Annotated in this window: 78 protein-coding genes and 2 riboswitches; of the genes, 33 read left to right on the top strand and 45 right to left on the bottom strand. The window is 68.2% G+C overall.

Annotated elements, in window-relative coordinates; genetic code table 11:
- Positions 1–124 precede the first annotated feature (124 nt).
- The 3 genes from tsaC to ABB28_RS04415 are packed head-to-tail and all read left to right on the top strand — an operon-like array spanning position 125 to position 2,144.
- On the top strand, positions 125–685 hold the full coding sequence (gene tsaC, locus ABB28_RS04425) for an L-threonylcarbamoyladenylate synthase type 1 TsaC (RefSeq protein WP_057507473.1): 561 nt from the start codon (positions 125–127) through the stop codon (positions 683–685).
- A gap of 39 nt (positions 686–724) precedes the next feature.
- Positions 725–1,429, top strand: a complete 705-nt coding sequence (locus ABB28_RS04420) for a DUF4124 domain-containing protein (protein WP_057507472.1) — start codon at positions 725–727, stop codon at positions 1,427–1,429.
- A gap of 28 nt (positions 1,430–1,457) precedes the next feature.
- The gene (locus ABB28_RS04415) at positions 1,458–2,144 is read left to right on the top strand and encodes a DUF4124 domain-containing protein (protein ID WP_083491929.1); all 687 of its coding nucleotides are present in this window, start codon (positions 1,458–1,460) and stop codon (positions 2,142–2,144) included.
- A 4-nt stretch (positions 2,145–2,148) separates the two neighbouring features.
- Here the strand turns inward: ABB28_RS04415 and ABB28_RS04410 are convergent, their stop codons facing one another.
- Positions 2,149–2,925, bottom strand: a complete 777-nt coding sequence (locus ABB28_RS04410; protein WP_057507470.1) for an SDR family oxidoreductase — start codon at positions 2,923–2,925, stop codon at positions 2,149–2,151.
- A gap of 83 nt (positions 2,926–3,008) precedes the next feature.
- On the opposite strand from ABB28_RS04410, the gene ABB28_RS04405 reads away from it, so the two are divergent.
- Positions 3,009–3,215: a hypothetical protein gene (locus ABB28_RS04405; protein ID WP_057507469.1), complete on the top strand. Its 207-nt coding sequence runs from the start codon at positions 3,009–3,011 to the stop codon at positions 3,213–3,215.
- Positions 3,216–3,266: 51 nt separating this feature from the next.
- On the opposite strand, the gene sppA is transcribed toward ABB28_RS04405, so the two are convergent.
- The 4 genes from sppA to ABB28_RS04385 all read right to left on the bottom strand — a co-directional run bounded on the left by sppA (position 3,267) and on the right by ABB28_RS04385 (position 8,556).
- Complete coding sequence (gene sppA / locus ABB28_RS04400) at positions 3,267–5,189, bottom strand: signal peptide peptidase SppA (RefSeq protein WP_057507468.1); 1,923 nt, start codon at positions 5,187–5,189, stop codon at positions 3,267–3,269.
- A 121-nt stretch (positions 5,190–5,310) separates the two neighbouring features.
- Entirely contained in the window at positions 5,311–6,675 is a 1,365-nt protein-coding gene (locus ABB28_RS04395) for an MATE family efflux transporter (RefSeq protein WP_057507467.1), read from the bottom strand.
- A 314-nt stretch (positions 6,676–6,989) separates the two neighbouring features.
- Positions 6,990–7,562: a DUF3106 domain-containing protein gene (locus ABB28_RS04390; protein WP_057507466.1), complete on the bottom strand. Its 573-nt coding sequence runs from the start codon at positions 7,560–7,562 to the stop codon at positions 6,990–6,992.
- The gene (locus ABB28_RS04385) at positions 7,555–8,556 is read right to left on the bottom strand and encodes a hypothetical protein (protein ID WP_057507465.1); all 1,002 of its coding nucleotides are present in this window, start codon (positions 8,554–8,556) and stop codon (positions 7,555–7,557) included. Before ABB28_RS04385 ends, ABB28_RS04390 begins: the two co-directional genes overlap by 8 nt.
- A 415-nt stretch (positions 8,557–8,971) precedes the next feature.
- Between ABB28_RS04385 and ABB28_RS04380 the strand changes: the two genes are divergently transcribed.
- Positions 8,972–11,149, top strand: a complete 2,178-nt coding sequence (locus tag ABB28_RS04380; RefSeq protein WP_057507464.1) for a primosomal protein N' — start codon at positions 8,972–8,974, stop codon at positions 11,147–11,149.
- 79 nt (positions 11,150–11,228) lie between these two features.
- On the opposite strand, the gene ABB28_RS04375 is transcribed toward ABB28_RS04380, so the two are convergent.
- Together ABB28_RS04375 and ABB28_RS04370 are read right to left on the bottom strand one after the other, a co-directional pair.
- Positions 11,229–11,849 carry a glutathione S-transferase family protein gene (locus tag ABB28_RS04375; RefSeq protein WP_057507463.1) on the bottom strand — a complete coding sequence of 207 codons (621 nt, stop codon included), beginning with the start codon at positions 11,847–11,849 and terminating at the stop codon, positions 11,229–11,231.
- Positions 11,850–11,909: 60 nt separating this feature from the next.
- Positions 11,910–12,737: an NYN domain-containing protein gene (locus ABB28_RS04370; RefSeq protein ID WP_057507462.1), complete on the bottom strand. Its 828-nt coding sequence runs from the start codon at positions 12,735–12,737 to the stop codon at positions 11,910–11,912.
- Between the two features lie 103 nt (positions 12,738–12,840).
- Here ABB28_RS04370 and ABB28_RS04365 point away from each other — a divergent pair, with 103 nt between their 5' ends.
- Positions 12,841–14,124: an NAD(P)/FAD-dependent oxidoreductase gene (locus ABB28_RS04365; protein ID WP_057507461.1), complete on the top strand. Its 1,284-nt coding sequence runs from the start codon at positions 12,841–12,843 to the stop codon at positions 14,122–14,124.
- 131 nt (positions 14,125–14,255) lie between these two features.
- Here the strand turns inward: ABB28_RS04365 and ABB28_RS04360 are convergent, their stop codons facing one another.
- The gene (locus tag ABB28_RS04360; RefSeq protein WP_057507460.1) at positions 14,256–14,519 is read right to left on the bottom strand and encodes a GIY-YIG nuclease family protein; all 264 of its coding nucleotides are present in this window, start codon (positions 14,517–14,519) and stop codon (positions 14,256–14,258) included.
- A 40-nt stretch (positions 14,520–14,559) separates the two neighbouring features.
- Positions 14,560–14,650: riboswitch (glycine riboswitch) on the top strand.
- A gap of 12 nt (positions 14,651–14,662) precedes the next feature.
- Positions 14,663–14,756: riboswitch (glycine riboswitch) on the top strand.
- An 81-nt stretch (positions 14,757–14,837) separates the two neighbouring features.
- On the opposite strand from ABB28_RS04360, the gene ABB28_RS04355 reads away from it, so the two are divergent.
- From ABB28_RS04355 to ABB28_RS04340, 4 genes are all read left to right on the top strand, one after another.
- Positions 14,838–15,455: a trimeric intracellular cation channel family protein gene (locus ABB28_RS04355; protein WP_057507459.1), complete on the top strand. Its 618-nt coding sequence runs from the start codon at positions 14,838–14,840 to the stop codon at positions 15,453–15,455.
- A 235-nt stretch (positions 15,456–15,690) separates the two neighbouring features.
- Positions 15,691–16,854, top strand: a complete 1,164-nt coding sequence (locus ABB28_RS04350) for an MdtA/MuxA family multidrug efflux RND transporter periplasmic adaptor subunit (protein WP_057507458.1) — start codon at positions 15,691–15,693, stop codon at positions 16,852–16,854.
- Complete coding sequence (locus ABB28_RS04345; protein WP_057507457.1) at positions 16,851–19,967, top strand: multidrug efflux RND transporter permease subunit; 3,117 nt, start codon at positions 16,851–16,853, stop codon at positions 19,965–19,967. Before ABB28_RS04350 ends, ABB28_RS04345 begins: the two co-directional genes overlap by 4 nt.
- A complete protein-coding gene (locus ABB28_RS04340; protein ID WP_083491924.1) occupies positions 19,964–23,026 on the top strand; it encodes an efflux RND transporter permease subunit in 3,063 nt (1,020 codons plus the stop codon). The genes ABB28_RS04345 and ABB28_RS04340 overlap by 4 nt, the downstream gene beginning before the upstream one ends.
- A gap of 191 nt (positions 23,027–23,217) precedes the next feature.
- Here the strand turns inward: ABB28_RS04340 and ABB28_RS04335 are convergent, their stop codons facing one another.
- Positions 23,218–24,312: a 3-deoxy-7-phosphoheptulonate synthase gene (locus ABB28_RS04335; RefSeq protein WP_057507456.1), complete on the bottom strand. Its 1,095-nt coding sequence runs from the start codon at positions 24,310–24,312 to the stop codon at positions 23,218–23,220.
- A gap of 424 nt (positions 24,313–24,736) precedes the next feature.
- Between ABB28_RS04335 and ABB28_RS18475 the strand changes: the two genes are divergently transcribed.
- Positions 24,737–25,474, top strand: a complete 738-nt coding sequence (locus tag ABB28_RS18475; protein ID WP_083491923.1) for an HIT domain-containing protein — start codon at positions 24,737–24,739, stop codon at positions 25,472–25,474.
- Between the two features lie 199 nt (positions 25,475–25,673).
- Here ABB28_RS18475 and groL read toward each other — a convergent pair whose 3' ends face one another.
- Positions 25,674–27,323: a chaperonin GroEL gene (gene groL / locus ABB28_RS04325; protein WP_042614503.1), complete on the bottom strand. Its 1,650-nt coding sequence runs from the start codon at positions 27,321–27,323 to the stop codon at positions 25,674–25,676.
- An 88-nt stretch (positions 27,324–27,411) separates the two neighbouring features.
- Positions 27,412–27,702: a co-chaperone GroES gene (locus tag ABB28_RS04320; RefSeq protein ID WP_042614504.1), complete on the bottom strand. Its 291-nt coding sequence runs from the start codon at positions 27,700–27,702 to the stop codon at positions 27,412–27,414.
- 270 nt (positions 27,703–27,972) lie between these two features.
- Between ABB28_RS04320 and ABB28_RS04315 the strand changes: the two genes are divergently transcribed.
- The 5 genes from ABB28_RS04315 to ABB28_RS04295 all read left to right on the top strand — a co-directional run bounded on the left by ABB28_RS04315 (position 27,973) and on the right by ABB28_RS04295 (position 35,828).
- Positions 27,973–29,775: an endonuclease gene (locus tag ABB28_RS04315; RefSeq protein WP_057507454.1), complete on the top strand. Its 1,803-nt coding sequence runs from the start codon at positions 27,973–27,975 to the stop codon at positions 29,773–29,775.
- A gap of 69 nt (positions 29,776–29,844) precedes the next feature.
- Positions 29,845–30,183 (top strand): divalent-cation tolerance protein CutA, encoded by a 339-nt coding sequence (cutA, locus tag ABB28_RS04310; RefSeq protein ID WP_042614506.1) that lies wholly within the window; start codon positions 29,845–29,847, stop codon positions 30,181–30,183.
- A 29-nt stretch (positions 30,184–30,212) separates the two neighbouring features.
- Complete coding sequence (locus ABB28_RS04305; protein ID WP_057507453.1) at positions 30,213–32,594, top strand: protein-disulfide reductase DsbD domain-containing protein; 2,382 nt, start codon at positions 30,213–30,215, stop codon at positions 32,592–32,594.
- Positions 32,591–33,169 carry a TlpA family protein disulfide reductase gene (locus ABB28_RS04300; RefSeq protein WP_057507452.1) on the top strand — a complete coding sequence of 193 codons (579 nt, stop codon included), beginning with the start codon at positions 32,591–32,593 and terminating at the stop codon, positions 33,167–33,169. Before ABB28_RS04305 ends, ABB28_RS04300 begins: the two co-directional genes overlap by 4 nt.
- A gap of 139 nt (positions 33,170–33,308) precedes the next feature.
- Positions 33,309–35,828: a PepSY domain-containing protein gene (locus ABB28_RS04295; RefSeq protein ID WP_057507451.1), complete on the top strand. Its 2,520-nt coding sequence runs from the start codon at positions 33,309–33,311 to the stop codon at positions 35,826–35,828.
- Between the two features lie 22 nt (positions 35,829–35,850).
- Here ABB28_RS04295 and ABB28_RS04290 read toward each other — a convergent pair whose 3' ends face one another.
- Positions 35,851–36,756, bottom strand: a complete 906-nt coding sequence (locus ABB28_RS04290) for a LysR family transcriptional regulator (RefSeq protein ID WP_057507450.1) — start codon at positions 36,754–36,756, stop codon at positions 35,851–35,853.
- Positions 36,757–36,857: 101 nt separating this feature from the next.
- Between ABB28_RS04290 and ABB28_RS04285 the strand changes: the two genes are divergently transcribed.
- Entirely contained in the window at positions 36,858–37,616 is a 759-nt protein-coding gene (locus tag ABB28_RS04285) for an SDR family NAD(P)-dependent oxidoreductase (RefSeq protein WP_057507449.1), read from the top strand.
- 12 nt (positions 37,617–37,628) lie between these two features.
- Here ABB28_RS04285 and ABB28_RS04280 read toward each other — a convergent pair whose 3' ends face one another.
- The 9 genes from ABB28_RS04280 to ABB28_RS04240 form a co-directional block, all read right to left on the bottom strand.
- Entirely contained in the window at positions 37,629–40,172 is a 2,544-nt protein-coding gene (locus tag ABB28_RS04280; RefSeq protein WP_425479524.1) for a methyl-accepting chemotaxis protein, read from the bottom strand.
- Between the two features lie 283 nt (positions 40,173–40,455).
- The gene (locus ABB28_RS04275; RefSeq protein WP_057507448.1) at positions 40,456–41,280 is read right to left on the bottom strand and encodes an alpha/beta fold hydrolase; all 825 of its coding nucleotides are present in this window, start codon (positions 41,278–41,280) and stop codon (positions 40,456–40,458) included.
- 35 nt (positions 41,281–41,315) lie between these two features.
- Positions 41,316–42,950, bottom strand: coding sequence for an MFS transporter (locus ABB28_RS04270; RefSeq protein ID WP_057507447.1), 1,635 nt, complete (start codon positions 42,948–42,950; stop codon positions 41,316–41,318).
- On the bottom strand, positions 42,944–44,233 hold the full coding sequence (locus ABB28_RS04265) for an alginate export family protein (protein WP_245625278.1): 1,290 nt from the start codon (positions 44,231–44,233) through the stop codon (positions 42,944–42,946). Before ABB28_RS04265 ends, ABB28_RS04270 begins: the two co-directional genes overlap by 7 nt.
- On the bottom strand, positions 44,218–46,065 hold the full coding sequence (locus tag ABB28_RS04260; RefSeq protein ID WP_211260364.1) for an amidohydrolase: 1,848 nt from the start codon (positions 46,063–46,065) through the stop codon (positions 44,218–44,220). The genes ABB28_RS04265 and ABB28_RS04260 overlap by 16 nt, the downstream gene beginning before the upstream one ends.
- 122 nt (positions 46,066–46,187) lie before the next feature.
- Positions 46,188–46,616 (bottom strand): DoxX family protein, encoded by a 429-nt coding sequence (locus tag ABB28_RS04255; RefSeq protein WP_057507444.1) that lies wholly within the window; start codon positions 46,614–46,616, stop codon positions 46,188–46,190.
- Positions 46,617–46,618: 2 nt separating this feature from the next.
- Entirely contained in the window at positions 46,619–47,275 is a 657-nt protein-coding gene (locus ABB28_RS04250; RefSeq protein ID WP_057507443.1) for a hydrolase, read from the bottom strand.
- A gap of 27 nt (positions 47,276–47,302) precedes the next feature.
- Complete coding sequence (locus ABB28_RS04245; protein ID WP_057507442.1) at positions 47,303–47,692, bottom strand: helix-turn-helix transcriptional regulator; 390 nt, start codon at positions 47,690–47,692, stop codon at positions 47,303–47,305.
- Between the two features lie 80 nt (positions 47,693–47,772).
- Complete coding sequence (locus ABB28_RS04240) at positions 47,773–48,114, bottom strand: hypothetical protein (protein ID WP_057507441.1); 342 nt, start codon at positions 48,112–48,114, stop codon at positions 47,773–47,775.
- Positions 48,115–48,218: 104 nt separating this feature from the next.
- Between ABB28_RS04240 and ABB28_RS04235 the strand changes: the two genes are divergently transcribed.
- Entirely contained in the window at positions 48,219–51,251 is a 3,033-nt protein-coding gene (locus ABB28_RS04235) for a sensor histidine kinase (RefSeq protein WP_057507440.1), read from the top strand.
- The gene (locus ABB28_RS04230) at positions 51,248–51,901 is read left to right on the top strand and encodes a response regulator (protein WP_057507439.1); all 654 of its coding nucleotides are present in this window, start codon (positions 51,248–51,250) and stop codon (positions 51,899–51,901) included. The genes ABB28_RS04235 and ABB28_RS04230 overlap by 4 nt, the downstream gene beginning before the upstream one ends.
- A 6-nt stretch (positions 51,902–51,907) precedes the next feature.
- Here ABB28_RS04230 and ABB28_RS04225 read toward each other — a convergent pair whose 3' ends face one another.
- A complete protein-coding gene (locus ABB28_RS04225; protein ID WP_161809854.1) occupies positions 51,908–53,167 on the bottom strand; it encodes a carbohydrate porin in 1,260 nt (419 codons plus the stop codon).
- A 305-nt stretch (positions 53,168–53,472) separates the two neighbouring features.
- Between ABB28_RS04225 and ABB28_RS04220 the strand changes: the two genes are divergently transcribed.
- Positions 53,473–54,621 (top strand): GGDEF domain-containing protein, encoded by a 1,149-nt coding sequence (locus ABB28_RS04220; protein WP_057507437.1) that lies wholly within the window; start codon positions 53,473–53,475, stop codon positions 54,619–54,621.
- 6 nt (positions 54,622–54,627) lie between these two features.
- Here ABB28_RS04220 and ABB28_RS04215 read toward each other — a convergent pair whose 3' ends face one another.
- The 6 genes from ABB28_RS04215 to ABB28_RS04190 form a co-directional block, all read right to left on the bottom strand.
- Complete coding sequence (locus ABB28_RS04215; protein WP_057507436.1) at positions 54,628–57,012, bottom strand: TonB-dependent siderophore receptor; 2,385 nt, start codon at positions 57,010–57,012, stop codon at positions 54,628–54,630.
- Positions 57,013–57,093: 81 nt separating this feature from the next.
- Positions 57,094–58,053 (bottom strand): FecR family protein, encoded by a 960-nt coding sequence (locus tag ABB28_RS04210; protein WP_057507435.1) that lies wholly within the window; start codon positions 58,051–58,053, stop codon positions 57,094–57,096.
- A gap of 45 nt (positions 58,054–58,098) precedes the next feature.
- Positions 58,099–58,662 (bottom strand): RNA polymerase sigma factor, encoded by a 564-nt coding sequence (locus tag ABB28_RS04205; protein WP_245625282.1) that lies wholly within the window; start codon positions 58,660–58,662, stop codon positions 58,099–58,101.
- A gap of 41 nt (positions 58,663–58,703) precedes the next feature.
- On the bottom strand, positions 58,704–59,282 hold the full coding sequence (locus tag ABB28_RS04200) for a GIY-YIG nuclease family protein (protein ID WP_425479523.1): 579 nt from the start codon (positions 59,280–59,282) through the stop codon (positions 58,704–58,706).
- Positions 59,264–59,992: a DNA-formamidopyrimidine glycosylase family protein gene (locus ABB28_RS04195; RefSeq protein WP_057507432.1), complete on the bottom strand. Its 729-nt coding sequence runs from the start codon at positions 59,990–59,992 to the stop codon at positions 59,264–59,266. The genes ABB28_RS04200 and ABB28_RS04195 overlap by 19 nt, the downstream gene beginning before the upstream one ends.
- Positions 59,985–60,725, bottom strand: coding sequence for a DUF72 domain-containing protein (locus ABB28_RS04190; RefSeq protein ID WP_245625277.1), 741 nt, complete (start codon positions 60,723–60,725; stop codon positions 59,985–59,987). Before ABB28_RS04190 ends, ABB28_RS04195 begins: the two co-directional genes overlap by 8 nt.
- Positions 60,726–60,856: 131 nt before the next feature.
- On the opposite strand from ABB28_RS04190, the gene ABB28_RS04185 reads away from it, so the two are divergent.
- A complete protein-coding gene (locus ABB28_RS04185) occupies positions 60,857–61,471 on the top strand; it encodes a DNA-3-methyladenine glycosylase (RefSeq protein WP_057507431.1) in 615 nt (204 codons plus the stop codon).
- Between the two features lie 9 nt (positions 61,472–61,480).
- Here the strand turns inward: ABB28_RS04185 and ABB28_RS04180 are convergent, their stop codons facing one another.
- The 4 genes from ABB28_RS04180 to ABB28_RS04165 all read right to left on the bottom strand — a co-directional run bounded on the left by ABB28_RS04180 (position 61,481) and on the right by ABB28_RS04165 (position 70,260).
- Positions 61,481–66,232, bottom strand: a complete 4,752-nt coding sequence (locus ABB28_RS04180; RefSeq protein ID WP_057507430.1) for an ATP-dependent helicase — start codon at positions 66,230–66,232, stop codon at positions 61,481–61,483.
- 222 nt (positions 66,233–66,454) lie between these two features.
- The gene (locus ABB28_RS04175; RefSeq protein WP_057507429.1) at positions 66,455–67,138 is read right to left on the bottom strand and encodes a type 1 glutamine amidotransferase domain-containing protein; all 684 of its coding nucleotides are present in this window, start codon (positions 67,136–67,138) and stop codon (positions 66,455–66,457) included.
- Between the two features lie 107 nt (positions 67,139–67,245).
- A complete protein-coding gene (locus tag ABB28_RS04170) occupies positions 67,246–67,845 on the bottom strand; it encodes a TetR/AcrR family transcriptional regulator (protein ID WP_057507428.1) in 600 nt (199 codons plus the stop codon).
- A 60-nt stretch (positions 67,846–67,905) separates the two neighbouring features.
- Positions 67,906–70,260 carry a hybrid sensor histidine kinase/response regulator gene (locus tag ABB28_RS04165; RefSeq protein WP_057507427.1) on the bottom strand — a complete coding sequence of 785 codons (2,355 nt, stop codon included), beginning with the start codon at positions 70,258–70,260 and terminating at the stop codon, positions 67,906–67,908.
- Positions 70,261–70,609: 349 nt separating this feature from the next.
- Between ABB28_RS04165 and ABB28_RS04160 the strand changes: the two genes are divergently transcribed.
- From ABB28_RS04160 to accC, 5 genes are all read left to right on the top strand, one after another.
- Entirely contained in the window at positions 70,610–73,144 is a 2,535-nt protein-coding gene (locus ABB28_RS04160) for a TonB-dependent receptor plug domain-containing protein (protein WP_245625276.1), read from the top strand.
- Between the two features lie 217 nt (positions 73,145–73,361).
- A complete protein-coding gene (locus ABB28_RS04155) occupies positions 73,362–74,126 on the top strand; it encodes an EAL domain-containing protein (RefSeq protein ID WP_057507425.1) in 765 nt (254 codons plus the stop codon).
- 138 nt (positions 74,127–74,264) lie between these two features.
- Positions 74,265–74,708 carry a type II 3-dehydroquinate dehydratase gene (gene aroQ, locus ABB28_RS04150; RefSeq protein ID WP_057507424.1) on the top strand — a complete coding sequence of 148 codons (444 nt, stop codon included), beginning with the start codon at positions 74,265–74,267 and terminating at the stop codon, positions 74,706–74,708.
- Positions 74,709–74,769: 61 nt separating this feature from the next.
- Complete coding sequence (gene accB / locus ABB28_RS04145; protein ID WP_042614743.1) at positions 74,770–75,252, top strand: acetyl-CoA carboxylase biotin carboxyl carrier protein; 483 nt, start codon at positions 74,770–74,772, stop codon at positions 75,250–75,252.
- A gap of 10 nt (positions 75,253–75,262) precedes the next feature.
- Positions 75,263–76,630 (top strand): acetyl-CoA carboxylase biotin carboxylase subunit, encoded by a 1,368-nt coding sequence (gene accC, locus ABB28_RS04140; protein WP_057507423.1) that lies wholly within the window; start codon positions 75,263–75,265, stop codon positions 76,628–76,630.
- Between the two features lie 41 nt (positions 76,631–76,671).
- On the opposite strand, the gene ABB28_RS04135 is transcribed toward accC, so the two are convergent.
- From ABB28_RS04135 to ABB28_RS04120, 4 genes are all read right to left on the bottom strand, one after another.
- Entirely contained in the window at positions 76,672–77,730 is a 1,059-nt protein-coding gene (locus tag ABB28_RS04135; protein WP_152983390.1) for a fimbrial protein, read from the bottom strand.
- 197 nt (positions 77,731–77,927) lie between these two features.
- Positions 77,928–78,665, bottom strand: a complete 738-nt coding sequence (locus ABB28_RS04130) for a fimbrial biogenesis chaperone (RefSeq protein WP_057507421.1) — start codon at positions 78,663–78,665, stop codon at positions 77,928–77,930.
- Positions 78,666–78,812: 147 nt separating this feature from the next.
- Positions 78,813–79,187: a hypothetical protein gene (locus tag ABB28_RS04125; RefSeq protein ID WP_057507420.1), complete on the bottom strand. Its 375-nt coding sequence runs from the start codon at positions 79,185–79,187 to the stop codon at positions 78,813–78,815.
- Positions 79,184–80,158, bottom strand: a complete 975-nt coding sequence (locus ABB28_RS04120) for a hypothetical protein (RefSeq protein ID WP_057507419.1) — start codon at positions 80,156–80,158, stop codon at positions 79,184–79,186. Before ABB28_RS04120 ends, ABB28_RS04125 begins: the two co-directional genes overlap by 4 nt.
- 159 nt (positions 80,159–80,317) lie before the next feature.
- Here ABB28_RS04120 and prmA point away from each other — a divergent pair, with 159 nt between their 5' ends.
- The 5 genes from prmA to purD all read left to right on the top strand — a co-directional run bounded on the left by prmA (position 80,318) and on the right by purD (position 85,476).
- Complete coding sequence (gene prmA / locus ABB28_RS04115; protein WP_057507418.1) at positions 80,318–81,238, top strand: 50S ribosomal protein L11 methyltransferase; 921 nt, start codon at positions 80,318–80,320, stop codon at positions 81,236–81,238.
- A gap of 49 nt (positions 81,239–81,287) precedes the next feature.
- Positions 81,288–82,061, top strand: coding sequence for a DUF3426 domain-containing protein (locus ABB28_RS04110; RefSeq protein ID WP_057507417.1), 774 nt, complete (start codon positions 81,288–81,290; stop codon positions 82,059–82,061).
- Positions 82,062–82,176: 115 nt separating this feature from the next.
- Positions 82,177–82,452, top strand: a complete 276-nt coding sequence (gene fis / locus ABB28_RS04105) for a DNA-binding transcriptional regulator Fis (RefSeq protein ID WP_057507416.1) — start codon at positions 82,177–82,179, stop codon at positions 82,450–82,452.
- Positions 82,453–82,528: 76 nt separating this feature from the next.
- Entirely contained in the window at positions 82,529–84,112 is a 1,584-nt protein-coding gene (purH, locus tag ABB28_RS04100) for a bifunctional phosphoribosylaminoimidazolecarboxamide formyltransferase/IMP cyclohydrolase (protein ID WP_057507415.1), read from the top strand.
- Positions 84,113–84,189: 77 nt separating this feature from the next.
- Positions 84,190–85,476 (top strand): phosphoribosylamine--glycine ligase, encoded by a 1,287-nt coding sequence (gene purD / locus ABB28_RS04095; protein ID WP_057507414.1) that lies wholly within the window; start codon positions 84,190–84,192, stop codon positions 85,474–85,476.
- A 97-nt stretch (positions 85,477–85,573) separates the two neighbouring features.
- Here purD and rpoH read toward each other — a convergent pair whose 3' ends face one another.
- The 4 genes from rpoH to ABB28_RS04075 all read right to left on the bottom strand — a co-directional run bounded on the left by rpoH (position 85,574) and on the right by ABB28_RS04075 (position 107,684).
- On the bottom strand, positions 85,574–86,449 hold the full coding sequence (gene rpoH / locus ABB28_RS04090; RefSeq protein WP_057507413.1) for an RNA polymerase sigma factor RpoH: 876 nt from the start codon (positions 86,447–86,449) through the stop codon (positions 85,574–85,576).
- 340 nt (positions 86,450–86,789) lie between these two features.
- Positions 86,790–90,446 (bottom strand): TonB-dependent receptor, encoded by a 3,657-nt coding sequence (locus ABB28_RS04085; RefSeq protein WP_211260362.1) that lies wholly within the window; start codon positions 90,444–90,446, stop codon positions 86,790–86,792.
- 3 nt (positions 90,447–90,449) lie between these two features.
- Complete coding sequence (locus ABB28_RS04080; RefSeq protein ID WP_161809853.1) at positions 90,450–105,563, bottom strand: Ig-like domain-containing protein; 15,114 nt, start codon at positions 105,561–105,563, stop codon at positions 90,450–90,452.
- A 117-nt stretch (positions 105,564–105,680) separates the two neighbouring features.
- Positions 105,681–107,684: a DUF11 domain-containing protein gene (locus ABB28_RS04075; RefSeq protein WP_057507411.1), complete on the bottom strand. Its 2,004-nt coding sequence runs from the start codon at positions 107,682–107,684 to the stop codon at positions 105,681–105,683.
- 466 nt (positions 107,685–108,150) lie between these two features.
- On the opposite strand from ABB28_RS04075, the gene ABB28_RS17695 reads away from it, so the two are divergent.
- Positions 108,151–108,513, top strand: a complete 363-nt coding sequence (locus tag ABB28_RS17695; RefSeq protein ID WP_083491918.1) for a helix-turn-helix domain-containing protein — start codon at positions 108,151–108,153, stop codon at positions 108,511–108,513.
- Positions 108,514–108,664: 151 nt separating this feature from the next.
- Here ABB28_RS17695 and ung read toward each other — a convergent pair whose 3' ends face one another.
- From ung to rhlB, 5 genes are all read right to left on the bottom strand, one after another.
- Positions 108,665–109,366 (bottom strand): uracil-DNA glycosylase, encoded by a 702-nt coding sequence (gene ung / locus ABB28_RS04070; RefSeq protein ID WP_057507410.1) that lies wholly within the window; start codon positions 109,364–109,366, stop codon positions 108,665–108,667.
- The gene (locus tag ABB28_RS04065) at positions 109,366–110,205 is read right to left on the bottom strand and encodes a response regulator (protein ID WP_057507409.1); all 840 of its coding nucleotides are present in this window, start codon (positions 110,203–110,205) and stop codon (positions 109,366–109,368) included. The genes ung and ABB28_RS04065 overlap by 1 nt, the downstream gene beginning before the upstream one ends.
- 9 nt (positions 110,206–110,214) lie before the next feature.
- Positions 110,215–111,189: a permease-like cell division protein FtsX gene (gene ftsX / locus ABB28_RS04060; RefSeq protein WP_057507408.1), complete on the bottom strand. Its 975-nt coding sequence runs from the start codon at positions 111,187–111,189 to the stop codon at positions 110,215–110,217.
- Complete coding sequence (gene ftsE, locus ABB28_RS04055) at positions 111,186–111,872, bottom strand: cell division ATP-binding protein FtsE (RefSeq protein ID WP_057507407.1); 687 nt, start codon at positions 111,870–111,872, stop codon at positions 111,186–111,188. The genes ftsX and ftsE overlap by 4 nt, the downstream gene beginning before the upstream one ends.
- A gap of 236 nt (positions 111,873–112,108) precedes the next feature.
- Positions 112,109–113,857, bottom strand: a complete 1,749-nt coding sequence (gene rhlB / locus ABB28_RS04050; protein WP_057507406.1) for an ATP-dependent RNA helicase RhlB — start codon at positions 113,855–113,857, stop codon at positions 112,109–112,111.
- A gap of 523 nt (positions 113,858–114,380) precedes the next feature.
- On the opposite strand from rhlB, the gene trxA reads away from it, so the two are divergent.
- Positions 114,381–114,710 (top strand): thioredoxin, encoded by a 330-nt coding sequence (gene trxA / locus ABB28_RS04045; RefSeq protein WP_042612690.1) that lies wholly within the window; start codon positions 114,381–114,383, stop codon positions 114,708–114,710.
- Positions 114,711–115,343 lie beyond the last annotated feature (633 nt).

Here is a 115,343-nt window from a genome sequence, read left to right as displayed (position 1 = left end):
CGTGACGACCAACGGTCGTCACCCACCAGGACCAACGGTCGTCACCCACCAAGGCCAACGGTCGTCACCCAGGATCGCCTGCTCGGCGCTACCCCTTTGCGCGCGGCAGGGGGATACTTCTCCCATGAAAGAGCTCAACCTGATCAGTGCGGTCGCCAGCCTGCGGGCGGGGGGTGTCATCGCCTATCCCACCGAAGCGGTGTGGGGCCTGGGCTGCGACCCGGGCCACCAGATGGCGGTGCATGCGCTGCTCAAGCTGAAACAGCGGCCGGTGGAGAAAGGCATGATCCTGGTCGCCGCCGAGCTGGAGCAACTGCAGGGCTGGGCCGTGCTGGACGCCTTGCCGGACGAACGACAGCGCGAAGTGCTGGCCAGCTGGCCGGGCGCCAACACCTGGATCCTGCCCGCAGGCCCCCGCGCGCCGAAGTGGGTCACCGGCGAACACAGCGGGCTTGCCGTGCGCATCAGCGCCCACCCCCTGGTGGCGGCGCTGTGCCGGGCGTGGGGCGGCCCGCTGGTGTCCACCAGCGCCAACCTGGCCGGTGAGCCGCCGGCACGCACCCGTGCCGACCTGGACCCACGGCTGCTGTCGCTGCTCGACGGCCTGCTGGATGGCGATACCGGCGGCCTGGCCCAGCCCACGCCGATCCGCGATGGCCTGAGCGGCAACGTGCTGCGCTTCTGATCCGCTGGCGCCGCCGCGCCCGATACCGCACGATGGGCCATGCGCGCATCCCCTGCCCTGCCTCTGCTCCTGCTGCCGGTGCTTGCCCTGGCAGCCCCGGCACGACCTGCCGCTGACAGCGTGCGGATCTACCGCTGTGTCGGCAGCAGTGGGGCGGTCACGCTGCAGGACAGCCCGTGCACCAGCGGCCGGCAGGAAGTGCGGCAGATGCAGCGACCGCAGGATCCGCCGCCCCGCCGCGCCAGCACCGACGACGTCGCCACGCCAGCGGCCCCCAGCGCGCAGGTGCAGCGCGAAGTCCGCCATGTCTACGTGCAGCCGCCGCAGCCGATGTACGAATGCGTGACCGAAGAGGGGCGGCGCTACCTCAGTGACAGCAACGAGGGCAATCCGCGCTGGGTGCCCCTGTGGACCAGCGCGTGGGTCGGCGGCGGGCACCGTGCATGGAACGGCCCGGGCCACCCCGGACTGCCGCCGATCCGCGCGGAGGGCCGCGGCAACGCGGGCCCCGGACAGCGGCCGCCACATGGCATCGGCCACGGCATCAGTTTCCCGGCCGGCAACATCCTGGTGCGCGACACCTGCAACGCATTGCCCCCGCAGGAGGTCTGTGCGCGCCTGCGCGACCAGCGCTGGGACCTCGACCGACGCTACAACAGTGCCCTGCAGGGCGAGCGCCAGGCGATCACCCGCGAACAGCGCGGCATCGATGCGCGGCTGGGCCAGGACTGCGGCGGACGCTGACAGCAGCGTGCACCGCTACAATCGGCGGATGAAGACCTGGATCTGCCTGGCCGCGCTGCTGCTGCCGACCGCCCTGCCGGCGTTCGCCAACGAAGACATCGTGTTCCGCTGCACCGATGCCAACGGCAAGGTGGCCGTGCAGGATGCACCGTGCCCGTCCGGCACCGCACAGATCATCCAGCGCCGCGGCGCGTCCGGCGCATCCACGGCCTCCACCGCGTTGGGCGACTCGCCTGCCCCGGCGCCCGCCGTGCTCGACAGCGACCTGCTCACCGCCCCGCAGCCCGGCGCCGCCGCCGGCAGTGGCGATGCCATCCTGGACAGCGACGTGATCCGCGCGCGCGCCGCCGCCGATGCCCAGGCCAGCGCCGCCGCCGGACCGGACCGACCTGCGCCGCCGGTCATCTTCCGCTGCACCGCCAGCGGTGGCGGCCAGTATTTCCACGAATACGAAGCAGCCCCGCCGCGCTGCGTGGTGATGTCGATCAGCGGGCTGGGGGGCAGCATCGCGCCCGGTACCGCGGCCAGCTGCGAAATGGTGCGCGATGCCTGCAGCGAAGTGGACGAGGCACAGCGCTGCGGTGCCTGGCAGCAACGGCTGCGCGATGCACGCGGGCGCGAAAGCTTTGCCACGCCGGACATCCAGCCACAGGCCCGCGCCGAGCGCCTGCGCGTGCAGGCGGTGCTGGAAGCCAGCAGCTGCTCGGTGCCCTGAGCGCTCAGAACCCGTAACGCAGGAAGCCGCCATCCACCGCGATGCACTCACCGGTGACATAGCTGGCGGCAGGCAGGCACAGGAAGCCCACCGCGGAGGCGACCTCTTCCGGCTCGCCGATCCGGCGCATCGGCGTGCGCTCGATCACCTGCTCGTAGTAATCCGGATCGGACAGCGGCCCGGAGGTGCGCCGGGTGCGGATGTACCACGGCGCCACGGCATTCACCCGGATACCGTCTTCGGCCCATTCCACGGCCAGGTTGCGGGTCATCTGGTGCATGGCCGCCTTGGTCATGCCATACACCGCGCCGCTGCGTACATGGGTCAGGCCGGACACGCTGCCCACGTTGACGATGGCCGATGCCGCATGCCGCGCCAGCAGCGGATGGGCATAGCGCGACAGTTCGAAAGCCGAAAACAGGTTGGTCTCGAAGATGTTGCGCCATTCGTCTTCGGTGTAATCAATGGCCGGACGGGTGATGTTGCCGCCGGCATTGTTGACCAGGATGTGCAGGCCGTCGGCGTGGTCTTCCACCCAGTCCAGGATCTCGCGCCGGTCCTCGTCGTCGGATACATCGGCGGCCAGGGCATGGATCGCCTGGGCCGGGTACTCATCGGCGAGGTCGTCGCGGGCACTCTCCAGCATGTCGATGTCGCGGCCCACGATCATCACATCGGCACCGAAGCCGAGTAGTTCACGCGCGATGGCCAGGCCGATACCGGCACTGGCCCCGGTGATGAGGGCGGTCTGTCCATCCAGCCGCCAGCGCTGCGCAGTCACGATCTTGAACTCCCATCCGGGCGCTGCCCGTGTAACGATGCGGCAAGCATAGCGCCGTCGCCGGGAGATCTTCGATGCACCCCATGAAAACCATCGCCATGATCATCACGCTGGCCGCGCTGGCCGCCTGCCAGCGCCCGGCGGTACCGCCGCAGGACAAGCCGCCGGAGCCCAAGGCACTGGCGCGCAGCGTGCAGGCGCCACTGGAGAAAGCCCGTGGCGTGCAGCAGACGCTGGATGATGCGGAAAAACAACGGCGCGCCCAGGAAGAGCGCGCCGAGAAGGAATAACGTGGTGCCAGGTAGAGCCGACCCCGGTCGGCTGCTACCGTCGGACGGCGATCAGAAGCCGCAGAAGCAGTAGGCCAGCGCCTTCACCGGGGTGCCCTTGCCCTGCTCGCGCGCGGCGTTCTGCACGAAGCGCAGCTGGGTATCCACTTCCGGCATCGTCCGCGCCAGCACCATCCGGCCCACGCCGGATTCGGCCAGCATCCAGGCACCGGCGTGGCTGCCGGCGAAACCGCCAAGGAACTGGGCAAACGGGGTGGCGGGCTTTTCGATGTAGCGCACGCGGTACTTGTCGTCCGCACCGAGCTTGGCCCGGCCGGCGGCATCGGCCACGGCGTCCTTCAGGCCACCGAAGGCATCGACCAGGCCGCGCTCCTTGGCCTGGGCACCGGACCAGACGCGGCCACGCGCCACTTCGTCCACGGCTTCGACCGGCTTCTTGCGCGCATCGGCCACCCGGCCGGTGAAGTCCGCGTACCCCTTGTCGATCACCGACTGGATCACCTGGCCCACGGCCGGGTCCAGCGGCTTGGTCATGTCGAACGCGCCGGCGAAACGGGTGGTGCCCACGCCGTCGGTATGCACGCCGATCTTGTCCAGCGCGCGCGCCACGTTCGGCACCATGCCGAAGATGCCGATCGAACCGGTGATGGTCGAGGCATCGGCATAGATGCGGTCGGCATTCATGCTGATCCAGTAGCCACCGGATGCGGCCAGGTCACCCATCGACACCACCACCGGCTTGCCGGCGGCCTGCAGGGCCACCACTTCGCGGCGGATCTGCTCGGAAGCGAACACTTCGCCGCCCGGGGAGTCCACGCGCAGCACCACGGCCTTCACATCGTTGTCGTCGCGGGCTTCGCGCAGCAGCGCGGAGGTCGACTCGCCGCCGATGCGACCGGCCGGCAGGTCACCGCCGCTGATCTCGCCCGACGCCACCACTACCGCCACCTGCGGACGCGAATCCACCGGGCTGCGACGTGCGTCGATCTGGCCCAGGTAAGCCCCCAGGTTGATGTTGCGGAAGCCGCCATCGGCATCGCCGTCGGCCACGCCGCGTTCGACCATCAGGTCGTCGAATTCTTCGCGGGTCTTCAGCGCGGTGACCAGCTTCTGCTGCAGCGCGAACTTGGCCAGGTCACCGCCGGCGGCGGCTACGCCTTCCGGCAACGTATCGATGCCGGCAGCCAGCTGGGCCGGATCCAGGCGACGTGCCTTGGCGATGTCACCGAGGTAGCGCTGCCAGACATCGTTCATCCAGTACAGGTCCGCTTCCTTGGCCTGCGGCGATGCCGCGTCCAGCACGTACGGTTCGGCGGCGGACTTGTATTCGCCCACTTTGAACAGGTGCACGTCCACGCCCAGCTTGTCCTGCAGGCCGGTGCGGAAGTACTGGCGATAACGGCCCAGGCCTTCCAGCAGTACCGCGCCCATCGGGTCCAGGTAGACCTCGTCGGCCTGTGCGGCCAGCAGGTACTGCGACTGGCCCATGCTTTCGCTGTAGGCCACCAGCTGCTTGCCGGACGCACGCAGCTGCTGCAGCGAAGCGGCGACTTCACGCAGCGAGGCGAAGCCGGACGGCTGCAGCTTGTCCAGTTCCAGCACCACCCGCTCGATCTTCTTGTCTTCGCGCGCCGCATCGATCGCACGGATCAGGTCGCGCAGCTGGATCTCTTCGGCACTGGTATCGCCCATCGCCTTGGCAAAGGCGCGGCTGACCGGATCGGCGCTGAACTGTTCGACCAGCCGGCCTTCCGGTGCGATCACCAGGGTGGTGCGGTCCTGCAGCGATTTGCTTGCACCCGCGCCCATGCCCGCCGCCACGACCAGCGCGACCAGGATGAAGAACAGCAGGCCGAAGAACAGCACGTTGAGGATCAGCCGCCGCGTGAAGTTCATCACGTCCCACAGCCCGACGAAGAACGCCGCGATGGGATTGCGTCGCGCGGGGGGCAGCGGTGGCACGGTTTGGTTCATGGATTGCTCCGGTTGGCGTCTTGCCGTGGAAATTGCGGGGTCAGCATAACGGGTGTGGTTGCGCGCAGCATCGGACACAAGTAAGGGGGCCACCGTGAAGTGGCGCGCGCAGTGCCGGCATTCAGGACAGCGCGGACTGCCCCACGCGGGCGCCGCTGCGGTGCAGGCGCCAGCCCATCAGGCTGGCGGCGGCGGTGAGCCCGACGATCAGCCCGATCCACATGCCCTGCGGACCCATGCCCAGCGCCAGGCCGAGCCCGGCGCCCAGCGGCATGCCCAGCCCCCAGTACGCGAACATGGCGATGAACATCGGCACGCGGGTGTCCTTCAGCCCACGCAGCGCGCCGGCCGACAACACCTGGATGCCATCCGGGAACTGGAAGGCGGCCGCGTACAGCAGCAGCGTGGAGGCCAACCCGGCGACCGCCAGGTCATTGGTGTACACCCCGACGATGGCATCGTGGCCGAACAGCAGCGCCAGCGCGGACACGGTCTGGGTGCCCATGATGATCGCGTAGCCGGCCCATGCCGCGCGTCGGACGCCGTGGCCATCGCCGCGCCCGACCGAGTGCCCCACCCGCACCGTGGTCGCCTCGGCCACGCCCATCGGGATCATGAAGCACAGCTGGGCGACGTTGATGGCGATCTGGTGCGCGGCGGCCTCGTTGGCGCCCAGCCGCCCGATCAGCAGCGCAGTGACGATGAACAGCCCGCCCTCCATCAGCACGGTGATGCCGATCGGCAGGCCGGTACGCAGCAGGTCCCAGATCGCGCGCCAGCGCGGGCCTTCGAAATGGCTGAACAACTGCAGATGTGCGAAGCGCTTGGTCTTCCACAGGTAAGCGCCGAAGCACAGCGCCTGCAGCCACATCATGATCGCCGACGCGATGCCCAGGCCTTCGGCGCCCAGCTCCGGGAAACCCAGCCTGCCATTGGCCAGTACGTAGCCCATCGGCGCCAGCACCAGCAGTCCGCCGAAACCGATCAGCATGGTCGGCAGGGTCCAGTGCATGCCTTCACTGAGGTAGCGCATGCAGAAGTACAGGGTCAGCGCCGGTCCGCCCCAGCGCACCGCATGCAGGAAGGCGGTGGCGCCCGGCACGATGTCCGCTGCGATGCCGAAGGCAGGCAGCAGCGGGGGCACCACGCTGAGGAAGGTGAACATGATCAGGCCCAGGCCCAGCGCCAGCCACAGGGCCTGGCGGAACAGCGGGCCGATTTCGCGCTCGCGGCCGGCGCCGTGCAGCTGCGATACCGAGGCGGTCAGCGAAATCAGCGTGCCGATCGGGATCAGCATCGGCAGCCACAGCAGCGCGGTACCGATGGTCACCGCAGCCAGCGTGTGGGTGCCATGGTGGCCGGCGATCACGTTGTCGACGAAGGAGATCAGGCCGGTGGAGACGTGGCCGAGGACAAGCGGCAACGCAAGGATGCCGGTGGCGCGCACTTCTCGGCTGAAGCGCGGGGCGGGGGATGCGATGGACATGGTGCTGCAGAGGGTCGGCGACTACGGCTGCGCGCGAAGGGCACAGACACCGGGTTGCGGGCCGACATCTTACCCGTTCCGTGGAGACAGCGATGGTGCCTGCCGGCGGATGACCGGATGCTGGCAGGTGATGACCGCCCCGGTGGGTGACGACGACCTGGTGGGTGACGCCCCCCCGGTGGGTGAACACCTCCCCGGTGGGTGACGACGACCCGGTGGGTGACGACCTCCCCGGTGGGTGAAGACCTCTCCGGTGGGTGACGACCGTTGGTCGTCACGCCCCTCCCGCGCCCGCCATCAGGCGGCGCGAAGGATCAGCGCCCCACCTGACGGGCCAGCCACGCATCGCGCTGGGCCGGGGCCACGGACAGGAATTCGGTCCGCACCGTATCGCGCTGCTGCGGCGGCGTGCGCTGCGCGACCAGTGTCAATTGCGACACCTGTGCCGGGGTCAGCTGCCGCAGCATCGCCAAGGTGGCATCGCGCTGGTTTTCCGGCACGTAGCCGAACATGCCCTGCAGCCGGCTGAAATGCTCGCCCAGCAGCGGCCCCAGGCGCCACCCATCACGGAACGCCTGGTCCTGTGCATTGAACTGGTCACGCAGTTCCTGTTGCTTGGCCAATGGAAGGGCGGCAAAGCGCTCGGCGGCCTGGCGCACGCGCGCCCGTTCGGACTCGCTCATCGCCCGCCACGCGGCGTATTCGCTGCGGCGCTGGCGCTTCTGCTCCGCACCGAGCTGCTGCCACGGCATCGCCGCCGGGGCAGCGGGACTGCCGATGGCGCCGGGCCCTGCAGGCACCGACAGCGGCAGCGCGGTGCGGTCCGGGGCGGCGTGTACCAGCCCGGCGGCGCCCAGCAACACCAGCAGGCAGAAACGCTTACTCATCGGCAGCCGCCGTTTCCAGCGCGGCCGCAACCGGTTCGGGTCGGGTCGGCCTGGCCTGCGATTCGTCGACCGGCAGCGGGCCGCCCGCGGCCGACCAGGCATGCAGGTCGGCATCGGCCAGCAGCGGGAAATCACGGTCGGCGAGCATCGCCGCATCTTCGGTCGCCATCGGATCGGCAGCGGCGGCGGCCACCTTCGGCGGGTCACCCTCCAGGGCTTCGACCGTGACCGGACCGGCCTCGCCTACCGCGCCGTCGGGGACCACCGCGGGCGCATCGGGCACATGTGACCGCCAGGCGCGCCAGCCGAGCCCGGCCAGCAACAGCACCAGCACGGTGCCCAGCAGGATCGCCGGCCCGCGCCAGCGGCGCTGCTGCGAAGACCGCCGCCGTGGTGGCGTTGCAGACGTGCGCGGCTCGGCCGCCGGGGCACGCCAGGTCTTGGGCGCTTCCTCTTTCCTGCCCGCCGCCACTGGCTGCTGCAGTTCCTTCAGGCGCTGGGCAGGCAGTTCGCGGATCTGCTGCTGCACTTGTTCGGCCAGCACCCGCCACGCCTGCGCGTCCGGGTTGCCGTGTGCATCGCGCGGGCAGGCGGCGGCCAACGCTTCCTGGTAACCGTCTACATCGGTATCCAGCAGGCGCGCGGCGGTATCTTCGTCCAACCCTGCGCCGATCCGCAGCAGCAGGGCCAGGCGGACCAGCGGCTGCAGGCTGCCCAGGTGGGCCAGTGTGCCCTCCCAGCGGCCGGTAGGCGTTTCGCGCAGCGCCTGGCGGGCGGCGAGCAGCGCCCAGAAGCGCGGCGGCCACTGTGCCATCGGCAGATCGCTGGCGACCGCGGCAAACGCGCGCATGACCGCGACCAACGCCTGTTCGGCGCGCGCGGCATCACCGGTCTGCAGTTCGGCGACCACCAGGGCACGACGTTCAACGCCACGAAGAAATGCCGACAACGCACCGGCCGCAGTAGGGGATAAAGAGGCGGACGCTGCCGTCATCAGGGACTCCAGGAATTCACGCGGAATGATAGCTGCTCCCAACCAGCGACGCCGAGGGCTTGCTAGTCACGGGCGTTCGTGCTGCACGTTGTGCACAGCGTCAAGAAATCGCTGGTCCGCTGATACCCAAGCCGCCCGGAGCTTATGTTTCAGCGGCATTTCACACATAAGCCATTGATTTTGAATACTAATATTGTGTGGCTAATTTTTGACCATGACAAGATCAAGGCTGTCGGCATCGGCACTTGCCGCCTTCCACCCAAGCTAACGCACAGACTTATCCACAAAAGATGTGGATAACCCTGAATCTCCAATGGAGTCCGATATTTACCTCGTGTTTAGGGTCTCTTCACTGAGGAGTGACGCCCCTGAATGCGCTCTGCGGGGACGTTCAGCGGGTCGGTACACTCCCCAGATGGATGCTCCCCTGCCCACCCTGCGCATTGCCCTGCCGGTCCCGTTGCCGCAGTTGTTCGACTACCTGCCACCGGAGGGCCCGGCACCGGACGTGGTCGTCGGCTGCCGGATCCGGGTGCCGTTCGGCCCGCGCGAACTGGTGGGCGTGGTGGTGGAACAGGGCAGCGCCGATCCAGCGGCCAGCCTGCGCCAGGCCCTCACCTGGCTGGACCCGGCGCCGCTGCTGCAGGCCGAGTTGTGGCACAGCCTGCAATGGCTGGCCCGTTATACCCACGCGCCGCTGGGCGAAGTGCTGTCCACCGCCCTGCCCGGCCCGCTGCGGCATGGCGAGCCGATGCCGGAAACCCACCACTGGGGCTGGCAGCTTTCTGCCGACGGGCGCGAACAACGGGGCAGCCTGCGCGCCGGCAGCCGACCGCGCCAACTGGCCGAACTGCTGGCCGATGCGGTGGTCGATGAAGACGTGATCGCCGCGCGGATGGACGATTGGCGCACGGCGGCACGCAGCCTGGCCAAGCGCGGTCTTGCCGAGCGCGTGGCGTTGGCGGTGGCACCGCTGCAGGCCAGTCCGCTGGGCGGCCCGACCCTGAATCCGGAGCAGGCAAATGCGGTGCAGGCGATCACCGCCGCGCAGGGCTTCGCGCCGTTCCTGCTGGACGGGGTCACCGGCAGCGGCAAGACCGAGGTCTACCTGCAGGCGATCATCCAGTGCCTGGCGCAGGGCCGGCAGGCGCTGGTGCTGGTGCCGGAAATCGGCCTTACCCCGCAGACCCTGGCACGCTTCCGCGGCCGCCTCGGGATTGCCGTGCACGCCTTCCACTCCGGCCTCAACGACAACGAACGCGCGCGGGTCTGGGCGGCGGCCTCGCGTGGCGAAGCACGGGTGATCGTGGGTACGCGCTCGGCGATCTTCATGCCGCTGCCCGAAGCGGGCCTGCTGATCGTGGATGAGGAACACGACAACAGCTACAAGCAGCAGGACGGCATCCGCTACCACGCCCGCGATTTCGCCCTGGTGCGGGCCAAGGCGCTCGGCATTCCGGTGGTGCTGGGCAGCGCCACCCCGGCGATGGAAACCCTGCACAACGCGCATGCCGGCCGCTTCACCCACCTGCGGTTGAAGGTGCGTGCCGGCGATGCCATGCCGCCGCGCGTCCGCATCCTGGATGTGCGCAAGCGTCCGCTTCGCGATGGCCTGTCACCGCAGGTGCTGGAAGGCATCGCCGAGCACCTGCGCAACGGCCAGCAGGTGCTGGTGTTCAAGAACCGCCGCGGCTATGCGCCAGTACTGTTGTGCCACGACTGCGGCTGGACCGCGCCCTGCCAGCGCTGTGATGCGCCGATGACCGTGCATGGCGCGGGCCGGCGCCTGCAGTGCCACCACTGCGGTGCGCGGCAGGCCGCCCCGTTGGCGTGCCCGGCCTGCGCCAGCCTGGCGCTGCAGCCGCAGGGCATCGGCACCGAACGGCTGGAGGAACACCTGGCACAGGCCTTCCCGGACGTGCCGGTGCTGCGCATCGACCGCAGCACCACCTCGCGCCGCGATGCGCTGGAACAACAGCTGGCCCGGCTCGGTGACCAGCCCGGCATCCTGGTCGGCACGCAGATCCTGGCCAAGGGCCACGACCTGCCCAAGCTGACGCTGGTGGTGGTGGTGGGCATCGACGAAGGCCTGTTCTCTTCGGACTTCCGCGCGACCGAGAAGCTGGCCCAGCAGTTGATCCAGGTGGCCGGCCGCGCCGGGCGCGCGCGCGATCCCGGCGAGGTCTGGCTGCAGACCCACCATCCGGGCCACCCGCTGCTGGAAACCCTGGTCAACGGCGGCTACCACCCGTTCGCCGCGGCCGAACTCAACCAGCGCCAGGCCGCCGGCTTCCCGCCGTTCGCCCATCTGGCGCTGCTGCGCGCCGAAGCGCAGCAGGTCGAACATGCCAATGCGTTCCTGCTGGCCGTGCGTGCGCTGGTGGGCGAACAGCCGCACCTGGAAGCGTTCGGGCCGATGCCCGCACCGATGCCACGGCGGGCGGGCTACCAGCGCACGCAGTTGCTGCTGTCCAGCGCGCAGCGCCCCGCGCTGCATGCCGTGCTGGATCACGTGGCACCCTTGCTGCAGGGCCTGCCGGAGGCACGCAAGGTGCGCTGGTCGCTCGACGTGGACCCGGTAGACCTGTACTGACGGCCGTTGGTAGTGACGGCCGCTGGCCGTCATGCTGTTCGCGCTTCGCTCGCCGGGATGGCTTGGCGCTACCCCGCCGTCAGCTCATCCCGGTCATGACGCCGCGCTGGTACGCCGGACGTTCGCGCAGGCGTGCATACCAGTCTGCCAGGTGCGGTAGGTCAGGGCGCTGGATCGGCATCTCGAACCACGCATACACCAGCGCGCCCAGCGGAATATCGCCCATCGCGAAGCGGTCGCCGGACAGCCACGGCTGCCTGGACAACGCGGTATCGGCCATCGCCAGCAGGTCGCCGGCCTTGACCAGTGCCGCGTTGATGCGGACCTCATCGCGATCCGCCGGTGCGGTCCGCATCACGCCCCAGATCAGCTCGCTGTACAGCGGTGCCATGCGCGAGGTCGTCCAGTCCATCCACTTCTCGCCGTGCGCGCGCTCGGCCGCGTCTTCCAGATACAGCGTGCCCAACGCATAACGCGCCGACAGATAGCGCACGATCGCATTGGATTCCCACAACGGCAGGCCGTTGTCTTCGATCGCCGGCACCAGCCCGTTGGGATTCATGGCCTGGTACTCGGCGGCCTGGGTGCCGCCGAAACTGCCGCCGACTTCGATCGACTCATACGCCAGCCCGATTTCCTCGGCACACCACAGCACCTTGCGCACGTTGCTGGAATTGCGGCGGCCCCAGATCTTCAGCATGTGGTTTTCCTTGCAGGCAAACGTGCGCCGGCGTGGCGCGGGACCGCTACGATACGCCGGTCAGGCTGGCGTGGTGTTGCCGGTCTTGGCGGCCCTTTTGGTCGCCTGCTTGGCCACCGGCTTCTTCGCCAGTGCCCGCACGTACGACGATTTGCCGTCCTTCTTCATCTCGAACAGGCCGATCGCCGCCAGCAGGTCGCTGAGCTTGCCGTAGCCATAGTTGCGCGGATCGAACGAGGCCTGGTTGCCGATCTGGCTGCCCACTGGCCCCAGGTGCGACCAGCCGTCTTCGCCTTCGGCCGAGGCCACCGCACGGCGCAGCAGGTTGACCAGCTTGGTATCGCTGCGCATTTCCGCACCGGTCTTGCGCGGTCGAGCCTCACTGCCGGCCTCGCCCGCCTCGCCGGTGGTCGCGCCTTCCGGATGGGCATCCGGGGGACTGGCATGGGCCTGGCCCAAGGCTTCCAGGTAGGTGAATTTCGAACACGCGTTGACGAACGGATCCGGGGTCTTCTTCTCGCCGAAGCCGTACACCTTGACCCCGTCGGTGAGCAGTCGCATCACCAGCGGAGTGAAGTCGGCATCGCTGGACACGATCGCGAACCCATCCAGGTTGCGTGCGTACAGCAGGTCCATCGCATCGATCACCATCGCCATGTCCGACGCGTTCTTGCCGCGGCTGTAGGCGAACTGCTGGATCGGACGGATCGCATACTCGTGCAGCACCGCTTCCCAGCCCTTCAGGCTCGGGCTCTTCCAGTTGCCGTAGGCGCGACGGACGTTGGCCACGCCGTGCCGGGCCACTTCGGCCAGCACCTCCTCGATCTTCGATGCGGGCGCGTTGTCGGCGTCGATCAACAGGGCAATGCGCTTTTCCGGCTCGGACATACCTGCTCCAGGCTGACGATGGTGTTCGGACAGTATGTTCCACACCGGCAGCGCGCCGTGTGACATGCGATCATCCCAACGCCCCCCTACTGGAGCCACGCGAATGACGCGCGAGCGCACCCCCCACCTGGTCATCGTCGGCGGTGGTTTCGCCGGCCTCTGGGCGACCCGCGCCCTGGCCAGCGAGCGCATCCGTATCACCCTGGTCGATCGCCGCAACCACCATCTGTTCCAGCCGCTGCTTTACCAGGTGGCCACCGCCGGGCTGTCCGCTCCGGACATCGCCGCCCCGCTGCGGCATATCCTCGGCCACCAGCGCAACGTGGAAGTGCGCCTGGGCGAAGTCACCCGCATCGACAAGCAGGCGCGCAGCGTGCAGTTGGTCGATGGCACATCGCTGGAATACGACACCCTGCTGCTGGCCAGCGGTGCCACCCACGCCTACTTCGGTCACGACGAATGGGCCAAGGATGCGCCGGGCCTGAAAACCCTGGATGACGCCATTGCCCTGCGCCGCAAGCTGCTGCTCGCCTTCGAGCGCGCAGAGGCCGAGCCGGACCCGGAAAAGAAAGCCGCCTGGCTCAGTTTCGCGGTGGTCGGCGGCGGCCCCACCGGCGTCGAACTGGCCGGCACCCTGGCCGAGATCGCCCGCCACACCCTGCGCAACGAGTTCCGCCACATCGACCCGGCCTCGGCCCGGGTGCGACTGGTGGAAGCTGGGCCGCGCGTGCTCTCCACCTTCCCGGACGTGCTTTCGCTGAAGGCGCGTCGCCAACTGGAAAAGCTCGGCGTGGAGGTACTGACCGGTACGCCGGTGACGGCCATCGACAGCCTGGGCTTCCAGCTGGGCGAGCAGTTCGTCCCCGCGCGTACCGTGGTCTGGGCCGCCGGCGTGGCGGCATCGCCGCTCGGCGCCACGCTGGAAACGCCGCTGGACCGCGCCGGACGCGTACTGGTGCAGCCCGACCTGACCCTGCCCGGCCACCCGGAACTGTTCGTGGCCGGCGACCTGGCCGCCCTGACCCAGGCCGATGGCCGGCCGGTGCCCGGCGTGGCGCCTGCCGCCAAGCAGATGGGCAAGCACGTGGCCGACACCATCCGTGCGCGCCTGCACGGCAAGCCGGCGCCGGGTCCGTTCAAGTACGCCGACTACGGCAACCTGGCCACCATCGGGCGCATGGCCGCGATCGTGCACCTGGGAAAACTGCAGCTGTCCGGGCTGCTCGCGTGGTGGTTCTGGCTGGCCGCCCACGTGTTCTTCCTGATCGGCTTCCGCAACCGCATGGTCGTGCTGCTGAACTGGGCGGTGGCGTACTGGAGCTACCAGCGCAGCGCGCGGATCATCTTCGGCGACGTGAAACCGCCCAAGGACCCGCCGCGCGGGTGAGCGGCGCCCGCCGACCATGGGTCGGCGCTACCAAGGCGATCCGTCGTGCCCCCTGCGCCCGCCGACCATGGGTCGGCGCTACAGCGCGATGCCGGTAGCGCCGAGCCAGGCCCGGCGGACGGACGCTGGCGTTACAACGCCTCGCTCAGCCACGCCAGCTTGCGCGCGCGGGGCTGCTGCTTCAGCTGCCACTCCGCGCGCGAGGCTTCGGCGCGGTCCGGGTACTGGCGCACCGCGAGGATCTGCAGCGGCGGGCGCGCCCGGGTGTAGCGCGCGCCCTTCCCGGCCAGGTGGGCGGCGAACCGTGCCTGCACATCCGTGCTGATGCCCGCGTAATAGCTGCCGTCCCGGCATTCGAGCAGGTACAGGAACCAGGGCGTGTCGGGGCGGGCCATGCCGCGATTATCGCCCAACCGCCGCCAGCGGCTACACTACGCGCCGGATGCAGGAGAGTGGTGCCACGCTGGCACCCGCCGAAGGCGCAGGCTCCCATGATCGCTCAGGCCGGTGGAATGGCATTCCACCAACCATGTATCCGAATCGCCGAGCTGGAGAGAGATCCGCAGGGATCCGCCGAAGGGGCACGCGGACTCGTCCGCTGAACTCTCAGGCAAAAGGACAGCGGGAGCGGCACCGGTCACCTTCGTACGTCGCTGCCCCGGCATCGGCGCTGCGTGCTGCGTGGCCGGACCCACCGCGTCCGGAGCCTGCCCATGTTGCTGTCCATCATCTACCTGATCGCCATTTCCGCCGAAGCCATGACCGGTGCGCTGTCCGCCGGCCGCCGCCGCATGGACCTGTTCGGCGTGGTGATGATCGCCTGCGTCACCGCCCTCGGCGGTGGATCGCTGCGCGACATCATCCTCGGCCACTATCCGCTGGCCTGGGTGAAGCATCCCGAATACCTCGGATTCACCGTGTGCGCCGCGCTGATCGCCACCTGGGTCGCGCGCTGGATGCACCATTTCCGCCGCACCTTCCTGGTGCTGGACGGGCTGGGCCTGATCGCCTTTACCCTGATCGGCTGTGCGATCGCCCGCGAAGGTGGCCACGCCACGCCGATCGTGCTGATCGCCGGCATGCTGACCGGCGCCTTCGGTGGGGTGCTGCGCGACATCCTGTGCAACGAAGTGCCGCTGATCTTCCAGAAGGAGCTGTACGCGATCATTTCGCTGCTGACCGGTGCGGCCTACCTGCTGCTGCTGCGCTGGAACGTGGCCGACAACACCGCCATCCTGTGTTGCCTGGCCGGGGGCTTCGCGCTGCGCCTGCTGGCGATCCACTACCGCTGGGAAATGCCGAAGTTCGTGTACCACGACGAAGTGCATTGACGGATTTACGTTGACGGCCAGCGGCCGTCACTACCTGGATGCGTGCGCCCATGACCAAGGTCATGCGGAAACCTGTCGCGCAATTGGCTACCATGGCGGCCCCGTCGCGCAAGCGGCGGCATCCAGCCACGCTGCTTCGGCGGCCCCGCCAGACAACCCTCCCCACGTTGCCAGGCCTGCAGTGATGATCCTGGCGCAGCACTTCCCTGCGCCATCGCAGGGTGCAGGATGCCCCATGCCGCTTGACCCACTGTCGCGCCCCCGCCGTAACCGCACGCTGCTGCTGGCAGCTCCCTTCGTGATGCTTGCCGCGCTGCTGGCATGGTGGGCGTGGCCGCGCGCCGACGTGGCGGCAGATGCCGGCGGGCGCAAGCCGACCCCGGTCCGCATCGCCCGTGCCAGCGCCGAACCGCTGCAGCTGCGGCTGAAGGCGATCGGCACGGTGACCCCGCTGCACAGCGTGGTGGTGCGCAGCCGCGTGGATGGCGAACTGCTGAAACTGCATTTCAACGAAGGCCAGCACGTGAAGGCCGGCGACCTGCTGGCGCAGATCGATCCGCGTCCGTACGAGGTCCGCCTGGCACAGGCGCAGGGCACCCAGCAGCAGAACCTGGCCGAACTGGAAAACGCCGAACGCCAGCTGCGGCGCTTCGGCGAACTGCAGGCGCAGAACTACGTCTCCGGGCAGGAACTGAGCGACCAGCAGAGCAAGGTGCGCCAGTTGCAGGGCCGCCGCATGAGCGACCAGGCCACGGTGGATGAAGCGAAGCTGCAGCTGCAGTACACCCGCATCACCGCACCGGTCAGTGGCCGCGTCGGCCTGCGCCGCGTGGACGTCGGCAACCTGATCCGCAGCAGCGATGCCGACGGCCTGGTGACGCTGGCGCAGACTGCGCCGATCAGCGTGCTGTTCACCGTGCCCGAACCGGAACTGCCGGCCCTGCTGGACGCCGTGCGCAGCCAGCCCGCCCTGCCGGTGCAGGCCTGGGACCGCGAAGAACGCGCTGCGCTGGGCAGCGGCGAACTGTCCAGCGTGGACAACGTGATCGACACCGCCACCGGCACGCTGAAGCTGCGTGCACAGTTCGCCAATGCCGACGACGCGCTGTTCCCCAACCAGTTCGTCAACATCCGCCTGCAACTGGGTGCGCAGGACGCGGTGGTGATCCCCGATGCCGCGGTGCAGTTCGGCAGCAAGGGCAACTACGTGCACGTCATCGACAAGGACGACAAGGCCCAGCGCCGCGACGTGGTGCTGGGCCCGGCCGACGGCACGCGCGTCTCCGTGCGCAGCGGCCTGAAGGCTGGCGAGAAAGTGGTGGTGGAAGGCATCGACGGACTGGAAGACGGCAGTGCCGTGCGCATCATCAGCGAGGACGCTGCGCAGGCCGGCGCATGAACCTGTCGCGCGCCTTCATCCTGCGTCCGGTAGCGACCACGCTGCTGATGGTGGCGCTGCTGCTGGCCGGCGTGCTGGCCTATCGGCTCTTGCCGGTGGCTGCCCTGCCGCAGGTCGACTACCCGATCATCCAGGTCACCACGCTGTATCCCGGGGCCAGCCCGGAACTGACCACGCGGATGGTCACCGCGCCGCTGGAAAAACAGCTGGGGCAGATTCCCGGGCTGAAGCAGATGTCCTCCACCAGCTCCGGCGGTGCGTCGGTGGTGACCCTGCAGTTCGACCTGGCGGTATCGCTGGGCGTCGCCGAACAGGACGTGCAGGCGGCGATCAACGCGGCCGGCGGATTCCTGCCCGATGACCTGCCGGTACCGCCGGTGTACCGCAAGGTCAATCCGGCCGACACCCCGATCCTGACCCTGGCGGTGACCTCGCAGGGCATGGCCCTGCCGCAGGTGCATGACCTGGTGGACACCCGCGTGGCGCAGCGGTTGGCGCAGCTGCCCGGCGTCGGCCTGGTCAGCCTGGCCGGTGGCCAGCGCCCTGCCGTGCGCATCCAGGTCAACCCGTCGGCGCTGGCCGCCAACGGGCTGGGCATGGACCACATCCGCACCGCCATCGCCGCGGCCAACGTCAACCTGCCCAAGGGCAGCTTCGACGGCCCGATCCGCGCGGTGATGCTCGATGCCAACGACCAGATGCGCAGCGTGGACGAATACCGCGCGCTGGTGCTGAGCTGGCGCGACGGCGCGCCGCTGCGGCTGGGCGACGTGGCCAACATCACCGACGGGGCCGAAAACCGGCAGCTGGCGGCCTGGTCGGGCACCACCCCGGCGGTGCTGGTGAACATCCAGCGCCAGCCCGGCGCCAATGTCATCGCGGTGGTGGAACAGGTCCGCCTGCTGCTGCCGCAGCTGCAGGCGTCGATGCCGGCCGGGGTGAAACTGGAGGTGCTGAGCGACCGCACCGAATCGATCCGTGCCTCGGTGCGTGGCGTGCAGAAGGAACTGGTGCTGGCGATCGGGCTGGTCGTGCTGGTGACCTTCGTGTTCCTGCGCAGCCTGTCGGCCACGCTGATCCCCAGCATCGCCGTGCCGCTGTCGCTGGTGGGCACCTTCGCGGTGATGCTGCTGGCCGGCTTCTCGCTCAACAACCTCACCTTGATGGCCCTGACCATCGCCACCGGCTTCGTGGTGGACGATGCCATCGTGATGCTGGAAAACATCGCCCGGCACCTGGAGGAAGGCCAGACACCGATGAGCGCCGCGCTGAAGGGCGCGCAGGAAATCGGATTCACGCTGATCTCGCTGACCGTTTCGCTGATCGCGGTATTGATCCCGCTGTTGTTCATGGCCGACCTGGTCGGTGCGCTGTTCCACGAGTTCGCGATCACCCTGGCGGTCGCCATCGGGATCTCGTTGCTGGTATCGCTGACACTGACCCCGATGCTGTGCGCACGCTTCCTGCGGCCGGGCGCGCACCGGCACGAAGGCGCCGGTGGGCAGAAGGGCGACATCTTCGACCGCATCATCGCTCTCTACGACCGCCAGCTGCACTGGGTGCTGCAGCGCCAGCCGTTGATGCTGGTCGCCACCGTGGCGACGCTGCTGCTCACCGTGGCGCTGTACCTGGCGGTGCCGAAGGGCTTCTTCCCGGTGCAGGATGCCGGCCTGGTGCAGGGCATCAGCGAAGCGCCGCAGGCCATTTCCTTCCAGGCCATGCGCCAGCGCCAGCTCGCCCTGGCCGCGGCGATCGAACAGGACCCGGCGGTGGCCAGCCTGTCCTCGTACATCGGCGTGGACGGCAACAACGCTGCGCTCAACACCGGCCGGCTGCTGATCGAACTCAAGCCACATGGCGAGCGGGGCGGCGACGCCGGTGACATCGCCAGTGTCATGGCGCGCCTGCAACAACGCGTGGCCGGCATCCCCGGCATCACCCTGTACCTGCAACCGGTGCAGGAGCTGGGCATCGAGGACCGCATCAGCCGCAGCCAGTACCAGTTCACCCTGACCAGCCCCGACGTGGACACCCTGCAGCAATGGACGCCGATCCTGCTGGAGGAGCTGCGTCGTTCGCCGGCCCTGCGTGAAGTGGCCAGTGACCTGCAGATGCAGGGACGGCAGGCGCGCGTGGTGATCGACCGCGATGCCGCCGCGCGCCTGGGCGTGTCCGTGGAGGCGGTGGCCGATGCGTTGTACGACGCCTACGGCCAGCGTCAGATCTCCACCATCTTCACCCAGGCCAGCCAGTACCGCGTGGTGCTGGAGGCCGACCCGGCCCGGCAACCCGGACCGGAAGCGATCGCCGGGCTGCGCGTGCGCAATGCGCAGGAACAGGCGGTGCCGCTGGGCGCGGTAGCGCGCATCGAACAGGGCCCGGCGCCGCTGCTGCGCAACCATGTCGGGCAGTTCCCGGCGGCCACGCTGTCGTTCAACCTGGCCCCCGGTGCATCGCTGGGCGAGGCGGTGGCCGCGGTGGAGGCGGCGCGCACCACGATCAAGCTGCCCGCCAGCATCGACCTGCGCCTGCAGGGCGCGGCGGCGGCGTTCAACGGCTCGCTGTCGAGCACGCTGTGGCTGATCCTGGCCGCGGTGGTGGTGATGTACATCGTGCTGGGCGTGCTCTATGAGAGCTTCATCCACCCGATCACCATCCTGTCCACCCTGCCCTCTGCGACGGTGGGCGCCCTGGCCGCGTTGTGGCTCAGCGGACGCAGCCTGGACCTGATCGCGGTGATCGGCATCATCCTGCTGATCGGGCTGGTCAAGAAGAACGCGATCATGATGATCGACTTCGCGCTGGACGCGCAGCGGACGCGCGGCATGGCCCCGCGCGAGGCCATCCACCAGGCTGCGCTGCTGCGCTTCCGGCCGATCCTGATGACCACCCTGGCCGCCCTGTTCGGTGCGGTGCCGCTGATGCTGGCCACCGGTTCGGGTGCCGAACTGCGCCAGCCACTGGGCTGGGTGATGGTCGGCGGGTTGCTGGTCAGCCAGGTGCTGACCCTGTTCACCACGCCGGTGATCTACCTCGCATTCGACCGCCTGCAGCGGCGCCGCCCGGCTGCCCGCGTGGGCACCCGCAGCGCAGGCGACGGGGCCGGCGCATGAACCTGGCCGCGCGCATCGCCCAGGCCTGCGTGCAGCGGCCGGTGGCGACCCTGCTGCTGGCCGTGGCACTGGTGCTGGCCGGCCTGATGGCGCTGCGCCTGCTGCCGGTGGCCCCGCTGCCGCAGGTGGATTATCCGGCCATCGAAATCAGTGCCAGCCTGCCCGGTGCATCGCCGGAATCGATGGCCTCCACGGTGGCCACGCCGCTGGAACGCGCCCTCGGCAGCATCCCCGGCATCACCAACCTGGAGTCGTCCAGCTCGCAGGGACAGACCGAGATCGAACTGGAGTTCGTGCTCGACCGCAACATCGACGAAGCCGCGCGCGAAGTGCAGGCCGCCATCAACGCCGCGCGCGGACAGCTGCCCAGCGGCATGCCGGGCATGCCCGAGTACCGCAAGGTCAATCCCTCGCAGGCGCCGATCCTGGCACTGGCACTGACCTCGGACGTGCTGTCGCCCGGCCAGCTGTATGACATCGGTTCCACCGTACTGGCGCAGAAGCTGTCGCAGGTCCCGGGCGTGGGCGAAGTGCAGGTCGGTGGCAGCGCATTGCCCGCCGTGCGGGTGTCGCTGGATCCCAATGCCCTGAACCATGCCGGGCTGGCGCTGGATGACGTGGCCCAGGCGATCGCGCGTGCCAATGCGCTGCGCCCGCTGGGCGCTGTCGGCAGCGACGCGCGGCAATGGCAGCTGGAAGCGCCCCTGCAACTGCGCGAGGCCGCGCAGTACCGCGACCTGGCGCTGGCCATCAAGGAGGGCCGCCCGCTGCGGCTGGGCGATGTCGCACAGGTCGCCGACGGCGTGGAAGACCGCTATTCCAGCGGCTTCCACAACGAACGCCCGGCGGTGCTGCTGATCGTCAGCCGGCAACCCGGCGCCAACATCATCGCCACCGTGGATGCCATCCAGCAGCAGCTGCCGCAACTGCATGCGCTGCTGCCGGCCAACGTGGACATGCAACTGGTAATGGACCGCTCGCCGGTGATCCGCGCCACCCTGCACGAAGCCGAGCTGACCCTGCTGCTGGCGATCGTGCTGGTGGTGCTGGTGGTGCTCGGCTTCCTCGGCCACTGGCGCGCAGCGCTGGTGCCCAGCGTGGCGATCCCGGTGGTGCTGTTCGGCACGCTGGCGTTGATCGCGTTGCTCGGTTTTTCGCTCAATACGCTTTCGCTGATGGCGCTGATCGTGGCCGCCGTACTGGTGGTGGACGATGCGATCGTGGTGCTGGAAAACATCGCCCGCCATCGCGAGCTGGGTGCGGACCGCTGGCAGGCGGCGATCCGCGGCGCCGGCGAAGTCGGCGCGACGCTGATCTCGATGAATCTTGCGTTGGCGGTGGTGTTCGTCTCGATCCTGTTCATGGATGACTTCGTCGAACGCCTGTTCCGCGAATTCTCGCTGACCCTGGTGGCGGCGATGGCGGTATCGGTGGTGGTGGCGCTGAGCCTGGTGCCGATGCTGTGCGCGCGCCTGTTCACCGATGCAGAACACGCACCGTCGCGATGGCAGCGTGCCAGCAATGCGCTGTTCGAACGTGTGCGCGAGGCTTACCTGCGCACCCTGGACAAGGGCCTGCTGCGCCTGCGCTGGCCGCTGCTGGCCTTCGTCGCGGTGATCGCGCTGAACGCCTGGCTGTTCCAGAAAGTGCCCACGGGCATGGTGCCGCAGCAGGACACCGCGCAGCTGCGCGGCTTTGCCCGCGGCGATGATGGTCTTTCGTTCCAGGCCATGCAGCCCAAGATCAGCGCCTACCGCCAGCTGCTGCTGGACGATCCGGCGATCGAGGACATCATCGGGTATATCGGGGGTGGCATGGGGGTCAACAACGCCTTCATCATGATCAAGATGAAGCCGCTGGCCGAGCGCAAGGTCTCCAGCCAACAGGTCATCGACCGGCTGCGTGCGAACCTGCCGCCGCTGCCGGGCGGCAACCTGTACCTGTGGGTGGACCAGGACATCCGCCTGGAAGGCGCCGGTGACAGCGGCAACCAGGAACTGCAGCTGATGGCAGCCGACCTGGCGCCGCTGCGCGAGTGGGCGCCGAAGGTCAGTGCTGCCCTGAAGGCACTGCCGGAGCTGGTCGACGTGGAAGCGCAGGGCGAAGCCGGCATGCGCCAGGTGGTACTGGACATCGACCGCGAAGCCGCCGCGCGGCATGGCGTGGACCTGCGCACGATCGCCACCGTGCTCAACAATTCCTTCAGCCAGCGCCAGGTCGCCACGCTGTACGACAACCTCAACCAGTACCGGGTGGTGATGGAACTGGATCCGCGGCATACCCAAGACCCGACCACCCTGCAGCAACTGCAGGTGCTGGATGGCGAAGGCCGGCGCATTCCGTTGTCCAGCATCGCCAGCTGGCGTTACGGCATGGCCTCGGACCGTGTCTCGCACAGCCAGCAGTTCGCTTCGATCTGGATCGAGTTCGCGCTGGCACCGGGGGTCGGGCTGGAGCAGGCGGTGACCGCCATCAACGGCGCGATGGCGGCCTTGATGCTGCCGCGCACGGTGCAGGCCAAGCTGTCCGGCGAAGCAGCCGGGCTGGAGCAGATGCGCGCACGCCAGCTGTGGCTGCTGCTCGGCGCCACGCTGGCGGTGTACCTGGTGCTGGGCGTGCTGTACGAAAGCTTCCTGCAGCCGCTGGTGATCCTGTCCACGCTGCCGTCGGCCGGCGTGGGGGCGCTGCTGGCGCTGCTGCTGTTCAACAACGAATTGAACCTGATCTCGCTGCTCGGCCTGTTCCTGCTGGTGGGCGTGGTGATGAAGAACACCATCCTGCTGGTCGACTTCGCACTGGCCGGCGAGCGGCGTGGATTGAGCGCGCACGATGCGGTGCTGGAGGCCGCGCGGCTGCGCCTGCGGCCGATCCTGATGACCTCCGTCGCCGCGCTGCTGGGCACGCTGCCCTTGATGCTGGGTGGCGGCGAAGGCTGGGAACTGCGGCGCCCGCTCGGCATCGCCATCGTCGGCGGGCTGCTGGTCAGCCAGCTGCTGACCCTGTACACCACGCCGGCGATGTACCTGGCGCTGGCCAGGCTGCGCCGGAAACCGCGCTGACCCGGGTTCGCTGATCCCATCCGCTAGATTCGTTCATGACGCCCCACCCCGGCGATGGACCTGGCGCCGGGTCATTGCCCAGCGCCAGGCGCATCGCCGGTGCGGCTGCGGTGGCTGCCAACTCCGCCAGCCACCGCTGATGACGGCGCGCCCCCGCAGGCAGCAGCCGTCACCCACACCCGTTGCACCGCTCAGGCGGCTTCGGTTTCCACTTGTTCGGCGATCACCGCGATCGCTTCGCGGCGTGCGCGCACGGCAGCCGCCAGGCGTTCCAGCACGACTTCGGTGGTCGCCCAGTCGATGCAGCCATCGGTGATGCTCTGGCCATGCACCAGCGGCTGGCCTTCCACCAGTTCCTGGCGTCCGCCGACCAGGTTGCTTTCGATCATCACCCCGACGATGCGCTGCTCGCCGCCTTCCATCTGCACGGCGATGTCCTGGACCACCTTCGGCTGGTTGTCCGGGTTCTTCAGGCTGTTGGCATGGCTGGCATCGACCATCAGGCGCGTCGGCAGCCTGGCCTTGGCCAGCACCTGGCAGGCATCGGCGATGCTGGCCGCATCGTAGTTCGGCTGCTTGCCGCCGCGCAGGATCACATGGCAATCCGGGTTGCCGGCGGTGGCCACGATGGCCGTGTCGCCCTGCTTGGTCACCGACAGGAAATGATGCGGATTGGTCGCCGCGCCCACCGCGTCGGCGGCGATCTTGATGTTGCCGTCGGTACCGTTCTTGAAGCCTACCGGGCACGACAGGCCCGAGGCCAGTTCGCGATGCACCTGGCTTTCGGTGGTACGCGCACCGATCGCGCCCCAGGCCACCAGGTCGGCGATGTACTGCGGCGAGATCACATCGAGGAACTCGACGCCGGCCGGCAGGCCCAGCTTGTTGATGTCGCGCAGCAGGCCACGCGCGATGCGCAGGCCCTTGTTGATGTTGAAGCTGCCATCCAGGTCCGGATCGTTGATCAGGCCCTTCCAGCCCACCGTGGTGCGCGGCTTTTCGAAGTACACGCGCATGACGATCTCCAGTTCGCCGGCCAGCGCATCGCGCAGGGGCTTCAGCTTCTGGGCGTACTCGATGGCGGCGGCCGGGTCGTGGATCGAACACGGCCCGACCACCACGGCCAGGCGGTCATCGGCCCCGTGCAGGATGGCGTGCAGCGCCGCGCGCGAGGCAGTGACCGTAGCGGACGCTTCATCGTCGCAGGGCAGCATCGCCAGCAGCTGCGCCGGCGGGGTCAGGGGTTCGATCTTGCGGATGCGGAGGTCGTCGGTATGGGGGGGCATGGCGGGGGTCTCTCGAACGTGTGGGGGTCCCCAGCGTGGCGGCAATAAAAAAGCCGCCAGGGTCGCTGGCGGCTTTCGGGAATGCGGCTGAAGGGTTTCTTCAGGGTGAACGCAGTCCTTCCTCCGCCGGTGGCTTCGGAAAGTAATACCAAAAGTACGAGTTGGCGTGGCGTGCGTTCATTGGGGAGTATTGATAACACAGGGTTTCAGGCCTGCCAACTGTTACATCGGCAACTGCGGGAAAGGTTCAGGCTGATTCGCGGGCTTGATCCACCCTGCTGGAAAACCGCAGCGGGTAGCGCCGAGCCGTGCTCGGCGAGCGCGAAGCGCGGCCTGTTCCCGGGATCGCGATGCGGAAACGCAAGCCTGGGTGCCGACGGTTTTGCAGCTTTCCTGATAGCCATGCACATGGGGTATACGCATCATGTTCCTGCGGACCGACAAGGCCCGCCGGGATTGGCATCCCGATTTGAGTAACCCCCCCCGCACTCTGCCCATGCTTGGCGTCAGGACAGAAAATGCACCGTACTGCTACCCGGTTCATGGTGGACGGTGCGCGGGGATCTTTGATCCGCCGGTCAATCTGGGGGGGGTGCTCAGCCGGTATGCCAACCCGCACCGTCTGCCACCTTGCTCCGGCACAGGTGGCTCCTCGGCGTGGTCGACAGCAACACGAACGACGGCCACATGGTCGAAAAGTCTCCTGCGGCGTGCAGAGGGCTCTCACGACGCCTCGTCATGGACTGTATCGATGCCACATTGCGTTGTCTGCGCCATCACTTCCGGCCAGCTGGAGGCACATGTGGTTTTCGAGAATCGGCACATCGTGTGCTTCCTGGATCACATGCCGATCAACGAGGGCCACATCCTCCTTTGTCCGCGTGAGCACCTTGCCGATATAACAGACCTGCCCGACGGACTTCTAGCCGAACTCATGCTTGCGGCCAAAGCACTGGCAAACAAGCTGCAGGGTTGCCTGAAGTGCGATGGCGTGTCACTGCTGCAGAACAACGGCCGGTTCAATGAACTGGGCCACTTCCACCTGCATCTGTTTCCCCGGTTCCAGGACGATGGCTTTTCCTGGGTATCTCGCGGGAGCCGCCTTGCAGGCCGCGAAGCGCTCGCGCGAGTGGATGACCTTCTGCGGAACGCAGGCGACTGAGTGATGAAAAGCAGTAGCGCCGAGCCGTGCCCGGCGAGCGCGGCGTGCGGCGTGTTCCAGGCGTCACGGTGTGGGAACGGGGAGTCGACAGCGTGACGACCAACGGTCGTCACCCACCGAGGCATGTAGCGCCCACAAAAAAACCCCGCCGTTTCCGGCGGGGTTCTTGATGATGCAGGTGCTACGGGACGCGCTGGACTTAGAAGTCCATGCCGCCCATGCCACCCATGCCGCCCATGCCACCACCGGCGCCGCCGGCAGCTTCTTCCTTGCGCGGGGCTTCGGCCACCATGGCTTCGGTGGTGATCATCAGGCCAGCGATGGAAGCGGCGTTCTGCAGGGCCGAACGGGTCACCTTGGTCGGATCCAGGATGCCGAACTCGACCATGTCGCCGAACTCGCCGTTGCCGGCGTTGTAGCCGTAGTTGCCGGTACCTTCCTTCACCTTGTTCAGGATGACCGACGGCTCTTCACCGGCGTTGGCCACGATCTCGCGCAGCGGGGCTTCCATGGCGCGCAGGGCGATCTGGATGCCGTGGGTCTGGTCTTCGTTGGCACCCTTCAGATCGCCAACGGCGACCAGGGCACGCACCAGGGCCACACCGCCGCCCGGGACCACGCCTTCTTCGACGGCTGCGCGGGTGGCGTGCAGGGCGTCTTCAACGCGGGCCTTCTTTTCCTTCATTTCGATTTCGGTCGATGCGCCGACCTTGATCACTGCAACGCCGCCGGCCAGCTTGGCCACGCGCTCCTGCAGCTTCTCACGGTCGTAATCGGACGAGGTGTCTTCGATCTGGGTCTTGATCTGGGTCACGCGCGCCTGGATGCCTGCAGCGTCGCCGGCACCGTCGATGATGATGGTGTTTTCCTTGGAAACCTGCACCTTCTTGGCGCGGCCCAGGTCGGTGATGGTGGCCTTTTCCAGCGACAGGCCCACTTCTTCGGAGATCACGGTGCCGCCGGTCAGCACGGCCATGTCTTCCAGCATCGCCTTGCGACGGTCGCCGAAGCCCGGAGCCTTCACGGCCACGACCTTGACGATGCCGCGGATGGTGTTGACCACCAGGGTCGCCAGCGCTTCGCCTTCGACTTCTTCAGCCACGATCAGCAGCGGCTTGCCCGACTTGGCGACGCCTTCCAGCACCGGCAGCAGGTCACGCACGTTGGAGATCTTCTTGTCGTGCAGCAGGATGAACGGGTCATCCAGGTCAGCGGTCTGACCCTGCTGGTTGTTGACGAAGTACGGGGACAGGTAGCCGCGGTCGAACTGCATGCCTTCGACGACGTCCAGCTCGTTGTCCAGGCCCGAGCCTTCTTCAACGGTGATCACGCCTTCCTTGCCAACCTTCTTCATCGCTTCGGCGATGATGTTGCCGATCGACTCGTCCGAGTTGGCCGAGATCGTGCCGACCTGGGCAATCGCCTTGTCGTCAGCGGTCGGCTGGGAGATCTTCTTCAGCTCGGCGACGGCGGCAATCACGGCCTTGTCGATACCGCGCTTGAGGTCCATCGGGTTCATGCCGGCAGCGACGGCCTTGGCGCCTTCGCGGATCAGGGCCTGGGCCAGCACGGTGGCGGTGGTGGTGCCGTCGCCTGCGTCGTCGTTGGTGCGCGAAGCAACTTCCTTCACCATCTGCGCGCCCATGTTCTCGAACTTGTCAGCCAGTTCGATTTCCTTGGCGACGGACACGCCGTCCTTGGTGATGGTCGGGGCGCCGAAGCTCTTTTCGAGCACGACGTTGCGGCCCTTCGGGCCCAGGGTTGCCTTCACGGCATTGGCGAGCACGTTGACACCACGCACCATGCGGGCGCGGGCGTCTTCACCGAAACGAATATCTTTGGCAGCCATTGAATTCACCTGTTATGTAGCGCCGGGACAGGCCCGGCGGCTTTGATTTGAAAGGGGTCTACGGGGTAACGGAGTGCGCGGGCGCAGCTCAGCCGATGATGGCGAGCACGTCGTCTTCGCGCAGGACCTTGTATTCCACGCCGGCTTCCTTGTAGCTGCTGCCGGCGTACTGGCCGTAGATGACCTTGTCGCCGACCTTCAGCGACGGAGCGCGCACGCTGCCGTTGTCCAGCGCCTTGCCCGGGCCCACGGCAACGACTTCACCCTTGGTCGACTTTTCCTTGGCCGAGTCCGGGATCAGGATGCCGCCGGCCGAGATTTCGTCGGCTTCGATCGGCTTGACTACGACGCGGTCGTGAAGCGGCTTCAAGTTGCTCATGTGAGACCTCTCAAGTTATTGATTGTACGGAAGTATTCCGGCGATTTTAGCACTCACCCCAGGTGACTGCCAGAACCGCGCGAGAAAAAAGCCCGGCAGAGCGGGACACAGCAGAGATGGAGCCCGGCCCCGCCCTTTCAAGGGGCGTCCAGAAGAATCTTTTTGGTGACCGCCGTCACGCCCTACACGCTGATGGGGGCAAATACGATGAAATGTCACGCAATCGGCTTAGATTCCTCCTTCAGGGGATCCGCTCACAAGGAGTAGTCGATGCGAATGCTGTCACCACTTGCCGCTGGCTGCCTGCTGGCGCTGGCGATCTCGCCCGCCCGGGCCGAGGTCTTCATCAACGAACTGCATTACGACGACAGCACGCCGGCCGGGGACGTCGGCGAGGCGATCGAAGTGGTCGCCACTGCGGGCGAGGATCTGTCCGGTTACCGCCTCTACCTGTACAACGGCAGCACCCCGTCGGCGGCCAGCGTGTATGCCAACAACCCGGTCCCGGCCGGCACCGCGGCGGCCTGCGGCAGCGCCAGCATCGCGGTGGTCAGCTACCCGACCAATGGCCTGCAGAACGGGTCCAACGACGGCATCGCGCTGGTCGATGCCAGCGGTGCGGTGGTCCAGTTCCTCAGCTACGAGGGCACCATCACCGCCGCCAGCGGCCCGGCCGCCGGCCTGACCAGCCAGAACATCCCGGTCGCCGAGAGCAACAGCACCGCACCCGGCACCTCCCTGCAGCTCACCGGCAGCGGCAGCCAGTACGCCCATTTCACCTGGGCCGAGTCGGCCGCCCAGACTTTCGGCGCCTGCAACACCGGTCAGACCTTCAGCAGCAGCCCCGGCACGCCCGGCCCGAACACGCCACCGTCGGTGTCCACCACCACCCCGGCCCAGGGCAGCAACAGCTTCCCCGCCGCCGGTGACCTGGAAGTGGTGTTCAGCGAGAACGTCACCCTGGCCAGCGGCGCCTTCGCGCTGAGCTGCGGCCAGTCCGGCAGCGTGCCGCTGAGCCACCCGTCCAGTGGCCGCACGCTGAAGATTTCCACCAACACCGCGCTGGTGGCCGGGGAAGCCTGCCGCTTCGATATCCGGGCCAGCCGCATCAGCGACAGCCAGGGCGCACGGCCGGCCGCCGATTCGCGCATCGCCTTCACCGTGGCCAGCAGCACCGGCAACCCGGATCCCGGCAATCCCGGCAATCCCGGCAATCCCGGCGCGTACTACTCGCGGGTGAATACCTCCAGCCCGAGCCAGCTGCGTTGTTCGCTGCATGAAACCATCAAGGGCCACACCGCGTATCCGTACAGCGGCTCTGGCACCAGCAGCTGGACCATTCTGGAAATCGCCGACGAAGATCCCAACAACGCCGGCAACGTGCTCGATGCCTACCGCAACCGCAGCTACGTCAAGGGCAGCGGCCGCGCGGGCACCGGCAGCGGGCTGACCTACAACCGCGAGCACACCTGGCCCAATTCGCTGGGCTTTGCCAGCACCACCGGCGACAAGGGCCTGCCGTATGCGCCCTACACCGACACCCACATGCTGTACCTGACCGATGCGCAGTGGAATGCCGACCGCGGCAACAAGCCGTTCGCCAAGTGCGACAGCAACTGCGGCGAGCGCGCCACCGAGTCCAACAATGGCCAGGGCGGCGGCAGCGGCGCCTACCCGGGCAATTCCAACTGGGTGCGCACCCCCGATGGCAACCAGGGCTCGTTCGAAGTGTGGGGCAAGCGCAAGGGCGACATGGCGCGTGCGGTGATGTACATGGCGATCCGTTATGAAGGCGGCAAGGATGCCGCAACCGGCCAGTCCGAGCCGGACCTGGAGCTGACCGACGACCGCAGCAGGATCGTCAAGACCAGCAGCTCGCCGGCCTACATGGGCCTGCTGTCCACCCTGATCGACTGGCACCTGGCCGACCCGCCGACCGATGCGGAGCGGGCCCGCAACGAGGTGATCTACAGCTTCCAGGGCAACCGCAATCCGTTCATCGACCATCCCGAGTGGGCCACCCCGGCCCTGTTCACCTCGGCCAAGCCGAGCAGCTGCCAGCTGGCCAACTGATCATTTTCTGATTCGGCTCATGCCCCGGTCCGGCCTTCTGCCCGGACCGGGGCCCTATACTCGGCGGCGATGTCGACCGCCGATCCCGTCCTGCTGCTGTTCACCACCTGTCCTGACCTGGCCAGCGCCGAGCGCATCGCGCATGCGCTGGTCGGCGAGCGGCTGGCAGCCTGCGTCACCCGCCAGGAGGGCGCACGGTCGACGTACCGGTGGCAGGGCGAAGTGACCACCGACAGCGAACTGCAGCTGCTGGTCAAGACCACCGCCAGCCGGCTCGATGCCGCGATGGCGCGGCTGGTCGAACTGCATCCGTATGAACTCCCCGAGTGCATCGCGGTCGAAGCACGCGCCGGCTTGCCGGCCTATCTGGATTGGATCCGGGCACAGACCCGGGAGGAACACAGTTGATGAAAGCAGGTTTCATGAAATCAGCATGGATGGCGTCGTTGCGTCGTGGCGCTGCGGTGTGCGCGCTGCTGGCGCTGTCCCTGCCCGCCTGGGCACTGAGCGAGAAGGACCTGCTGCCGGTGGACGAAGCGTTCGCGCTGACCGCCACGGCGACCCAGCGCGACCAGATCCAGCTGCAGTGGAAGATCGCGCCGGGCTATTACCTGTATCGCCATCGCACCAGTGCCAAGGCCGACCCGGCCTTCAATGCGGGTGCGTTGAAGATGCCGGCCGGCGAGCGCCACCACGATGATTTCTTCGGCGAAGTGGAGACCTATCGCGAGCGCCTGAGTGCCACGTTGCCGGGCCAGCCGGCCGCAGCTGCCGGCACCGTCAGCGTGGAAGTGCGCTTCCAGGGCTGCGCCGATGCGGGGGTGTGCTACCCGCCGCAGAAGCGCGTGATCCAGGTCGCGCTGCCCGGCGGCGGTGCAGGCGCCGCTTCACCGGTCATTGCCGGAGCGGCCGGCGGGTCAGCGTTGAACAACGCCCTGGGTGGCGCCAGTGGCGGCCTGCGCCTGCCCGGGACCGCTGCAGCCGTGCAGGGCCTGCCGCTGCCTTCGGAGAAGGCCTTCGGCTTCGAAGCCATCGTCGACGATGGCAACACCCTGCTGCTGCGTTTCACCCCGGCCAAGGGCTATTACCTGTATCGCGACCGCACCTCGCTGAAGCTGGAAGGTGCCAACGGCATCCGCGTGGAGGCGCTGCGCTGGCCGCAGGCACAGTCGCACCGCGATGAACATTTCGGCGATGTGGCGGTGTTCTTCGACCAGACCGACGCGACCCTGCCGTTGCACCGCAGCCGTGCCGAGGCACTGGATGCCACCCTGGTCGTGACCTTCCAGGGTTGCCAGACCGATGGCATCTGCTACCCGCCGATGACCCGCCGGGTGCGGCTGGACATTCCCGCCGGCAAGGTCGATGCGACGGCGGCGACCACCGCGGCCGGCAATGAGCTGCCGGCGGCATTGCCGCGCGAAGCGCAGCGCACCGATGGCACCGGCAGCGAGAAGACCGACAACCGTCGCGTGGTGCCGATCCTTCCGGACCCCGTGGCAGGTGACGCTGCGGGTCTGGACGCGGCCACCGCCGGCGCCACCGCGCCCAGCCCGGATGCGAGCGCGGACAACGCACAGCGCACGCGTCCGCCGGAACCGACCAGCGCCAAGGGGCTGCTGGTGGTGCTGTTGCTGGCGCTGGCTGGCGGCCTGGTGCTGAACCTGATGCCGTGCGTGCTGCCGATCCTTTCGCTGAAAGTCCTGGGCCTGGCGCAGAGCGGTGAGAGCCGCCAGCGGGCGCGCGCCCATGCGCTGTGGTACACCGCCGGCGTGCTGGTGGCGTTCGCGGTGATCGGTGCGCTGGTGCTGGCCCTGCGCGCGGCCGGCCAAGCCGCAGGGTGGGGCTTCCAACTGCAGCACCCGTGGTTCATCGCCGCGCTGGTGTACCTGATGTTCGCCGTCGGCCTGAGCCTGTCCGGGGTGTTCACGCTGGGCGGCAACGTCGGCGGCATCGGCCAGTCGCTGGCATCGCGCAGCGGTCCGGTCGGCGATTTCTTCACCGGGGTACTGGCCTGCGTGGTCGCCAGCCCGTGCGTGGCGCCGTTCATGGGCCCGGCCCTGGCTTACGCGTTCGCCGCGCCTGCGCTGCAGTCGATGCTGGTGTTCCTGGCACTGGGCCTGGGCCTGGCGCTGCCGTTCCTGCTGGTCGGTTTCGTGCCCACGCTGGCCCGTCGCCTGCCGCGTCCCGGCGCGTGGATGGAAACGCTCAAGCACGTGCTGGCGTTCCCGATGTACGCCACGGCGCTGTGGCTGCTGTGGGTGCTGGGCAAGCAGCGTGGCGTGGATGCGATGGCGCTGGTGCTGGGCGGACTGGTGCTGCTGGCGCTGGGCCTGTGGTGGTTCGAGCGCAGCCGCTGGCGCAGCCAGCGCGTGGGTGCGCTGCTGGCCGGCGTGGTGATCCTGGCTGCCCTGGTGCCGGTGTGGGGCGTTGCCCGGCTGGCCCCGCCGGCGACCGCCGCGCAGGCTGCCGGCGAAAACGTGGTGGCCTATTCGCCGGAAATGCTCGATCGCCTGCGCGCGGACAACCGCGTGGTGTTCGTCAACATGACCGCCGACTGGTGCGTGACCTGCAAGGCCAACGAGCGCGCGGTGCTGTCGCGTCCTGATTTCCAGGAGCTGCTGCGGCGGACGAATGCGGTCTACATGCGCGGCGACTACACCAACGTGGACCCGCAGATCACCGCGTTCCTGGATGAACACAAGGCCGTGGGCGTGCCGCTGTACGTGGTGTACGGCCCCGGCGCGCCGCCGATCGTGCTGCCCAGCGTACTGACCCAGGCACTGGCCGAAGAAGCGCTGCTGCGCACCGCACGATGAAGCGCCTGCGGCCGGCACTGCTGTGGACAGCGGTGCTGGCCGGTGGAGTGGGCCTGTGGGCGGGGCAGAAGCTGGACACTTCCTCGAGGCAGGGGCCAGGGTCCGTTTCCGAAACGGAAAAGGAACCTGATTACGGCATTGGACCGGTCGTGGCGGGCATCGGCGATCCGCTCCCGGCGATCGTGCTGCCGGATCTGGCCGGCGCGCCGGTGGACCTGCAACGGTTCCATGGCCGGCCGCTGCTGATCAATGTATGGGCCAGCTGGTGCGGCCCCTGCGTGGAAGAAATGCCGGAGCTGGCGCGCTTTGCCACCGCCCAGGGCGACCGTGGCGTGCAGGTGCTTGGGCTGGCGCTGGACACCGCCGAGGGCGTGCGCGAGTTCCTGCGCCGGGTGCCGGTGAACTATCCCATCGTGCTGGAGACCCCCGGCCGGGCCGACGCCAGCGTGCGCCTGGGCAACACGCAGGGCCTGCTGCCCTACACGGTGCTGGTGGACGCGCAGGGCCGCATCGTGCGGCGGAAGCTGGGGCCGTTCGTCCATGGCGAGATCGAAGGCTGGGCAACCGGCGACTGAGTGCGCTTGACCCTGGCGCCTGCGACCGGAACACTACGCGAGTGATTCTCATTCGCCGCAGGTAGGGATACCCCACGGCGCCTCCCCCGCGCAGTACCCGGACCCTCGGGCCCGGCGTTACCGGTTTCCCCCTCCCCCGATGTTCAAGACCGTTCTCTTCCAGGTGCACTGGTTCCTCGGCATCACCGCCGGCACCGTGCTCGCCCTGATGGGCCTCACCGGCGCCGCCCTTTCGTTCGAGGATGACCTGCTGCGCGTGTTGAATCCGCAGTTCGCTGCGGTCGCCACCCAACAGGGCGATGGCCGCCAGGCACTGCCGCTGGACACCCTGGTGGCCACCTTGGGCGAAGGCAGCGACACCGCGCTGCAGCGCCTGCGCGTGGATGCCACCGGCCAACGTCCGTCGGTGGCGCGCTTCGATGGCGGCCGCGACAACTGGGTGTACTTCGATCCCTTCACCGGCGAACGCTTCAGCGCGCTGCGTGGCCAGGGCTTCTTCGACTTCACCGAAGACCTGCACCGACGCCTGGTGGCAGGCGACCGCGGCCGGCTGGTCACCGGCAGCTGCACCATCATCCTGCTGGTGTTCGTGCTGTCCGGCATCTACCTGCGCTGGCCACGCCAGTGGTGGAGCTGGCGCAGCTGGCTGTCGGTGGAGTGGAAACACAGCGGCCGCAGCTTCCTGTGGAGCCTGCATTCGGTGATCGGCACCTGGGTGCTGCCGGTCTACCTGCTGATCGCCCTGACCGGCCTGTGGTGGTCCTTCGACTGGTACCGCGATGGCCTGACCCGCCTGCTCGGAGGACCGCCGGTTGCTGCGCCGACGGTACAGGCCGACGGAGCGCTGGACCTGCAGCGCGTGCAGGCCAGCCTGTATGCGCTGCCTGGCGTGCGCGAAGGCTACATCGACCTGCGCCTGCCGGCGCGCGGCGACCGCCCGGTCACCGCACGGGTGATGTCTGCCCAGCATTCCCATCATGACCGCGCCTACGACACCCTGCAGATCGATCCCGCCAGTGGCGCGGTGCTGGACCAGCGCGCGTATGCCGACCTGGATGGCGGCGAAAAGGTGCTGGGCAGCATGTTCGCACTGCATTCGGGCAGCTTCTTCGGCCTGCCCGGGCGCCTGATCGTGATGCTGTCCAGTTTGATGATGGTGCTGTTCTTCGTCACCGGCTGGATGCTGTACCTGGACCGCCGCGCGAAGAAGCGCGCCGTGCGCGCCTCACGCGTGGACCTCGTCGCGCCGCCGTCGGCGGGCCATGCCGACGGCCCGCCGTGGCTGGTGTCCTTCGCCAGCCAGAGTGGCCAGGCCGAACAACTGGCGTGGCGCGCGGCCGGCCAGTTGCAGGCAGCCGGCATGCGCGTGCAGGTAACCCCGATGGCACGCCTGGACGGTGGCACGCTGCAGGAGGCCCGGCGCGCCCTGTTCGTGGTCAGCACCTTCGGTGATGGCGAAGCGCCGGACAGCGCGCGCGCCTTCGAACGCAAGGTGCTGGCGCAGGCGCAGGCGCTGCCGGAACTGGGCTACGCGATGCTGGCGCTGGGCGATCGCCAGTACGACCGCTTCTGCGGCTTCGCGCGGCGGGTGGAACAGTGGCTGGGCGAACAGGGCGCGGCGGCGCTGTTCCCGTGCATCGATGTGGATGGTGATGACGCCCGTGCGCTGCAGCGCTGGCAGGCCCAGCTTGCGTCGCTCACCGGCGTGGAGGCGGCGGTGGACGCCGAGCCGCACCGCCTGCTGCAGGACTGGACCTTGCACGAGCGCCGGCTGCTCAATCCCGGCAGCCAGGGCGGCGCGATCTGGCAGGTGACCCTGCTGCCGCCGGCCGGCGCGGGTTGGCAGGCCGGTGACATCCTGCAGGTGGCCCCGCGCCACGCTGCGGAGGAGGTTACTGCGGTACTGGCCGCGGCAGGGCTGGACGCCGACGCACAGGTGCATGTGGATGGGCTGGAACTGCGCGTGCACGATGCGGCGGCGCGGCGCGTGTTGCCGCCGGTCGACCAGGTGCAGGCAGTGCATGACGCCGCCCAGTGGCTGGACCAGCTGCCGCCGTTGCCAACGCGCGAATACTCCATCGCCAGCTGCCTGGCCGATGGCCACGTGCAGCTGGTGGTGCGCCTGGTGCATGGCGACGACGGCCAGCCGGGAATCGGCTCCGGATGGCTGTCCCAGCACGCCGGCATCGGCGAAAGCGTGCCGGCACGGGTGCGGCGCAATGCGGGCTTCCACCGCCACGACGATGCGCCGCCCATGATCCTGATCGGCAACGGTACCGGCATCGCCGGCCTGCGCAGCCTGCTGCGTGAAGCCGACGGCGCCGGACAGCACGGCCATTGGCTGCTGTTCGGTGAACGCCAGCAGGCCTGCGATGCGCTGTACGCGCAGGAGATCATCGACTGGCAGCAGCAGGGTCACCTGGCCCGCGTGGACCAGGCGTGGTCGCGCGATGGCAGCACCCGGATGTACGTGCAGGATCTGCTGCGCGCGGCGAGCGCGGAGCTGCGCCACTGGATCGCCGACGGCGCCTGCGTGTACGTGTGCGGTTCGCTGCAGGGCATGGCGCAGGGCGTGGACGACGTGCTGCGCGAAACCCTGGGCGAGGAGGCGGTGGATGCACTGCTCGCCGATGGACGCTACCGGCGCGACGTGTATTGAACAGCGTCGGGTGTGCGCTTCGTTACAGCGGCAGCAGGTGCGGCTGCAGCAGCGCGGCCACCCAGTCCATGAACGCCCGCGCCCGCGCCGGAAGGTGCCGGCGCTGGGCGTACAGCAGGGTCACCGGCATGGGTTCGGACGGCAGCTGCTGCAGGATTTCAACCAGCGTTCCATCGCGCAGGGCCTGGCGCACGCCCAGCCGCGGCACCTGGATGATGCCCAGTCCGGCCAGCGCGGCGGCGGTGTAGCCATCGCCGCTGTTGACGGTCACCGCACCGGCCATCGGCAGGCTGCGGTACTGCTCGCCATCGCGGTATTCGAAGCCCGCCGGCCGCTGCCCCAGCGTGCTTACGTAGTGCACCAGGCAATGCGCATCCAATGCATCGAGGGTCACCGGCGTGCCACGCACGGCGAGATACCCCGGACTGGCACAGTTGACCATCTCCATGCTGCCCAGCGGCCGCGCCACCAGCGTGTTGTCGTCCAGCGCACCGACCCGCAGCACGCAGTCGAAGCCTTCGCGCACCAGGTCGACACGGCGATCGGTGCCGCTGAGTTCGATCTCCAGCCCCGGATGCTGTTGCAGGAACGCCGGCAGCTGCGGCAGGATCAGGTGGCGGGCGAGCCCACTGGACATGTCCACCCGCAGCCGCCCGCGCAGTTGCGCGGTATCGCGGCGGAACATGCCCTGCAGGTCCTCCATGTCATCCAGCAGGTCGCGGGCGCGCTGGAAAAGCTGTTCACCGTCGGCGGTCAACTGCACGCGGCGCGTGGTCCGGTGCAACAGCTGGGTACCCATCGCCGCTTCCAGCCGCTGCACGGCCAGCGACACGCTGGCCTTGGGCAGGCCCAGGCCTTCTGCCGCACGGGTGAACGAGCCGCGTTCGGCTACGTGCAGGAAGATGCGCAGCTGCGCCATGCTGTCCATTGATTGTCGGCCATGGTTGAACAGTCATATCAGCATCACGCAGTTTATTCGCCCCCGCAAGCCCAATAGGCTGGTCACCTACCCGCCCGTTGGAGCTCGACATGTCCGTTTCCCGCACCCTGCTGATCACCGGTGGCAGCCGTGGCCTCGGCCGCAATGCCGCCCTCGCCCTGGCCGCCGACGGCGCCGATATCGTGTTGACCTACCGCAGCCAGTCCGCTGCCGCCGACGAGGTCGTGGCGCAGATCGAGGCGCTGGGTCGACGCGCTGCCGCATTGCCGCTGGACGTGGCCGACAGCGCCTCGTTCCCCGCGTTCGTCGAACGGCTGCAGGCCCAGCTTGCCGACTGGGGCGGTGAGCGCCTGGATGGGCTGGTCAACAATGCCGGCGAAGGCCACTACGCGCTGATCGCCGACACCACCCCGGCCGCGTTCGACCACCTGGTCAACGTGCACCTGAAAGGTCCCTACTTCCTGACCCAGGCCCTGCTGCCGCTGCTTGCCGATGGCAGCCGCATCCTCAACGTGTCCAGCGGGCTGGCGCGGTTCTCGCTGCCGGGCAGCTCGGCCTACGCGATGATGAAGGGCGGCATCGAAGTGTTCACCCGCTACCTGGCCAAGGAGCTGGGCGCGCGTGGCATCAGTGCCAACACGCTGGCGCCGGGTGCGATCGAAACCGATTTCGGCGGCGGCCGCGTGCGTGACGATGCGGGCATCAATGCAATGGTGGCGTCGTCCACCGCGCTCGGTCGCGCCGGCAAGCCCGATGACATCGGCCCGGCCGTGGTCGCTCTGATGTCGGCGGGCACGCGCTGGATCAATGCCCAGCGCGTGGAAGCCTCCGGCGGCATGCTCATCTGACCGTTCGCAGGCTCAACCCGGGGCCAGCATCCGTTCCGCGTTCGCGGGGTGCGACGCTGGCCCTTTCGCTCCGGCGCCACGCAGCTGGAACACCGCCACCGCCTCGGCCAGCACCTCGGCCTGGGCTTCCAGGGCGCGCGCCGACGCCGTGGCCTCTTCCACCATCGCCGCGTTCTGCTGGGTACTGGCGTCCATCTGCACGATGGTCTGGTTGACCTGCCCGATGCCGTTGCGCTGCTCCAGCGAGGCATCGCGGATCTGCGCCATGATCGCGGCCACCTGCTGCACGCTGGCCTGCAGTTCGGCCATCGTCGCACCGGCCTGGCTGACCGCACGCGTGCCCTGCCCCACCTGCTGCACCGAGTCTTCGATCAGTCCCTTGATCTGCCTGGCCGCATCGGCACTGCGCTGCGCCAGCAACCGCACTTCACTGGCCACCACCGCGAAGCTGCGGCCCTGCGCACCGGCTCGCGCCGCCTCCACGGCCGCGTTCAACGCCAGGATGTTGGTCTGGAAGGCGATGCCATCGATCAGCGCGGTGATCTCGCCGATCCGTCGCGACGACGCGCTGATGTCCTGCATCGAACGCTGGACCTGGCCCACCGCATCCCCCCCGCGCGCGGCCACTTCCGCGCTGGCGCGGACCAGTGTGTCGGCCTGTCCGGCTGCATCGGCATTGCGCGATACGGTATCGGTGAGCTCGTGCATGGACGCGGCGGTCTCTTCCAGGTTGGCCGCCTGCCGTTCGGTACGGGTGGAAAGATCGGCATTGCCGGCGCTGATTTCACCGGCCGCGTCACCGATCGCGCGCGCCGCGTTCTGGATGCCCGCCACGATGCCCGCCAGCTGGTCCACGGTCGCGTTGGCGTCGTCGCGCATGCGCGCGAACACACCGTCCAGGTCCCCGTCCATGCGTACGCGCAGGTCGCCGCGCGCCAGCGCCGCCAGCAGTGCCTGCAGGTCACCGAGGTTGTGTTCGAAGGTCGCCAGCAGGTGGTTGATGCTGGCCGACAGGCGATGCACGTAGCCCTGCTTTCCTTCCAGCGGAATGCGGCCGGCCAGTTCACCCTGCGCCGCCGCATCCACCAGCGCGCCGACTTCGGTTTCCAGCAGTACTTCCAGTGCACGGCTGCGCCACTCCACCACCTCGCCGAGTGACTGGCCGCCCTCGAAGATCGGCGTGGTCACCAGCTGCCAGCTCGTGCCACCGTGCTGGATGTCGTACTCGCGTCGGCTGCTGCCGTCCATCCGTGCCAGTGCGGCATGCAGCTGGCGGGCAGGCCGGCCCAGTACCTCGTTCCCGCCGGCACCAAGGGTCTGCAGCAACGCCGGATTGGCATGGGTCACTTCGCCCTGCGGATTGACCACCATCAGGCCGGTGGAGGCGCTGTCCAGCGCCTGCCGTGCACGCGCGTTCTCCTGCGCCACCGCGCGTTCGCGTTCGATGCGTGCGCGCAGCTGCTTCTGCATGTGGCCCAGCCGCTGCGCCAGCTGGCCGATTTCATCGTGCGGGTTATGCACGCGCAACACCGTATCCAGGCGGTCCTCGGCGATGTCCTCGGCGAAACGCAGGGTGTCCTGGATCGGCCGGCGCACGGCGTGCAGCACCATCAACAGCGTCCCGATCAGCACTACGGCGACCATCAGCAGCGAGGCGGCGAACAGCACACCCAGGCGCGTGGCCTGCGCCTGCTGGCGAGCGCGCGCCTGTTCCAGGCTGGCTGCCTGCGCCTGCTGGAACGCCTGCAGCGCGGGGGCGATGCTGGCCGCGGTATCCACCAATGACTGCGCTTCCACGTCCAGGCCCATGCGCGCGGCGGTATAGGACAGCAGCGCGCCCTGGTAGCCATCCATCAGATCACGCAGCTGCTGCTGGGTATCGGCTGGCAGGCCGGCCAGCGCAAGGTCGAAGGGCAGTTTTTCCTCGCTGGCGCGGTCGGCATGCCGGGAGTCGCCGCTCAGCAGCAGCAGGCTTTCCTGGCGGCGCATGCGTTGCAGGTGCAGGGCCAGCAGCGGGCGTTGCGTTGCGTCCACCGCCGCCTGCACGGCGTCGGCCGCCTGCTCCAGCTGCGCCGACATCGCTTCATCGCCCCGCCCCATTTCGTCCACGCGCGCGTTGAGCGCGGCGATGCCCTCGGCAAACGCGTCGGCCTGGGTGGTCAGTTCGGCCAATGCCTGCCGGCGCGTCGCGTCCATCGGCAACGCCCGCAGCTGCTGCAGCGTTGCCTGCAGGCGCTGCTGGGCAAGCTGCAGCGCGTCGCGGTCGGTGGCATCGAAACTGCGTGCATACTGGGTCTGCAGCCGCCTCGCTTCGGCGATATCGGCGGCCAGCGTGGCAGCCAGCCCGGTGCCCTGCTGGTAGACCGCGAAGCTCTGTGCGGCGCGTTCGCTGCCGTGGCTGGTCCACCAGTACATCGCGGCAATGGTGACCAGGCCCAGGCCACAGACCAGCAGGCTGGCCTTGATCTTGGCGGCCACGCTGAGCCGCGCCAGGCGCTGCAGGGAAGGCCGCGCACGGACCGCGAGGTGGCGCAGGCGGGGGAAGGCAGAACGCAGGATGTGGGGGGCAGCCGGCATGACAGAGTCCGAGGCGGAATGACGCATCGGTATCGACCTGCCCTGGCCGGACTTTAGCCCGTTGTTGCCGGCATGTGCGGCGCCACACGCGGGACCCTGCACGTTGTAACAGCGCCGCAAGTCGCGTCGATGACAGCGCACGGTGCGCTGGACCTGCCTGTGCGGTCATGCGCAAGTGGAAGCGCTGGAGGCCGGAAACAAAATGGCCGGAGCGTTCGCACGCTCCGGCCATTCCGGCGTATCGCGGGTGGGTGGTGCCTGATCAGGCCCTGGCGAAGGCCAGCAGGTCGGCGTTGAACTGGTCGGCGTGGGTCGCCGTCAGGCCATGCGGCGCACCGGGGTAGACCTTCAGCGTGCCGTTGGCCAGCAGCTTGATCGACTTCTCGGCAGCCGCCTTGATCGGCACGATCTGGTCGTCGTCGCCATGGATCACCAGCGTCGGCACGTCGATCTTCTGCAGGTCCGCGCTGTAGTCCACTTCGGAGAACTCACGCACGCAGTCGTACTGGCCCTTCACGCCGCCGAGCATGCCCTGCAGCCAGAACGAATCGCGCATGCCCTGGGTGACGGCGTTGCCATCGCGGTTGGCACCGAAGAACGGCGTGGCCAGGTCCTGGAAGAACTGCGAGCGATCACCGCCAGTACCCTTGCGGATGCCATCGAACACGTCCAGCGGCGTGCCTTCCGGGTTGCCGGCGGTCTGCAGCATCAGCGGTGGTACCGCACCGACCAGCACCACCTTGGCGACGCGGCTGCTGCCATGGCGACCCACGTAGTGCGCCACTTCGCCACCACCGGTGGAATGCCCGACCAGGATCGCGTCCTTGACGTCGGCCTGCTCCAGCACCGCGGCCAGGTCGTCGGCGTAGGTATCCATGTCATTGCCGTCCCAGGTCTGGCTGGAACGGCCGTGGCTGCGACGATCATGCGCGATGACCCGGAAGCCGTTCTGGCCCATGAACAGCATCTGCGGGTCCCAGGCGTCGGAGCTGAGCGGCCAGCCATGCGCGAACACGATCGGCTGGCCGGTGCCCCAGTCCTTGTAGAAGATGCGGGCGCCGTCTTTGACGGTAACGAAATTGCTCATGCGGGTGGCTCCTGTCGAGGGGATGCAGCGGTGGATCAGATGTCGCTGTGGGTGTGGGGCACCGCGCCGTCGAGCGCATCGCTGCCGCCGACGAAATGGCGCACCACGGGGTGCCGTTCGCCGCGATGCAGCGTGCGCAGCTGCTCCTGCACGGCCTTGTCATCGGCGGTGATGCGCTCGTGCTGGCGCAGGTGTTCCAACCACGATGCGGTGACGAAGTACTCCAGGTGCACGCCGGGACTGGCGACATCTTCGGCCACGCCCCACAGCACCGCGCCATCGCGACGGCGCACGCGGCCGAGCAGGCGCATGCACGCGTGGAAGGCAACCCGGTCTGCTGCGTCGATGCGGTATTCCACCGTCACCAGCACCGGTCCGCGGTCGTGCCCCACTGCAACCGACAGTTCCGGTGCAGGCCAGTGGCCGGCCGGCCGCAGGTCCAGTTCTTCGGTACCGGAGATGCGCACGCGCCATACCAGCAGGCCCGCCACCACCGCGCCGACGGCCGCCACCAGCAGCGCCAGGGTGGGCGTGCTGCGCTGGGCAAGCGCGCCCCAGCACAGGCCACCGGCGGCCATGCCCAGCGAGAACACCATGATGTACAGCGCCAGTGCACGCGCACGCACCCACGCCGGAACCGCGGTCTGCGCGGCGATCTGCAGCGAAGACAGCACGGTGATCCAGGCAAATCCATTCACCAGCATCGCCAGCGGCAGCAGCACCCAGCTGCGCAGCACGGCCAGCCCGACCAGGCTGAGCGCCAGCGCCAGCGTGGCCAGCAGCACCAGCAGGTCACGGTCCAGCCGCGCACGCAGTTTCGGCAGCAGCAGGGCGCCACTGACCGCGCCGATGCCCACGCAGCCCAGCAACATGCCGTACTGCCCTGCCCCGCCCTGCATCTGCCCGCGTACCACCACCGGCAGCAGCGCGGTCATCGCGCTGGCGAAGAAGAAGAAGCCGGCGGACTTGATCAGCACCGCCTGCAGGTGGCCGGCCCGGCTGGCATAGCGCAGGCCGGATTTCAGCCCGGCGCCGAAGCCTTCGGGCGGCAGGCTGGAGGCTTTCGGATCACGCTGCCAGCGCAGCAGCACCACCAGCATGGCGGCAAAGCTGATCGCATTGAAGCCGAACGCCCACGTGGCCCCCAGCTGGGCGACGATCACCCCGCCGATGGCCGGGCCCAGCGACCGCGCGATGTTGATGCCGATCGAGTTCAGCGCCACGGCCGAAGCCAGCATGGGGGGCGGTACCAGTTCGGATACGATCGCCGCCTGTGCCGGCATCGCCATGGCCGCGCCGCAGCCCATGCAGAAGGTCAGCACCACCAGCAGGGTCGGGCTGAGCAGGTCCAGATGGGTCAGCACCGCCATGGTGCCGGCCACCGCCAGCATCCAGCCCTGGGTGGCCAGCAGGTAGCGGCGACGGTCGACGATGTCGGCCAGGGTGCCGGCCACCAGCGCCAGCAGCACGATCGGCACGGTGGTGGCCGACTGCACCAGCGCGACCATCAGCGGCGAGCCGGTGCGTTCGGCCATCACCCACGCCGCGGCCACGTCGTTGACCCAGGTGCCGATGTTGCTGCCCATGATGGCCAGCCACAACGCGCGGAACATGCTGATCTGCAGCGGCGCCCAGGCGCCGGGTGCTGCGGGGGAAGCGGTATTTACCATTGCCACGCTCCTACGATGGAGGCAAAAAGAGTGTCGCGGCCACCGGCCTGGCGCAGTGCCGGACCGGCATCCACCCAGGCCAGCTGCCATTGCCATAGCCAGTCCTCGCTGGCCTGCCAGCGGGTTTCCGCCTTGTACTGGGTGCCGATGCGGCGCGCGCCGCCGGTACTGCCGGGCAACGGCAGCAGCGGTGCCGGCGTGGTGTACACCGCATCGCTGCGCTGTTGTTTCCAGGCCAGCTGCACGCCCAGCTGGGTGCCGAGGCGCTCGTTGAACTGCAGGTCCAGGGTGGGCTGCAGGTCGACCAGGTTGGCCGGCGCCAGCAGGCTCGCCTCGCTGAAATAGGACGACTTCGGGTACAGCGCATTGAAGGTCTGCAGGCGCCCATCGCCCGCATCGCGGTCACCGCTGGCGATGTCCAGCTTCACCCCCAGCCGCGGCTGCAATGGCGCTTGCTGCCAGCGCCAGCCGGTATCGCTGGCCAGTGTCCAGGCACGGATGTCCAGCTGCCGCGTGGCGGTATCCAGATGACCCCGCTGGACCACCGCTTCCACGTTCCAGTCCAGTGCATCGCGCTGGCCGAACCAGCGCGTTCCGAGCGTCTGCCGCCGTTCGCGCCCGTTGCCATCGGCGAAGCGTGCGCCATCGCGCTGGTAGTCCAGCAGGTAGGCATCCCATTGGCCACTGCGGCGTGCTGCGCTGGTCGCGTAAGCGCCCCACAGATGGGCACCCGGCTCGCTGCGATCGTCGAAGGCGCCGGGACGGTTGTCCACCGCGCGCAACGCCAGCACGTCCAGCTTGCCCGCGGCAGCGCGCCAGCCCAGGCGCAGGCCATCGAACGCCAGCCGGATGTTCGGCCCGTCGCGTACCGACAGCAGCCGGGAACTGCCATAGCTCGCTTCCTGCCGCCCGAGCTGCAGCCATGCCTGCTGCCCCTGCCAGCGCCAGTAGGCCTGCTGCACGTCCAGCGCGCCTTGATCGGTGCCGCCGGGACCACCCGCACGTCCTTGTTCGGCATGCACGCCCAGCTGCACGCGCGCCTGCCAGTCATCGCGGCGATAGGTCGCCGATCCCAACGCGCGCAGCAGGCCATAACCGTCTTCGCCGCCGCCGATGCCGAAGCGGGTGGGATCGAAGTACATGCCGCGCAGTCGCAGCGAGGCGTCCCATTGCAGGTCGCCCTGGCCCAGCGCGGTGCAATGGCCCGCCCCGCAGCCGGCCTGCGCGCGTGCCTGTGCCAGCGCAGGCAGCGCCAGCGCGGCGAGGATCAGAACGCGAAGCACGAGCAGCCCATGGCACCCCAGAACGCCTGCAGGTCACCGGTCGGTGCCGCATGCTGGGCCGCATGGCCGTGTGCACCGTGGGTGGAACAGGGCGCGCCATGGTGATGGTGGTGCGCCATCGCCAGGCCGGTGGCCGTGCCGCCGACGTGGTAGCCGCCGAAGCGGTTGACCGGAGACCAGTCCGGCATCGCCGGCGGCAGTGCCGGTGCCAGCCCATCGTAGTCGGCGGCGGCGTGCACGATGCGACCGCCCAGCACGGTCAGCACGCTGGTGATGTCGGCGATCTGGTCGTCGTCCACGCGGAAGAAGTCGGCCGACAGCACGATGAAATCGGCCAGCTGGCCTGCCTTCAGTATGCCCTTGTGGTCTTCATCGCCAGAGAACCATGCGCTGCCCTGGGTCCACAGGCGCAGCGCCTGTTCGCGTTCCAGCAGGTTTTCATCGCCATACAGCGCCAGGCCGCCCACGGTGCGGCCGGTGACCAGCCACGACAGTGCGACCCACGGGTTGTAACTGGCCACGCGCGTGGCATCGGTACCGGCGCCTACCGGAACGCCTTCGGCCAGCATCCGCTTCACCGGCGGCGTATGCCGTGCTGCCTGCACGCCGTAGCGTTCCACGAAGGCTTCGCCCTGGTAGGCCATGCGGTGCTGGATCGCCAGCCCACCGCCCATCGCGCGGATGCGCTCGATGTTGCGCGGGGTGATGGTCTCGGCGTGGTCGATGAACCAGTGCAGGCCATCGAACGGTACCTCGCGGTTGACCTGTTCGTAGACATCCAGGATGCGCGAGATGCTTTCGTCGTAGGTCGCATGGATGCGGAAGGGCCAGCGCTTTTCAACCAGCAACCGCACCACGTCATGCAGTTCCGGCTCCAGTCCGGGCGGCAATTCCGGGCGCGGTTCGTTGAACAGTTCGAAGTCCGCGGCGGAGAACACCAGCATCTCGCCCGCGCCATTGTGGCGCAGCAGGTCGTCGCCCTGGCGCGGCTGCAGGATGTCGCTCCAGCGCTGGAAGTCATCGACTTCGCCGCCCTTGTTCTGGGTGAACAGGTTGTAGGCGATGCGCACGCTGAGCTGGTCATCGCGGTGCAGCTGCTCGATGACCTGGTAGTCCTCGGGATAGTTCTGGAAGCCGCCGCCGGCATCGATCACCGAGGTGATCCCCAGCCGGTTCAACTCACGCATGAAGTGACGCGTGGAATTGGCCTGGTATTCGATCGGCAGCTTGGGTCCTTTGGCCAACGTGGCGTACAGGATCACCGCGTTCGGCTTGGCCAGCAGCAGGCCGGTGGGGTTGCCCAGCTTGTCGCGCACGATCTGCCCACCGGGCGGATCCGGTGTGTTCTTGTCATAGCCGCATGCACGCAGCGCAGCGCGGTTGAGCAGCGCGCGGTCGTACAGGTGCAGCAGGAACACCGGCGTATCCGGCGCGATGGTGTTGATTTCCTCAAGCGTCGGCAGGCGATTTTCGTTGAACTGGGCGGCAGTGAAGCCACCGACCACGCGCACCCATTGCGGTGCGGGCGTGCGATCGACCTGCACCTTCAGCATGGCCAGCGCATCGGCCAGCGAGCGCAGGCCATCCCAGCGCAGTTCCAGGTTGTAGTTGAGTCCACCGCGGATCAGGTGGGTATGGCTGTCATTGAGCCCGGGCACCAGCCGGCGGCCCTGCGCATCGATGATGGTCGCCTCGGCCGCCCAGCCGCGCATGATCTCGTCATCGCTGCCGACGGCGACGATGCGCCCGTCCTGCACGGCCAGCGCCTGTGCATGCGGTTGTGCGGTGTCGAGGGTGGTGATGCGGGCATTGCGGATGACCAGCGTGCTCATGCGACGCTCCTGCGATGAGGGGGAGGGAGCCGCCGCCAGGCCGCGGCCGGCCAGGCCCAGCGCGAGTGCCGCGCCCGCCCCCAGCAGCACCTCGCGACGGCCGGGCTGGGAAGGATCGGTACTCATGACGGCACTCCAGGGGAAGCAAGGAAAGAATCAAGCGAGAACATGCCGGCGCCTGCCAGCGCGACCGACAGCAACAGCAGCGTCCACATCAGCGGGTACTCCACGCCGCCGCGCATCCAGAACCAGCCGCGCGGCAGCGCCAGCACGGCGGTGAACGCGATGAACGCCGCGCCGGCCAGCGCAGCCAGCCGGGTCTGCCAGCCGAGCAGCACCGACAGACCGGCCACTACCTGCACCGCGGCCAGCAGCAGCGGCAACGGCGCGGTGGCAGGCAGGCCGAAACCACGCAGTTCGCCGGCAAAGCCGGCCAGGCCCGGGCCGTTAAACCAGCCGAACAACTTGCCCAGCGCGTGCGGCAGCAGGAATCCTCCCGCTGCCATGCGCAGCATCAGCAGCGCCACGTCCAGGGCATGGCTGCTGCCCATGCTCAGTGACCGCCTTCCTGTGCGCCGAACATGGTCTTGGCGTACTGGATGCCCACGCCGTAGCCACCGGCGTGTTCGCGCGCGATACCGGTGGTGAGGTCGTAGGTTTCGCCGCGTGCCCAGTCGCGCTGCAGCTCCAGCAGGTACTGCACGCTGGTGATCGGCACTGCACCGGCCTGCACCATGCGGGTGATGGCGCGCTCGTGTGCTTCGTCGCTCACGTCGCCGCAGGCATCGGTGATGACATGGATCTCGAAGCCCTGCTCGATCGCCGACAGAGTCGGTCCGACGATGCAGACACTGGTCCACAGGCCGGCGATGACCAGGCGCTGCTTGCCGATGCGGTTGATCTCATCGATAACGCCCTGGTCTTCCCAGGCATTCATCGAGGTGCGGTCGAACACCGGCTGGCCCGGGAAGATCGCCGGCAGTTCCGGGAACAGCGGACCGGAGAACGACTTTTCGGCCACGGTGGTCAGCACGACCGGCACCTTGAAACCCTTCGCGCCCTTGCTGATCAGCGCGACGTTGTTGCGCAGCGCGGAGATGTCGATGGTGTGGGTGGCGAACGCCATCTGCGACTGATGGTCGATCAGCACCAGGGCGTGGTCGGTCGGGGAAAGCAGCGCATTGCCGGGGACGGCGGTGGCCTTGTTCATGCAGGTGGCTCCAGTGCGAGGGGAAATTCAGTGAGGGGTTGCTGCGTGCGAGGCGTAGCAGCGCGGACTGCAGCCGGTGGCGGCGCGGAACGTACGGGTGAAGTGGCTCTGGTCAAAGAACGCCAGTTCGCTGGCGATGCGGCCGACCGGCTGTGACCCTTCACGCAACCAATGGCGGGCCTGGTCGATGCGACGTCGGCGCAGCCAGGCAGTCGGGCTGAGCCCGGTGGCGCTGCGGAACAGCCGCGCCAGGTGGAAGCGGCTGACACAGGCAGCGGCGGCGATCTGCACGACGTCGATCGACTGGCCGAGGTTCTGTTCCATGAATGCCTGCGCGCGGCGGACCGCTGCCGCCTGCGCCGCAGTGAGGCCAGGCAACCCCGAAGGCGCGCCGGCGCACGGTGTGTCGATGGCCATCGGCGGCACTCGTGGGGGGGAGTGCATAGCGTGGCGGCAGACGCCACGGCGCCCTACCCCCGACGGGGTGGGCAGCAGCCTCACTCTTTCGGGGGAGCGGCCCCCCGGGCCGCCACCAGCACGCGCCGACCGAACAGGCAGGCGTCCAGCGAATACGCGCCCGGGCCGAGCAGCAACAGGCAGCCAGGCAGCAGCACCAGCGGCATGCTGCCGCCCCCGCGCCACAACACCAGCGTGGCCAGCAGCACCGCCAACGGGGTCAGCCCGCCGAGCGCCAGCAGCAACGCTGCCGAGGCGGCGACCCATTGCTGCCACGCGGCCACCGGCCACGGCCAGCACATCGCAGCGGCCAGGCACAGCCGTATCCACAGCAGGCCGATGCCCGGGGCACGATCTGGAAACATCACGAACAGACGCTGCATTCCCCCCTCCCGTGGACAGGCTGCCCATGGTTACCTGATCCCGCGCTGGCCCGCCTGCCCCGATCGGGTAGGCCGGCCGTGCCCCTGGCCTGCGAGAATGCAGCATGCCGCTTGATCCCCCACCGCTGCTGCGCCACGCGTGCGCCTGCCTGTTGCAGGTCGTGCTGCTGTGCGTGGGATCGCAGATGACGGCCCAGGCATCGACACCGATGCATGCCCAGTCCGGGCTGCCCGGCTTCCAGCACAGCGCATGGCGCGTCGGGCAGGGTGCGCCGGGTGATATCTGGGACATCGCGCAGGACCGCCAGGGCACGCTGCTGCTGGCAACCGGATCCGGCCTGTACCGGTTCGATGGCCACCGTTTCGAGCGTGACGCGGCACCGCAGGACAGCCGCTTCCCGTCCACCAACATGGTGTCGTTGCTGCTCGACCCGGATGACAGCCTGTGGATCGGCTATTTCCAGGCCGGCATCAGCCATCTGCAACCGCGCGGACTGCGCAGTTTCCTCAGTGGACGTGATGTGCCGAACGGTCCGGTGCCGCGCATCACGCGCGATGGCAGCGGACGGTTATGGGCGGCGCTCAAGGGCGGTCTGCGCTGGTACGACGGCCAACACTGGCAGCCGCCCACGCCGGCGATGCAGGTACCTGCCGAGCCCGCGCACTGGCTGCAGCGCGACCACCAGGGAACGCTGTGGCTGCTGGCGGGCAGCGCGCTGTGGCGACTGCCGCGTGGCGCCGGCCGGATCGAAGCCACCGGCGTGGACGTATCGCCGCAGTCGGTGCTGGCCGAACGCGCCGATGGAAGCCTGTGGCTCGCCGACCGGCGACGCGGCATCCTGCCGGTGGCACGCGATGGCACCCTGCTGTCGCCCGCGCAACGCGAATCGCTGCGCCTGCCCGACCTGCGCGCCGATCGCGTGCTGTTCGCGCGTGATGGCAGCCTGTGGGGAACCCGCATCGGCAGTGGCGGCGTGTTCCGGCTCGGTTTCGACGGCACCCAGCCCACGCGGCTGGAAAACTTCGACGTGGCGCAGGGCCTGACGTCGACCTCGGCCTCGCCGCTGCTGGAAGACCGCGAAGGCAACATCTGGGTCGGCACCAACCTGGGCCTGAACCGGTTCCGTGCGCGCAGCGTGCATGCGCTGCAGGATGTCGGTCCGTCGGGTCCCTACCGGACGCTGTACCGCACCGCGGGGGGGCAGGTGCAGGGCTACGATGACGACCTGCGGATGTTCGACCTGCAGCGCAGCCTGGTCCACGCCGGCGCGGCGGCGATGCAGCGCGCCAGCCTGCAGTCGGCGGTCCCGGTGTGGCTGTTCCACGATGACAGGCTGTACCGGCGCAGCGCTGGCCGGACGGTGGCGTTCGCCGCGCCGAGCTGGACCGCCGGGCAGTCCTTCAATTCGGTGTTCTTCGCTCCACGCGGCGAAGCGTGGGCGTGCGCCGGCCCCTACACGCTGCACTTCAAGGACGGTCGATGGCGCAATGATCATCGCCTGCCCGCACGCAGTTGCAGCCTGGTCAGCGTGGATGGACGCGGGCGCGTGCTGGTCGGGCATGACGATGGCACGCTGCACGTGGTCGATGGCCGATCGGTACGGGCTTACGGTCCGGCGCAGGGACTGAATGTCGGTCCGGTCACCGCGGTGCACGCGCATGGGGAGGAACTGCTGGTCGCCGGGGAGTCCGGCCTTGCCGTGCTGGAAGGCGCCCGCTTCCATGTGCTGCAGGCCGATATCCCCGGCGTGCTGGAAGGCATCACCGGCATCGCCGGCGAAGCATCGGGTACGCGCTGGTTGAACGGCAGCCGCGGCCTGTTGCGCACCGATGCCGATGCACTGCGGGTGGCGGCGGGCAGCGCACGCGCGCTCTCCCCGCGCCTGTTCGATGATGCCGATGGCATGCCGGGCATCGCCCTGCAGAGCAGCCCCACCGCCACGGCGATGCTGGCCGAGGATGGATTGTTGTGGCTGGCGACCAACCAGGGCCTGGCGTGGCTGGACACCACCCTGCCGCATCGCAACGAACGTGCACCGGACGTGCGCGTCGGCGAGGTGTCGTTCGACGGGCAGCACCTGCCGCTGCGCGACGGACTGCGACTTCCCGCCGGCACCGACCAGGTACAGATCGACTACGTGGCGCTGTCCCTGGCGCGGCCCGAGCGCACCCGCTACCGCTACCAGCTGTCCGGCGTGGACAGCAGCTGGCAGGATGCCGGCAGCCAGACCCGCGCGCATTACACCAACCTCATGCCCGGAACCTACCGCTTCGAGGTGATGGCCGCCAACGAAGACGGGGTCTGGAGCAGCACCCCGGTGGCGCGCACGTTCCAGATCGCCCCGACTTTCATGCAGACGCTGTGGTTCAAGCTGCTGTGCGTGCTGGCAGTACTGGCCCTGCTGGTGATGGCCGTCCGCATCCGCAGCGGGCAGCTGGCTGCGCTGGTGCGGGCCCGGCTGCAGGAACGCCACGGCGAGCGCGAGCGGATCGCCCGTGACCTGCACGACACCCTGTTGCAGGGCAGCCAGGGGCTGATCCTGCGCCTGCATGCCATCAGCCAGTCTGCCCACGCCTCGCCTGCCGTGCGCAGCAGCCTGGAGGCGGCCATGCAACTGGCCGAACAGAACCTCGCCGAAGGACGCGAACGCGTTGCGGCGCTGCGCGATGGCCCGGCTGCCGGCCAGGATCTGGTGACTGCGTTGGCGCATGTGCATGAAGAGTTCGCCGGCGAGGGTGTCAACCCGCTACGGCTGACCATCGAAGGGGCGGCACCGCCGCTGCAGGCGCACGCGGCTGAAGAAGTCTTCCTGATCGGTCGCGAAGCGATCCGCAATGCCCTGCACCATGCCCAGGCAGGAGCGATCGAAGTGGAACTGGCCTACGGGCGCAGTTGCCTGCTGCTGCACGTGCGCGATGACGGTCGCGGCATGACCGACACCCACGGCGCCGCCGACGGCCACTGGGGCATGCAGGGCATGCGCGAGCGCGCACGCCGGCTGGGTGGAGAACTCCGCGTCTGGTCGCGTCCCGGGCTGGGCACCGAAGTGGCGTTGTCGGTGCCCGCCCATCGCATCTACCGGCAGCGTCCGTCGCCATGGCGGCGCTGGTGGCCCAACAGGAAACCCTCGGGATGAACCCCAACGATTCCATCGGCGTGTTGATCGTGGACGACCATCCGCTGTTGCGCGATGGCCTGGGCGCGCTGCTGTCCACCCAGTCGGACATGCATCTGGTGGGCGAAGCAGCCGACGGCGAACAGGCGGTGGACTGCTACCTGCGGCTGCATCCGGACGTGGTGCTGATGGACCTGCAGTTGCCGGGCATCGACGGTGTCGAAGCCATCGTGCGCATCCGCGCGCAGGATCCCAAGGCGCGCATCATCGTGCTCACGACCTACCGCGGCGATGTCCGCGCGGTACGCGCCTTGCAGGCCGGCGCCAGCGCCTACCTGCTCAAGGACATGCTGCGCCATGAGCTGATCGACACCATCCGCAGCGTGGCCGGGGGGCGTCGCGCCGCCATTCCGGCGCAACTGGCAGCGAGCATCGCCGCGCATGTGGTGGAAGACCGGTTGTCCCCGCGCGAAACCGAAGTGCTGGTCCACGTGGCGGCGGGCATGTCCAATCGACGCGTGGGCGAGCAGATGCTGATTTCCGAACAGACCGTGAAAGCGCACATGAAGCGCATCATGGAGAAGCTGGGCGTCGGTGACCGCACGCATGCGGTCACCATGGCCCTGCGCCGCGGCATCATCAGCCTGGATGATGAAACCGGCGAACGCTGAGACGACTCAGAAGCGCACGTCGGCCTTGATGCCCAGCACTACCGCATCCTTGCGCGACGCCAGCCCACCCGGATGGCGCACGTACTGCACACCGGGCTGCAGGTCCAGACCGCGCGCGGGCTTCCAGCCGTAGAACAGTTCCGCCACATGCTCCCTTGCTGCCAGCGCGCCACCGTCACGCCGCTGCTGGAACGCAGCGGCGCGCGGATTGACCCGGGTACTGGCAAGCCCGAAGCCGATACGATCATCCGGCCGCGAGCGCACCGTCCCGGTCTGGATCAGCTGCAGGCTGACCATCTGGTCGATGTCGCCGGTGCGGCGATCGCCCTGTGCGAAGGCCAACTGCGCCCGCAGGCCCGATGCGTCGCTGCTTCCGCTGCCGCCGGTCAGCTGCTGCTGCGCGCTGGCCCATCCGCCGTAAGCGCCGGTGCGCAGCAGGGCGGTGCTGCCGCCGGCGTGGATCGGTAGCGGCTGCACGGCATCGGCCCGCGGCGCACTGCTGTACCAGCCACCGATCGCATAGTGTCCGTTGCGTCCTTCAAAGGAGGGCTCCCAGCCCAGTTCAAGCGGTGTGAGCGTGCCGACCGTGCCGGCCGGTGCCAGGCGCAGACCACCCCCACGCGCATCGGCATAACGGGGGTTGATCTGGTACGCGGCGGCACGCAGGTAGACCGCTGGCAGCGGCCGGTAGGTGACCACCGCGCCCCATTGGCTGAGCGGCGAATTGAACCAGTAATCGCCCCCGAGCAGCGCCACCTGGCCGCCGCACAGCGCCAGGTTCATGGCAACGCAGTCGAGCATGTTGAAGTCCTCCCCGACCGCGAGCCGGCCCGCCTTTGCATCGAAGCGTCCATCGGCGGACTGCCGCCCCAGCCACAGGCTGCCCAGCCGCAGGATGTGGCCACGCCCATGGATTTCCTGGCTTGCCATCAGGCTGCCGAGGCCGGCCCGGGCGGTGACGCTGTCTCCGTCGCGCAGGCTCAGCGAGAGCTGCCCCCGTGTGCCCCGCCATCCCCACAACTGCTCCAGGTCGAAGCGTCCGCCTGCGGACAGTTGGCCGGCATGGGCACTGGCGCGGCGCTGGCCGCCGGAGGTGTTGCGCGCTGCTTCCACGGTGTAGCCGAGATCCAGCACGATGCCGTTGTCCTGCCACACGGGGCGGCGTCCGCCCCAGTCACCGGTGACACCTTGCGCTGCTGCGCTTGCCGCCACCCCGGCCAGGCACAGTCCGGCCAGCGCGCGTCGTCCGCCAAGAGAATGATTCACTTCAGGCTCCTTGCTGCAGGGCGGCTCAACGTGGCATGCGCTGCCACCGCGCCGATGCGGATGCAGTGCAGGACTGCGGAAGAGGTCACAGCCCTTGCAGCAAAAGGCGCGAAGACTGTCAGGCCGCTGTCGCACGCAACGGGGCCGACCGGGGCGCCAGCGACACGCTCTGCGCGGCACGCCGGAAAAGCGGCCCGCTTCGTTAACCGCACGGGAATATCCGGCAACCTGTGATGAACCGCACATTCGTCATGTGCATCGTTGTTGACGACGGGCTCGCATCCGCTTGCCTAGCCTGCTTCGCGATGATCGACATCCCCACGCTCCTGGGCTTCGCCGCCGCCGTCCTGGTCTGCATCGCGATCCTGCTGCTGCTCACCCGGCCACGTGATGGCGCACGCCTGTGGCTGGCGATGCCGTTTGTTGCCGGCGCCTGCGGCTGCACGCTGTTGTTGTTGCCCGCGCTGTACCGCGCAGGCGCGGCCGCCCACCTGGGTACCTTCTTCGCCCTGCTGGCCTTCGCCACGGGCTGGCAAGGCATCCGCTCGCTGTTCCGCCTGCGCGTTCGCTGGGCGCTGCTGCTGGCACCGCCGCTGCTCTGGCTTGCGCTGGTGGTGCTGGTGTTCGAACCGCGTGGGCTGGACGCCGTCAGTGCCGCTGGCCGTGCGGCGATTGCAGCGCTCTACTGCGGGCTGGCTGCGTCCACCCTGATCCAGCGACACGATCCGCTGCTGCCGTCGGTGCGCATGCTGGCGCGCATCCTGGTGGTGTCGGCGGTGCTGGCGGTGCTCGCCATCGCGCTGGCGCCGTGGTTGCCCGAACCGTTGGGCGCCGGCACGCCGCGGACGTGGGCGGTGGCCGTGTTCAGCGGCATCCTGCTGTTGTCGGTGCTGCTGGTGTGCGGGCTGGTGCTTGCGGTACTCAAAGAACAATCGGCGAGCCGACTGTATGACGCGGCCACCCGTGATCCCCTCACCGGGCTGTACAACCGCCGCCTGCTGGATGAAAAGCAGGCCAGCTGGGACCGGGAAGACCGGATCAGCAATGCCACCCGCGCGGTGCTGTTCTTCGACATCGACCACTTCAAGGACATCAACGATCGCTTCGGCCATGACGTCGGCGATCGGGTGATCAAGCAGGCGGCGCGCGCCGCCGAGCAGGTCGTGCGCAAGAACGACCTGATCTTCCGCTACGGTGGCGAGGAGTTCGTCTGCATCCTTCCCGATTCCACCCTGCGCGCCGGGCTGGCCGCGGCCGAACGGCTGCGCGCCGGCTTCGAGCGCAGCGCCGCGTCGGTCGGCCGCCATCCGGTCAAGGCCACGCTGAGCGTCGGGGTGGCGGTCAGCGGCCCACAGCATCCCACCTCGGCCGACCTCGTTGCCGAGGCCGACCGCCAGATGTACCGGGCCAAGCAGGCAGGCCGCAACCGGGTGGCCGGCCCCTGCCCGGACTGAAACAGCTCAGAGCTGCATGCGTACCTGCAGCGAGAAGGCGCGCGGACTGCCGGGATACAGGTTGTTGCTGGCCTGCACGCCTTCGACGTGGAAGCGGTCGGTGAGGTTGGCCAGCCGCAGCGACAGCTCCAGCCGGGGACTGAACGCATAGGCAGCAGTGGCGTCGAACGTGGTGTAGCCGTCGATATCGAAGCGGTTGTCCAGGTCTACGCTGCGCGCGCCGACCCGGGTTGCGCCGCCACCGATGCTCAGGCCCTGCAGCATGCCGCTGAACGCGTGGTGCAACCAGACCCGTCCGCTGTGACGCGGCACGCCGACCAACCGGTTGCCCGGCGCGTACGTGTTGTCACGGGTGATCTCCGCATCCAGCAGTGACAGGTTCGCCGACAGCGTCCAGCCCTCGGCGATCCGGCCGCTGGCATCCACCTCCCAGCCGCGCACGCGCTGTTCGCCGGTCAGGATGCTGAAGTCAGGATCCAGCGGATCCTCGGTGGCCACGTCCTGTTTGGTGATCTGGAACAGCGCACTGGTCAGTGTCAACCGATCCGGCACCAGGTCCAGCCTGGTGCCGACTTCGAGCTGCTGGCCGCGCTCCGGGCTGAGCGCTCCACCGGCGCGGGTCTGCCCGGATTGCGGCTGGAAACTCTCGCTGTAGCTGGCGTACCACGACGCCCACGGACGCGGTTGGTAGACCACGCCGGCACGCGCGGTGACGGCGTCGTCCTTGTTGCGGGTGTACTCCCCGTTGAAGGTGTCATCCAGACTCGAACGCACCGCGTCGTGGCGTACGCTGAGCAGCGCCTTCCACGCTGCAGAGAACTCCATCTGGTCCTGCAGATAGCTGCTGAGCATCTCCACGTCATAGCGGTTCTGCGCATTGGCGCGTGTCACCGGCCGCAGCGCGAGGCCATACACCGGTACATACATGTCCAGCGAAGCGATGTTCGCGCGTCCCGAAGCGAAGTCCATCCGCGCCCGGCTGTACTCGGCGCCTGCCAGCAGGCGGTGCTGCAGGGAACCGGTGCGTGCGTCGATGATCGCATCCAGGCGCAGGTTGGTATCGGCCGAATCCTCGCGCCGGTCAGTGATGCGACGACGCACGCTGCGGCCATCCGCTTCAATCCCCTGCAGATCCACCGCGCCACTGTCCTGGACCAGGGCATCGGAGTGCCGTGCGGACAAGCGCAGGCCGACGTCCTCGCTCAGCGCATGCTGCACCAGCAGCGAGGCCACGGACTTGCGTGCTTCGGTGATCGACCAGGATTCGCCGAGATAGCGGCGCGCGTCATGCACGTAGACGCCTTCGTCGGTGGCGATCAGGCCGCGATCAAAGGGCTGCGACTGATCGACATGGTCGACGGCCAGGTCAACCTGGGTGGCCGCATCGGGCTGCCAGCGCAGGGCCGCCGCGCCGAAGCTGCGCCGGCTGTGGGCCGCATGGTCGCGGAAGCCGTCTTCGCCCTGCCAGGCACCGGTGACGCGGCCGGTCAGCGTGCCCGTCGCGTTGAGGGCATCGGTGGCCGATGCTTCCACCCGCCTGAAGCCGAAGCTGCCCACGGTCAGCGCACCGTCGGTGGCAAACTCAGCGGCTGGCGCGCGGGTGACGATATTGATGACACCGCCGGGTTCGCTGATGCCGAACATCACCGACGACGGCCCTTTCAACACCTCCACCTGCTCCACGTTGGCCAGGTCGACGAAGGCTTCGGGCCGGTCCATCGCACTGGTCAGCTGGAACCCGTTGATCGCGTAACGCGGGGTGACGAAGCCGCGGATCTGGTAGGTCTCGCCGCGATTGCCGCCGGTACCGTTCATCTGCACCGAAGACACGTTCTGCAGCACATCGGTCAGCCGCACGATCTGCTGGTCTTCGATCAGCTGGCGCGAAACGATCTGCATCGACTGCGGCACATCACGCAGGGCGGTTGCGGTGCGGGTAGCGGTCGAGGAATGATCGACGCGGTAGCCCGCATCGGCGCGGAAGGCCTGCACCAGCACGTCATCCAGCTGCGTCGGTGGCGCGGCCGGAGCGGGCGCGGCGGCAGGCGCTGCCGATGCGGCGACCGGTTCCGCTTCGATCACCACGCCGGAGGGTCCGCGCCGCCAGCGCAGGCCGCTGTTGGCCAGCAAGGTGTCCAGCGCCACGGCCGGTGGGTAACTGCCCTGCAGGTCGGTCGATTGCCGCCCGCGCAGCAGTTCCGATGGCGCGGCGACCTGCAGCCCGGATTGGCGTCCATACAGGATCAGCGCACTGGACAGGGGCTGGGCGGGAATGGCGAACGCCTGGGACCGGCCTTCGACGGGCGTCGGCTGGGCAGCGGCGGGGAACGCGTGCGGCGCGAGCGCCAGCAGGATCGAGGCGCAAAGCACGCCACGCAGTCGTGAATCCATGGGAAGAAGCCCTGTGCAGGAGGCGACGTGGGGGTCGCGTGGAATCGGTACAGGGGTAAGACGAACGAAGGCGACGGATCTTCAATCCGCCGTAGGCGCCGCATCCTCCACCAGCAGCAGCCACGGCGACAGCGTCCGGATGCTGCCACCCAGCGGGCCGACGGCCGCCTGCAGGGCGCGCTGCGGGTCGGCAAGGTCGAACACGCCGGTGATGTGCTGCGCGCCCAGCACGTCGTCGCGGAGCACGATGCGGCCCCGGAAGTGGGGTTGCAGCGCATCCACCATGGTCTGCAGCGGCACATCGTCCAGCACCAGTTGGCCATGCCGCCAGGCACCGATGGCCACTACCGGCACGGCATCCACCCGCACCTGTCCGTCGATGCCCACGCGCAGGCGCTGGCCAGGCTGCAGGCGCTGGCTGCGGCTGCCGGTACGCACCTCCACGCTGCCATGCTCGAGCGCCACCTCGACGCCGTCCGGGTGCGCGCCAACGCTGAAGCCGGTACCCAGCACGGTCACCGTCATCGCCCCCGCCTGCACACGGAATGGCCGGCCAGGATCGGGGACGACATCGAAATACGCCTGGCCCTGCAGCAGGCGTGCGCCGCGCTCGTCCTCAGCGGTGGTGGGTGCCAGCACGCCGCCGGCGTCCAGGCTCACCTTGCTGCCATCAAACAGCGTAAGCGTGGCTACCTCGCCGGTCCCGGTGCGCAGGTCGCCATCCAGCAGTGAGAGCAGGGTTGGTCCCCACAGCCCTGCAACGACGACCAGTACGGCCACGCTGGCAACAGCCAGCCAGCGTCCGCGCCGACCCACGCTGCGGCGTTCCGGCGCGGCGTGGGGATGCGCTGCCGTCGCCTGTTCCAGCCGCTGCAGCAGCGCCCACAGCCGCGCATGCGTTTCGCTTCGGGCCACCCAGGCGTCGATCTCCCGCTGCACGAACACGTTGGGGCCGCTGCGCGCACGCGCCATCAGCGCGCTGGCCTCGTCCAGCAGACGCGCTTGGTCTTCATCGACAGGGGGAGCGGCAGGCGGGTTCATCGAAGCGGCGGCGGTTGGCCTGCGGCCTGCAGGCAGAGGCCGCGATTATGCGCGAGGAGGGTTCGCATCGCGCGCAAGACTGGCCACGCAATGCGCCAGCGCGCCTTGCACCAGGGAATGCGCCGTGCCCTGGGACACCCCGAGGCGTTGCGCGATCTGGGCGTAGGTGGCCTCTTCGAAGCGATGCAGATGGAACGCCTGGCGCTGCAGCGCGGGCAGCTGCTGCAAGGCCTGCATTACGCTGCGCAGGTCGGCACTGGCGGTGGCGTGCTGCTCCGGCGATGGCATCGGTGACGGCGCTGCGCACAGTGCGTCGGCGGCGGTTGTCCCATCGACCTCCCACCGCGAGCGCCGCAGCAGGTCCATCGCGAGGTTGCGCACGATCCGGAACAGATAGCCGCTGGGCTGCTGCACGCCCGTTGCGGAGCGGTCCAGGCGCAGCCAGGCCTCCTGCACCACGTCTTCCGCGCGCGCGCGTCCCACCATGCCTGCGGCGGTTTCCAGCAATGAACCCCGATGGCGCAGGTAGGCGCCGAGGCGGTCGTCCTCGTGCATGCAGGTGGGGTGGGGAATAAAGCGCGATGCGCACCAATTGATAATGATACGCATTGACACCTGTGGCGCAATCCCCCGATCGAGCCGGTGCCTGTCTAGCCGAACCAGCCTGCTACGTGGGCAGGCAGCCACGGACGCGGATCGATGCCCAGCGCCTCATGCGCATCCAGCGCGTCGCGCAGCGCAGCCTCGATATCGGCACGCGCATGGCGATGGCTTTCCTCTTCCGGCAGCTGCGCGGCGGACCACGCATACAACCGGTCGGCGCGCTGCAGCATCGCGGCATGCAGCCAGGGGCGCAGTGGATGCACGTAATAGCCACGCTCGGCCAGTCCAGCCACCGCAGCGACCAGCGGCTCACTGGCGCCGCGGACCCATTCGGTCTTGCCCCCTGCCCTTTCCTGCACCGTGAGCGGTGCAGGCGACCGGTGCAGCTTCAGCGGCCCACGCAGCTCCAGCTCCAGATCACGCGCATCACGCTGGCTTTCCGCTTCGACCAACCAGCCGTGATGCAGGTCGAAGAATTCGAACCAGCGCCGGTGCAATGCACTGATGCGGCCCAATGGATCGCGCGAGAAGCCGATCTTGCAGTAGTCCTCCCATGCGCACGGGAACACATAGGCGAACCAATGGCCATCGATCCGCGGCGTCATCGTCATGGCAGGGGCTGGCAGACCGGGCAGAAGAACGCGCGGCGCTGGGTCGTCCCCAGGTACTGCTTGGACACCGGGCCACCACACCGGGGGCAGGTCCGCTTGGTGTGCACCTGCCAGTGCTTCTTCAGTTCGTAGGCCTTCTTCCACGCCAGGAAGTCGAAGCTGTATTCACGTGCCTGGGCGATCACCTGGCCCAGCCTCCGCGGCGAGATGGTTGCAATGGCGGCAGCCGGATGCACGCGTGTGCGGAACAGCACCTCGTTTTTTATGATGTTGCCCACCCCGGCGAAGATGTCCTGGTCCAGCAGCGCATCGCATATCAGCGCGTCCGGCCGTGCCTTGAGCTTGCGTCGCGCCAGCCTGGGATCCCATGCGGGATTCATCACGTCCGCGCGCCAGTCGTAGGCGTCGTCGAGCGGGCCCTCGATGTACTTCAACGAGCAGGTGTAGAGGTTGAGCTCGCCATTGTCGAAGGTCAACGAGGCGCGCGCCGTCGTCGGCTTCCGCTCGTCGATGCGCCAGGTGCCGAACATCAGCAGATGGGCGCGCAGGCTGAAGCCACGGAACTCCAGCAGGAAATGTTTGCCCCAGCTGCGCACCGATACCACGCGTCGGCCCTGCATGCGGGCGAGGTCCAGGCTGCTGTTGCCTGCGGTGATGCGCACCGCGTGGTTGCGGAAATGCGCCGCCGCCTCGCGCAGGATGACGATGGAAGGACCTTCAGGCATGGGCCTGCTCCAGCAGGGCCTGCAGGCGCAGCGCATTGGCCGTGGCGAAGCCGTGCGCGGTGTTGTCGAAGATCACCCAGCACCGCTGCCCCTCGGCGGATACCGCACGCAGCTCTCCCGCCAGCCGGTGCAGGGCCTGCTCTTCATAGTCGCTGTAATACGTCCGCGGGCTGCCATGCCAGCGCCAGTAGCGCCAACGCTCCGCCCCGGCAGGCGCCGCACCCGCATCCACGCGCGGCGGATCCGCTGCGACACGTGCTACGCCATGGCGCTCCATCAGCGCCTGCGCGGCGGCCCCGAACCAGGAAAGATGGCGCGGCTCACAGGCCAGCGGCACCGCGGTACGCCGGCGCAGCATCGTGAAGAACGTGGCGGCCACGCGCGCATCGAAGGCGAGCGAGGGTGGCAGCTGCAGCAACAGGCCGCCGAGGCGGTTGCCCAGATGGCTGCTTTCCTCAAGGAAGCGGTCCAGCACCGGACCCGCCCCGCGCAGCCGCAGTTCATGCGAGATCGTGCGGGGCATCTTCACCGAGAACCGGAAGTGCGCCGGCACCGCGGCCGCCCAGCGCGCATAGGTTGCCGGCTGGTGCGGGCGATGGAACGAGGAATTGATTTCTGCCACCGACAACCGCGAGGCATACCGCTCCAGCGCACTTCCCTGCGCATCGAATGCTTCGCGGTAGCGGCCCGGTATCGACCAGCCGGCGCATCCCACCCTCACCTCGGTTGCCACTGCCTGTCCTCCATCGCACCTGCTCGCAGCGTCTTCCCGCGGCCGTGAGAAACAAGCGAAGCCTGCATGCGCAGACTGTGCAGAGGCGGCCTTGACCCGATGCACACTGCGGCCGGCGCAGCCTTGTCGGCATGCTCGATTTTCTTCCCCCGCAGTGGTCGGTCCTGCCGCGCGCGTTCTATCGCCGCCACCCCACGCAGGTGGCACCGGACCTGTTGAACAAAGTGCTGCTGCGCGCGGATGGCCGCGCCGCGCGCATCGTCGAAGTGGAAGCCTATGCGGGAAGCGAAGACCCGGCGGCGCATTCCTACCGGGGCATGACCGCGCGCAACGCCACCATGTTCGGTGAGCCAGGCCATCTGTATGTGTACTTCACGTATGGCATGCACTGGGGCAGCAATGCGGTCTGCGGCGAGGTCGGCGAGGGCGTCGGCGTACTGCTGCGCGCGGCCGAGCCCCTGCTGGGCCTGGACGCGATGCGCCTGGCCCGGCCCAAGGCGAAGCGCGAGCGCGACCTCGCCAGTGGTCCGGGCAAGCTTTCGCAGGCCTTCGGCATCACCGGGGGGATGGATGGCGCCGATCTGGTCGGTGCCGACCGCGGCATCGTGCTGGCCGATGATGGCACCGCGCCGCCAACCAATCCGGTGGTGGGCCCGCGTATCGGCATCAGCCGGGCGATGGACTTCCCGTGGCGCTGGCACGTGGCCGACCACCTGCATGTTTCGGTCAATCCACGGCGTCGCTGAAGGGCGGGCTCAGCCCTCCCAGCTCAGCCCGCGCGGTGCATTGCGGAAGCCCGCCGCGCGCAGCGCATCGGTGACCGGGCCACGACCGATCTCCGCGTCGTTGATCCGGTCCAGGGTGAACGACAGGCGCCGGCCACGCCGCAGCGCCGCGGCCAGCGCGTCGGCCGACGCAGCCAGCAGCCCGGCGTGGCCGGGGTCTTCGCCATCGAAGTACAGCAGCAGGGAACGTCCGCCCTGCGCCAGGTACATCCGCAGCGCACCGCCGGCCAGCACCACCAGCGCGCCGGGCCGGCGCACCGGGCGCTGCCGGGCCGCATGCGCCGGCCACGCCAGTACCGTGCCGTAGGCATTGGCAGGATCCACTGCCGACAGGCCGATGGCCGGCGCCGATGCGGCAGGTGAGGTGTCCTCGGCGATATCCCGCAGCCGGTCGACACTGGATCGCTCGGCGAACTGCGCACCGCCCAGGCCTTCCACGAAACGGCCACGCAGCACCCGCCCGGCATCCTCCATGCCCCGATAGACCTGCTGCAGGGCGGGGAAGCCGCCGGCGATGCCTTCGGCCACCGCTGCGCCGCGGGTCACTACGCCGTGGCGATCCAGCAGCGCATCGGCCAGTGCGACCGCACGCACGGTGTCGCTGGCGTGGCCGCGCTGCAGCAGCGACCAGCGTCCGGCCAACGCGGGGGCATCGTAGGTAGCGGGGCCATGCAGCACCGAGCCGACGGCAGGCGCGGTGTCGCCCATCGACATGCCGATGAAGCCGCGGCGGCGCCGTGAAACGTGGGATGCACGCGCACGCGCTGGCGTGCGGGCCGCTGACAGCGCGCGCAGCGGCGCCCAGATGTCCGTTGCCACGCGGCCCTGCCAGGCAAGCGCCCACAGCGCGGCATGCAACGACTCCGGCGAAAGATCGATGCCTGCCGCGGGACGCTGCGCCGCCTGCAACCGCGCATGCACGCTCGTCGCCAGCTGCCGTGCGAAGAATCCACCGCCGTCCGCCATCACCGACACGATCATCTCCTGCAGTGGCGACAGGGCGCCTTCGCCGATGACCGGCAGGGTCTGCGCAGAGACATCATGCAGGTGCAGCGACACCAGGCCATCGTCATCGCCCAGCGTGCCATGCCCGCACCACAGCACGCTGCCAGTGGCCAGCAGCTGGTCCAGCAACGCAGGCGCATAATCCCGCACGCGCGCCGGCAGGATCTGGTTTTCCCATGCGGAGATCGGCAGCGGCACGCCGGCAAGTTGTTCCACCACCCGCAGCACGCCTTCGGTGCCTTCCAGCGTGCCGGTCACCTGCGCATGAGGACCCAGCGCGGCATGCCCGGCCGCCGGTCCCAGCATCGCGTGGCGTTCCAGCAACAACCGCACGTACGCCGTGCCCGGTACCGGTCGGGTCGCTTCGCGCGCGGCCTGCAGCGAGCGCACGCGCAGCCGGCGGAACACCCCTTCCGCTATCCATTCGTGGCGCGCGACGGGGCTGCCTTGCTTCGGCGTAGTTGCACCGAACTGGCCGCTGAGCAGCTTGCCCTGCTCGGCCAGGCGCGCCAGCGCGTGGTCGGCCACCGCGACACCCAGCCCGAACCGGGCGGCCACATCGGCCGTGGTGAACGGACCGCGCGTGCGCGCCAGGCGCCCGACCAGGTCGCCGAGCGGATCCACCGCGGGCTGCAGGAACACCGCGGGAATCCCCGCGGGAAGCGCGATGCCCAGTGCGTCACGCAGCCGGCCGGCATCTTCGATCGCCGCCCAGCGCGTTTCACCCGCAAGCGTCACTGCGATGAGCCGATGCTCGGCCTGCAGCGCAGCCAGTTGAACGTACACTTCGCCATCGGCACCGAGCAGGCGCGCGGCAAGCTCGGCGGTCGACAACGGACCCAGTTCGCGCAGCAGGTCGGCAACGCCCTCCTTGCCCGCGGCGCGCCGATCCGGCGCCAGCCGCTGCAGCTCATCCACCACGCGCTCGACGACGCCGGCATCCAGCAGCTCGCCCATGTCCACCTGGCCCAGCAGGTCCGCCAGCAGACCACTGTCCAACGACAGGATCGAGGCGCGACGCTCGGCCAGCGGGACGTCGGTGCCGTACATGAACTCGGCGACGTAGCCGAACAGCAGGTTGGCCGCGAACGGCGATGGCACCTGCGTGGTGACCTCGGCGATCTGCACCTGACCGTCCACCAAGCGTTGCATCAACGCGCCGAGTGCATCCAGGTCGTAGACATCCTGCAGGCACTCGCGCGCGGTTTCGATCAGGATCGGAAACTCCGGATAGGCACTCGCCACGTCCAGCAACTGGCCCGCGCGCAGGCGCTGCTGCCACAGCGGTGAACGTCGTCCCGGCGTGCGCCGGGGCAGCAACAACGCGCGCGAAGCACATTCGCGGAAACGTGCAGCGAACAGCGCCGAGCTGCCGACCGCTGCGGTCACCTGGCGCCGCAGCGGCTCGGGCTCGAACAGGAACAGGTCCGCGCCCGGCAGGTGCCCGCTGCTGTCTGGAATGCGCGCCATGATGCCGTCCTCGCTGGACACCACCGAGGGATCGACATGCCAGCGCTCACGGATCCGTTCGGCGATCGCCAGCGCCCACGGATCATGCACGCGGCGGCCATACGGCGAATGCAGCATCACCCGCCAGTCGCCCAGTTCATCGCGGCAGCGTTCAACCACCAGTTGCCGGTCCGTCGGCAGTACGCCGGTCGCCTGCCGCTGCTCACCGAGCAGGCCGAGCACGTTGCTGATGGCGCGCGTATCCAGGCCGCTGGCCTGCAGCCGCGCGGCCAGCGCCTGGGAAACGTTGCCGTCGTCCGCGGCCGCGCCGTCCAGATCGGCCAGGAACGCGCCGATCGCCGCGCCGAGTTCGGCCGGGCGGCCGGCATTTTCGCCGCGCCAGAAGGGCAACCGTGCCGAGCGACCCGGTGCCGGGGTGACGATCACCTGGTCATGGGTGATCTGCTCGACCCGCCACGACGTGGCGCCGAGGGTGATCACATCGTTCACCCGTGACTCGTGGACCATTTCCTCGTCCAGCTCGCCGACCCGGCGCGAGCCGGCGCGCTCGGCGCCTTCGGGCAGCACCACGCTGAACATGCCGCGGTCGGGGATGGTGCCGCCACTGGTCACCGCCAGCTGCCGCGCACCGGGGCGCGCGGTGAGCTGTCCGATGTCGCGGTTCCATACCAGGCGTGGCCGGAATCCGGCGAAATCGTCCGACGGATAGCGTCCGGCCAGCATGTCCAGCACGGCATCGAAGGCGCTGCGTGGCAGCTCGCGATAGGGCGCGGCGCGGCGTACGCAGGCGTACCAGTCTTCCACGTCCAGCGCATCCATCGCCACTGCCGCCACGGTCTGCTGGGCCAGCACGTCCAGCGGGTTGCGCGGTGGATCCAGCGCTTCGATGCGACCGGCCAGCATGCTGTCGACGATCACCGCCGCATCGATCAGGTCACGCCGGGTGCGCGGGTAGACGAAGCCGGTGGAGATGCCCCCCACCTGGTGGCCGGCGCGCCCGACCCGCTGCAGTGCACTGGCCACCGACGGCGGTGCGGCGACCTGGATCACCAGGTCCACCAGCCCCATGTCGATGCCCAGTTCCAGGCTGGAGGTGGCGACCACGCAACGCAGCGCCCCGGACTTCAACGCCTCTTCGATTTCGCGCCGCTGTTCCTTGCTGACCGAGCCATGGTGCGAGCGCGCCAGCAGCGGCTTGGCACCCGTGGAGCGCCCCGAGGTGCCGCCATTGAACGAGCCGTAGGCCGTCGTGTCGGACAGGCCCGGCGGCGTGCCACCGGCATCGGTTTCCAGGCGTTCGGCATACAGCGCGTTGAGCCGTGCGGTCAGTTTCTCGGCCACGCCGCGCGAATTGGCGAACACGATGGTGGAACGCCAGCGCAGCACTTCATCCAGGATGCTGGCTTCGACATGCGGCCAGATCGAGCCCACCCGGGTGGAAGACTCTCCCGCGCCGGGCCCCGACCCGTGCGTCGGCAGGTCGGCCATGTCCTCCACGGGGACCACGATGCGCATCGCCAGGTGGCGCGACGACGGCGGCTGTACCACGCTGACCGCACGGCCGCCGCCAAGGAAGCGCGCCACCTCGTCCACCGGACGCACCGTGGCCGACAGGCCGATCCGTTGTGCAGGCACCTGCAGCAGGTTCTCCAGCCGCTCCAGGCTGAGGGCCAGGTGGGTGCCGCGCTTGCTGCCGGCCACCGCATGGATTTCATCGATGATCACCGTATGCACGTTGCGCAGCGTGTCGCGCACGTTGGAGGTGAGCATCAGGAACAGCGATTCCGGCGTGGTGATCAGGATGTCCGGTGGACGCCGCGCCAGCCGCGCGCGTTCGGAGGCAGTGGTGTCTCCACTGCGGATCGCCACGGACAGGTCCACGTCCGGATCGCCGCGGCGCGCGCGTTCGGCACGCACGCCCTGCAGCGGCACCTGCAGGTTGCGCTGCACGTCCGCGCCGAGTGCCTTGATCGGCGAGATGTACAGCACGCGGGTGGCCCCACGCTGCGCAGGCTCGCCCGCCCGCGCCTGCTGGTCGCGCTCGGTGAACAGCTGGTCGATGGCATGCAGGAAGGCGGCCAGCGTCTTGCCCGAACCGGTGGGCGCGATGACCAGCGTGTGCTGGCCCTGGCTGATCGCCGCCCAGGCCTGCGCCTGCGCCGGCGTTGCGGCGGGGAACGCGCCGCTGAACCACGCGCGCGTGGCGGGGGCGAAGACAGCGGGAAGAGCGTCGAGGGAGCTGGGCATGACCCATTATGCGAGGCACGGCGTGCACGCTGCGGCGGGCACCGTGGGGTTGACCTGGACACTGGGGCCGCGCTGCACGTGGTGCTGCAGGTGCAGCGGGTGAAGCAGCGCTTGCCGGCCGCAGCGTGGGCGTGGCCGCGAAGATCGACAAGGCGCTGCTGCGGAGCATTGCTCCGGCAGCAGCGCCGGCCAAGGACTGAAGCCACGCCCCTGCGAGCCTGCTCAGCCCCGGGCGAGCTGCGCGATCAACACTTCGGCGGCTTCGGTGGAGGAGGCCGGATTCTGCCCGGTGATCAGCAGGCCATCGCGGACCACGTACGACCCCCAGTCCGGTCCCTTGGAGTACTGCCCACCGTTGGCCTTGAGTTCGTCTTCGACCAGGAACGGCACCACCTGGGTCAAGCCCACGCCTTCCTCTTCGGTGTTGGTGAAGCCGGTCACCTGCAGGCCTTCCACCAGCGGACGACCGGTGGCCGCCTTGACGTGGCGCAGCACGCCGGGGGCGTGGCAGACCAGGGCGACCGGCTTGCCCGCTTCGATGAACGATTCGATCAGGCCGATGGAATCACGGTCTTCGGCGAGGTCCCACAGCGGCCCGTGGCCACCGGGATAGAACACGGTGTCGAAATCGGCCTGCGACACGCTGTCCAGGCGCACGGTGCTGGCCAGCTGTGCATTGGCCTCGGCGTCGGCTTCGAAGCGCCGGGTCAGTGCGGTCTGGAAATCGGGCTCGTTGCTCTTCGGGTCCAGCGGTGGCTGCCCGCCCTTCGGCGAGGCCAGCACGATCTCCGCGCCGGCATCCTTGAAGGTGTAATAAGGCGCGGCCAGCTCTTCCAGCCAGAAGCCGGTCTTCTTGCCGGTGTCGCCAAGCTGGTCGTGCGAGGTCAGAACGATGAGGACTTTCATGGGTGTGCTCCTGTGGGGTGCGATACAGCTTGAATTAGACCGGTCGTCTAGGTAATTGCGTGTGAAGCGGGACAACGCGCCGTCCCCGGGTTCAAGGGGCGGCGGGGTTAGCGGGAAAGGCCCAGCAGTTGACGGCTGGTGAGCAGCGCGGTGTCAAACGGCTGGGGAGTGCGCACGATCTTGACCATGACGCTGGCGCCCAGCCACAGCTGGTACAGGCTCTGCGCCAGTTGCGCGGCATCCTCCTGGTTCGGGAAAACGCCGTCCGCCTGGCCTGCCTTGATCGCATCCGCCATGCCGGCGATGATCGCCGCCGTGCCGCGATCCAGGGCCGCACGCATGCTGTCGGACAGGTCCGCCACCTCGGCGCCCAGCTTCACCGCCAGGCACTTGCCCTGGCAGTCTTCGAAGGACTGGTTGTCCTGCCAGGCGGCGAAATAGTCTTCCATCTGCACGGCCTTGTTCTTGCCGGGCTTGCGGAAGATGCGCTCCATGTCATCCAGGTAGGCGTCGAAATACGCTTCCAGCAATGCCTCGCCGAACGCATCCTTGGAGCCGAAGTAGTGGTAGAAGGAGCCCTTGGGCACCCCGGCCGCGGCCAGCACTTCGTTCAGGCCGACGGCCGAAAAACCCTTGCCGCCCATGATCCGCTGGCCGGTGGCCAGGATCTTGTCGCGGACATTGGCGGTGGCGGGAACGGTGTTCATGGGGCGACTGTACATCCGATTAGACCAGTCGTCTAGTACCCGGCGGCAGCCATGCCCCGCTCATACCCGGATCGGCGCCGCCCGCGACAGGCTCGCCAGCTGTTCGTCGATCTCGTCCAACGCCTGGTCGGGATCCATTTCCGGATCGGCTTCCAGCCTGGCGGCCAACGCCGCCAGCGCCGGCCGCCCGACCAGGCCGGCCGCCCCATGCAGGCGGTGCGCGTAAAACGTGAGGCGCCCGATATCGCTGGCATCCACCGCCTCGCGCAGTTTGCGCAGGTCGTCGGCCAGCAGCAGGCGCAGGTCTGGGCCCAGCCGGTCGACGGCGTCCCGCTCGATGGCCTCCAGCGCGGCGGCCTGCCCCGCCTTGTCGGCGGATCCCGCTGCGCCAGCGCGGCCGGTCCACAGCGCCAGCATGCCCTGCAGTTCGGCCAGGCGGATCGGCTTTTTCAGTACGCCGTTCATGCCGGCCTGCTGGCAGCGCGCCAGGTGGGCGGCGTCGGTGGCGGCGGAAATGGCGATGATCGGCAGTTCGGCCACGCCCGGCACCGCCGTCGCGCGGATCATCCGGCTTGCCTGGTAGCCGTCGACGTCCGGCATGAAGCAGTCCAGCAGCACGATGTCCGGCAGGTCGGCGGTGAGCGCTGCCAACGCCTGCGCGGCGCTGTCGGCCAGCGACGCCACCGCGCCCAGGCCGCCGAGCTGTTCCTCCAGCACCATGCGGTTGGGCGCATGGTCATCGACCACCAGCACGCGCACTCCCCGCAGCACGCTGCCCGGCATGGCGGCGGCGGGCGCGGTCACCGCATCGGCACGCGCGGCCGGGATCCGCAGCGACACCGTGGTGCCTTCGCCTTCCACGCTGCGCAGGTCGATCTGCCCACCCATCAGCTGCACCAGGTCGTGGCTGATCGACAACCCCAGGCCGGTGCCGCCGTACTGGCGCGAGATGCTGCCGTCGGCCTGCGTGTAGGGGTCGAACAGTCGGCCCTGCAGCGCCGCGGGAATCCCGCAGCCGGTGTCGGCCACCGCTGCATGCAGCCAGGTTCCGACCGGTGTTTCCTGCACCTGCAGCGTCAACTGGATACGGCCGTGCTCGGTGAACTTGCGCGCGTTGCCGAGCAGGTTGAGCAGCACCTGGCGCAGCCGGGTCGGGTCGAGCATCAGCCAGGTGTCGTGCGCGGGGACCTCTACCACCAGCGCGATGCCGCGCTTTTCCAGTTCGCCCTGGAACACCGCAGCGACACTGCGCCCCAGCGCGCGTATGTCCACCGGGATCTTTTCCAGCTGCATGCGGCCCTCGTCCAGCTTGGACAGGTCCAGCACGTTGTCCAGCAGGCCGGTCAGCGATTCAGCCGCCTCCTCGGCGGCCCGCACCAGCGCGCGCGGACGGCCAGCGGGAACGTGGTCGGCCAGCACTTCGATCGCGCCCAGCACGGCGTTGATCGGCGTGCGTATCTCATGGCTCATGGTCGCCAGGAAACGCGCCTTGACCCGTTCGCTTTCGATCGCTGCCGCGCGCGCGCGCCAGGCCCAGCGCGCGACCACGCCCAGCGCCAGCACCAGCACGGCGATCGCCAGCAGCCAGGCCCAGTTGTAGCGCAGCACGGTGGCCACGCTGGGCGCACCGTAGTCCTCTTCGCGCAGCCATTGCTGGCGGATCTGCGATTCCTCCTGGGTGCTGACCGATGCCATGGCCTTGCCGATGATCGCCTCCAGCTGCGGCCAATCGCTGCGTACCGCGAACTGCGCCTGCATCACCAGGTCGATGCGCGGGCGGGAGATGTGCAGCTCATCGACGTGCCGGCGGGCGACGAACGGCTGGAAGGTCGCGCTGGTACCCATCGCGGCGTCGGCCCGGCCATCCAGCACCAGCTGCATGGAAGCCTGCGGGGTGGCGGTCGGCACGACGATCAACTGCGGGTAACGTGCCTGCAGGATCCGGGCGTAGTCGCCTGCGGCGCGCGCGGCGACCCGACGCCCGGCCAGCTCCTGCAGGTCCCACACGGCCGGCGAATCCGGGCGCGTGAACACCACGCTGTAGGCCGACAGATAAGGCCGGCCCAGCTGCACCGCCGCGCGGGTGGCCGGTGACAGGCGCTCGTCCATGGCATTGAGCAGCATGTCCGCCTCGCGCGTCTGCAGCGCCCGCTGCGCAGCGGGCCAGTCGGCCGCCTGCACGAACTCGAACTGCAGCCCGGTGCGGGCGCTGATCAGCCGCAGGTAATCCCCCGACAGGCCTTTCAGCTGGCCATCGCGGACGTATTCCAGTGGTGGAAGGGTGGCATCGGAGGTCACCCGGATCACCGGATGGGCGGCGACCCAGGCCTGTTCGGCCGGATCCAGCAGCACGCTGGCCTGGGTGGCGGCGGCCGCTGGCAGCACCGCGGCGCCGACCAGCAGGCCGCAGGCCACCCAGGCGCATGCCCGAAGGCGCGACCGTCGGTGCGTCGGAAAAAGAGTCCCCATGCGTCAAGGATACGCCGCGACAGGCCCGGTTGCGGCGGGTCCGGGGCGTCAGTCAACCGACGATTGCGTCAACGAACCGCCAAAGTCGGCATACATTCGTTGCAGTACGGTTAATCTTCTGTTAATTATTGATGCAGCGCAACAGACCTACTGACGCGCAGGGAGAACCAACGGGATGAACCACTAACCGAACGACAACTCAACAATCCGACTGCAAGGTGCATGCATGAACGACCGCATTGGCAAGTGTGTTCACGCTCCGAAAGCCTTTTCGCCATTGGCATCTGCAGTACACGTGGCGCTCGCAACGGCCCTGCTGGTGACCAGCGCGGGGGCGCTGGCACAGGAAAGCCCGGCCACGCCCGAAGCGGCCACCAACCTGGACACCGTGTCGGTGCTGGGCAGCCGCACCAAACCGCGTACCGTGTCCTCTTCCGCGGTACCGATCGACATCATCAGCGGCGAAGAATTCCGCAACCAGGGCGCCACCGATGCGCTGGACCAGCTGAAGGTGTTGGTGCCTTCCTTCAACGTCAGCACCATTCCCATCGATGACGCCGCCAGCCTGGTGCGCCCGGCCAACCTGCGCGGCCTGCCACCGGACAACACCCTGTTGCTGGTCAACGGCAAACGCTTCCACCGTGCGGCGGTCATCACCTTCCTCGGCCATGGCCTGTCCGACGGTGCGCAGGGTCCGGACCTGTCGGTGTTTCCATCGCTGGCGCTGGAACAGGTGGAGGTGCTGCGCGACGGCGCCGCCGCCCAGTACGGTTCGGACGCCATCGCCGGTGTCATCAACTTCGGGCTGAAGAAACTGCGCGAAGGCGGCACTGCCGAAGTGTTCACCGGCAAGTACTACGAAGGCGACGGCCTGACCACGCAGTACTCCGCGCAGATCGGCCTGCCGCTGACCGAACGCGGTTTTGCCACGCTGACCGCCGAATGGCGCAATGCCGATGACACCTCGCGCAGCGTGCAGCGCGACGATGCCGCCGCGGCAATCGCCGCCGGCTACCCTGGCGTTGGCCAGCCGGCGCAGGTGTGGGGCTCGCCGAAGGTCGATGACGATTTCAAGCTGGTCTACAACCTGGGCCTGTCCACCGACAGCGTGGACTTCTACCTGTTCGGCAACCATGCCAAACGCGACGTGGACGGTGGCTTCTACTTCCGCGATCCCACCTCGCGCTCTGGCGTGTACTCCAACGACGGCGGCGACACGCTGCTGGTCGGCAACCTGACCGGCGCCGGCGCCTGTCCGTCCATCGCGCTGCGTGACGGCGGCGGCAACCTGCTGCCGTATGCCGGCGTCAGTGCAGCGGTCGCCGCGCTGCCGGCGAACTGCTACACCTTCCTGTCCAGCCTGCCGGGCGGCTTCACCCCGCGCTTTGGCGGGTCGCTCGAAGACACCTCGGTGTTCGCCGGGGCCAAGGGCACCTGGGAGGACTGGTACTGGGACGTGAGCGGCTCATGGGGCCGCAACGAGATCGACTTCACCATCTACAACACCGTCAATGCCTCGATGGGCCCGGTGCAGCCGGCCGGCCTGTCCTTCAAGCCGGGCGGCAACACCCAGACCGAAAAGAACCTCAACGTGGATGTCAGCCGCGATATCGCCGTCGGCTTCAGCAGCCAGCCGCTGCGTCTGGCGATGGGTGCGGAATGGCGCGAGGAAAGCTTCACCATCAGCCCGGGTGACGGCCCGTCCACGGCGATCGGCCCGCTCACCGAGCAGGGCTTCGCGCTGGGCTCCAACGGCTTCAACGGCTTCAGCGCGCGCACCGCCGGCACCTTCGACCGGCGCAACTGGGCCGCCTATGCCGACCTGGAAGCACAGCTCACCGAACGCTTCCTGCTGGCCGGCGCGCTGCGCTACGAAGACTACGATTCGTTCGGCAGCACCACCACCGGCAAGCTCACCGGCCGCTTCGACTTCACTGAAACCTTCGCCGTGCGCGGTGCCTACAACACCGGCTTCCGTGCCCCCACGCCCGGCCAGGCCAACATCAGCCAGATCAGCACCGTGTTCGGTGGAACGGCGCTGGAAGACATCGCCACCCTGCCCCCGACCGATCCGATCGCCCAGCTCAAGGGCGCCCAGCCGCTGACCCCGGAAGAATCCAGGAACGTATCGCTGGGTGCGGTGTGGACCCAGGGTGACTGGCTGTTCACCGTGGACGGCTACCAGATCAAGGTCGAAGACCGCATCGCGCTGAGCACCAGCTTCGCGGTGACCCCGGCCGAGCGGGCCGCGCTGGTGGCCGGCGGCAATCCGGAAGCGGCGTCGATCTCGCAGGTGACCTATTTCGGCAACGCCTTCGACACCACCACCACCGGCGTGGACGTGGTCACCAGCTACCGCAGCGATCATTTCGGTGGCACCACCACCTATGCGCTGGCGGCCAACTGGAACCGCACCGAAGTGGATCGCTACGACACCGATTTCATCGATGCGGCGCGTGTGTACAAGCTGGAAAAGTCGCTGCCGCGCACCAAGGGCTACTTCAGCGTCAACCACCAGCGGCAGATCTTCCACGCCAACCTGCGCTTCAACTACTACAGCAGCTGGTACGAAGACCACCTGGACAGCGGGGTGATCTCCGCCGCTGACGGTGGCCTGCCGATCCACGCCGGCAGCGCGTTGATCGTGGATGCCGAAGTGGGCTGGAAGTTCGTGTCCGGGCTGTACTTCAGCGTGGGCGCGCAGAACCTGTTCGACCGGGTGCCGTCGAAGAACCCGTGGGCCGGCGTGGCTGGCGCGGAATACCCGGTGCATTCGCCGTATGGCTTCAACGGCGGCTTCTACTACGCCCGCCTGGGTTGGAAGTTCTGATCTGAGTGCACAGAGGGACCGGCGGCGGCGCACATCCAGGCGCCGCCGCCGACGGGCCGAACGCACTGCGCGCCGGTCCGCTCACGGGTTGCTCACCGGCTCGGCGGCTGGCCCCTTCCGCAGATCGTCGGGCTGCCGATGATCACGGCCACGTCCACATGCCCATGATCAGCCTCGGCTATCCTGAAGGCCTTGACCCGACGCCGGAATACACCGAATGCCTTCCATCGACAGGGGCGCTGGATGTGCACTATGCCGCGATGCGGATCCACTGCCGTTCGACTTCAGTTACGCATTCCAGCCCATCGTGGATGTGCAGGCGCGCGAGGTGTTCGCGCATGAAGCCCTGGTGCGCGGGCCGGCGGGCGAACCCGCCAGTTCGGTACTGTCACGCATCACCGCCGACAACCGCTATTCGTTCGATCAGGCCTGTCGCGAGAAGGCCATCCGGATCGCGGCGACGTTGAATCTGCAGTCGCATCTCTCAATCAATTTCCTGCCCAATGCAATCTACCGGCCGGAGGTCTGCATCCGCTCCACGCTGCAGGCGGCCGAACGGCATGGCTTTCCGGTTGAGCGGATCATCTTTGAAACCGTAGAGGGGGAGCAGGTCAGCGACGGCAGATGGCTGGCCGAAATCCTGAGCGAGTACAAACGTATCGGCTTCAAGACAGCAATCGATGACTTTGGTGCCGGGTTTGCCGGCCTGAACCTGCTGGCCGACTTCCAGCCCGACATCGTCAAGCTGGATATGGCACTGATCCGCGGCATCGACCGGAGCCCTGCACGACGTGCGATCGTGGCCGGCGTGGTGTCCATGTGCGAGGAGTTGGCGATCGATGTCATTGCCGAAGGCATCGAGACCGGTGATGAGGCGCACTGTCTGGAAGATATCGGTATCCGCCTGATGCAGGGCTATTGGTTTGCCCGGCCGCAGTTCGAGTCCGCCGTGCGCGAAGCCGGGATTGCCTGGACAAGATGATTCACGGCCGGCGCATCCGGTTGTGGGGCATGAGCGGCACTATTTCAAACAAACGCTTGAAACGCGCATAACTTCGCCGAACTGGACATCAACTCCAGCTTCCGCCAGACTGCCGCCCTTTCCCGTCGTTCGGCTCCCATGGCGAAACTGCTGGTACTGCATGGCCCCAACCTCAACCTGCTCGGCACGCGCGAGCCGGGGGTCTATGGCCACACCACCCTGCCCCAGATCGACCAGGCGCTGCACGCGCAGGGCGCCGCGGCCGGACACGCGGTGGAAAGCCTGCAGTCCAATGCCGAACACGTGCTGGTGGACCGCATCCAGGCCGCGCGCCTTGACGGCACTGCCTTCATCCTGATCAACCCGGCGGCATTCACCCATACCTCGGTGGCCCTGCGCGATGCGCTGGCCGCGGTGGACGTGCCGTTCATCGAAATCCACCTGTCCAACCCGCATTCGCGCGAACCCTTCCGCCAGCACAGCTATTTCAGCGACAAGGCGGTCGGTGTCATCTGCGGTTTCGGTGCCGACAGTTACCGTTACGCAATGGATGCCGCCCTGCAGCGGCTGTCCAACGCCTGATCGTCGAACGGGCGCCTGCGCCCTTCCCACTCCAGATAAAACCCAAAAAAAAGAGGCCCCCATGGATCTGCGCAAAATCAAGAAACTGATCGACCTGCTGGAAGAATCCAACCTGGCCGAGATCGAGATCAAGGAAGGCGAAGAGTCGGTGCGCCTGTCGCGCGCTCCGGTCGGCACCTTCGCGCAGATGGCCGTGCAGCCGCAGATGATCGCCGCGCCAGCCGCCGCTGCCGCCCCGGCCATGCCGATGCAGTCGCCGACCGAGGCCTCCACCGGTGGCACCGCCAAGCCGGGCAACGCGCTGCCGGAAGGCCACGTGCTGCGTTCGCCGATGGTCGGCACCTTCTACGCATCGGCGTCGCCGGACAAGCCGGCCTTCGTCAGCATCGGCCAGCAGGTCAAGGAAGGCGAGACCCTGGCGATCATCGAAGCGATGAAGATGTTCAACCCGATCGAAGCCGATGCGTCGGGCACCATCGTCGCCATCCTCGGCGAGAACGGCCAGCCGGTTGAGTTCGACCAGCCGCTGTTCGTGATCGGCTGAGGGGCCGGCCATGCTCGATAAAATCGTCATTGCCAACCGAGGGGAAATCGCGCTGCGCATCCTGCGCGCGTGCCACACCCTGGGCATCCGCACGGTGGCCGTGCATTCCACCGTTGACCGCAACCTCAAGCACGTGGCCATGGCCGACGAATCCGTCTGCATCGGCCCGGCCGCGTCGACCGACAGCTACCTCAACATCCCGGCGTTGATCGCCGCCGCTGAAGTGACCGACGCCCAGGCGATCCATCCCGGTTACGGCTTCCTGTCGGAAAACGCGAACTTCGCCGAACGCGTGGAAGAATCCGGCTTCATCTTCATCGGCCCCAAGGCCGACACCATCCGCCTGATGGGCGACAAGGTGGAAGCGATCCGCGCGATGAAGGCCGCCGGCGTGCCGTGCGTGCCGGGCTCGGGCGGTCCGCTGGGCGATGACATCGTCGCCAACACCAAGATCGCGCGTGAGATCGGTTACCCGGTCATCATCAAGGCCTCCGGCGGCGGCGGCGGCCGCGGCATGCGCGTGGTGCATGCCGAAGCGTCGCTGAAGACCTCCATCGAAACCACCAAGAGCGAAGCCAAGGCGGCGTTCGGCAACGGTGAGGTCTACATGGAGAAGTACCTGGAAAATCCGCGCCACGTGGAAATCCAGGTGCTGGCCGATGGCCAGGGCAACGCGATCCACCTCGGTGAACGCGACTGCTCGATGCAGCGCCGCCACCAGAAAGTGGTCGAAGAAGCACCGGCACCGGGCATCACCGACGAAGCCCGCGAGCAGATCGGCAAGGTCTGCGTGGAAGCCTGCATCCGCATCGGTTACCGCGGCGCCGGCACCTTCGAGTTCCTCTACGAAGACGGCCGCTTCTACTTCATCGAAATGAACACCCGCATCCAGGTGGAGCATCCGGTCACCGAAATGGTCACCGGCATCGACCTGGTGGTGGAGCAGCTGAAGATCGCTGCCGGCCAGAAGCTGTCGATCAAGCAGAGCGACATCGTGCTGACCGGCCATGCCATCGAATGCCGCATCAACGCGGAAGATTCGGAAACCTTCGTGCCGAGCCCGGGCCAGATCAGCGCGTTCCATGCACCCGGCGGCCCCGGCGTGCGCGTGGATACGCACATCTACGCCGGCTACCGCGTGCCGTCGAACTACGATTCGATGATCGGCAAGCTGATCGTGCACGGGCCGGACCGCGAGACCGCCATCGCCCGCATGCGGGTGGCACTGAGCGAGATGGTGGTGGACGGCATCAAGACCAACGTCGCCCTGCAGCAGCGGATCATGCGCGACAAGGGCTTCCAGGCCGGTGGACAGAACATCCACTACCTGGAAAAGCGCCTGGCAGAGCGCAAGACCAAGTCGATCGCGCTGACCTGATCGCACCCATCAGCGCCGGCCTCCGGGCCGGCGTTGTCCGATCACTCGTAACGCAGCGTCATCACCATCGCGGCATTGGCCGGACCTCCGCGCACGAGGTCCTCCACCTGGTAGTAGCGGGCGCGCAGCGGGATGCGGTAACTGCCATTGGCGGTAGCGGTCAGTGGCAATCCGCTGTCGCGGAACGCGCGGAAGGCCACCGGTGATTCATCGTCCCACGCGACCTGGATGCCGATGCCGCGTGCTGCGGGGGCGCCGGGGGCGCCCGGCTGCAGCGCGATGATGGACCGTGCCTCATCAAGAATCGCCGTGGACGGATCCAGACGTACGCCAATCCGGTTGGCCACCCGCAGGTCTGCCCGCTCGACCGTGCCGCTGTCGCTGCGCGCGTATGCTGCCCTGCGGCCGAAGAATGCCGGGCAGCCGGTCAGCGGGACCTCATACCGCTGCCATGCGGTGTGACTGCCGATGCCGGTGAAGGTGCTTTGCGGTATATCTCCCATCGGCACGCGGACGTCACCCACCCGACAGGTGCCGGTGACGATGCTCAACTGCCCGACCACCTGCGCTTCCCAGAGGTTTATGCTGCCCGACCCCCCGGTGTACTGGCGTGCGCGCGGGAGCGAACTGCCCTGCAGTACGCCAGCGCTGATCGGTCCGATCTTGTAAAGGCTGAAATCGAGGCTTTTGTTGAAGTTGTAGGTGAGTGTCCCAGTGCCCACGTTGATGTTGCCAGCGTTGTAGGGGAACTTCGTTCCCGCGTACCACATGGCGATACCCACCCCCGGTATCGACGTTTCATATACGCGGTCGAATGCCGAGGGGCGGCCCGGCGAACCGATGTAGTCATCGGTCCTGGACACTGTCCCTGGCCCTCCCGAGCACCTGACGAAAGCACCTGAGGCACTGCTATGGCGCGAGGTATAGATCTCCGTCCCGTCCGGTACATCGGCGCCGACGGTGATCGTGCCCTGCAGGGGCAGGATTATCTGGAACGCGGTGGGCCATTCAGGGGGATGTTCGCAGCTCTGCGCCAAGGCAGAGCCTGCGTTGCACAACGCCAGCGCGGTCAGCAGCCGGTAGAAACGAATCTGCTTCATGTCATCACCAATTGGGAAAGTAGGCCGGGCGTCGACTGGACGGGCTCATCAGAAGTTTCCCTCCCCCTCGGCATACACGACATCGGATGGGTCTGATTCCGCGCTGCTCGTAGCGCGCTGTCACCCCGTGCTTGCGCAGTGTCAGCCGCTGCCGTGCGCCGTCCCATCAGATGCGTCCGAAATGCAATGGCGACGCTTCAGTTGGACAGCGCTGCGCTGGTCGGCTGCACGCCACCGACATCGGTGATGGTGCTGTACTCGATGCTGATCACGCCCTTCGGCCGCGCAGCAAGCCCGTCGAGCGGAAACACCTGGGTGGCGCGCGGCGCGACCATGCCGCTGCCTGTATCAGCCAATACCTTGCCATCGACGGTGAGCGAGATCGCGGCGAAGCTGACGTGCCATGGTGTCGGGTTGTCGACCTGCACGGCCAGGCCGTCGGCGCGCTGCTGCAGCGACCAGCGCAGCTGGCGGTGGGCACCGTCCGCCTCGCCGGGTAGTCCGGCGGGGCGATAGAACAGCTTGATGCGGCTGCGGAAGGCCAGCTCCAGCTTGTCCTGCTCACCGCTGGACGGCGGGATGTCCAGCACGTTCACCCAGTACAACGATTCGCGGTCGACAGGCTGCGCCGGGCCGGTGAAGCGGATACGCACGGCCTGCTGGGTTCCTGCGTCCATGCGCAGCAGGGGCGGGGTCATGACGAACGGGGCCTTGGCGGCTTCCGGCGGCGTGTCCTGGTCACCGTCATCGATCCACACCTGCACCAGCGCCGGGCGTTGTGAATCGTTGTTCAGCCCCAGGGTGACTTCGCTCTCCTGCGCGGGAAAGACCAGCCGGGTACCGGCAATGACCACGCCGGCTTCGGCGGCCAGCGGACAGAGCAGGACGGCTGCAAGGCCAACGGCCGATAGCGATCGCTTGACGACGGTAAGCATGGCGTTCTCCGAGGGGGCAGTGCCGTCGGTTCACCACGCGGGCCGACACTGCAGGATGTCGCCATTAAACTCCTGTCGCGCCATTGCGTGGAATAGGACGCGACCGATGAACTGGCGGCCCCTTGGCCGGCCCCTCACAACGCCGGATCAGCGCCGCTCCGCTGCTTCGGCCGGGACCTGGCTGCCCGCCAACGGACGCACGCCATTGGGCGAGGACGGGTCGACGATCACCATGGTTTCGGTGGAGCCATCCGGCCATACCACCTGGAAGGTACTGCCCGCCGGCAACGAGGTGAACGGCATGCCGCTCTGCGCACGGTATACCGCGGCGACCTGGCTGGCGCCGGCACGGCGCACCTCCGGCGTGGACTGCACCTTGGTCAGCTCCACGGTGGACAGTCGTCGGTAACGGTCTTCCTGGGTATCGATCATCAGCAGGCCGACCGCACCGGCCGAATAGGCGACGAACAATGCCACCCAGAACCAGAACTTTGCCCCGTGCAGGATTCGACGGTACTTCATCGCCCTTTCCTCTTTCCAATCAGTTCTTCGACCCATTCGGTCATTTTTTCGGCACCCTGCCGCGAAACCGCAGCGTCGTATACAAAATCAGTGAAGTCCTGCCCGTCTTCCTGGCTGCAGATGCCACCGTTGGCGCAGAAGCTGTTCATCAGCACGCTGTCGCTGCCGCAGGGCATGCCCAGTTCGCAGGCCGCCACGCGCCAGGCCAGTTCGCTCAGTGCCTCGCCGGCCACCATGCCGGTCATCGCACGGTCGCCGGACGCACGCAGTCCCATCGCCGGGGCAAGCGCCATGTAGGCTTCCGGATCATGTGAATCGCGCACGCGCTCGACCAGGCCGCGCCGGTAGTCTTCGTCGGTCTGCAGCGGCTGGCCGTCGGCCAGCAACGAGGCTTCGGCGGCCAGGTTGCCGCCCTGCGCCGCCTGCCGGCGCTGCGCGAAAACCAGCGGGTAGCCCAGGCCATCACTGGCCACGAAGCCGCCGCATCGCGCGGCAACACGCTGTCGCGCGTCAGCCATCGCGGTCGATGCACGCTCACCCATCCCGGTCAGTACGCTGTTGTCCAACTGGTAGCCACCGGGATCGTTGGCATACTGGCTGCAGTAATCGTAGACCCGGCTCAGCATCCAGCGCGCCTCGACGTTGCCGCTGTCGGCCTGTGCGCGCAGGCGCTGGGCGAACGCAAACAGATCCGTATCGCCTTCCATGTCCGCACGGATGTCCAGCGGCAGACCCGAAGGCACGGCGTTGAGCGGATTTTCGTTGCTGCCCATTCGACGTGCCAGCGCCGCGGGCAGCGTCGTCTGCGCAGTCAGGGTGTCTGCTGGTTGCGACACACCAGCGTCCATCGCGGCAGGGCCGGATTCCTGCGCATGCAGCAGGTGCCCGCCCATGCGCATGCCCGCTGCGCCGAGCAATGCCACGGCCGGCACCACGAGCAACCAGGTTTTCAGGGCCGGAGCAAACGCCATCAGGGGATAAGCCGTTGACAGGCAAGGCAGGAGCGCGATTCTACCAAGGGGATTGCCACGTGTCTGGTCGAGCCTATTCAGTCTCCGCGTGCAGTGAGATGGCTGCCACCGCCCTGGATCGACTAGCATTCCCTTCTTTGCCGGATCCCGCCTGCCACCATGCCGTTCCTGGAACTGACCCTGCGCTGCACCGAAGCCACCCAGCCCCGCTACGAAAACGCGCTGGAGGATGTTGGCGCGCTGGCGGTGACCCTGCTCGATGCCGAGGCTGACACCAGCAACGAGCAGGCCATCCTGGAGCCCGGCGTCGGCGAGACGCCGATGTGGGACACGCTGGTTCTGAGCGCATTGTTCCCGCATGACGCCGATGGACTGCTGCTGCTGGCCGCGCTGGAAGCCTTCGACGATGGCCTGGACTGGTCGACGGTGAGCTTCCGTGCGGTGGAAGACCAGGACTGGGAACGCGTCTGGCTGGACCAGTTCGAGCCGCTTTCCTTCGGTGAACGGACCTGGATCGTGCCGTGGAACCATGAGCTGCCCGAGGCCGCACAGACAGCCGATGCCGCCGTGGTGCGGCTGGACCCGGGCCTGGCGTTCGGCTCCGGCACCCACCCGACCACCGCGCTGTGCCTGCGCTGGCTGGATGGCCTGGCCAAGGCGGGCCTGCTGCAGGGACAGCGCGTGCTCGATTTCGGTTGCGGCTCGGGCATCCTGGCACTGGCCGCGTTGAAGCTGGGCGCGGCCGAGTCGATCGGCGTGGACAACGATCCGCAGGCGCTGATCGCCACCGCCGACAACGCCGAGCGCAATGGCGAACTGCCGCGCATGCATGTCTACCTGCCGCAGGACGAACCGGTGGCCACCTACCCGGTGGTGGTCGCCAACATCCTGGCCTCCGCGCTGGATGCGCTGGCCGACCTGCTGGCGGCACGCGTGGCCGCCGGCGGCCGCATCGCGCTGTCGGGCATCCTGCACGGCCAGGAAGACGAACTGCTGCAGCGTTACGCGGCCTGGTTCGATGACCTGCAGGCGACCCAGGACGGCGACTGGATGCGCATCACCGGCGTGCGCCGCGCCTGATCGCGGCAAGACGTGATTGAATAGAGGCTGGACCCGAGACGGTACCTGCATGTCCGAACCGAACCCGCCCCGTCGACCGCTGGCCACCTTCCTGCGACCGCACGCCGGATCGCAGGCCGACACGGATGCGACCCCGTTGGCGGAGCCGTCGGCGCCGCCGGCCAGCGCAGCGCCGGACATCGAAGACAGCCCGGCCGATGCAGCCCCGGAGCCGGTCGCGGAGCCCGTCGCGATCGCCGGCGAGGTACCGTCGCAGGTAGAGCCGACGATGTCCGAGCCGGTCCGTGCGGCGGCCAGCGGGACCCCACTGGCCCAGGCAGAGCCGGTGTTCCTGCGCGGCGGTGGGCATCGATTGCGCGCGCCCCGCTGGCAATGGGCCATCGTGGCCGCGCTGTCGCTGTTGTTGCTGCTGCAGATCGCGCTGGCCGACCGCGCCCGCCTGGCGGCAGAGGCCAGCACCCGTCCGTGGGTCGCAGGCCTGTGCAGCGTGCTGCGCTGCGACCTGCCCGCGTGGCGCGAACCGGCGGCCTTCAGCATGATCAGCCGCGACGTGCGGCCGGTGCCGCAACAGGCCGGCGCACTGCAGGTACAGGCAAGCATCCGCAATGACGCGCAGTGGGCGCAGGACTGGCCGGTGCTGCGGCTGTCGCTGTCCGATGCCGATGGCCGGGTGATCGGCAGCGGCGTCTTTGATGCGTCGGACTATCTCGGTGCCGGGGCAGAAACGGCGGGGCTGCTCGAACCCGGCCAGAGCGCGCAGATCGCCTTCCAGGTCAGGGAACCTGCGGCGTCCACGGTCGCGTTCAACTTCGAATTTCTGTGACCCAGGCAGGCCAGCGGCCCGTGCAGGGGACGGCGGCTCGCGCTAGACTGGCCGCCACCACCTTCTCGCCAGCGCCAGCATCCGCTCCGGCGCGGCCACCAGATCGGGATTCCCATTGAACGCTGTACTCTCTCGTCCTGACACCAGTCGTGGCGCTGCGCGTCCTCCGCTCCGCGAACATGTCGCCCAGTCCGTGCGCCGCTACCTGCGCGACCTGGATGGCTGCGATGCCGATGACGTCTACGAGATCGTGCTGCGCGAGATGGAAATTCCGCTGTTCGTGGAAGTGCTGAACCATTGCGAGGGCAACCAGAGCCGCGCCGCGGCGATGCTCGGCATCCACCGTGCCACCCTGCGCAAGAAGCTGAAGGAATACGGCATCAGCGCCTGACCCGGCACCGCATTACGTGTGAGGGCGCCCCAAGGCCTACAATATCGGCCCCGCCTGCTGCCGTTGCCCTGCCCCCATGAGTGCTGACCTGCTGCCCGTCCGTCGGGCCCTGCTTTCCGTTTCCGACAAGACCGGCCTGATCGCGCTGGCCACCGCCCTGTCCGCACGCGGCGTGGAACTGCTGTCCACCGGCGGCACCGCCAAGGCGATCCGCGAGGCCGGCCTGGCGGTCAAGGATGTCTCCGACGTCACCGGTTTCCCGGAAATGATGGACGGCCGGGTCAAGACCCTGCACCCGATGGTGCACGGCGGCCTGCTGGGCCGCGCCGGTACCGATGATGCGGTGATGGCCGAGCACGGCATCGGCGCGATCGACCTGCTGGTGCTGAACCTGTATCCGTTCGAATCGGTTACCGCCAAGGCCGACTGCGCGCTCGACGACGCCGTGGAGAACATCGACATCGGCGGCCCGGCGATGCTGCGTTCGGCGGCGAAGAACTTCGCCCGTGTCGCGGTGGCGACCGATCCGTCGCAGTACGACGAACTGCTGGCCGAACTGGCTGCACACGATGGCCAGCTGTCGAGCGCCAAGCGCTTCGCGCTGTCGGTGGCGGCGTTCAACCGCGTCGCCCAGTACGACGCGGCGATCAGCAACTACCTGTCCGCCGTCGCCTCGCGCGAGACCGCCGTGCCGGTACGCAGTGAGTTCCCGGCGCAGATGAACTCCTCCTTCGTGAAGGTGATGGACCTGCGCTACGGCGAGAATCCGCACCAGAGCGGCGCGTTCTATCGTGACCTGTATCCGGTGCCGGGCACGCTGGCCACCTTCCAGCAGCTGCAGGGCAAGGAACTGAGCTACAACAACCTGGCCGATGCCGATGCGGCATGGGAATGCGTGCGCCAGTTCGAGGCGCCGGCCTGCGTGATCGTCAAGCACGCCAACCCGTGCGGCGTGGCCGTGGGTGCCGGCAACGGCGATGCCTATGAACTGGCCTATGCCACCGATCCGACCAGTGCCTTCGGCGGCATCATCGCCTTCAACAAGCCGCTGGACCTGGCCACCGCGCAGGTGATCCTGGACCGTCAGTTCGTTGAAGTGCTGATCGCCCCGGACTACGAACCGGCCGCGCTGGAATACGCCACGAAGAAGGCCAACGTGCGCGTGCTGCGCATCCCGCACGGTGAAGGCCTGAACAACTACGACAGCAAGCGGATCGGATCGGGCCTGCTGCTGCAGTCGTCCGACAACCGCGGCATGACCCGCGACGAACTGAAGGTGGTCAGCAGGCTGGCCCCGACCGACAAGCAGTTCACCGACCTGCTGTTCGCCTGGAAGGTCGCCAAGTTCGTGAAGTCCAACGCCATCGTGTACGCCAAGGACAACCGCACCATCGGCGTCGGTGCTGGCCAGATGAGCCGCGTCTACTCGGCGCGCATCGCCGGCATCAAGGCCGCCGACGCCAACCTGGTGGTCGAGGGTTCGGTGATGGCCTCCGATGCGTTCTTCCCGTTCCGCGACGGCATCGATGCCGCCGCTGCTGCCGGCATCAGGGCGGTGATCCAGCCGGGCGGTTCGATGCGCGACGCCGAAGTCATCGCCGCCGCCGACGAACACGGCCTGGCGATGGTGTTCACCGGCGTGCGTCACTTCCGTCACTGACGGAAACCGGATCCTTGGGGGTGCCGACCCGTTCGTCACCCCGCGTCTTCTTTCCCCGCGTATCGGAAATCCCTCGCATGAAGATCCTCGTCATCGGCTCCGGCGGCCGCGAACACGCCCTGGCCTGGAAGCTGGCCCAGTCCCCGCAGGTCACCGAGGTGCTGGTCGCGCCCGGCAATGCAGGCACCGCCACCGAAGCGAAGTGCCGCAACGTGGACATCAAGGTCACTGACCTGGATGGCCTGCTGGCACTGGCACGCTCCGAAGGCGTCGCCGTCACCGTGGTCGGCCCGGAAGTGCCGCTGGTGGCCGGCGTGGTCGATGAGTTCCGCGAAGCCGGCCTGCGCATCTTCGGGCCCACCGCCGCTGCTGCGCAGCTGGAAGGCAGCAAGGCCTACGCGAAGGATTTCCTGGCCCGGCATGGCATCCCGACCGCGTACTACGCCGTGCACACCGACGTCGACGCGGCGCTGGCCTACATCCGCGAAAAGGGCGCACCGATCGTGGTCAAGGCCGATGGCCTGGCCGCCGGCAAGGGCGTGATCGTGGCGATGTCGCTGGAAGAGGCCGAATCCGCGGTGCGTGACATGCTGTCCGGCAACGCCTTCGGCGATGCCGGCGCACGCGTGGTGATCGAAGAATTCCTCGATGGCGAAGAGGCCAGTTTCATCTCGATGGTCGATGGCGTGCATGCGCTGCCGATGGCCACCTCGCAGGATCACAAGCGCGTCGGCGATGGCGATACCGGCCCCAACACCGGCGGCATGGGCGCGTATTCGCCGGCCCCGGTGGTGACCCCGGAGGTGCACGCGCGGGTGATGCGTGAGGTGGTGGAACCGACCGTGCAGGGCATGATCGCCGATGGCGTGCCGTTCACCGGCTTCCTGTATGCCGGCCTGATGATCGATGCCAGCGGCGCGCCGAAGGTGATCGAGTTCAACGTGCGCTTCGGCGACCCGGAAACCCAGCCGGTGATGCTGCGCCTGCAGTCGGACCTGCTTGACCTGGTACAGGCGGCGATCGACGGCACGCTGGACCAGGTGCAGGCGCAGTGGGATCCACGTCCGTCGCTGGGCGTGGTGCTGGCCGCGGCGCCGTATCCGGAAGCGCCGATCACCGGCGATGTGATTTCCGGCCTGGACCGCGTGCCCGACACCGCCAAGGTGTTCCACGCAGGCACCGCGTTGGATGCCCAAGGCAACGTGGTCAGCGCCGGTGGGCGGGTGCTGTGCGTGGCCGCACTCGGCGACAGCGTGCGCGATGCGCAGGCCAACGCCTACGCAGGTGTTGCGAAGGTGACCTGGGCAAACGAGTTCCACCGCAATGACATCGGCTGGCGCGCGATCGCCCGCGAGAACCAGTGACGGTTTGACGGCCAGCGGCCGTCACTACCACCGCCGAGCGCGCAGAAAAAAACGCCGGGCACTGCCCGGCGTTTCTGTATGCAACGAATGCCTGCGCTTACGCGGTAAACAACGCCTTCATCTTCTTCAGCGCGTTGGCTTCGACCTGGCGGATGCGCTCGGCGGACACGCCGTACTCATCGGCCAGCTCCTGCAGCGTGACCTTGCTGTCGGCATCCAGCCAGCGGCGGGCGATGATGTCGCGCGAACGCGCATCCAGTTCGGCCATGCCTTCGCGCAGCAGCTGCAGCTGGTTGTCTTCGCTGTCGGCGCGCTCGTAGGCCATCGAAGGATCTTCTTCATTGGCCATCAGGTACGCCGCCGGCGACGGCGGGGCGTGGTCGTCGTCTTCGTCGCTCGGCGCGTCGAAACCGATATCGCGACCGGACAGGCGCGACTCCATTTCCAGCACTTCGCGCTCGGACACGTTGAGGTCCTTGGCCACCGCGGTGACCTCGGCAGCGTTCATCCAGCCCAGGCGCTTTTTCGAACGACGCAGGTTGAAGAACAGCTTGCGCTGCGCCTTGGTCGTGGCGACCTTGACGATGCGCCAGTTCTTCAGGATGAACTCGTGCATTTCCGCACGGATCCAATGCACCGCGAAGGACACCAGGCGCACGCCCATGTCCGGGTCGAAGCGCTTGACCGCCTTCATCAGGCCGATGTTGCCTTCCTGGATGAGGTCGCCCAGGGCGAGGCCGTAGCCGTTGTAGCCGCGGGCCACGTGCACCACGAAGCGCAGGTGCGAATGCACCAGCTCGCGGGCCGCGTCCAGATCGGTCTGATCACGGAAACGACGCGCCAGGTCCTGCTCATCATCGACCGACAGCACCGGGATCTGGTGCACGGCACCGATGTAGGCGTCCAGCGAACCGAGCGCACTGGGAATCGGGAGATTGTTTGCCACAAGGGCAGTAGAGGTGTTCTGGCTCATGGGTCTCATCTTAGCAGTCCGATACTTCGACTGCTAAAGGTCAAAAAAGTTCCAGTGTTCCGGTGACAGAACAATGGCGCTGAGTACCCGTCTACCCTACCGCGATTTGGCGACAGTGGCGACAGGGCCGCAGATCATTTAAAACTATCCATAAATCAATGAGATAGTTGATCTACAGGCTGATAATTCCGTGCAGATTGGCTGAACGGACAGCGGAATCTCCGCATTCAGCCGCAAAAAGTTGTCAGGCGTTCAGCGCCTGCAGACCGGGAGCGCCGAGCGATGCCCGGCCGATCCCCGGAAACGCTCGCCAGGCACGGCTCCGCGCTCCCGTCCGCCCTCAGTAATACCCCGCCAGGTTCAGGAAGAAGCCCTTCTGGTCATAACGCAGCTCGGTCATGTCATCGCTGAACTCGGTGAAGTTGTAGCCGCCGCCGATCTTGAAGTTCTCGCCCACCCGGCGGTCGACGCCGACCAGCCAGCCCTTGCGCACGCCGCCGTCGCGCACCTTCAACCAGCGGTGCTCGGCGAGCCCTTCCCACTTCTCGAACAGGCGGTAGCGCAGCTGCAGCGCGGCGAAGTCGGCGCGGCTGTCCAGCCAGGCGCCTTCGCCACGCCCGGTGCGGTAATCGCCCCAGCGCGAGGCCAGTTTGCCGGCCACTTCCCAGCGCGCGCCGAACTGGCGGATGCCTTCCAGCGACAGCACCTGCGAGCGCTGGTCATACAGGTTGCCGCCTTCCTGCCCCAGCGAGGCCACGTCATAGAGGTAAGTAAACTTGCCGAAGGCGGCCCAGCGGGTGTTGTCATGCGGGCGCCAGGCAAAACCCATGTTGGTTTCCACCAGCTTGGCATCGGCCACCGGGTTGATCCGGTCCTGGGTATCGGCATAGTTCGCGCGCAGGGCCAGGCGCCAGTCCTCGTTGACCTTGTACAGCAGGCGGTTGGTGGTCACCCACTGCTCGCGCTGTTCGGCGCCGGAGTCGTGCCGGTATTCCAGCTTGCTGTTCCACTGCGCCACCGCATCGGTGCGTCCGCCGCTGACACTGTAGGCACGACGATCAATGCGTCCGAGGGTCGATTCCAGTTCGCCATCCATCACCGTGAAGCCGAGGTTCCAGCCCTGCGCCGGGTAGAAGTCCATGCCGAAGGTATGCACCAGCCCGGCATTGTCCTGCCGGCGGTCCTTCAGGTACTGGCTTTCGTTGTAGACATTGACCTGGTTGCTCAGGCGCCAGCGCTGGCCCAGCGTCCAGCCGGACTGCAGGCCGGTGTCGAACAGGGGATCGGTGCCGGTGCGGTCGCTGCTGTAGCTGTAGCTGCCGTACAGGCTGTGGTCCGGTGCCATGCGGTATTCCGCATCGACCTTGCCGCCATGCCCGCGACTGCCGCCGCTGACTTCGGCGCCGACGCTGCTGCGGTCACCGAACAGGTAGCGCGCCCCCAGGGTCAGCAGGTCGTTCTTCTCGTACGCGCCACCGTCGTCATCCACCGTGACCTGGCCGGTGCTGTACAGCTCCCAGGATGAGCCGAAGCGCTGCCGGTAGCCGATCGCCGCCAGCAGCGCATCCACCGTCTGCAGGCGCTGTTCTTCGCGCACGCGGCGCAGTTCACCGGTCCACTGGCCGTCGTTGCCCAGCCGCCAGTCCGCGGTCAGCTGGGTCTGTTCCAGCGCCAGTTCGCCCTGTTCGGTGCGGGTGTGGCGTCCATACAGGCTGAAGTCGTCGGTGAGGTAGCCGAGGAACTCGGCGCCGTACTCTTCCACCGCCAGCCCGGTGTCCTGGCGCGCGACCGAGAAACCGGCATCCACGTCGCGCCACCACGCGCCGACGCTCCAGTCCTGCGCGGTCCAGCCGAGCTCGCGCAGGTTCGCACGCGCTTCCACCGCCGTGGCACTGCCCGAGCGCTGGACTTCATACGGGTTGCGGCGGATGAAGCTGAGGCCGCCGTTGTCCGAATAGAACACCGGCGCGGCGGTGGCATCGGTCTCGGTGTGCTCCACCTTTACATAGGTACCGCGCCCGGCCTGCAGGGTGAGATCGGCGCCCTTCAGCGTGTAGTTCTCGCCGCTGCGGTTTTCTTCCACCCAGGTGCCACCGATGGCCACGTGGTCACCGATCCACTGGCGGCCACGCGCGCCCATCGTCACGTCATCGCTGCTGAAGCCCAGCGGCACGTATTCGTAGTCCACCAGCAGCAGCTGGTCGTAGCCGTCCAGCGGCATGTCACGGGTGATGCTGCGCACGTTCTCACGGGTCAGCATCGCCAGCGGGCGGGTCAGGATCAGGCGGCCCTGCAGGTCATCGATCTCGTAGTCCACGCCTTCCTGCAGGGTGACGCGGGTTTCGCTACGGCCGGTGGTGCGGTCACGCACTTCCAGCACCACCTGTTCCGAACCGGGCAGCACATCGGTGTGGCGCAGGTAGTACAGGCTGCCACCGGTGCCGAGGAATTCACTGTGCCCGGGCGCGGACTGCGCTTCGGAACCGAACACCTTCAGCTGCGAGCGTGCCTCGCCCAGCGGCGTGGCTTCCAGCGAACGCCAGTTCAACGCGCCGCCGTACAGCGAACGCACGTACTGGCCATATTCGGTGCCGGTGATGCCGGTCGCATAGTTGCCCCAGATCGCCTGGCTCTGGTCCCAGTCCACGCGCAGGTACAGCCGCCCCTGCGTGTCCACGTCGCGCCAGGTGGTCGAATCATCGCCGTACACCGGGTAGTACAGGTCCGGATCAAGGCGACGGAACACATCGGTCGGATCGGCTTCCCAGAAATCGCGGAACAGGTGCTTCAACTCGCGATCCTGGGTGTCGGCCTGCGCGGTCAGCAGGTACTTGCCGCGCATCTTGCCCTTCAGGTAGAACGCCAGCCGCCCTTCGCTCAGGAAGCTGTCGTCGTCGCGGTCATCGGCGGCCAATGGCTGCAGGTTGCCGCTGGCACTGTTCTTCGACACGGTGACATCGGCGATGGCCACCGCGAACAGGTAGCGGCCGGTCACGTCCACGTCCAGCTGCCGTTCGGCGCTGGGCATGTCCTTGGCGTCCACCTTGACCTCGTAGCGGTGCGCGCCGACCGGTTCCAGGAACTCCGCGGCGAACTTCTGCTCCAGGTCCACCGGGAAGCTCTGGCCGTTGATGGTCACCCGGCTGTTCGGTTCCAGCCCGCGCCCGTATACCCGCACGCGCGAACCGTGGATGGGGATGTTCTGCAGCCGCAGCTGGCTCTGCCCGTAGATGCCGTTGCTGACCTGCAACGCCTGCGCGTTCTCGCCATCCAGCGATTGGCCCAGGGTCTTCTGCACGTTGTCACGGGTCACCTGCAGGCCACGATCGAAGTCGGCCGGGGTGACCAGCTGGATGCGCTGCACCTGTGTTTCGTCGAAGGAATTGCCGGCACCGTAGGCGCGTGCCACGTAGATCAGGTCATCACCGGTACGCAGCTTGATCTGCTCCGGCAGCTGCGCGTCCCACTCGGCTTCGGACACGTAGCCCACCGGCAGTTCGATGCGCGCCAACGGGGTGACCAGGTCGGTATCGGTGCCGCGGTACAAGGTGACGTCCAGCTTCTCGATGAAGGAGGCGTAGTTGTTGTAGCTGTGGAAGCGCAGCGGACGCACCAACCGGCCGTTCTCGAACGGTACGGTAGCGGCCGACTGCACGCTCAGGCTCGGCGGCACCATCGATGGATCTTCCGTCGCCCAGACCACGCCGCCGTTCGGCAGTTCGGACATGAAGCCACCGGCCAGCGTGGCCGGCGCCTGCGGCACCGCATCGACGCTGCCGGCAGCGGGCAAGGGTGCAGCCGCGGCCGCGGCCGGGCCATCGTCGCGGATGCGCAGCAGCAGGCCCTCGTCGTTGCGGCAACTGTCCGCTTCGCAGCGGATCGGTGCCGGCGTGGCCGGCGGCAGCACCGGTTGGGCGGCTGCCGGCCACGACGGAACGAAGGCCGCCAGCATCAGCAGCGGCATGATCGGGCGATAGGGTTTGCGGGTGTTGTCCATGGCTCAGCGCCCCTCCCCGCCGGTGACAGGCGGTACAGCGGGTGGATCATCGATACGCAGGCTGTGCAGCACCTGCTCGTCGCCGTTGCGCACCACGTCGATGCGCGTGGCGGCCGCCACGTCAGGGCGTAGCCGCCCGGCCAGGGCCGCGCGCAGGCTGGCTGCACGCTGCAGCGCAATCGCCTGCCGGGCCTCGTCCGTCGCCAACAGCAGCCGGCCGCCGTTGCGTGCGGTCAGCGCCTGGGCCGCTTTTTCCAGCACCGCCGCGGTGCCCTCGGCCAGGCGCGCCGAGTCGCGCTCGAACAGGCCTTGCCCGAGTTCGATGGCGGCCCCGCGCGGGGCGTCCGCCGGGGCGACGATCTCGCCCGCCGGCATCACCACGCCGAAGTCGAAGCGCACCGGCAGCCCCGGCGTGATCCGCCGCACCAGCGGATTGGGCGTGGTGAAGCGGGCCCCGGACGGCAGCGTGGACGGATCCACTTTCAGGATGAAGTTGCGGCCGCGTGCACCGCCGCCCTGGATGCCGACCAGGTGGAAGCGCCCGAAGGCATCGGTCTCCATCAGCAGGCCTTCCACGGCCGCCACGCGCACGCCCGGGATACCGCGTTCGCCCGGTTCCTGCACGCCGTTGCCGTTGCGGTCATCGAATACCGTGCCGACCACCAGGCTCTCGTCCAGCAGCGGATCGGCGCTGATGTCGACGTCGGCCGAGGCGATGTTGCCGATGCTGCGGTTCTGCCCGTCGATGGCGGTGATGCGGTTGGTGTGCACGCCGGTGCCGGTGCCGGCACCGACCCGCAGGTAGTACACCACCGTGGCACTCTCACCGACGGCGATGTCGATGCCGTCGATGCGCAGCGGCTGCACGCCGCTGGTGCGCGCGGCATTGTCGGCATCGCTCACCGAGAACCCGCCGCTGACGAAGCTGAAGCCCGGCGGCAGCGTATCCAGCAGGGTGGCGCCGTTGGCGTCCACCTCGCCCACGTTGTCGATGGTGACCGTGTAGCGCACCAGGTCGCCGATCTGCGCACTGCGCTTGGCGGCGGTCTTGGTCAGCCGCAGCGTGGCCTGCTCCCCGGCCACCGTCACCGACACGTTGGCTTCGGCGCACACCGGGGTGGGGATCGACACGTCGCAGATCCGGTAACGGAAGCTGTCGGTGCCGAAGAAGCCACCGGAAGGCGTGTAGGTGCAGCGGCCATTGGCGCACTGCACGCTGCCGCGGGTCGGGGCGACCACCACCTGCAGCGATGCAGGATCCAGCGCCGCCGTGCGTGTGCTGTCGTTGGCCAGCACGTCGATCACCAACGGACCGCTGGTTTCGGTGGTGATGGCATCGTCGGACAGCACCAGCACGTTCTCCGCGACCGTGACGCTGACCGTGGCACTGGCGCACAGGGTGGGATCGGCCGCCTCGCAGACCTGGTAATCGAAGCTCTGCTGGCCGGCGAAGTTGGCCAGCACGGCGAAGCGGATACGTGCGCGGGCCATCACTTCCGCCGTACCGAACGGCGGCGGCGAGGTGATGGTCAGCACTACGCCATCCGGATCGATCGGATTGCCATCCATGCGGTCGTTGCCCAGCACGTCGATCTCCACCACGCCGTTCTGCGGCATGTCGATCGCATCGTCCTGCGCCACCACCCGGTCGATGCTGGCGACCACGGTGACGGTGACCGTGCCGGTGTCGCACACGGTCGGCTGGCCCACCAGGCACAGCGTGTAGGTGGTGCTGTAGCTGCCCGGCGACAGGCCGCCGGCCACGCTCAACGCGCCATCGGCGGCGAAGCTGAGTTCGGCGGTGTTCACCGGCGCGAAGTCGACCTGCGCCGGATCCAGCGGCGCACTGTTGAAGGTGTCGTTGCTGAACACATTCAACAGGTTCGGTGCGGCCTGCCCGGCCGGCAGCGGTCCGCCGCTGTCATCCACCGCCAGCAGGGCGCCTACCGGCCCCTGTACCAGTACGCTGATGATCGCCGTGGAGCAGTTGCCGGGCACGCCGTTTTCGCACAGCTGGTAGCTCAGCTGCACCTGGCCCGGCTGCACGCCCGGCGCCACCATCAGCTGGCCCTGGTTGTTCATCGTGTAGCCCGGCGTGCTGCCGACCAGGGTCGCGGTGACGCTGCCCACCGGCGGTGGTGCGGCCCCGTTCCAGGTGTCGTTCTCCAGCACCGAGCGGGCGATGGTGCCGCCTACCGACGGATCCACCGGTGTCGCAGTGAAGTCGTCGTTGACCGCCAGCACCACGTTGGTCGCCACCGTCATGTTCACCGTGGCAGTTCCGCACACCGCCGCATTCGGCGCCGGCAGGCAGACCTGGTAGGTGAAGCTGATCGTGCCGCTGGTACCGGCCGGCGGGGTGTAGCTGAAACTGCCATCGGGGTTGAACACCAGCCCGGCCGGTGTGCCGCCCACTACGCTGTAGGTAGACCCGGGTGGCACGTTGTCGTTGTTGCCGACATTGCCACTGGTGGTCTGCCCTGCGGCCGCGGACACGCTGTCGGCAGCCGGTGCAGGGGTCAACAGCAGCGACACCTGTGCCGAATCGCAGTTGGTCGGCGCTGCCGCCTCGCACACCTGATAGGTCAGCGTGACCGCACCGGACGGCGTGCCGGCCGGGATGACGATCGTACCGTTGGCGTTGATCGCATAGCCGGCGGGAGCGCCGACCAGACTGAGCACGACGGTCCCCGATGCCGGCGGCGTCGCACCGTTCAGCGTGTCGTTGTCCAGCACGCTGGGCGTGGTGCTGCCCGGCAGCAGCGGCGTGGCGCTGAAGTCATCGGCCAGCGCCGACAGCGCGCCGTTGTTGACGTTGAGCGTCACCGCCGCGGTCGCGCACACCGCACCATTCGGGGCGGGCAGGCACACCTGGTAGGTGAAACCGACCTGCCCGCTGGTACCCACCGGCGGGGTGTAGGTGAAGCTGCCATCGGTGTTGAACACCAGCCCCGGCGGCGTGCTGCCCACCACGCTGAAAGTGGAACCGGGCGGCAGGTTGTCATTGTTGCCGACATTGCCGCTGACCGGCTGGCCGGCCGGCGTGGACACCACGTCAGCCACCGGTACCGGCGTCAGCACCAGGGTGATCGAGGCACTGGCGCAGTTGCCCGGCGCTGCCGCTTCGCAGACCTGGTAAGTGAGCGTGACCGGACCGCTGATGCCACCGGACGGCACCACCAGCGTGCCATCGGCATTGATCGCAAAACCGGCCGGGGCGCCGACCAGGGTCAGTACCACGCTGGATGCGGCCGGGGGCGATACGCCATTGAGCGCATCATTGGCCAGCACGCTGGGCGTGGGGCCACCGGGCAGTACCGGGGCGCCACTGAAGTCATCGTCTGCCGCCAGCAGCGTGCCGGTGTTGACGTTGACGGTCACGCTGGCCGTAGCGCAGGTCGATGCGTACGGTGCCGGCAGGCAGACCTGGTAGGTGAAGCCCACCGGGCCGCTGACGCCGACCGGCGGGGTGTAGCTGAAGCTGCCATCGGCATTCAGCACCAGCCCGGCCGGCGTACTGCCGACCACGCTGAAGGTGGAACCCGGCGGCACGTTGTCGTTGCTGCCGACGTTGCCGCTGACCGGCTGGCCGACCGGCGTGGACACCACGTCGGCCACTGCCACCGGCGACAGCACCAGCGCCACGCTGGCGGTGGTGCAGTTGGTCGGTGCCGCGGCCTCGCACACCTGATAGGTCAGGGTGACCGCACCGGAGAGCGTGCCCGCAGCGGTGGCGATGCTGCCATCCGGATTGATCACGAAGCCTGCAGGTGCCCCCACCAGGCTCAGCACCACGCTGGCAGCCGGCGGCGGCGTGACGCCATTCAAGGCATCGTTGGCCAGCACGCTGGGCGTACTGCCGCCAGGCGCGAAGGGCGCGTTGCTGAAATCATCGTTGCCGGCAACCAGCGAGCCGATACCCACGTTGAAGGTCACGCTGGCCGTGCCGCAGACGCTGCCGTTTGGCGCCGGCAGGCACACCTGGTAGGTGAAGCCGACCGGGCCACTGGTGCCGGCCGGCGGCGTGTAGCTGAAGCTGCCATCGGCGTTGAACGACAGCCCCGCAGGCGGCGTGCCGACCACGCTGAAGGTCGAACCGGCGGGTACGTTGTCATTGCCACCGACAGTGCCACCGAGGGTCTGGCCCGCGGCCACGGCAAGGCTGTCGGCCACCGGGACAGGGGTCAGCAGCAGCGACACCGTCGCGGTGTCGCAGTTGGCCGGCGCCGCCACTTCACACACCTGGTAGGTCAGCGTCACCGCACCGGACAGCGTGCCGGCCGGCGTGATGACGGTGCCATCGGGATTGATCGCATAGCCCGCTGGCGCACCGACCAACGACAGCGTGACGCTGCCGGCGGCCGGGGGGCTGGCACCGTTCAAGGTGTCGTTGGCCAGCACGCTTGCGGCAGTGGTGGCACCGGGCAGCAGCGGCGTGGCGCTGAAGTCATCGGCCAGCGCGGCAAGCGCCCCGTTGTTGACGTTGATGGTCACCGAGGCAGTGCCGCACACCGCCGCGTTCGGCGCGGGCAGGCACACCTGGTAGGTGAAGGTGACCGCGCCGGTGGTGCCCAGCGGTGGGCTGTAGGTGAAGCTGCCATCGGCATTGAACACCAGGCCGGCAGGCGCAGTGCCCACCACCGAGAACAGCGAGCCCACCGGCACGTTGTCATTGCTGCCGACGTTGCCGGCCACCGGCTGCCCGGCCGGCGTGGAGACCACGTCGTTGACCGGTGCCGGGCTGACCACCAGCGTGACCGTCGCGCTGTCGCAGTTGCCAGGTGCTGCCACTTCGCAGACCTGGTACGTCAGCGTGACCGGTCCGGACAGCGTCCCGCCCGGCACGCTGATCGTGCCATCGGCATTGATCACATAGCCGGCCGGTGCACCGACCAGCGACAGCGACACCGCTGCAGCCGCCGGTGGCGTAGCGCCATTCAAGGTGTCGTTGGCGAGCACGCTGGGCGTGGGGCCACCCGGCACGACAGCGGTGCCACTGAAGTCATCGGCGGTCGCCACCAGCGTGCCGTTGTTGACGTTGAGGGTGACCGATGCGGTGCCGCATACCGTGCCGTTCGGTGCTGGCAGGCAGACCTGGTAACTGAAGACCACCGCACCGGTGGTGCCCACCGGCGGGGTATAGGTGAAGCTGCCATCTGCGTTGAACAGCAGGCCAGCGGGCGGCGTGCCCACCACGCTGAACAGCGAACCCGGCGGCACGTTGTCATTGCTGCCGACGTTGCCGCTCACCGGCTGACCGGCCAGTGTGGACACCACGTCGGCCACCGCCACCGGCGCCAGCAGCAGCGACACCGATGCGGTAGTGCAGTTGCCCGCCGCGGCAGCTTCGCAGATCTGGTAGGTCAGCAGCACGGGGCCGGACGCCGCCGTGGCCGGGGTGGCGATACTGCCATCGGGATTGATCACGAAGCCGGACGGCGCACCGACCAGGCTCAGCACGATGGTCGAGGAAGCCGGCGGGCTGACTCCGTTCAACGCGTCATTGCCCAGCACGCTGGGCGTGGTGCCACCGGGCAGCAGCGGCGTGGCGCTGAAGTCATCATTGCCGGCCAGCAGCGAACCGCTGCCGACGCTGACGGTCACGCTTGCCGTGCCGCACACGCTGCCGTTCGGCGCCGGCAGGCACACCTGGTAGCTGAAGCTTAGCGGCCCCACGGTGCCCAGCGGCGGGGTGTAACTGAAGCTGCCATCGGCGTTGAACGACAGCCCCGCAGGGGTGGCGCCCTGCACGCTGAAGGAGGACCCGGTCGGCACGTTGTCGTTGCTGCCGACATTACCGGTGACGGTCTGGCCCGCAGCAACGGATACCGAATCCGCCAGCGGCTGCGGCTGCAGCACCAGCGACACCGTGGCGGTATCGCAGTTGGTCGGTGCGGCCACTTCACAGACCTGGTAGGTCAGGGTCACCGCACCGGAGGCGCTCCCGGTGACGATCGTGCCATCGGCGTTGATGGCATAACCGGCCGGTGCGCCGACCAGCGACAGCGTGACCGTACCCGGCGCAGGCGGCGTGGCACCGTTCAAGGTGTCGTTGGCCAGCACGCTGGACGCGGTGGTGCTGCCGGGCAGCAACGGCGTGCCGCTGAAATCATCCGCCACCGCGGCAAGGGCGCCGTTGTTGACGTTGATCACCAGGATCGCGTTGCCGCAGACGCTGCCGTTCGGCGCCGGCAGGCACACCTGGTAACCGATGCTGACCGGCCCGGTGGTGCCCAACGGGGGCGTGTAGCTGAAGCTGCCATCGGCATTGAACACCAGCCCACCCGGCGGGGTGCCGAGCACCGAGAACAGCGCGCCCGCCGGCACGTTGTCGTTGCTGCCAACCTCGCCCACGACTGCCTGGCCGGCGGGGGTGGAGACCACATCGTTGGCCGGTGCCGGGGTCACCAGCAGCGTGATCGCGGCACTGTCGCAGTTGCTCGGCGCGGCGACTTCGCAGACCTGGTACGTCAGCGTGACCACGCCGGACAGCGTGCCGGTAGGCACGCTGAGGGTGCCATCGGGATTGATCGCATAGCCGGCCGGCGCGCCGACCAGGCTGAGGGCCACCGCCGCGGCCGCTGGCGGCGTCGCACCGTTGAGGGTGTCGTTGGCCAGCACGCTCGGCGTGGTGCCGCCGGGCACCACCGCGATGCTGCTGAAGTCATCGTCCACCGCGCTCAGTGCGCCGTTGTTGACGTTGATGGTGACGGTGGCGATGCCGCAGGTGGTGCCGTTCGGTGCAGGCAGGCAGACCTGGTAGCTGAAGGTGACCGGGCTGGCCACGCCGGCCGGCGGGGTGTAGCTGAAGCTGCCATCGGCGTTGAAGAGCAGGCCGGTCGGCGGCGTGCCGACCACGCTGAACAGCGCGCCCGGCGGCACGTTGTCATTGCCGCCGACATTGCCGCTGAGCGGCTGGCCCGCCAGCGTGGAGACCACGTCCGCCACCGGCACCGGCGTCACCAGCAGTGCGACCGTTGCGGTATCGCAGTTGGTCGGCGCCGCCGCTTCGCAGAGCTGGTAGGTCAGGGTGGCTGCACCGGACGGCGTGCTGCCCAGCGTGGAGATCGTGCCATCGGCGTTGATCGCATAACCGGCCGGTGCACCGACCAGGCTCAGCAGCACATCGCTGGCCAGCGGCGGCGTCGTGCCGTTCAGGGCATCGTTGGCCAGCACGCTGGGCGTGCTGCCACCGGGCACCAGCGGGGTGCCGCTGAAGTCATCGTCGGCCGCCGCCAGGGTGCCGGTATTGACGTTGAAGGTGACCGAGGCGTTGCCGCACACCGCCGCGTTCGGCGCCGGCAGGCAGACCTGGTAATCGACGCTCACCGGACCGACCACGCCCACCGGCGGGCTGTAGCTGAAGCTGCCATCGGGGTTGAACAGCAGGCCGGCCGGGGTGCTGCCGACCACGCTGAACACTGCGCCTGCCGGCACGTTGTCATTGCTGCCGACGTTGCCGTTGACCGCCTGGCCAACTGCAACGGAAACCGTATCGGCAACCGGCTGCGGCTGCAGCACCAGCGACACCGTGGCGGTATCGCAGTTGGTCGGCGCTGCGGCTTCGCACAGCTGGTAGGTCAACGTGACCGCACCGGACTGCGCGCCGATCGGCGTGCTGATGACGCCGGCTGCGCTGATCAGATACCCAACCGGGGCACCCACCAGGCTCAGGTTCACCGTGCCCGCAGCCGGCGGGGTGACGGTATTGAGGGTGTCGTTGAGCAGCACGCTCGGCGTGCTCGCACCGGCCAGCAGCGGCGTGCCGGTGAAATCGTCGGCGAGCGCCGTCAGCGCGCCATTGTTGACATTGACGGTGACCGACGCGGTGCCGCACACCGCCGCGTCCGGAGCAGGCAGGCAGACCTGGTAATCGAACTGCACCGGGCTGGTCACGCCCACCGGCGGGTTGTAGCTGAAGCTGCCATCGGCGTTGAACAGCAGCCCGGCCGGCGGCGTGCCGAGCAGTGAGAACACCGCCCCGACCGGCACGTTGTCGTTGCCGCCGACACTGCCGGCGACCGCCTGGCCCGCCGACGTCGACACCACGTCATCCTGCGGCACCGGCGTCAGCAGCAGCGACACCTCGGCGCTGTCGCAGTTGCCGGGCACGGCCACTTCGCACAGCTGGTAGGTCAGGGTCAGCGCGCCCGACAGCGTGCCGCTGGGGATGCTGATCGTGCCGTCTGCGTTGATCGCGTAACCGGCCGGCGCACCGACCAGCGACAGCTGCACGGCAGCCGCAGCGGGCGGCGTGGCGCCGTTCAACACGTCGTTGACCAGCACGCTGGGCGTGCTGCCACCGGGCAGCAGCGCAGTGCCGCTGAAATCATCGGCCACCGCTTCCAGCGCACCGTTGTTGACGTTGATCGTCACCGCCGCGGTGCCGCACACCGTGCCGTTCGGCGCCGGCAGGCACACCTGGTAGCTGAAGCTGACCGGACTGACGACGCCGGCCGGCGGAGTGAAGGTGAAGCTGCCATCGGCGTTGAACACCAGCCCGCTCGGCGCGGTGCCGACGACGCTGAACAATGCGCCAGCGGGCAGGTTGTCGTTGCTGCCGACATTGCCGCTGACCGGCTGGCCTGCCAGCGTGGACACCACATCGGCGACCGGCTGCGGAACCAGCACCAGCCCGACGTTGGCGGTGGCGCAGTTGCCCGGCGCGGCCGCTTCGCACAGCTCATAGACCAACGTGACCGCGCCCGACGGGGTGACCAGCGGGGTGGAAATCGTGCCATCGGCATTGATGGCATAGCCGGCCGGCGCGCCGACCAGGCGCAGGGTCACGTCGGCCGCGGCCGGCGGGCTGACGCCATTCAACGCATCGTTGGCCAGCACGCTGCCCGCGGTGGTGGCACCGCCCGGCAGCGGCGCGCCGCTGAAGTCATCGTCGGCGGCCAGCAGGGCGCCGTTGTTGACGGTCAGCGTCACCGTGGCGATGCCGCATACGCCGGCATTCGGCGCGGGCAGGCAGACCTGGTAGTCGAAACTGACCGGACTGGGCGCGGCCACCGGCGGGGTGTAGCTGAAGCTGCCATCGGCATTGAACGACAGCCCGGCCGGCGCCGTGCCGATCACGCTGAAGACCGCGCCGGCCGGCACGTTGTCATTGCCGCCGACGTTGCCCAGCACGCTCTGCCCGGCCAGCACGGTAAAGGCGTCGGCGCCCGGTACGGGGGTCAGCACCAGCGATACCGGCGCGGTGTCGCAGTTGGTCGGTGCGACGGCTTCGCAGACCTGGTAGGTCAGGTTCACCGCACCTGCCACCGCGCCGGTCGGCGTGGTGAGCGTGCCATCGGCGTTGATCACATAGCCTGCGGGCGCACCCACCAGGCTCAGCACCACGCTGGCGGCGGCCGGCGGGGTGGTGTTGTTCAAGGTGTCGTTGGCCAGCACGCTGCCGGCGGTGGTGCCGCCGGGCAGCAACGGTGTGGCACTGAAGTCATCGCCCAGCGCTGACAGTGCGCCGTTGTTGACGTTGATGGTCACCGAGGCGGTGCCGCATACCGTTGCATCCGGCGCCGGCAGGCAGACCTGGTAGTCGAAGGTCACCGGACTGATGACTCCCGCTGGCGGGGTGTAGGTGAAGCTGCCATCGGGGTTGAACACCAGCCCGCCCGGTGCAGCGCCTACCAGCGTGTAGGCAGAGCCGGCCGGTACGTTGTCATTGATGCCCACCGCGCCACTGACAGCCTGTCCCGCAGGCGTGGAGGCGATGTCGTCTGCCGGCTGCGGGGTCAGCAGCAGGGACACCGTGGCGGTATCGCAGTTGGTCGGTGCGGCGGCTTCGCACAGCTGGTAGGTCAGCTGCACGCGGCCGGTCGCGGTGCCGGTGGGCAGGCTGATCGCGCCATCGCCGGCAATGGCGTAGCCGGCCGGCGCGCCGACCAGGGACAGCACCACGTCCGCCGGTGCCGGCGGGCTGACGGTATCGAGGCTGTCGTTCACCAGCACGCTGGTGGTCACGCCACCCGGCAGCAATGCCGTGCCGCTGAAGTCATCGTCCGCTGCAACCAGCGCGCCGTTGTTGACGTTGAGGGTGACGGTGGCGATGGAACAGATACCGCCGTTCGGCGCCGGCAGACAGACCTGGTAATCGAACGTCACCGGGCTGACCACGCCCAGCGGCGGGGTGTAGGTGAAGCTGCCATCGGCATTGAACACCAGCCCGGCGGGTCCGGCACTGGTCAGCACGAAGGTCGAGCTGGGCGCGATGTTGTCGTTGCTGCCGACGTTGCCGGAAACCGGCTGGCCGACCTGGGTGGATACCGCATCGGCCACGGCCTGCGGCGACACCAGCAGCACGACGCTGGCGGTATCGCAGTTGGACGGCAGCGCCGCTTCGCACAGCTGGTAGGTCAGGCTGACCGCGCCGGCCTGGGTGCGGGCGGCGATGCTGATCACGCCGTCGCTTGTGATGCTGAAACCTGCCGGCGCAGCGGGCAGCGACAGCAGCACGCTGGCCGGATCGGGCGGGCTCACGCCGCTCAGTGCGTCGTTGGCCAACACCGAGGTCGTGCTGCCACCGCTGACCGGGTTGATCGGCGTGGCAGTGAAGTCATCGTCCACTGCCAGCAAGGTGCCGGCATTGATGTTGATGCTGACGTTGGCGGTGGAGCACAGCGCTGCATACGGGGCCGGCAGGCACACCTGGTAGCTGAAACCGACCGGGCTCGGCACGCCGGCCGGCGGGGTGTAGCTGAAGGTGCCGTTGCCGTTGAACAGCAGCCCGTCCGGCGTGGCGCCGGTCACGCTGAACTGCGAGCCCATCGGCGCGTTGTCGTTGTCGCCGACGCTGCCGTTGAGCACCTGCCCGGCCGGCGTGGACAGCGCATCGTCCTGTGCCTGCGGGGTCACCACCACGGTGACCTGCGCGCTGGCGCAGTTGCCGCTGGCGGCGTTTTCGCACAGCTGGTAAGTCAACACGTTGACCCCGGCGGTGGCCGACGCCGGCACCTGCAGCAGGCCGTCGGCGGTAAGTGCATAGCCGCTGGGGGCACCGACCAGGCTCACGCTGACGCTGGCTGCCGCAGGCGGCGACGCGCCGTTCAAGGTGTCATTGGCCAGCACGCTGACCGTGGTGATGCCACCGGGCGCCAGTGGCGCGCCGCTGAAGTCGTCGGCCAGCGCGATGAGGTTGCCGGCGTTGACGTTGATCGTCGCTGCGGCGGTGCTGCACAGGCCGGTGTCCGGCGCCGGCAGGCACACCTGGTAGCTGAAGCTCACCGGCCCGGTGAAGCCGTCGGTGGGCGAGAACAGGAAGCTGCCGTCCGGGCTGAACGACAGACCATCCGGCGCGGTGCCGTTGACCGTGTAAACGGCGCCGATCGGCGCATTGTCATTGGTGCCTACGTTGCCGGCCAGCAGCTGTCCGGCCGGCGTGGAGAACACATCGGCCTGCGCCTGCGGCGCCACCAGCAGGGAAATCTGCGCGCTGTCGCAGTTGCTCGGCAGTGCGGCCTCGCACAGCTGGTAGGTCAGCGCCACCGCACCCGCCATGGCGCCCGCGGCCACCGACAGCGTGCCATCGGCGGCCAGGGTGTAGCCGGCCGGCGCATTGAGCAGGCTCAGCTGCACCGCCGTCGATGCCGGCGGCGTGCTGCCGTCCAGGCTGTCGTTGCCCAGCACGCTGGCAGTGCTGCCGCCCAGCGTCGGATCCACCGGCGTCGCACGGAAATCATCGTCGTTGGCCACCAGCGTGCCGGCGTTGACGTTCAACGTCACCGTGGCGGTGGTGCACACCAGGGTATTCGGCGCAGGCAGGCACACCTGGTAGGCGAACGTGACCGCCCCCTGGGTGCCCACCGGCGGGGTGTAGACGAAGCTGCCATCGGGGTTGAACACCAGCCCGGCAGGTGCCGTGCCGCTGACCTCGAAGGCACTGCCCGCCGGCACGTTGTCATTGCCGGCCACGCTGTTGGCCAGCGGCACGCCGACCTGGGTGCTGAAGTTGTCGTTGTTGGCGACCGGGCTCAGCAGCAGCAGCACCGCCGCCGAACTGCAGTTGCCGGGCAGCGCGACTTCGCACATCTGATAATTGAGTTCCACCTGCCCCGCCGCCGCGCCACCGGGCACGGAGATCGTGCCGTTGGGATTGACCACGTAGCCGCTCGGTGCGCCGACCAGGCTCAGCACGACCTCGGACGGATCCGGCGGAATGGCGCCGTTGTGGGTGTCATTGGCCAGCACGCTGTTGGTGGTGCCGCCTGCATTGGCGTCCAGGACCAGCGAACGGAAGTCATCGTCGTTGGCTTGCAGCGTGCCGGCGTTGACGTTGATCGTCACCGTCGCGGTGGCGCACACGGCGGTTTCCGGCGCCGGCAGGCAGACCTGGTAATCGAAGGTGGCCGCGCCGGTGAACAACGCCGGCGGCGTATAGGTGAACGCACCGTCGGCGCTGAACACCAGGCCGACCGGCGCGGTGCCCTGCACGCTGAAGGTCGAGCCCGCCGGGGCGTTGTCGTTGATCGCAACGTTACCGCTGACCGCACGGCCGGCATTGGTCGACAGCACGTCATCCACCGCATCCGGGGTGATCACCACGGTGATGGTGGCGGCATCGCAGTTGCTGGTGCCCGCTTCGCACAGTTGGTAGGCCAGGGTGACGATGCCCGCCTGCGCGCCGGCCGGCACGCTGAGTTCGCCGGTCGGCTGCAGGGTGAAGCCCACCGGCGCCGCGCCCGTCAGCGCCAGGGTCACCTGCGCTGGTACCACGGGCACGCCGTTGACCGTGTCGTTGGCGGTGACCGCAGCGGTCAGGCCGCCGGCCGCGCCGGCCGGGGCGGCACTGAAATCATCGTCACTGGCCGCCACCACGGCTGCAGCCACGTTGAAGGTCGCCGTGGCGGTATCGCATACCGCCGCATTCGGCGCCGGCAGGCACAGCTGGTACTGGAAACTGTCCTGCCCCGTGTAGGCAGCCAGTGCGGTATAGCTGAAGCCGCCATCGGCATCGACCGTGGCGGTGCCGTTGGCCGGGCCGACCAGCAGGCTGTAGGTGCTGCCGGCCGGCGCGTTGTCGCCGGTGGTCAGCACGCCCGGCAGCGGCACGCCGGCGGTGGCGGTAAAGGTGTCGCCCACCGCGTCCGGCGCGATCACCAGCTGCACGCTGGCCAGGTCGCAGTTGGTCGGCACCGCCGCTTCGCACAGCTGGTAGTCGAGGGTCTGCGCGCCGGCCGCCGCGCCCGCGGCGACGGTGATCTGGCCGTTGGTGGCGATACTGTAGGCGCCCGGTGCGCCCTGCAGCGACACCACCACCTGGGCCGGCGTCACCAGCACGCCATTGAGCAGGTCATTGGCCAGCACGCTGGGCGTAGTGCCGCCGCTGGATGGCAGCGCCGTGCTGACGATGTCGTCCAGTGCATCGATCGTATTGGCCGCGACCTGCACGCTCACCGTCGCGGTATCGCAGACCGTCGCGTTCGGTGCAGGCAGGCAGACCTGGTAGGCGAAGGTATCCGCGCCGGTGTTGCCCCCGGTGGGCGTGTAGGTGAACGCACCGGAGGCATCCATCACCACCGTGCCCCGCGTTGGCTGGGTCGGCACGCTGAACAGCGCGCCGCTGGGGGCGTTGTCGTTGCCGGCGACGCTGCCGCCCACCGCTTGCCCGGCCCCGGGCGTGGTGACGCTGTCGTTGGCCGCATCCGGACTGACCACCAGCGACACGTTGGCGGTGGCACAGTTCGCCGGTACTGCCGTTTCGCAGACCTGGTAGGTGAGATCGACCGCGCCCGCCGCAGCGGTGGGCGCAACCGTGATCACCCCGTTCGGGGCGATGCTGTAACCGGCCGGCGCACCGACCAGGCTCAGCTGCACCGTGGCCGGCACGCTGATCGGCTGCCCGCCCAGGGTGTCGTTGCCGATCACCGACGGCGTGCTGCCACCGGTACCGGGCGCGAACGGCGCGGCGACGACATCGTCGACGGCGACCAGCGGATTGGCATTCACCAAAATGCTGGCAGTGGCCGTGGCGCAGGCGGTCGCATCCGGTGCAGGCAGGCACACCTGGTACTGGAACGATACCGGTGCGGTGATGCCGCCAGCGGGCGCCAGCACGAAGCTGCCATCGGCATTGAACGTCAGCCCTGCCGGCGGCGCGCCCAGCAGCGAGAACACCGAGGTGGCCGTTGCGTTGTCGTTGGTCGCCACCGTCTGCGCGTAGCTCGGCGTGCTGGCGGCCACGCTGTAGCTGTCGTTCACTGCCGACGGTGCCACCGCGAACGTGGCGGTGGCGGTGGAACAGTTGCTCGGCGAAATCCGTTCGCAGATCTGGTAGGTGAGTGCGTTGCGGCCAGCGGGTGCGCCGCTGGGCACGCTGATCACGCCGTTGCCATCGATGCTGAAACCGGTAGGCGCGTTCTGCAGGGTCACGATGAGGTCGGCCGCCACCACGGCCACGCCGGCCAGCGTGTCATTGGTCAGCACGCTGGGGGTGGTACCGCCGGTGGCCGGCAGCGCGGCGGCGAAACTGTCGGCCACCGCCAGCAGCGCGGCGGGCTGCACGGTGATCGCGGGGGTACTGGCGCTGTTGTCGCCCGGGGTCGGATCGGTGGTGCCGGGCGGCAGGATCAGCGCGGCGGTGTTGGCCGGGATGGTGGCCGGCGTAGCGGCCGGCGCGGTGGCGGTGACCACCACCGACACGCTGTCGCCCACGCCAACGTTGACCAGTGCATTGATGCTGTTGCCGGTGCCATTGGCCACCGCGCACGAAGACAACGGCGAGGCCGGCGTACAGGTCCAGCTGACATTGGCCAGCAGCGCAGGCACGGCGTCGCTGACGGTGACACCCAGCGCGCTGGACGGCCCCTGGTTGCCGACCTGGATCTGGTACTGCACCTGCCCGCCGGCGGCGACCGTGGTCGGCCCCAGGATGCTCTTGGACACGCTCAGCTGGGCCTGCAGGGCCAGCACGTTGCTGTCGGTGGCGCTGTTGTTGCCCGGCGCGATGTCGCCGATGTCGGCCGGAGGGGCCACGTTGGCGGTGTTGCTCAGCGGGCTGGGATAGGTCTGCGCCAGCAGCGTGGCCGGCATCAGCAGCGCCAGCAGGCAGGCACCCCACCCTGCGTGGGCGTGGCGTGCCGTGCGTCGTGTGCCGTGCTGGTCAACCATGGCCATGCCCTCTTCTTCGCCTGCTGCGGCCGCCACTGCGTTGGGTACGCGTCGTGCCGATCCGTCCTTGTTGCGGGTGGCGCGCGGTCCGCTGCGCGCCCGTTCCATTGCTGCTGCCCGCCGCTAGTACGCGGCGGGATTGCTGCTGAACACCACCGGCACGCTGATCGTGGCGCTGCCGCCGTTGAGCAGGTCCACGCCCACGCTGATGCTGTTGCCGCCCACCGCTCCGCCGCTGGCCACCGCGCAGGCGCTGCCTGCACTGGCACTGCAGGTCCAGGCCGCGCTCAGCGTGGCGCCATTGGGCAAGGTGTCGTTGACCACCGCGGCGGTGACCGCGTCTGGACCGCCATTGCTGACCACCAGCGTGTACGTGGCGGCACCACCGGGCGTGTAGCTGCCGCTGCCGTCGGTCTTGGTGATCGAAAGATCGGCCTGGCGGGTGCGGTTGACGATGCGGCAGACCAGCGCCACCGGCGTGGCGGTGACCGCCGGCGCCTGCAGGGTGAAGCTGTTGCCGGTGCCGAAACTGACGACCGTGCCGTCCTGGTTCGCGCATTGCCAGGTACTGGCGTAGCGCTCCAGCACCGTGCCGGCAGCGGCGGTTTCCGCCATTGCGTAGGTGCCGCCGGCCACCGTCACCACCGCAGCGGTGGCACCGTTGTTGCCGACATTCGCCGCCGAACCGACCACGCTGCCGTTGTAGTTGATGGCCAGGTTGAAGCGGCCGGTATCGCTGCTCGGCTGCAGTTCCTTGACCAGCTGCAGGGTGGCCGCGCAGGCCTGGGTCACGCCTTCAACGGTGAACACCGCCTGGCCGATGCGGATGCCGAGCAGCCCGAGCAGGTTGTCGACCACCCCGCCCAGCAGCGCGGTCAGCACGGGGGTGACCAGCGTATTGACCGCCGTGCGGATCGGCTGCAGCAGCGTGCTGACCAGCGTGTTCACCAGGTCGGCCACCGGCAGCGGCAACGGCAGCGCACCCAACAGGGTCACCGTGGGATTGCCGCTGGTGACCTGGATGTTGAGCGAGTTGACCAGCGTGGACACCATCGTGGCGGCGCTGACGGTGCCGGCCGACAAGGTGCGTGTCTGTGGATACGGCCCGGTGAAACTGGCCGACTGCAGCCCCGGCGTTGCCGTGGCGAAGCCGCGGATGCTGACCGCCAACGGCACCGAGACATCGGCGACGGGAATGTTCAGCAGCGTGGTGACCCGCACGGTGACGTTGAGCGAGGTCAGCGTGGCGGGTGTCAGCGCACTCTCGGTGAGTACCAGCGAGCGGTTGAAGAAGGTCGCGTCGCTGATCTGGCCGACGTACAGGTTCACCAGCCCGGGCCGCGCCTGCAGGGTGACCGCGTTGCCGACCAGGTTGACCGCCGAGATCGTGCCTTCGGCGCGGGCGATGTCCGCATACACCTGCAGGTGCAGCACGCTGGCGCTGATGTTGGCGTTGGACACCTTCACCAGGCCGAGCACGTTGAGATTGTTGAGCAGGCCGGTCAGCGCGGCGACGTTGAGTCCCTGCGCGAGGTCCAGATCCAGCTTCACCCGGATCGCCGAACTGTGGAACGCGCTGCCGAGCGGTCCGCAGGTGTACACCGGACGCTCCACCACCTGCAGCCACAGACGGACATTGGCCACGCCGGTCAGGCCGAGCGCTGCGGTGTTGACCGTGATCGGCGTCGGCGTGGTCAACACGTTGCTGAAGTTGTACAGCTGCACGCTGCCGGTCAGCAGGTCCAGCACGTTGAGCCGCACCGTGGTGAGCGAGCCGGTTGGCAGGGCGATCTGCAGCAGATCACCGAGGCGGATGCTGCCGGTGGCGCCGGCCACGCCCAGTGGCAGTGCGTTGAGGATGTTGGCCGCCACGGTCTGGTTGTCGGCCTGCAGTACCGCCACCATCGCCGCGCGCAGCGTGCCCAGGCTGATCGCGGTGTTGAGCACCTGGCTCGGATCGCTGACCTCCACCCCGCCGTTGAGCTGGGTGATCAGGGCGTTGAGGTTGAGGTTGGCGCCGGCCAGGCTGTTCCAGTCGACCGCGGTGAGATTGATCGTGGTGCCCGGCAGCAGTGCACCGAACAGCAGGTTGAGGACCGGGCTCTGGGTGGAATCGACCGAAGCCAATCGCGGCCCGGCACTGACGCAGGCACCCGCGGTACACGCTGATGTGCCCTGCGCATGTGCCCTGCCCGCACAGGCAAGCGCAATCAACATGACGGCGATCACGGTTATCTGCCGCCATAATGACGATATCTTCACGCCATTCACATCAACCATTCCCGTGCTCCGTGCAGTTTCCAGCGGCAGCACCACGCCCCGGCGGCGGAATGCATCCGTCACCTGAACAAACTCGATACTGGCCGGTTGAATCCCGGGTTTACGTTTAAGCCCGGTTCGAGGTGATTAATACGGGGCGCGGGAAAACCGTCAAACAGGACGGCGTGAATATGGAGGGCAGTATTGCTGGCCTGTAGTCCAGGGGAAGGCCGGCACGGTTGCTACGGATACGCAGGACAGCGTTTCTGTACAGCCGCAAAAAGAATCACTTCCCGGTAAGCAGTGCTTGCCAAGACATGGAGAGGGGTGCCCAATGAAGGACATGTGCGACAGAATCCGACGCTCGCGATTGACCGCCGGACTATCTCAATCACAATTGGCGCAGGAAACCGGCGTACGCCGCAGCGCAGTGGCCCAGTGGGAACGCGAGGGCGGAACCTCGCCGAGTGTGACGCATTTGGCACAAATCGCGATTGTGACCCAGGTTTATTTTGAATGGCTGGCGACAGGACGTGGACCTGGTCGCCCGGAAGACGGAATCGATCTGCCATTGCCCGAAACAAAACCCGATGTCGGTCGCCATCCGCATGAAACCGAGATTCTCTGCCTGCTGCGTCGAATGACGCCGCGCAAACGCCAGGTGGCGCGGGCGATCATCGAAATGCTGGAGGATTGATTCGGGGTGGGTGACGGTAGCGCCGGGCCAGGCCCGGCGGGCGCAGCGGGAAAGGCGTGACGGCCAGCGGCCGTCACTACCGGGCGTGGTCTGACGGCCAGCGGCCGTCACTACCGGGTGCGGCCGTCACCGGGGCGGTCGTCACCCACCGTCATCCTGCCTGTGGCAGCGACCAGTCGATCGGTGTCTGTCCGCGGCGCTGCAGGTACTCGTTGGTCGCGGAGAAATGGCTGCAGCCGAGGAAGCCGCGGTGGGCGGACAGCGGTGAGGGATGCGGTGCCTTCAATACCCGATGGCGCTGGGTGTCGATGACCTTGCCCTTCTGCTGCGCATAGCTGCCCCACAGCAGGAACACCAGGCCCTCGCGTTCGCGGTTGAGCGCTTCCACCACGTGGTCGGTGAAGCCTTCCCAGCCGCGCTTCTGGTGCGACCCGGCGTTGCCCTCTTCCACCGTCAGCACGGCATTGAGCAGCAACACGCCCTGCCGCGCCCAGGGCAGCAGGCAGCCATGGTCCGGCCGCGGAATGCCGAGGTCGCGCTCGATTTCCTTGTAGATGTTCAACAGCGACGGCGGCACCGGCACGCCGGGCTGCACCGAAAAACTCAGGCCATGCGCCTGCCCTCGCCCGTGATAGGGATCCTGGCCCAGGATCACCAGCTTGGTGGCATCGAACGGGGTGGCGTCGAAGGCGGCGAAGATCTGCGGGCCGGGCGGGAACACGTTCACGCCGCTGGCCTTGCGCTGGCGCAGGAAGTTGCCGAGCTCGCGCATCTGCGGCTGCAGCAGCCAATCGCCGACCTGTGCTTTCCAGCTCGGTTCGAGCTGGATGGAGGGGGGTACTGCTTCGTTCATCACACCACGGATCTTGGATTCAATCGGGACAGTCGCAACTGGAACAGGACCTTGGTCACCAGCAGGCGCTCTTCGATCGGCTTGAGCACCAGGTCGTTGGCACCGGCCTGCAGCAGCGCCGTCTGGTTGAGCGGATTGCCGTCGCCGGTCATCACCAGCACCGGCAGGCGACGCTTGCCATAGCCGAAATCCACCCGCACCCGCTCCACCAGGTCGCGTCCGCTGAGCTCGCCCTTCAGGGTCACGTCGGTGAGCACCAGGTCGATCCGGTGCTGGTTGCGGCCCAGCGACTCGGCGGTGAGCAGGGTCACGGCCTCTTCGGCGGTCATCACGTGCAGCACGTTGAGCTGCTGGCGCTCGAGCATCCGCTTGGTGGCTTCGGCCACCACCCGGCTGTCTTCCACGTACAGCAGCGTGGCACCGGGAATGATCGCCGGCTGCACGTAGCCGCGGATGAAGGCGGCCAGTGCTTCGTGGCCCAGCGACTTGTCGAAGTAATCGGTGACGTAGTCGGTGAAGCGGCGCTGTTCAAGATGCGACTGCGCATCGCCGGACACCACGATCACCGGCACATAGGCCTGCCCCGCCGATTCGCGCACGGTCTTGGCCAGTGCCAGCCCGTCACCATCGGGCAGCGACAGCGAGGTGGTGACCAGGTTGACCGGCCCATCCGCCAAGGCCTGGCGTGCCTCTTCGATGCTGGCGCAGCCAACCACCTGGACGCCGGGCAGGTCGCGCTGCAGCACGTCGGCGATCAGCTTGCGGACCAGCCGCGAGCCGTCGACGACCATGACCCGGGTGGCATCGTCGTGCAGGTGCTTCAGTGCTTGCGGCTGCATGCGGAGGACTCAGGTCTCGGTGGGGCGCGTCTGGCGCAGGAAGTGTCCGGTGACCAGCCATGCACCCAGCCAGCCCACCAGCACGATGGCCAGCAGCACGACCGACGAATGCAGCAGGTCCAGTCCCTTCAGCGCGAACGGACTGGCGTAGCTTTGCGACAGCTGTGCCAGCGGCCCGGCGAGTGCGGCGCCGGCGCCGGCGAGCAGGCCCAGCGCGACCAGTCCCGCCCCCAGGCCGTACCACGCGCCCAGGTACAGGAACGGGCGCCGGATGAAGCCATCGCTGGCGCCCAGCAGCTGCAGCACGCCGATCTCTTCGCGGCGCGCCTGGATGTCCAGCCGCACCGTGTTGCCGACCACCAGCACCGCGCCGAGGCCGAGCAGCACCGACAGCACCTGCACCAGCCGCGCGCCGAACGCCAGCCAGCCGTCCAGGCGGGTGCGCCACAGCGCATCGTGCTGCACCAGGTCGGCCTGCGGCAGGGTGCCCAGTGCGCGCGCCAGGCGCGCATCGTCAGCCTTCTGGGCCGGTGTCACCACCAGCAGGCTGGGCAGCGGATTGGACTGCAGGGCATCGATCGCCTCGCCGAGGCCGGCGTTTTCGCGGAGTTCTTCCAGGCCCTGTTCCGGTGTGCGCAGGGCCACCGCGGCAACGTCGTCGCGCGCCCGCAGCTCGGTGGCCAAAGAGGCCGCGCTGGCCGCATCCAGCTCGGCCTTCAGGAACAGGTTGATGTCACGCGACTGCTGCACGCTGCCGGTGAAGTGCTTGAGGTTGTCCAGCGCGATCGACAGGCCCAGCGGCAGTGCCAGTGCAAGCGCCATGACCATCACCGTCAGCAGCGTCGCCCACGGCTTGCGGAACGCGCGACCCAGGCTGAACACCACGCTGTGCATGTTGTGCTGCCACCAGATGCCCAGTCCGGACGGTGCCGTCGCCGTGGTGTTGGCGTTGCGCTCGGGCGCAGGAGCGGATTCGGTGCTCATTCGGCAAGATCCTGCGGCGAGATGTCGTCCACCAGCCGACCATGGTCCAGGATCAGCACGCGCTTGCGCATGCGCCGCAGCAGGGCCAGGTCATGGCTGACCACCAGCACGCTGGTGCCGCGCGCGGGCAGCTCGGCGAACAGCGCCATGATTTCAGCGGCCAGGGTCGGGTCGAGGTTGCCGGTCGGTTCGTCGGCCACCAGCAGGCGCGGTTCACCGACGATCGCACGGGCGATCCCCACGCGCTGCTGTTCACCGGCAGACAGCTGCGACGGCAGGGCCTTTTCGCGGTGCCCCAGGCCCATGCGCTCCAGCACCGAACGCACGCGCTTGCCGATGTCGGCACGCCGGGTGCCGCGCAGGATCAGCGGCAGCGCCACGTTCTCGGCGATGCTGCGGTCCATCAGCAGGCGGTGGTCCTGGTAGACCGCGCCCACCTCGCGCCGATGCCGTGGCACGTCGCCACCGCGCACCTTCAGCAGGTTGCGCTCATTGAACACCACCGCGCCGCGGCTGGGCCGCTCGTCAAGGTGGATCAGTTTCAGCAGGGTGCTCTTGCCCGCGCCGGAATGGCCGGTGACGAACACCATCTCGCCGGGCGCCACGTCGAAGCTGACATCGGTCAGCGCCTCGTGTCCACCGGCATACTGTTTGCTTACGTTGTCGAACCGCAGGACGCTCATCCCCTGATTATGCAGGAGCGGCGCGGCGGATCGGTAGCGCCGGGCCATACCCGGCGAAAACCTTCCGGCATCGCGGCAGGGTCAGGCCCCGCAGCGAGGAAGGACGGAGACACCGCCGCCCCCGGCGTCCGGGGGCAGCGCCGCAGGCGCGGGGGTGTGGATGCTGCTGATGCGGGGTCCGCGGTTCGCACAGCGAACCGGGGAGCGACAGCGCGAATGCGCTGCCGCTTACCTGCTTACCCGCCCGCCAGCATCCGGCGGATCTTGCGGCCGATGCGGGTCAGGAAGGAATCGCCCGGGTCGGCACTGCGGACCGGCTTGGCCACTACCTGCACCGGCGCACCGTGCGCGGCGGTTGCGCCCTGGGGGTTCGCCCCTTCAGCACCTTCCAGCGGGCGGCCGTTGCGGCGACGACGGCGCTTGCGCGGCTTGCGCTCGCCATCCTGCAGCGCGGGGTCCTGCACGGCGCCGGTGTCGGCACGCGGCGGGCGCGGGGCCTGCACGGCGTCGACGGGGGCCGCCACGGCAGCATCGGCGCTGCCGGCCGCCGCTGCAGCAGCCTGCGACGGCGCCACGGCTGCGGCATCACCTTCCACGCGCGGCTTGCGCGGCGGACGCGGACGGCGTTCGCCGCTGCGCTCACCACTGCGTTCGCCACGGCCGGCAGACGGCTTGCCACCACGACCACCACCACGACGCTCCTCTTCGGCGGCACGCGCTTCGCGCGCTTCGCGGAAGATCTGGCTGACGCTTTCGTTCTCGTCGCCTTCCTCGCCCGGCGCAGGCGGCGCACGTTCCGGACGCGGCAGCGAGGTCAGCAGTTCGGCGGTCACCGCTTCGACCGGGATCTTCTGGTCGATATAGGCCTCGATATCCGGCAGGCCCATCGCATAGCGTTCGCAGGCGAAGCTGATGGCATCGCCTTCCTCGCCCAGGCGCGCGGTGCGGCCGATGCGGTGCACGTAGTCTTCGGCGTCGAACGGCAGATCGTAGTTGTAGACGTACTTGATGCCGTCGATGTGCAGGCCGCGGGCCGCCACGTCGGTGACCACCAGGATTTCCAGCTGGCCCTTCTGGAAGCGGTTCAGCAGGCTTTCGCGCTTCTTCTGCGGCACGTCACCGGACAGCACGCCGACGCGGTAGCCGGAACGTTCCAGCGCGCGCGCGACGCGCTCGACGAACACCTTGGTGTTGACGAACACCATCGTGCGCGCGCCTTCGCTGCGCGACAGCAGGCCGAGCAGCAGCGGGATCTTTTCTTCGTCGGCCGGGAAGTACATGCGCTGGCGCACGCGGGCGGCGGTGATGGATTCGCTTTCCACCACCATCTTCTGCGGCTCGTTCATGTGGTCGTACGCCAGTTCCAGCACGCGGTGGCTGAGCGTGGCGCTGAACAGCAGGGTCTGCCGGATGGTGCGCTCGGGCATGCGGCGCAGCAGGAAGCGAATGTCCTTGATGAAGCCCAGGTCGAACATGCGGTCGGCTTCGTCGAGCACGCAGATTTCGCAGGCGTGCAGCGATACCACCTTGTGCTGCTTGACGTAGTCGATCAGGCGGCCGGGGGTGGCGATGATCACGTCCACGCCCTGCTGCAGCAGCTCGCGCTGCTTGTCATAGTCCACGCCGCCGTACACCAGCGCGAAGCGCAGACCCAGGTCCGAACCCAGCTTCACCGCGTCCTTGTGGATCTGGATCGCCAGTTCGCGGGTGGGCGCCAGGATCAGCGCGCGCGGGTCTTCCGGCTTGCGGTCGGCCAGTGCCGGGCGGGTCAGCAGGCGGTTCACCACCGCGACCAGGAAAGCCAGCGTCTTGCCGGTACCGGTCTGTGCCTGGCCTGCGACATCGCCACCGGCGAGTGCGACCGGCAGCGTCAGCGCCTGGATCGGGGTGCAGCGGGTGAATCCGGCTCCTTCAAGACCGGCGTGCAATGCCGGATGCAGATCGAAGGAGGAAAAGGTCAAATCGGTCAGCGGTTTGTCGCTCATGTGTCCGTCTTGGTCTGGCCGCCACCTGCAATCGGGCGGCTCGGCGTCATCTGGGGGCTCCGTCGCAAACTGCGGCCCCTGCGGCGGGTCGGCGGGCCTTGGACCTTCGGGTCCCTTGCCGCTCAATGGAGCAGTTTAGCGTAATCGGGCCAGCAACCGGGCCCGAGCGTCTCACCAGACCGGGAGATGGAACCGCACGGCGCCTTCATCCACGCCACTGCCCGCTGAATCCGACCCCGGTGGCGCCTTGAGCGACCGACACCGGTTCCCTATTCCATAGGTGCGGACAGTGAAATGCGGCACATTCCGTCGGTCATATCGATCGCGATACGCTGGGTTCCAGCCGCCCACTGTCCGCCCGCGCCGATAGGGGTAAACTGCCGGCCGTGAGCGTCCAGGCATCCCGCCCAGCGCACCGTGGAGCCTGCTCCACCAGGCAACGACGAGGGTTGCGCCAGTCTGGCCCAGCCCAGTTCACCCACCTCCGGCCCCAGCCAGGTGCCCCACAAGACGAGAAACCAAGATGAGCGACAACGTTGTACATGTCAGCACCGCTGATTTCGAAAGCACCGTACTGAACTCCAAAGAGCCGGTCCTGGTTGATTTCTGGGCCGAATGGTGTGGCCCGTGCAAGATGATCGCCCCGGCGCTGGACGAACTGGCCGTTGCCTACGGTGGCCGCGCCAAGATCGTCAAGGTCAACGTCGACCACGAGCGCGACCTGGCCGTGAAGTACCACGTCCGTTCCATCCCCTACCTGGTCGTCTTCAAGGATGGCGAGAAGGTCGGTGAACAGGTGGGTGCAGTGGGCAAGGCCCAGCTGGCCGGCCTGCTCGACAAGGCATTGGCCTGAGGCCTGTGTTTCCCGGCAGCCGGTGACGCCGGCTGCCTGCAGCCCCTGCGCTGCCTGAATGTCGTGGCATCGCGGTGCTTGCAAGGCGCCGCGCGCCGGTGATAGTGTCGGCACATCCGGTCCGCGTTCGCGTGCCGCACCCGCTGGATGCAGTTCACTCCAGACCCCATCCCTTCGTTCGCCGCCCCAGCCGGGCGCTCGCACCTTCAAGCGAGGAATAACGCTCTTGTCCGATACCACTTCTGAAACCGGCAGCGCTGATGCGCCCGCCGAAAAGCGTGTGCGCAAGCCGCGCGTGACCAAGGCTGCCGCACCGGCGTCCGCCGAAACCAGTGCTCCGGCACAGGCTGGGCTGCCGCTGGCCAATGCGCCCGAAGCTCCCCGCCCCGCTCCGCCCCCCGCGCTCGCTGCAGCGGTCGCGGGGGTGGGAGCGGGGGGGGGGGCTTCGCGCGCTTATGTTTACGACAGACTGGCCGGTGTGGGCGTACTTGTTATGTCGGACGTAGTTGCTGCAGCCTCGGTTGCGAGAGGCCTGCGCCCAAGCCTTACAGCGTTCGCATTTCGGGTGCTATGTTCATGAGTGTTTACTACCGTACACAATTGTTAGCATATATTAGATCATATGCATCGCGA

Source organism: Stenotrophomonas chelatiphaga, assembly GCF_001431535.1.
GTDB lineage: Bacteria > Pseudomonadota > Gammaproteobacteria > Xanthomonadales > Xanthomonadaceae > Stenotrophomonas > Stenotrophomonas chelatiphaga.
Note: the sequence above shows the minus strand (reverse complement) of the source record. Positions and strands in the feature narration are given on the sequence as shown.

Coding starts and splice junctions, on each gene's coding strand:
- tsaC (WP_057507473.1), top strand. CDS start 125: ATGAAAGAGCTCAACCTGATCAGTGCGGTCGCCAGCCTGCGGGCGGGG.
- ABB28_RS04420 (WP_057507472.1), top strand. CDS start 725: ATGCGCGCATCCCCTGCCCTGCCTCTGCTCCTGCTGCCGGTGCTTGCC.
- ABB28_RS04415 (WP_083491929.1), top strand. CDS start 1,458: ATGAAGACCTGGATCTGCCTGGCCGCGCTGCTGCTGCCGACCGCCCTG.
- ABB28_RS04405 (WP_057507469.1), top strand. CDS start 3,009: ATGAAAACCATCGCCATGATCATCACGCTGGCCGCGCTGGCCGCCTGC.
- sppA (WP_057507468.1), bottom strand. CDS start 5,189: ATGAACCAAACCGTGCCACCGCTGCCCCCCGCGCGACGCAATCCCATC.
- ABB28_RS04395 (WP_057507467.1), bottom strand. CDS start 6,675: ATGTCCATCGCATCCCCCGCCCCGCGCTTCAGCCGAGAAGTGCGCGCC.
- ABB28_RS04390 (WP_057507466.1), bottom strand. CDS start 7,562: ATGAGTAAGCGTTTCTGCCTGCTGGTGTTGCTGGGCGCCGCCGGGCTG.
- ABB28_RS04385 (WP_057507465.1), bottom strand. CDS start 8,556: ATGACGGCAGCGTCCGCCTCTTTATCCCCTACTGCGGCCGGTGCGTTG.
- ABB28_RS04380 (WP_057507464.1), top strand. CDS start 8,972: ATGGATGCTCCCCTGCCCACCCTGCGCATTGCCCTGCCGGTCCCGTTG.
- ABB28_RS04375 (WP_057507463.1), bottom strand. CDS start 11,849: ATGCTGAAGATCTGGGGCCGCCGCAATTCCAGCAACGTGCGCAAGGTG.
- ABB28_RS04370 (WP_057507462.1), bottom strand. CDS start 12,737: ATGTCCGAGCCGGAAAAGCGCATTGCCCTGTTGATCGACGCCGACAAC.
- ABB28_RS04365 (WP_057507461.1), top strand. CDS start 12,841: ATGACGCGCGAGCGCACCCCCCACCTGGTCATCGTCGGCGGTGGTTTC.
- ABB28_RS04360 (WP_057507460.1), bottom strand. CDS start 14,519: ATGGCCCGCCCCGACACGCCCTGGTTCCTGTACCTGCTCGAATGCCGG.
- ABB28_RS04355 (WP_057507459.1), top strand. CDS start 14,838: ATGTTGCTGTCCATCATCTACCTGATCGCCATTTCCGCCGAAGCCATG.
- ABB28_RS04350 (WP_057507458.1), top strand. CDS start 15,691: ATGCCGCTTGACCCACTGTCGCGCCCCCGCCGTAACCGCACGCTGCTG.
- ABB28_RS04345 (WP_057507457.1), top strand. CDS start 16,851: ATGAACCTGTCGCGCGCCTTCATCCTGCGTCCGGTAGCGACCACGCTG.
- ABB28_RS04340 (WP_083491924.1), top strand. CDS start 19,964: ATGAACCTGGCCGCGCGCATCGCCCAGGCCTGCGTGCAGCGGCCGGTG.
- ABB28_RS04335 (WP_057507456.1), bottom strand. CDS start 24,312: ATGCCCCCCCATACCGACGACCTCCGCATCCGCAAGATCGAACCCCTG.
- ABB28_RS18475 (WP_083491923.1), top strand. CDS start 24,737: ATGTTCCTGCGGACCGACAAGGCCCGCCGGGATTGGCATCCCGATTTG.
- groL (WP_042614503.1), bottom strand. CDS start 27,323: ATGGCTGCCAAAGATATTCGTTTCGGTGAAGACGCCCGCGCCCGCATG.
- ABB28_RS04320 (WP_042614504.1), bottom strand. CDS start 27,702: ATGAGCAACTTGAAGCCGCTTCACGACCGCGTCGTAGTCAAGCCGATC.
- ABB28_RS04315 (WP_057507454.1), top strand. CDS start 27,973: ATGCGAATGCTGTCACCACTTGCCGCTGGCTGCCTGCTGGCGCTGGCG.
- cutA (WP_042614506.1), top strand. CDS start 29,845: ATGTCGACCGCCGATCCCGTCCTGCTGCTGTTCACCACCTGTCCTGAC.
- ABB28_RS04305 (WP_057507453.1), top strand. CDS start 30,213: ATGGCGTCGTTGCGTCGTGGCGCTGCGGTGTGCGCGCTGCTGGCGCTG.
- ABB28_RS04300 (WP_057507452.1), top strand. CDS start 32,591: ATGAAGCGCCTGCGGCCGGCACTGCTGTGGACAGCGGTGCTGGCCGGT.
- ABB28_RS04295 (WP_057507451.1), top strand. CDS start 33,309: ATGTTCAAGACCGTTCTCTTCCAGGTGCACTGGTTCCTCGGCATCACC.
- ABB28_RS04290 (WP_057507450.1), bottom strand. CDS start 36,756: ATGGACAGCATGGCGCAGCTGCGCATCTTCCTGCACGTAGCCGAACGC.
- ABB28_RS04285 (WP_057507449.1), top strand. CDS start 36,858: ATGTCCGTTTCCCGCACCCTGCTGATCACCGGTGGCAGCCGTGGCCTC.
- ABB28_RS04275 (WP_057507448.1), bottom strand. CDS start 41,280: ATGAGCAATTTCGTTACCGTCAAAGACGGCGCCCGCATCTTCTACAAG.
- ABB28_RS04270 (WP_057507447.1), bottom strand. CDS start 42,950: ATGGTAAATACCGCTTCCCCCGCAGCACCCGGCGCCTGGGCGCCGCTG.
- ABB28_RS04260 (WP_211260364.1), bottom strand. CDS start 46,065: ATGAGCACGCTGGTCATCCGCAATGCCCGCATCACCACCCTCGACACC.
- ABB28_RS04255 (WP_057507444.1), bottom strand. CDS start 46,616: ATGGGCAGCAGCCATGCCCTGGACGTGGCGCTGCTGATGCTGCGCATG.
- ABB28_RS04250 (WP_057507443.1), bottom strand. CDS start 47,275: ATGAACAAGGCCACCGCCGTCCCCGGCAATGCGCTGCTTTCCCCGACC.
- ABB28_RS04245 (WP_057507442.1), bottom strand. CDS start 47,692: ATGGCCATCGACACACCGTGCGCCGGCGCGCCTTCGGGGTTGCCTGGC.
- ABB28_RS04240 (WP_057507441.1), bottom strand. CDS start 48,114: ATGCAGCGTCTGTTCGTGATGTTTCCAGATCGTGCCCCGGGCATCGGC.
- ABB28_RS04235 (WP_057507440.1), top strand. CDS start 48,219: ATGCCGCTTGATCCCCCACCGCTGCTGCGCCACGCGTGCGCCTGCCTG.
- ABB28_RS04230 (WP_057507439.1), top strand. CDS start 51,248: ATGAACCCCAACGATTCCATCGGCGTGTTGATCGTGGACGACCATCCG.
- ABB28_RS04220 (WP_057507437.1), top strand. CDS start 53,473: ATGATCGACATCCCCACGCTCCTGGGCTTCGCCGCCGCCGTCCTGGTC.
- ABB28_RS04215 (WP_057507436.1), bottom strand. CDS start 57,012: ATGGATTCACGACTGCGTGGCGTGCTTTGCGCCTCGATCCTGCTGGCG.
- ABB28_RS04210 (WP_057507435.1), bottom strand. CDS start 58,053: ATGAACCCGCCTGCCGCTCCCCCTGTCGATGAAGACCAAGCGCGTCTG.
- ABB28_RS04205 (WP_245625282.1), bottom strand. CDS start 58,662: ATGCGTATCATTATCAATTGGTGCGCATCGCGCTTTATTCCCCACCCC.
- ABB28_RS04195 (WP_057507432.1), bottom strand. CDS start 59,992: ATGCCTGAAGGTCCTTCCATCGTCATCCTGCGCGAGGCGGCGGCGCAT.
- ABB28_RS04185 (WP_057507431.1), top strand. CDS start 60,857: ATGCTCGATTTTCTTCCCCCGCAGTGGTCGGTCCTGCCGCGCGCGTTC.
- ABB28_RS04180 (WP_057507430.1), bottom strand. CDS start 66,232: ATGCCCAGCTCCCTCGACGCTCTTCCCGCTGTCTTCGCCCCCGCCACG.
- ABB28_RS04175 (WP_057507429.1), bottom strand. CDS start 67,138: ATGAAAGTCCTCATCGTTCTGACCTCGCACGACCAGCTTGGCGACACC.
- ABB28_RS04170 (WP_057507428.1), bottom strand. CDS start 67,845: ATGAACACCGTTCCCGCCACCGCCAATGTCCGCGACAAGATCCTGGCC.
- ABB28_RS04155 (WP_057507425.1), top strand. CDS start 73,362: ATGCCTTCCATCGACAGGGGCGCTGGATGTGCACTATGCCGCGATGCG.
- aroQ (WP_057507424.1), top strand. CDS start 74,265: ATGGCGAAACTGCTGGTACTGCATGGCCCCAACCTCAACCTGCTCGGC.
- accB (WP_042614743.1), top strand. CDS start 74,770: ATGGATCTGCGCAAAATCAAGAAACTGATCGACCTGCTGGAAGAATCC.
- accC (WP_057507423.1), top strand. CDS start 75,263: ATGCTCGATAAAATCGTCATTGCCAACCGAGGGGAAATCGCGCTGCGC.
- ABB28_RS04135 (WP_152983390.1), bottom strand. CDS start 77,730: ATGAAGCAGATTCGTTTCTACCGGCTGCTGACCGCGCTGGCGTTGTGC.
- ABB28_RS04130 (WP_057507421.1), bottom strand. CDS start 78,665: ATGCTTACCGTCGTCAAGCGATCGCTATCGGCCGTTGGCCTTGCAGCC.
- ABB28_RS04125 (WP_057507420.1), bottom strand. CDS start 79,187: ATGAAGTACCGTCGAATCCTGCACGGGGCAAAGTTCTGGTTCTGGGTG.
- ABB28_RS04120 (WP_057507419.1), bottom strand. CDS start 80,158: ATGGCGTTTGCTCCGGCCCTGAAAACCTGGTTGCTCGTGGTGCCGGCC.
- prmA (WP_057507418.1), top strand. CDS start 80,318: ATGCCGTTCCTGGAACTGACCCTGCGCTGCACCGAAGCCACCCAGCCC.
- ABB28_RS04110 (WP_057507417.1), top strand. CDS start 81,288: ATGTCCGAACCGAACCCGCCCCGTCGACCGCTGGCCACCTTCCTGCGA.
- purH (WP_057507415.1), top strand. CDS start 82,529: ATGAGTGCTGACCTGCTGCCCGTCCGTCGGGCCCTGCTTTCCGTTTCC.
- purD (WP_057507414.1), top strand. CDS start 84,190: ATGAAGATCCTCGTCATCGGCTCCGGCGGCCGCGAACACGCCCTGGCC.
- rpoH (WP_057507413.1), bottom strand. CDS start 86,449: ATGAGCCAGAACACCTCTACTGCCCTTGTGGCAAACAATCTCCCGATT.
- ABB28_RS04085 (WP_211260362.1), bottom strand. CDS start 90,446: ATGGACAACACCCGCAAACCCTATCGCCCGATCATGCCGCTGCTGATG.
- ABB28_RS04080 (WP_161809853.1), bottom strand. CDS start 105,563: ATGGCCATGGTTGACCAGCACGGCACACGACGCACGGCACGCCACGCC.
- ABB28_RS17695 (WP_083491918.1), top strand. CDS start 108,151: ATGAAGGACATGTGCGACAGAATCCGACGCTCGCGATTGACCGCCGGA.
- ung (WP_057507410.1), bottom strand. CDS start 109,366: ATGAACGAAGCAGTACCCCCCTCCATCCAGCTCGAACCGAGCTGGAAA.
- ABB28_RS04065 (WP_057507409.1), bottom strand. CDS start 110,205: ATGCAGCCGCAAGCACTGAAGCACCTGCACGACGATGCCACCCGGGTC.
- ftsX (WP_057507408.1), bottom strand. CDS start 111,189: ATGAGCACCGAATCCGCTCCTGCGCCCGAGCGCAACGCCAACACCACG.
- ftsE (WP_057507407.1), bottom strand. CDS start 111,872: ATGAGCGTCCTGCGGTTCGACAACGTAAGCAAACAGTATGCCGGTGGA.
- rhlB (WP_057507406.1), bottom strand. CDS start 113,857: ATGAGCGACAAACCGCTGACCGATTTGACCTTTTCCTCCTTCGATCTG.
- trxA (WP_042612690.1), top strand. CDS start 114,381: ATGAGCGACAACGTTGTACATGTCAGCACCGCTGATTTCGAAAGCACC.